Origin of the sequence: Streptomyces sp. MCA2 (assembly GCF_023544705.1) — a bacterium.
In the GTDB taxonomy this organism is placed as follows: Bacteria; Actinomycetota; Actinomycetes; order Streptomycetales; family Streptomycetaceae; genus Streptomyces; species Streptomyces decoyicus.
On sequence record NZ_JAMJFM010000007.1, the window covers coordinates 1 to 112,533 of the forward strand.

A 112,533-nucleotide genomic window follows, 5' to 3' on the forward strand; every position below is an offset into this window, starting at 1 on the left:
CGGAGGACGTATGACCACCGAACCGACCCAGCTCGCCGACCTCACCGCCACCCGTCTCACGGCCGGGTACGCGGCCGGCGAGTTCTCCCCCGTCGAGGCGGTCCGGGCGGTGCTGGAGCGCGCCGGGGCCGCACAGGACGCGACGAACTGCTTCACCCGGATCGACGCGGACGAGGCGCTGTCGGGCGCCAAGGAGTCGGAGGAACGCTGGCGGGCCGGGGAACCGGCCGGGCCGGTGGACGGGGTGCCCGTCACCGTCAAGGACCTGATCCTCACCCGGGGCACGCCGACGCTGCGCGGTTCGCGGACGGTGCGGGCCGAGGGCCCGTGGGAGGAGGACGCCCCGTCGGTCGCCCGGCTGCGGGAGTCCGGTGCGGTGTTCGTCGGCAAGACCACCACCCCGGAGTTCGGCTGGAAGGGCGTCACCGACAGTCCACGGCACGGGGTGACGGGCAATCCGTACGACCCGGGGCGCACCGCGGGCGGCTCCAGCGGCGGCAGCGCGGCGGCGGTGGCGCTGGGCGCCGGGCCGCTGTCCCTGGGCACGGACGGCGGCGGTTCGGTCCGTATCCCGGCGTCGTTCTGCGGGATCTTCGCCCTCAAGGCGACCTACGGGCGGGTGCCGCTGTATCCGGCGAGCCCGTTCGGGACGCTGGCGCACGTCGGGCCGATGACCCGGGACGCGGCGGACGCGGCGCTGATGATGGACGTGATCTGCGGCGCGGACTGGCGGGACTGGTCCCAGCTCGGTCCGGCCGCGGGCCCGTTCCGCCAGGCGCTGGCCGGCCCGGTCTCCGGGCTGCGGGTGGCCTTCAGCCCGTCGCTCGGCTGGGACGTGCCGGTGGCCCCTCAGGTCGCCGCGGCGGTCAGGCAGGCCGTCGAGACGCTGGCCGGGCTCGGCGCGGTCGTCGAGGAGATCGACCCGGGCATCGCGGACCCGGTGGAGGCCTTCCACACGCTGTGGTTCAGCGGCGCGGCGCGGGTGGTGCAGCATCTGGACGACGCGGACCGGGAGCTGCTGGACCCGGGGCTGCGGGAGATCTGCGAGCAGGGCGCCCGGTACAGCGCGCTGGACTATCTGGCCGCGGTCGATACGCGGATGGCGCTCGGTCAGGCCATGGGCCGCTTCCACAGTGCCTACGACCTGTTGGTGACCCCGACCGTGCCGGTCACCGCCTTCGAGGCGGGCGTCGAGGTCCCCGCCGGATCCGGCCACACCCGCTGGACGGGCTGGACGCCGTTCACCTACCCGTTCAACCTCACCCAGCAGCCGGCCGCGACGCTGCCCTGCGGGGTGGACGGGGACAGGATGCCGATCGGCGTCCAGCTGGTCGGCGCGCGGCACGCGGACGCGCTGGTGCTGCGTGCCGCGCACGCCCTCTACGAGGCGGGGACCGCGGAGATCCCCGCGCCGCCCGCCCGCTGAGGTGACCGCGCGGTCCCGTCATCCGCCCGGTGGGGCGGACGACGGGACCGCGCGCACCCGCTCTAGGCCCGCCGGAAGTTGAGGGTCTCCCCCAGGGCTCCGGCCCGCCACAGGTCCTGACAGGCGTCGGCCATCCGGTCCAGGCCGTCGACGATGCTGCCCCACACGATGCCCGGCACCCAGCCCGCGTCACCGTTGATCAGCAGATTGTTGCGCTCATAGAACAGCGCGAGGTCGACAACGGTGGCGCGGCCCTGGTGCTGGGCCTGCGTCTCGTAACCGTAGGACTTCGTCCCCAGTTGGGTGTCGGTGAAGGTGAAGTAGCACAGATCGCCGGGGATCGGGGTGATCGTCGGATTCTCCAGCGGCGGCTCCTCGGGAGCGAACGGCGCAAGCAGGGCGTAGATCTCGTTGCGGGCGTATTTGGCGTGGTAGACGTCGCCGCCGAGTGGGAGGGCATCCCACACGGCATTGCAGGTGATCGGCGCGCGGTCGTCGAGCAACTTGGCCGTGCAGCTCACGCCGCGCTTGTCCAGGGAGACTTCGATGAAGCGATCGGTCATGCCCCGATCGTAGGTGGGCAATACCGGCGTACGGAACAAGTCCGAGGCGCTTCTATCAAGGGCTGGAAACGATCGGCATATCTGCCAGGCGTTCGGGTAGCCGCGCGCCCATGGCTCCACCACAGGAGAACACCAAAATGATCAAGAGAAAATTGGCAAGCGGCATCCGCCGCCGCTCGCTGCTCGCGGGGGTAGCGGCGCTCGGCGCAGCGGGTGCGGTGGGATCGGCCTCGGGCTGCTCCCGGGTCGATGTCTCCGGGGCGACCGGAGGCGGACACCAGCTGGAGGACCTGCGGAAAAAGGGCACCGTCCGCATGGGAATCGCCAGCGAACCGCCCTACGCCTCCATCAACAGCAAGGGCCAGCTGACCGGCGAGGCCCCCGCCGTCGCCAAGACGATTTTCCGGCGGCTGGGCATCAAGAATTTCGAGCCGGTACCGGTCGAGTTCGGTGCATTGGTGCCGGGACTCCATTCCTTCCAGTACGACGTGATCGTCGCGGGCATGTTCATCAACAAAGCCCGGTGTGCGGCCGTCCTCTTCTCCGACCCGGATTACGAGAACAAGGACGCCTTCCTCGTACTCAAGGGCAACCCGAAGAAAATCCACTCCTATGCGGACATCGCCAAGGGGAAATTCCGGATGGGCTCCGGAATCGGCTATGCGGAGATCGACTACGCGGTCGGCAACGGTGTCAAGAAGGACACGATCCAGACCTACGGCGACCAGATCGCCGGTATGGAGGCTCTGGAAGCGGGCCGTATCGACGCCTTCGCCGGTACGGCGCTGACCATGATCGAGGCGCTGAAGGCCGGTAAGCATCCCAAGGTGGAGATGACCGAGCCGTTCACGCCGGTGGTCGACGGGAAGCCCCAGCGCGACGGCGGCGGCTACGGCTTCCGGATCGGCGAGACCAATCTGCGGGACGCGTTCAACCGCGAGCTCCAGAAGATGAAGAAGAGCGGCGAACTCCTGCGTATCGCCAAGCCGTACGGCTTCACCGAGGAGTTCATGACCGACCTCACGGCGAAGGAGCTCTGTAAAAAGTGACCGGCGCTCTGTGGCAACTCTTCTTCGAAGGACTGTGGATCACCGTCCAGTTGATGGTCTACAGCGCCGCCCTGGCCGCCGCCGTCGCCTTCGGCATCGGTCTGGCCCGCACCTCACGCTTCTGGATCGTCCGCTTCCTGTCCGGTGTCTATGTGGAATTCTTCCGCGGCACCTCGGCACTGGTGCTGATGTTCTGGCTGTTCTTCGCGCTGCCGCTGCTGGGCTGGCAGCTGGTCGGTATCTGGGCGGGCACCCTGGCGCTGGGCCTCTCGTACGGGGCGTACGGCTCCGAGATCGTCCGCGGCGCCCTCCAGTCGGTGGCACCCGCCCAGCAGGAGGCGGCCATCGCGCTGAGCTTCACGCCCTGGCAGCGGCTGCGGAAGGTACTGCTGCCGCAGGCCGTCCCCGAGATGATGCCGCCGTTCAACAACCTGCTGATCGAGCTGCTCAAGGGCACCGCGCTGGCCTCGCTGCTGTCCATCGGCGAACTCACCTTCCAGGCCAAGCTCGCCCGGCTGTCCACGGGCGAGAGCGCCCAGATCTACGGAATCATCCTCGTCCTCTACTTCGCGGTCGCGTTCGTGCTGACCCGGATCATGCGGGTGCTGGAGCGCCGCGCCAAGGCCTCGGTCGGCCGGGCGGTACCCAAGGGTGAGGGCTGGTTCTCCCGCAAACTGCCCGTCGAGAAGCAGGGCCCCGAGGCGCTGGCCACCGGAGGAAAGCCGTGAACAACTGGTCATGGAGCTACGTCGGCGAGATCATGCCCGACATCCTCAAAGGGCTGTGGATCACCGTCCAGGCGACGATCTACGGTTCGCTGGTCTCCTTCGCGCTCGGGCTGGTCTGGGCGGTGGCGCTGCGCTCGCGGAGCCGCTGGGTGACCTGGCCGGTCAGCATCTTCGTCGAGTTCATCCGCAACACCCCGCTGCTGGTGCAGCTGTTCTTCCTGTTCTTCGTCCTGCCGGGCTGGGGGCTGGCCTTCTCGCCGCTGACCACGGGCGTCATCGGGCTGGGCCTGCACTACTCCACGTACACCTCGGAGGTCTACCGCGCCGGGATCGACGGTGTGCCGCCCGGCCAGTGGGAGGCCGCCACGGCGCTGAGCCTGCCGCGCCGGCGCACCTGGACCGCGGTGATCCTGCCGCAGGCGTTCCGCCGGGTGGTGCCCGCGCTGGGCAACTACGTCATCGCGATGTTCAAGGACACGCCGCTGCTGGCCGGTATCACCGTCGCCGACATGCTCTTCCAGGCGAACAGCATCAGCGCCACCACCTTCGACTACCTGGAGCCGATCACCATCGTCGGCATCCTCTTCGTGGTCATCTCCTACCCCACTTCTCTCCTCCTGCGAGCCCTGGAGCGTCGTCTTGTCCGCTGACAGCACCCCCTCGAAAGAAACGGCCAACCCGGCGGTCGACGGCACCGAGCTGATCCGCTTCGACAACGTCACCAAGCGGTTCGGGACCAACACCGTCCTGGACTCCCTGGACTTCACCGTCTCGTCGGGCAAGCACGTCACCCTCATCGGCCCGTCCGGTTCCGGCAAGACCACGATCCTGCGGCTGCTGATGACGCTGCTGAAGCCCGACGAGGGCACCATCAAGGTCGGCGGCGAGTACCTGACGCACGAGGAGAAGGGCGGCAAGCTCATCCCGGCCGGGGAGAAGCACATCCGTGAGGTGCGCAAGAACATCGGCATGGTGTTCCAGCAGTTCAACCTCTTCCCGAACATGAAGGTGCTGCGGAACATCACCGAGGCGCCGGTGCACGTCCTGGGCATGGAGAAGGACGCCGCCGAGGAGCGGGCCCGTGAACTCCTCGACCTGGTGGGCCTGACCGAGCACCTCGACAAGTACCCCACCCAGCTCTCCGGCGGCCAGCAGCAGCGGGTCGCCATCGCCAGGGCGCTGGCGATGCGCCCGCAGGTGCTGCTGCTGGACGAGGTGACCTCCGCGCTCGACCCGGAGCTGGTGGCCGGGGTGCTGGACGTGCTGCGGGACATCGCGCACACCACGGACATCACCATGCTGTGCGTCACCCACGAGATGAACTTCGCCCGGGACATCTCCGACGACGTCCTGATGTTCGACGCCGGCCGGGTCATCGAATCCGGTTCCCCGGAAAAGATCTTCACGGAGCCGGAACACGAGCGCACCCGGGAATTCCTGAGCGCCGTGCTGTGAGGGGCGGCCATTAGGCAGTGAGTTCGGGTGGCGGACCCCCGTCCGGGGGCCGCCGCCCTTTCTCATTTCCGCACACCGGCGCCATGGCAGCCGAATTCCGGAATATCACCCCGCGCCCCCGCGGCGGCTCCGGTAAATCACCCGCCCTGCCGCCGCCGCGGCAGGCTCAACAGTTCCTCAAGTCGATGCCCTATGGCTGAAGTCAGGTCTAGCGTCTACCGTCTATGGACGGTCCGCGCGCCGCGCATGACACGCATATGACACCACCTCATGACCGGAGTGGGAGCGCGGAGCCGGGCCGTACCGGCGTCTTGCCCGGGTGCCCGCCCCAGGTGTCGCACCTCGGGTTTCACGCCACAGAATTCTGTCCGCGAGCACAACAACGGGGTCCCTTTTTCATGGGAAGGACAGGGGAGACGTGAACGTCTCATGTATGGCCACGGGAGTCGGCGCATACCGGAAACCAGTCAGAAACGCCCGTCAGGGCCCAGCGCATTGCCCCTCCTGGTGCATCCCTGAGGAGCTGATGTGAGCACGCATACTCAGGACCCGCCACTGCGGCACCAGGACGCGTACGCGGTCGTCGTCACGGAAACCGTCGACGACATCGAGCAGCTCAACGAATTGCTGCACAGCAATCTGCCGGTCCTGCTCGTCCGCGATCTCGACCAGGCCAGACGCCTGATGGACGGCGAACCGCCCGCCGGGTCCGGCACGGACACCCCGCGGCCGGCCCGGCTCCGGGTCGGCCGGCTGGAGATCCGGCCGGAGGAACAGCGGGCACTGTGGCGGGACGCGCCGCTGGAGCTGACCGCACAGGAGATCGGCCTGCTGGGCTGCCTCGCCGGACACGGCGGCAGCGTGGCCTCCTACCGGGAACTCGTCCAGGACGTCTGGGGAGCGTCCTGCGGAGTGGACACGACGGTGATTCACAGCGCCGTACGACGATTGCGCCGGAAACTGGAAAAGGCCGGTGTCGACGTCGAGATCGAATCGGTCCGCGGTCACGGTCTGCGGATCGCGTACGAGGGTCAGCAACCGTCAGTGAACTGACATCAACCTGACATTGGCCGCCCCGCCGGATTCCTCAAGACTATGAGGCGAATCTCCGGCGGGGACGCCTTTCCCTCACGGCTGGAAATCCCGCAGCCACACGGCGTCTTCGCTTCCTCACCACCATCCGAAGGGGAGGCAGCATGCGCGCACGCAAGACATCTCGCGCACTCCTGGCGAGTGCCGCGACCGTGAGCATTCTCGGTACGACGGGAATCGCTTCCCATGCCGCGGTGGCCGCGGACCACGGCTCCGCCGCGCTGAAGAGGACCTGCAAGGTCTCCGCCTATACCGACCGTGTCGACCGGCGGACCGACAAGTTCGGCAACGGCGCGATCCAGTGCAACTACAAGCCGGCTTATACCAAGATCGTCGTCACCCTCTACAAGGGCAAGAAGAAGATGGCGACGGCCAAGTGCGCCAACCACAAGAAGTCTTGTTTTGTCGCCACCAAGGAAATCAAGGACGACAGGCCCGTCCAGAAGTGGCGTACCAAGGTCACCGGAGCCTGGGGCTCCGGAAAGCACAGGACCGTGTGGAGCAAGCCGCTGCACGGCTGAGCCGGACCCGCACCGCACGCTCACCGGCCTTGGGCCGCTGAGACCTCATCACCGTCACAACCAGCAAAGGCAGATGCGTATGCGCACCATGATCGCGCGCGGTGCGGTGGCCGCTCTCGCCGCCACCGCCCTGGCCGGCTCCCTCGCGGGCTCCGCCTCCGCCCGGACCGCGCCCACCAAGAAGTCCGCCTCGGCGGACCGGACCGTGCACATCAAGAAGACCGTGTACAGCCAGAAGGCGAAGCCCACCACGAAGTCGATCAGGCTCGACGCCGGCTGCAACTTCATCAACAACGGCCGCAAGAAGGCGGGCCAGGCCTGCTTCAAGAAAAAGGGCGACCGGGTCTGGATCCGTGACACCGCCCGCGACGGTATGCGCATCGAGGTGCGCGGTTCGGTCAACAGCAAGGGCCAGCCCGGATACCGCTGCTACGGCAACTACAAGGGCGGCTGGCAGGTCTGCAACTTCGACCGCAAGATGGCCGAGGGCCATGTCTTCCTCTGGTACGTCAACAAGTGGAAGGGCAGCAAACTGAAGGGCACCAGCGACGAGAAGATGATGATGACCTCCTGAGCGGCCCCCCGAAGCGGCCCCCGATGCCATGAACCGCTCGTGACGTCATGGCTGTCACCGGCATCCGAACCGCTCGTGACGCCAAGGCCGTTGCCGGCATGCGAGCCGCTCGTGACGCCATGACCGTTACCGGCATCCGAACCGTTCCCGATGTCATGAGGCCGGATTCAGATCCCCCGTAGCGAGGGGCCGAGCGCCCTCCTGCCGGACCGTCTCGCGGAACCGGCCACAGATGTGGCTGGTTCCGCACCCTTCCGGGGCGCTCCCCCGCCCCTGGCCCGGGGTATCCGGGTGTCATGGGCCGAAAAACACCAGGGCACCGGAAGCCCCATGACCTAGGCATATGCCAAAGTCTCAAGCCCCAGTACAGAAACGTCGGGCACACCTCTTTTCAGTCAAGACCCCCTCCGCCGAGGGCCGTTGACCGCTATCGTGAGAGTCACGCCGTTGTCCGGGATCGGCCGCGCAAGCGCCGGACGAGACCACCAACGACGCTCATGACGCAAGCGGTAACAACCTGGTAGGGGGACACCGTGGCGCTGAAGCCCGAGCCGACCGCGCCGTTCCATTCGGTGCAGTACGCCCTTCGCGTGCTCGAAACGATCTCCAGGCACGCCGACGGCGTGACCGATGCGACGATCGCCCGCGAGACGGGCCTGTCCCCGGGCCAGCTCGCCCAGATGCTGTCGATGCTCCGGCGCGAGGGCTATGTCGAGCAGGTCACCGACGGGGCGTATGTCGTCGGCGAATCGCTCCTGCTCCTCGGAACGGGCGGCGACCGCGACCAGGCACTGCGCGACAAGCTCCAGCTCACCCTCGACCACCTGCGCGACTCGGTCGGCGCGGCGGTCTACATCAGCCGGTACATCGACGGCGAGGTGAAGATCCTCCACTACGCCGACGGACCGCTGGCACCCAAGGTCAACGAGTGGGCCGAGTTCCACCGCACGGCGCACGCCAGCGCGGTCGGCAAATGCCTGCTGGCGCAGCTCGACCACGACGGCCGCAAGGACCACCTCTCCCGCCACAAGACCGCCCGGCTCACCTCCCGGACGATCACCAACGAGAAGGTCCTGTTCCACAAGCTCGACAGCCAGCCGCCCACGGTCCCCGTCCTCGACCTCCAGGAGTACGCCGTCGGCACGGTCTGCGCGGCCGTCCCGATCACCGCCGGTTCGACGGTCGGCTGCCTCGCCCTGTCCATGCCGCTGGAGCACGCCCATCGTCTGCGCCAGGCCGCCGACACCCTGAACCGCCGGGCCGCTCCGGTTCTGCTGTCGCTGGCGATCTGAGCGGGGGCCCGAGCCGGGCGGGTGCGAGCCTTGGGCAGGTGTGAGCCGAGCGGACGCCGGCCGGGCGAGCGCGGGCCGGGAGCGGCGCCGCCCCTCCACCCTCCGCCGCGGCTGTGGTCATGAGCACCCCTCTCGACCAGGTAGTATTTCTTTCGTCAGCGCGCGCCGCTAGCTCAGTTGGTTAGAGCAGCTGACTCTTAATCAGCGGGTCCGGGGTTCGAGTCCCTGGCGGCGCACGTATCAAGTGGGCGTTTCCGGTCTTCCGGGAACGCCCACTTTGTTTGTCATGACGGGGTGGGTGGGACCGCCGGGGCTCCATTGGCCGACGGCCCGTGGTCGACGGCCCATGGTCAACGGCTCATGGCTCACGGTGGGCAGCCGGCCCGGGCCGCTCCCGCCCCGGGATCACCGGTCCAGGAGATGGGCCCGGTCGTGATCGCGGTACAGCGCCAGGAGAGCGGCCCGGTCCCCGGCGGTGAACGGGCGGTACGCACTTCCGGCAGGAACGGCGGGAGCGGCGGGAGCGGCGGGAGCAGGGGGAACGGCCGGAGCGGCGGAAGCGGCAGGGGTGCCGGGGGCGCCAGGCGTGTCACCTGTGTCACCTGTGCCAGTCGTGTCAGGTGCGCCATCGCCGGCAGGGACCGCCGAGCCGAGCGGCGACCACCAGACCGGATCCGGGCAGCGGAAACCGGCCCGTCGCAGGGCGGCCCGATGCACCTTGTTCGTGGCGGTCACCGGCAGCGCGGCCACCGTCCGTACGAACCGGGGCGCCATCTTCGTGCCGAGATCGGGCTGGGCGGCGAGGAAGGCCACGAAGTCGTCCGGGTCGAACACGGCGCCCTCCGTCAGCGCCAGGGCCGCCATGACCTGGTCCCCGGCGACGGGGTCGGGTACCGCGTACACGGCCACTCCCTCGGCCGGGGCGTAACGGGCGAGGATGTTCTCGATCATCGCGGCGGCCAGATTCTCGCTGTCGACCCGTAGCCGGTCGTCCGAGCGCCCGGCGAAGTGGAAGAACCCCTCGGTGTCCCGGAAGAAGAGGTCACCGGTCCAGTACCAGCCCGCGCCGACCCGCCCCTCGCCCCGGCCGCGGGTGCGGGCGGCGGTCGCCTCGGGGTTGCGCCAGTAGCCCTCGAAGGAGCTGCGGCCACGGTTGACCAGCTCCCCTATCGACTGCTCGCCGTTCAGCAGCCGGCCGGCCGGATCGAGGCGGGCGCGCGGCAGTTCGGCGCCGGTCTCCGGGTCGACGACGGCGAGATCAGCTCCTGGTGCGGGCCGCCCGATGGCGCCGGGCGGGGTGTCCGGTGTGCGCTGGATCGCGGCGCCGCCCTCGGAGGAGCCGTACCCCTCGGTCAGTCGGACGCCGAACCGTGCGGCGAAGCGGGCGGCGTCGACGGCGCCCGCCTCGGTGCCGAACCCGGCGCGCAGCGGATGGTCCCGGTCGTCCGGGGAGGGCGGGGTGGCGAGCAGATACTGCACGGCCCGGCCGACGTAGGTGAAGTAGGTGGCCCCGTAGCGGCGTACGTCGGGGAGGAAGGCGGAGGCCGAGAAGCGGCGGCGCAGCGCCACGGCCGCACCGCCGGCGAGCGCCGGGGCCCAGCCGGCGATCACCGCGTTGCCGTGGAACATCGGCATACAGAGATAGTGGACGTCGTCCCGGCGCACCCCGAAGAATCCGGCCAGCGAGTGCCCGGCGGCGGCCAGCCTGCCCTGGGAGCAGAGGGCGGCCTTGGGCGCGCCGGTGGAGCCGGAGGTGAAGTAGAGGAGCATCCGGGAGGCGGGCGTCGGGGTGCGGATGCCGCCGGAGCCGGCGGCGATCTCGTCGGGCGTCGCGCCCTCGTACGGCGCGAGCAGTTCCCGGTAGGCCGGGTCGTCCACGACGAGGATCCGCTCGGGCGGGACGGGGAGGTCCAGACCGGCCAGCAGCGGCAGGTGGGCGCGTTCGGTGATCAGCAGCGCGCAGTCGGTATGGCTGATGTCGCGGGCGAGCTCCGGCCCGCGGCGGGTGGGGTTGATCCCGGCGACCGCGGCCCCGGCGAGTGCCGCCGCGCTCAGCCACAGCGGGTACTCGGGCACATTGCCGAGCAGCACCCCGAGGTGCGCCTGTGCGCCATGCGGCAGCAGTTCCCCCAGCAGCGCGGCCCGCGCGGCGGCACCGCCCGCCAGCTCGTGGTGGGTGAGCACGAGATCCCCGTACTTCGCCCCCGCCCGGTGATCGCCCCACTGCGCCTGTACGAGCTCCGCGACGGTGGCGGCGCCGGAACTTCCCTGCCTGCTGGTGCCGTTGGCTGCCATGGCGAGGGAGGGTAGCTGACGTTGCGTCAGATGTGGACCCGGGCGGGGCGAGGGACGTGGGGCCCGGTGGGGGGGGTGGGGCCGTGGTCCGGCGCCGGAGGGCTCAGGAGAGGTCGACGTCCGAGCAGGCGTAGAAGGCGTTGCCCGTGTCGGCGATGTTCCAGACGCCGAGGATGAGGTGGCGGCCGGACTTCTGAGTGGGGACGGTGCCCTGGTGCTGGACGGTCGAGCCGGGCTGTGCGCCGCCCATGGGGACCGTCATGAACGGCTCGGGTTCGAGGTCGGCGCGGGTGAGCGGCTTGCTGGGGTCGTAGCCGTCCTTGGTGATGAAGTACTCGAAGTCGGTGGTGGCGTGCCGTGCCGTCAGGCGCCAGGTGAAGGTGTAGCCCTGCCCGGGCGAGAGCTTGGTGCCGGGCCACGAGCCGCCGCGCGGATCGTCCAGCTCGGCGAAGTTCTCGTGCCCGCCGGAACAGATCTTGCCGTCCGCGGGGCCGGCGGCCGGGAAGCCCTTGGGGGCCTCGACGCTCTGCGGCTCGTACTGGATCGCGCCGCAGTCCTTCACTGTGCCATTGGCGCAGAGCGCCTGACGGCTGGGGGGCGCGTCGCTGTAGCCGTGACTGGAGGCGCTGCCCGTCGCGAGCAGGGAGACGCCCAGGACGCCGAGGCCGATCACGGCGGCACTGATCTTTTTGCGCATGCTTCGCTCCTGAAGAACGTGGGGGGGGAGTTCCATGAGCCAGGTGAAAGGAGGCAGTGCACTGCGGGCGGTGCCGGATTGTGCGGTCTAGACCAAACGGCAGACTAAGGGCGCGGCTTTGGGCATGTCCATACCAATGACATGACTGGGCCGGGGTGGGGCGGGGCGCCCGGTTGGGGCGGGGTGCCCGGTCGGGGCGGGGCGCGATCGGGGCGCGCCGGGTCGCGTTGCGTCGCCGTTGGTCGCGTCCCGTCGCCGTCGCCGTCGGACGCATTACGTCGCCGCTGGTCGCGTCCCGTCGCCGTCGGGGCGAGTCAGGTCGGGGCGGGCCCCGCCGCCGGGTCGGGCCGGGTCGTCAGGGGCGGGGTCGGGTCGGGTCGGGTCGGGTCGTCAGGCTGCCGCCGTGAGGGGGCCCGTGGTGGGGCGGGCGGCGGCCTGCACCAGAGCGGTGTACGTGCGGCGGAGCGCTATCAGGGACTCCTGGGCCTCGCGATAGACGGCGGCATCCGGGCCGCCGCGGTGGGCGAGCGTGCGCACGGGTGCACAGTGGCGGTCCATCGCGCTGAGCCAGGCACGGTGCTGCGCCGGGAGATGGCGTCGCATCATCTGGCGCCTGCCCTCACCCATACGGCGGCCGCCGATGCCCAGCACCGCCTCGGCGGCCTGGAGCACGGGCGGCTCCAGGGCGCCCTGTTCGGCGAGCGCGCCGAGCACCGCGCGCTGCTGCGGCGTGGCCGGCGCGGCCGTCAGCTCCGCCGCCTCGGCGAGCAGCTGGGCGCGCAGCGCATGCTGGACGCGCACCAGGCGGCGCAGCGCCGTCGGGGTGGAGGAGTCGTCAGGTGACCGGCCCGCGAGGGTCTCGGCGAGACGGAAGAGCCAGATCCCGTGCGCCTCCAGACGGGTCGCGGCCAGCATCAACCGGTCCAGGCGGCTGAGCGGTTGCCCCTCCGGGGCCCACCGGACGATCGGGACGAGCACTTCGGTGCGGGCCAGTTGGTCGATGGGGATGTGGCGGCGGGGTTTGCGCTCGGGGACCCAGTTGTGGAGCGCGAGGGTCGGCAGGGCGACGAACTGATCGTGGTCGATACGGTGCGCGATCGCCGCCCACAGATCGAGAAATGCCCCGTCGGCGACCTCGCGGGCGGCCGGCGCCTGCGGGTCGAGCCCACACCAGCCACAGGACACCGCGATCACCGCGATCCGCATGGCGGCGGCCTCCGCATTACGCAGGGAGAGGCGGGAGACCCGTTGCCGTAGGGCCGACAACTCGTCGGCGCGATGGGCTCGTTCGACGAGCGCGACGGCGGCCTCCCGGTCGGGCACGATCGCGGCCGCGCGCGCCATGGCGTCCAACCGGGTCCAGGTTCCGATCATGGAACGGACGGGCGGCCGCTCGGGCAGAAAGCCGTGCGCGCAGGGGTCGTGCGGGGAGGCGGTGGCGGGTTCCGCGGAGCTGGCGGGTTCCGCGGAAGCGGCGGAGGCAGCGGAGGCGGACGGCAGTATGCCGGGGCCGGGGGCCGACGCGGCATACGGGCCGGACGCGCCGGTCGGTATACGGGAGCCGGGAGCGGCCGCAGGCCTGGTCGCAGGCCTGGCCGCGGGCACACCCGCAGCCCCGCCGGCGCTCCCCGTCACCGTCGTGCTCGGCGTCGTACTCGCCGTCGCGCTCGTGCCCGCCATCGTGGGCGTGGTCGTGGTCGTAGTTGTGGTCGTGGTCATGATCGCCTGTCCCCCATCAGCACTTCCCGGCGAACAGCCGGGCCAGGTGGGTGTCCATGTCGAGGTAGCGGTCCTCATGGCCGGGCGGGACGATCGCCACGGTCTGCTCCAGCCACGCGGTCAGCTCCATCGCGCGCACCGACAGCTCGCACACGCTGTCATCGGTGGACAGCTCGATGTGCACGCGGCGCGATTCGCCCGGCCGGCGGAAGGGCCACACCCGTACGTCCCCCTCGCCTGCTTCGTCGTGCAGCCCCGTCAGCAACAGATCGCGGGCGAACAGCCAGGTGGCCACCTTCTGGCCACGACTGATGAAGGCAACCTCGACCTCGTACGGGCGGTCGCTGCGATAGCTGAACCGGCCGGCCACCGGAACTGCTTCGTCCGGCCCGAGGAGGAGCTGCATCTCAAGGGTGCGCTTGGCTGTCGACACCACGACGATCAACCTTTCCGACGGAGGGGCGAGTCCCGGGGACCCGGTCCGGGGCGCGCGTCCTGGCAGACGTTGCTGTGGAGGGTGGGGTTGCGGCAGGCGGAGGAGGAGTGACGGACGCCATGGCCGGCACTCTCCGGACGTATGGAGTTCTTTCGTCTCGAAGTTCGCTTCAGCCTCTCAACCGGCAGGAGATATCGCATGTTGACGGAGCAACTGATGATCTACCGCCATGGAACCGATGAACTCGATCTTCACAGAGCAATCGGGGCGAACTGCCGGTCGAAAGTCCCAAGATCAAGGGACCTTTGCCCCATACGGGGCAGGATTCTCGTGAGGTAACGCGGGCGGGCCGGGCTCCGTCGCGAGTGGCCGGGATCACATGGCCCGAGTGCGTGATCTACCCGGTCGCGGGTACAGAGCACATCTCCAGTTCGTGTAAAGTTCTTCAGGTCAGCGCGCGCCGCTAGCTCAGTTGGTTAGAGCAGCTGACTCTTAATCAGCGGGTCCGGGGTTCGAGTCCCTGGCGGCGCACGTCAGACTGAGGCCCCTCGCCATGCGGGGGGCCTCAGTCATGTGGTCGGCCGAACGGATGACCGGTTCCGCCACCCCCGTGAAAATGCCCCGGAACTCGATCTCCGCGACACCCCGGACGGCGATGCCCCGCACGGCGACCTCCCGGGCAGCGATCCCCCGGGCGCCGCCCCCCGGACGCCACGCCCCGGACAGCGATGCCCCGAACGGCAGCAATCGAGATCTGTGCGATCACAAACAGTAATTCCCGGATCACCTACAGATTCGTTCACCGGAGGCTCCCTACTCTTTCTCCGCGGGCTCTCCGTTCCGCCGTCTCGCGACTTTCCGGGCCACCCCGGACGTGCCCACGACCGGCGGCCGCCACCCCGACGGCCAATACGGGGGTCGGCGCCGGCACCGACGCCGTGATGGCAGACACGACAGCCGGCACCGAAATCCCGGTGCCACGGCCCACGCCCCGGAGGGATACTCCTGACGTTCCCCCACCGGCCGCCGCTGGAGGGAACGAGATGACGCCCAGGTCGGGGCTCCAGCTTCGGCCAAATTGACATACGCGCAGGTAACTTCACCCAAGTCGGCAAACGGCTGGCGCCCGTCGCGGACCTGTCCCGCACCCGCTTCCCGGTGAATGCGTTCGGATACAGTTCGTATGCCGCACACGTCGAACCTCAAGTCCCTTGACCAGGCCGGTCGTTCACGTCAATGCCGCATCCTCGCCGTCCGTCACGCCGTTCGCCATGCCACCGGAGATTTTCTCGGTACTGCGTTTTTTCTTTGCCGGTTGATGGCCGATCGACGGGGAAGATTACCCGTGGGGGACGACTCCTTTACGCACCGTGTTCTCCCCGCTTCCCCGCAGAGCAGGGCGGTCCCGGCCATTACTCCGATATCCGCCGACAGCGGGAAATTTGACACCAGGTCCGTATCAAAGTGATGTGCTCTGCGCCACACGCCGCACCGTCTTACGTAGTCTTGTGCACAATTCCCTTGGCAACTCTTGCCATCACCACGGCGGTTAGGGACCCTGACCTGGCAACTCGGTGAAATGAGGGACCGCATAGCCGAGTGGTAACAGTCAGGTCCGCCAGTTGGCGTGATGTGACCACGGGGAAATCGCCGCTTGGCAGGATCGCGGCAGCGTTGCATACGCAACCGGAGGATGGTCGCCGCCATCTGACGGTGCAGGCGGTCGACATCACAGCGCCCGGGTCGGCCGCGGGGGACCGTGGACCCGGGCCATCAGCAAACGGCACGCAGCCCGAGTTGCGTGCGGGGGGATGGACTCATGACGTCGCCGCCTGACGGCTCCCGGCCGCAGCGTCCGTACGACCCGTCGGCCACGGCGCGCCTGCGCGTGCCACGCCAGCACTGGCAGCGGCGGAACCAGCGCAAACCGCTGCCGCGCTACGACTACGAGCACTACAGCCGGCTGGCCGGACCACTCACCCGGCCCGACCCGGACAAGCCCTACACGGTCCGCTACCGCTCGCTGCTCGCGGACGAACCACACCGAATACGGGCGGCCCTGCTGCTCGGCGCCGCGCCACTGGTCTCCTTCGGGCTGCTGGTCTGGCTGATGCAGCCGAGCCACTGGACCGAACGCGACTACCCCGCCTACGACTTCCTTCCGGTGCTGGACGTCGTCATGCTGGTCTCGATCGGGCTGATCGAGCTCTTCCGGTGCATGAATGTGCTCTCCAACGCGCACGCCACCCTCGTCGCCCGCGACCCCATCCCGGTCATTCCCGAGAGCGGTACCCGCGTCGCCTTCCTCACCTCTTTCGTGCCCGGCAAGGAACCCCTCGCCATGGTGACGAAGACGCTGGAGGCGGCGGTCAAGATCCGCCACCGCGGTCTGCTGCACGTCTGGCTGCTGGACGAGGGCGACGACCCCGACGTCAAGGAAGTCTGCCGGCGCCTGGGCGTCCATCACTTCAGCCGCAAGGGCGTCCCGGAGTGGAACCAGGCCAAAGGCCCGCACCGCGCCAAGACCAAGCACGGCAACTACAACGCCTGGCTCCAGGCACACGGTGACGCGTACGACTACTTCGCCTCCGTCGACACCGACCACGTCCCGCTGCCCAACTACCTGGAGCGGATGCTCGGCTTCTTCCGCGACCCGGACGTCGGCTTCGTCATCGGCCCGCAGGTGTACGGCAACTACGACACCTTCGTCACCAAGGCCGCCGAGTCACAGCAGTTCCTCTTCCATGCGCTGGTCCAGCGGGCCGGCAACCGCTATGGCGCGCCGATGTTCGTCGGCACGTCCAACGCCGTGCGCATCAGCGCCCTCAAGCAGATCGGCGGGCTGTACGACTCGATCACCGAGGACATGGCGACCGGCTTCGAGATGCACCGGCACAGCAATCCGCGGACCGGGAAGAAGTGGCGCTCGGTCTACACCCCGGATGTGCTCGCGGTCGGCGAGGGGCCCACGGCCTGGACCGACTTCTTCACCCAGCAGCTGCGCTGGTCGCGCGGGACGTACGAGACGATCCTCAAGCAGTTCTGGAAGGCGCCGTTCACGCTGCCCGCGGGCCGGCTCTTCAACTACACCATGATGGTGATCTTCTACCCGATGTCGGCGCTGAACTGGATTCTGGCGGCGCTCAGTTGTGCGCTGTTCCTGGGTCTGGGGGCCTCGGGTGTGCAGATCGATCCGGCCGTGTGGATGATGCTCTACGGCAATGCCTCGGCGCTCCAGATCGGCCTGTACATCTGGAACCGGCGGCACAATGTCTCGCCGCACGAGCCGGAGGGCTCCGGCGGGGTCGCCGGCATGGTGATGTCCGCGCTGTCCGCGCCGATCTACGCCCGGTCGCTGTTCGACACCGTACTGCGCCGCAAGAGCAAGTTCGTGGTCACGCCGAAGGGCGACTCGTCCAGCCCGGACACGCTCTTCGGGACGTTCCGGGTGCATCTGTTCTTCCTGCTCGTCTTCGGGGGCTCGCTGGTCGCCTCGTTCGTGCTGGGGCACAGCCATCCGGCGATGGTCACCTGGGCCGTACTCGCGATGCTGATCACCGCAGCGCCGATCTTCGCCTGGCGGCTGAGCGTACGGAAGGAGAAGCGGGGGCGGGGAGAGAAGCAGACGCAGGGGGAGAAGCAGGGGCAGGGGCAGGGGCAGGGGCAGGGGCAGGCAGCTGATACCGCTGTGGCCGCTACCGCTTCCGCTACTGCCGCTGTCGGTGCCGCGGGGGCTGCCGGTGACACGGTGACCTGGGGCAGGGCCGACGATGGGGGCTCCGCGGACACGATGGTTGCGGAAGCCATCGCTCCGGATACCCGCCCTCTGCCCGCACACGCGCCCGCTCCAGCCGCCGACCAGACGGTGGATCAGCGGGCCGCCGTCCCCGCTCCGGCCACCGACCAGACCGTGGAACAGCGGGCCACTGCCCCGGCTCCGGCCGCTGACCAGACCATGGGGCAGCGGACCGCTGCCCCGGCTCCGGCCGCTGACCAGGCCTCCGACCCGGCCTCCGACCCGGCCTTCACCGCCGAACAGACCTTGCAGATCGCCCTTGGGGGACGTCACACATGAAGTACCGTCCGAGCCGTCGCACCCGCCGAGTGGCGATAGCGGCGGCGGTGGTGCTCGCGCTGGCAGCGATGAACGGGCCGGCCCTCTACGGCTTCGCGTCGGAGCAGTACCACCAGTACAAGATCAACAAGCCCGAGTACAAGGCGGCGAACGGCCACTGGGACGTCGTCGACGTACCGGACAAGTACCGCATCAACACCATCCACGCGGCCCTGCTGCACACCGGGAAGGTGCTGCTGGTCGCGGGCTCCGGCAACAACGCGGCGAACTTCAAGGCCAAGTCGTTCCGTACGGTCCTGTGGGATCCGGAGAAGAACACCTTCAAGAACATCCCCACGCCGAAGGACCTCTTCTGCTCCGGGCACACCCAGCTCCCGGACGGCAAGCTGCTGGTGGCCGGCGGCACCCAGCGCTACGAGAAGCTGAACGGCGATGTGAAGAAGGCCGGCGGCCTCATGATCCTCTACAACGAGAATCCGGACGGCCCGAAGACGTTCCCGGCCGGCACGCTCTTCACCGGCAAGAAGAACGGCAAGACCTTCGCCTCCAAGGACCCGGTCGTGGTGCCGCGGGCGAAGAAGAAGACCGACCCGGCGACCGGCAAGGTCACCGTGGTGCACAGCGAGGCCCGGGTCTACGTCGAGGCCCTCAAGGACGGGCCCAGCCACTCCACGGGCGCCCAGGACAACTACCGCATCCACGGCCTCACCGGCGCGGAGGCCCGTAACCTCTACGGCATCGCGCAGAAGCTGTCCTTCGACAAGAAGGACTTCCAGGGGATCAAGGACTCCTTCGAGTTCGACCCGGTGGCCGAGCGCTACATACCCGTCGACCCGATGAACGAGGCCCGCTGGTATCCGACGCTCACCACGCTTCAGGACGGCAAGGTCCTCTCCGTCTCCGGGCTGGACGAGATCGGGCAGGTCGTCCCAGGCAAGCAGGAGATCTACGACCCGAAGACGAAGAAGTGGCGCTATCTGCCCAAGCGGCGCTTCTTCCCGACCTACCCCGCGCTCTTCCTCACCGACCAGGGCCGGATCTTCTACACCGGCTCCAACGCCGGCTACGGCCCGGACAACATCGGCCGCACGCCCGGCATCTGGGACCTGAAGTCCAACAAGTTCCAGGTCGTGCCCGGGATGAGCGACCCGAAGATCCTGGAGACGTCGATGTCGGTGCTGCTGCCGCCGGCCCAGGAACAGCGGTACATGGTGCTGGGCGGAGGCGGGGTCGGCGAGGACCCGAAGGCCACGGACAAGACCCGGATCGTGGATCTGCACGCCCCGTCGCCGCGCTTCAAGGACGGGCCGCCGCTGTACGCCAAGGCCCGCTACCCGAGCAGCGTGATCATGCCGGACGACACCGTGCTGACCACGAACGGCTCCGGCGACTACCGCGGCCGCAGCGACTCCAACGTCCTCAAGGCGGAGCTGTACGACCCGGCGACCAACTCCGCCCACCAGGTGGCCGACCCGCTGGTGGGCCGTAACTACCACTCCGGTGCGCTGCTGCTGCCCGATGGCCGGGTGATGACCTTCGGCTCCGACTCCCTCTACGCGGACAAGGACAACACCAAGCCGGGCGTCTTCCAGCAGCAGATCGACCTCTACACCCCGCCGTATCTCTACCGGAAGTCCCGGCCCGAGCTCACGGACAAGGGGCCGAAGACGCTCTCCCTCGGCAGCAGCACGACCTTCGGCTCCCCGCGCGCCGCCGCCATCAAGAAGATGCGGCTGATGCGGCCCGGCTCGTTCACCCATGTCACCAACGTGGAACAGCGCTCGATCGCACTGGACTTCACGGTGACGAAGGGCGGGGACGGTGTGACGGTCACGCTGCCCAAGGACCCGTCGTTGGTGCCGCCCGGGTGGTACATGGTGAACGCGGTCGACGGGCAGGGCACGCCGTCGAAGGCGGTGTGGGTGAAGGTGGCGGCGCAGCGCAGCTAGGGGCGTCTCCCGAGAGCGGCCCGTCCGCTCTTGCCGGCTCCTGTCCGCTCCTGCTCGACCCTGATCCGCCGGACAGCCGGGGCGCCGGATGCTGGCGCTCGGGATGTTCAACAGCCGGGGTGCCACGGGCTCGCGCTCGGAATGTTCGAGCCGGGGAGCCACGGGCTCGCGCTCGGGACATTCGTCCGCCGGGGCGGGGCGCCATAGGCTCGCGCTCGGCATGTTCGCCCGCCGTGACGGCGACCGGCTGCGGTCGCCGTCACGGCACGACGCTACTTCGCGCTACGTGCCAGCCCCAGGGCGTACTCGGGCCACCAGGTGCCCGCCTTGGGGCCGCCCTTGCAGGTGCCGTCCGACTCTCCCGGGCGCTTGATCCACAGGTAGGCGGCTATCGAAGGGTCGTCAGTCTTGGTGGTCGGTGGGGTGCCCAGGGCGCGGCCACGCGGGTTGCACCAGTTCTCCGGGTCGTCGCCGCCCGGGGCCGGTCCGTTGCCGTTGCGGCTGGTGTCGATGACGAACGGCTTGCCGCCGACCATGGCGGACAGCCGCTTGCCGTACTTCTTGTTCTCCGCGGTGGTCTGGTAGTTGGAGATGTTGAGGGCGAAGCCGTCGGCGCGGTCGATGCCGGCCCGCTTGAGCGGTTCGACCATCTGGCCCGCGTCCTTGATCCAGTGCGGATTGCCGGCGTCCAGATAGACCTTGGTGTGCGGCAGCGCCTTCAGCTTGCCGACCGCCTCCGTCAGCAGGGCGTAACGCTCCTCGTGGAACTGCTGCGGGGTGCACTTGTCCGCGATGTGCGGCAGTGCGTCGGGCTCCAGGACGACGGTGGTGGCGCGGTCGCCGATGCCCTTGAGCACCCCGTCCAGCCAGGCCCGGTAGGCGTTGCCGTCGGCGGCGCCGCCCTGGGAGTACTTGCCGCAGTCGCGGTGCGGAATGTTGTAGAGCACGAGCAGCGCCTCGCGGTCGGCCTTGGCGGCCGCCTGGGTGAAGCCGCGCGCCTCCCCCTGCGGGTCGTCGACACCTATCCATTCCGCGACCGGCTGCGCCGCGATCTTGTTGGCCAGGCGGGCGTCCGAGGCCTTGCCGTCGTCGCCGTACGAGGACACCTGGCGGGCCGCCTTGCTGTCCGGGTTGACCCAGAACGGCGCCACGGACTTGGGCCGTTGGCCCGGTTTGGACGGGACGCTGTCGTCGCCGCCGGATGAGGAGCAGCCGACGAGCAGCAGGGCCAGTGCCCCCACCGCCGCCCCCGCCGATGCGGACCTGGCATGCCCGGTGCGCCGCCGGCCCTCACGGGGCCCGCCCGGCGGACCGATCCCGGCCGTCCGTCGCAGATTGCCGTACATCCACTCCCCCTCGGAGCATCGAACACGGCCGGCGGAGGCCGCCGACGAGATCCATCGTGGCACACGGCCGCCCGCCGGGGTCGGCCTGTGGAGGGGGCTGTCCACAGGCTGCTAAGGCGCTTGACGAATGGCGGTCGTGGTGGTTCGTCCGTCCCTCGTGCCGACGGGCTGAAGGGACGTCAAGTACGCCGACACCACGACCACGTTCGAGGCGCCGCCACGAGACCGGTCCGTGGCCCGGGTGCGGCTGCCGTCGTCGACGATCAGCCGGAGTTCGGAGCGGCCCCGGTCGCGGGCGGCGTAGGCCTTCCGCGCGTCGAAGCGGTCCCGGTCGTAGAGCTGGACGTCCTCGACGGTGAAGCGTGCGGTACTGCCGTCGGAGCGCTGGATGTCCAGCCGCTCCCCCGGCTTGATACCGGCCAGACGGTGGACGACGGCCCTCTGGACGCGCGGGTCGCGCCCGGTGCCGGCCCGGCCCACGAGCAGGGCCGTACCCGCCTCGCCCGGTTGCGGCCCTGCCGCGTACCAGCCCACGGGGGCCGGGGAGTTGTCCGGCGGCGGGGTGAGGATGCCGTGCTCGTCGAGGCCCCGTTCGGTGATGCCGGCCTCCCGTACACCGAGTGCGCCGATGGTGATCCCCACGGGCCTTGCGGTCACGGCGGTGGGCACCGGGGCGTGCGCATGCGGGGGTGTCTGCCGGCCCAACGGGCGCCCGGCGGCGGCGACATCACCGGTCGTGGCGAGCTGCGCGGCCACCCCCTCCGCCAGTTCGCGGCCCCACAGCCACAGCCCCAGCAACAGCACGGCCCACGCCACACCGGCGAGGAGCCTTGCGGGGGTGGGGGCGTGGGTGCGGGTGCGGGTGTGGGTGGGGCCGGAGCTGATCCTGGTGTGGGGGCGGGCGAGGGGGGTGAGGGGGCTGCGGTAGCCGTGGGTGCCGCATGTATGTGGCGCGCCAGGTGGTCCAGATACGGCTGATGCGTGTGACGCGTCTGACGTGCCTGGTGCATCCGATACACCCGATACGACGCTCGTGAAGGGCACAGCGGCCATGTCACGTACGCCGTCCGCGCCGCGCACAGCGGCCGTGCCATATACGCCGCCCGCGCCGCGTACACCGTCCCTGCTCCGTACACCGCTCCTGCTGCCCACACCGGACAGGGCAGGCACCCCGACCGCGGCCTCGGCCCGCCCCTGGTCCTCAGTGCTCATCGGCTTCGTCGCCCCGCCGCTCGCGGCGCAGTCGGAGCCGGAGCCGGAGCAGCTGCCCCGCGATGACCAGGATGGCGCCGCCGGCCAGCACCAGGCCGACGGCCGAGGTGCTGCTCAGCTCGCGACGCGGGGATGCCTCGGCGGCCGAAGCGGGGTGGGCGGCCGGGGCGACAGGGGCAGCGACAGGGGCGGCCTGGTCGGGGCGGGAAGCCGGCGCGGCATCGGAACGTATCCGGACGCCGCCGGACAGCCCCGTCGCGGGCCGGACGAGCGGTACCGCGTCGGCGAAGACCGTCGATCGCAGAGCGGCCCGCCCGTCACTGCGGCCGGCGGCCCGTGGGGTGACCGCGCCGCCGGGGGCGGCCGACGCGGGGGTGACGGAGACCGTTCCGGTCCCGGTGGCGCGCGCCTCTCCGCCGTAGGCGGGCGTCGTCATCACCGCGCAAGCCGCGACCGTGGCACAGAGAGCAAGTTGCCGTGAGCGCATGGTGAACCTCCGATAATTCCGAAGGTCCGCCCGCACGAGCCCGGCCGCATCCGGTGCGGCCCGAGGCTGCGCCGTTCGGGTGGGGGTTCAGGGCGTCGGTGACCCGGGAGCGACCGGACACCGGATGAACCGGGAGGAGTCGGGCACCGAGTGATCCGGGGCGCGGGGGCAGTGATGACAACGCCCGGGGAGGCTGGTGGCGCCTCTGACGCGCCGGGGCGCCACCGGCCGGCCCACCCCGCCCGACGCCCGACGCCAACGCCGACGCCGACGCCGAGGCCGACCGCCCAGGTCATACGGCCCTGCCACATGGCCTGCCCGGGCCATACGGCCCCGCCGCATGACCCGCCCAGGTCATCCGCCCCAAGCCCCGCTCACACCAGGTCGATGAGGTCCGCGATCGAGTCCACCACGCGGGAGGGCCGGAACGGGTGGCGCTCGACCTCGTCGGGGCGGGTCAGCCCGGTCAGTACGAGGAAGGTCTCCATGCCCGCCTCCAGGCCGGCCAGTACATCGGTGTCCATCCGGTCGCCGATCATGGCGGAGGTCTCGGAGTGGGCGCCGATGACATTCAGCCCGTGCCGCATCATCAGCGGGTTGGGCTTGCCGACGAAGTACGGCTCGATGCCCGTCGCCTTGGTGATCAGCGCGGCCACCGAGCCGGTCGCGGGCAGCGCGCCCTGCGGGGAGGGACCGGTCTCGTCGGGGTTGGTGGCGATGAACCGCGCCCCGTCGTTGATCAGCCGGATCGCCTTCGTCAGCGCCTCGAAGCTGTAGGTGCGGGTCTCGCCGAGGACGACGTAGTCCGGGGAGTGGTCGGTCAGGACGTAGCCGATGTCGTGCAGGGCGGTGGTCAGGCCCGCCTCCCCGATGACGTACGCGGTGCCGCCGGGCCGCTGGTCGTCCAGGAACTGGGCGGTGGCCAGTGCGGACGTCCAGATCGACTCCCACGGCACCTCCAGCCCGATGCGGTTCAGGCGGGCGTGCAGGTCGCGCGGGGTGTAGATGGAGTTGTTGGTCAGCACGAGAAAGGGCTTGCCCGACTCGCGCAGCCGCTTGATGAAGGCGTCCGCCCCGGGGACCGGAACGCCCTCGTGCATCAGGACGCCGTCCATGTCGGTGAGCCATGACTCGATCGGCTTGCGCTCTGCCACTGCCGGACTCCTGCCGTACGCGTTGACGAGGGGCGTCGGCCCGTCTCCCGCACGCGTCGTGACCCATGCGGACATGGTCCACTTGCCGTACGTACGGCCGACACCCCCACCCTAGGTCAGCAGGCCACACCCCTGACCCCGGCGATCACCGGTGATCTTCCGCGACCGCCGGGCCGTCCGGCTCAGCTCCCCGTAGCCGTCCGCCATGCGTCGACGTAGGAGTCCAGGTTCTTGTCGATGTCGTTCCAGTCGGGGTGGAAGATCTCGACGCCGTTCATGATCTTGGCGAGTGCGGTGGCGTTGGCGTCGGTGGGCTTGAGGTCCTTGCGGGAGGTGAAGCCGCCGCCCACCGCGGAGACCTGGCGCTGGACGGGGGCGGAGAGCAGGTAGTCCAGGAACTTCTTGGCGTGGACGCTGTGCGGGGCGTTCTTGACCAGGCCGGCCGCGTACGGGAGGGCGAAGGTGGTGGGCCTGCCGCCGGGCTCGGCGGCGGGGAAGAAGATGCCCTGGTGCGGCATCGACTTCATGTTGGCGTAGTTCATCTGGACATCGCCGTTGGCGACCAGGAGTTCGCCCTTGTCGGTCTTGGGGGCGAGCTGGCCGGTGGAGGAGGACGGGCCGACGTTGTTGGCCTGGAGCTTCTTGAGGAAGGACAGGGCCGGACCCTTGCCGCCGAAGTCGTGCAGGGCCTTGATGAGGACGGCGGTGCCGTCGCCGGCGACGCCGGGGGTGGAGTACTGGAGCTTGTTCTTGAACTTGGGGTCCAGCAGGTCCTGCCAGGTGGCGGGGGCCTGCTTCAGCTCCTTCGTGTGGTGGATGAAGCAGAAGTAGTTGTTGACGATCGAGGTCCACTTGCCGGACGGGTCCTTGTCCGCGGCGGCCACCTGGTCGGAACCCTTGGGGCGGTAGGTGTCCAGGAGGCCCTTGCCGTCGGCCTGCTGGATGAACGGCGGGAGGGTGACGACCACGTCCGCCTTGGTGTTGGCCCGTTCGCGGGCGAGGCGCTGGACGGCCGCGCCGGAGCCGGACTCGACGTAGTGGACCTTGATGCCGGTCTTCTTCTCGAAGTCCTTGAAGACGGTGTCGTAGAAGCCGTCGCCCTTCTCGCTCTTGAGGCCGTCGGCGCTGTAGACGGTGATCTCCTTGGCGTCGGGGTCGGCGGTGGAGGCGCCGCCGCAGGCGGTGAGCGGGGCGCCGAGGACGAGGGCGCCGCAGCAGGCGGCGAGCGGCTTGCGGAAGGGGCGGGGGCTGGGGCTACGGCGGGAGCGGAGGCTGGGGCTGGACATGGCGTGATGGCTCCTCAGGAGGACAGGCACGGCTGTTGCGGGGGTCAGCGGTAGGAGGCCTTGGTGCGGATACGGGAGACGGCCAGGAGGACGAGCAGGGTGGTGGCCATCAGGGCCACCGCCAGCGCGGCACCGGTGAAGAGGGAACCGCGGTCGGTGGCGGCGAAGATCTGGACCGGCAGCGGCAGCCAGTCCGGGGGGTAGATCATCATCGTGGCGCTCAACTCGCCCATGGACAGGGCGAAGCACAGGCCCGCGGCCGCGGTCAGGGACGGCAGCAGCAGGGGGAGCTTGACCCGCCACAGGACGTAGGCGGGGCGGGCGCCGAGGCCGGCGGCGCTCTGTTCGTAGGCCGGGTCGAGGCGGGTCAGCGCGGCCGTCACGGACTGGTAGGCGAAGGCGGTGACCAGCACGGTGTGGGCGATGATCACGATCTGGGGAGTGCCGTTGAGCAGGAAGGGCGGCTGGGAGAAGGCCACCAGCAGGGAGAGGCCGACGACCACGGAGGGGACGGCGACGGGGAGCAGGAACAGCCCGTCGAGGAGGCGGCGGGCGCGGCGGCCGAGCTGCTCGGCGGCCAGGGCCGCCCAGGTGCCGGCGGCGAGTGCGATGACGCTCGCCGCCAGCGCGGTCAGGACGCTGGTGAGCAGGGCGGTCGGCGCCTCGCCGCGCGCCATGTCCTGATAGTGCGCCAGGGTCGCGCCGGAGGGCAGCGGGCCGCTCCAGCTGCTCGCGAAGGACGCGGCGACGATCACCAGCAGCGGCAGCGCGAAGACGGGCAGGAAGAGGACGAAGAAGAGGATGTGGAGGGCCCGGCGGGCGGGCCTGCTATGCACCAGCACGGTGGGGCGCACCTCCTGTACGCGGGCCGGCGCCGCCGCCCGTACGGGACGCCACGGTCCGGTACAGGGCGTAGAGCGCGACGGACAGGGCGACGTTGACGACGGCGACGACGCAGGCTCCGGTGTAGTCGCCGTCGAGCATCGCCTTGGTGTAGACGAGCATCGGCAGGGTGACGACGTCCTTGGCGCCGGTGAAGAGGACGATCCCGAACTCGTTGAGACAGAGGACGAGGACGAGCGAGCCGCCCGCCGCGAGCGAGGGCAGCGCCTCCGGCAGGATCACCTTCCGCACGATCCGCCAGGGCCGGGCGCCGAGTGAGGCGGCGGCCTCCAACTGCCCGGTTTCCACCTGCGAGAAGGCGGCGAGCAGCGGCCGCATCACGAACGGGGTGAAGTAGGTGATCTCGGCGAGCAGTACGCCCCAGGGGGTGTGGAGGAAGTCCAGCGGTCCGCGGGCGGCGCCGGTCATCTCCGTCCACAGGCCGTTGGCCATGCCGACGGTGCCGTAGAGGAACAGCAGGGCGAGGGTGATCAGGAAGGAGGGGAAGGCGAGGAAGATGTCGATGAAGCGGCTGAGCGCCCTGCCTCCGGGGAACGGGACGAAGGCGATGACGAGGGAGAGCGCCAGCCCGAGGAGCAGTGCGCCGGCGGTGGCGCCGACGGCGATCAGCACGGTGTTCGTCAGCGCCTCGCGGAAGGAGGCCTCGGCGAGGACCGCGGTGTAGGGGGCGGTGGAGTGGCCACCGTCCTCCGGGGTGAAGGACTGCCACACCACCAGGGCCAGCGGGTAGAGGAAGACCAGGGCGAGGGCGGCGACGGGCGGCAGGGCCCAGAGGGCGGCCCGGGTGCGGCGGGGCCGGGCCGGCGGGCGGGCCCCCTGCGCCCCATCCGCCCCATCCGCCCTAGCCGCCATATCCGCGCTGACTGCCCTCTCCGCCCTGACCGTCCTAGGCATCGTGGACACCGTCCTCGGTGAGCCCCGCCGGGATGAGGACCGCGTCCTCGGGCGCGAAGTGCAGGGCGACCTGCTCGCCCAGCGCCGGTGTCTCGCGAAGTTCGCGCACGTCCGCCAGGACGCGGTGGCCGTCGACCGCCACGTACAGACGGTGTGTCGAGCCGCGCCACTGCACTTCGGTGACCGTGCCGCGGAGGGTGGTGCCGTGGCCGTCGCCGTGCGGGCTCTCGCCGAGGCCGATGAGGTGCGGGCGCACACAGAGGGTGGCGGTGGCGCCCTCGGCCACGCCGTCGCCGACGGGCACGGTCAGCGTCCGGCCGGCGAAGTCGACGCCGTCACCCTTTCCGTCGCCCTTTCCGTCGCCCTTTCCGGCACCGTTTCCGTCGCCGTTTCCGATTCCGTTTGCGTCACCGTCTCCGGCACTCCTGCCGTCGCCGCCCCGGCGCACCGTCACCGGCAGCAGATTCGCCGTGCCGACGAAGGACGCGGTGAACTCGGTGCGCGGGCGGCGGTAGAGCTGCTGCGGGGTGCCGCAGTCCTGGAGCCGGGCCCGGTCCAGCACCGCGATCCGGTCGGCCAGGGTCAGCGCCTCGACCTGGTCATGGGTGACGTAGAGGATCGACACATCGGGCAACTCGCGGTGCAGCCGGGCGAGTTCGGCGAGCATGCCGGAACGCAGCTGGGCGTCGAGCGCGGACAGCGGTTCGTCCAGAAGAAGCACGCGGGGGCGGATGGCGAGCGCCCGCGCGATGGCGACCCGCTGCTGCTGTCCGCCGGACAGCTCCCTCGGGTGCCGGCCTGCGTAGGCGGCCATCCCGGTCATCTCCAGCGCCTCGGCGACCCGTCCGGGGATCTCGGCGCGCGGTGTCTTCTGCGCCCTGAGTCCGAAGGCGACGTTCTCGGCGACCTTCATGTGCGGGAACAGCGCGTACTGCTGGACGACCATGCCGATCCCGCGCTTGTAGGGCGGCAGCCCGGTCACGTCCCGGCCGCCGATCAGCACCCGCCCGGAAACCGGCCGGACGAAGCCGGCGACCGCCCGCAGCGCGGTGGTCTTGCCGGAGCCGGACGGGCCGAGCAGGGCCATCACCTCGCCCGGTTCGACGGTCAGGTCGAAGGAGTCCAGGACGGTGTGCTGCCCGTGCTTCCCGTAGGCCACGGAGACGTGGTCGAAGCGGATGCCCGATACGGGCTCGGCCGGGGCGGTGGGCCGGCCGGCGGCCCGGCCGGGTGCCGTGAGGGCCGGGGCGGGCATCTCACACCACCCCCAGCAGCGCGGGCAGTTCGGCGACCGAGCCGAGGACGTGGGTGGCGCCGGCGGACTCCAGCTGCGGCCTGTCATGCGCACCGGTGAGCACACCGGCGACGACCGAGGCACCGGCCCGCCGCCCGGAGAGCATGTCGTACGAGGTGTCGCCGGCCACCGCGATCCGCTGGACGGAGTCGGTGGCGCGGGTGCGCAGCAGCGCGGTGAGGACCATGTCGGGGTAGGGGCGGCCGCGGCCGCCCGCGTCGGCCGGGCAGAGGGTGAGCGGGACCAGGTCCTGCCAGCCGAGCGCGCCGAGGAGGGCGTCCTGGGTGACCCGGGCGAAGCCGGTGGAGAGCACGACGGTGCGGCCGGCCGCCCGCAGCGTCTCGATGGCCTCGCGGGCACCGGGCACGGGCGCGATCCGTCCGCCGTCGACCAGTTCCCCGTATGCCGCCTCGAAGGCGGTGTTGGCGCGCTGGGCGGCGGCCTCGTCGCCGAAGAGATGACGGAAGACGGAGATCTTGGATTCGCCCATGGTGGCCCGTACGTACGCGAGCTTCTCGGCGTGGTCGGGGCTGCCCGGTTCGACGCCCAGCCGGCGGGCGGCGGCGTCGAAGGCCTGCTCGACCAGGCCGCCGTCGGCGACGGTGGTACCGGCCATGTCGAGGACGACCAGCCGGATGTGGCGGGGGTCGGGGGTGCTGTGGAGGTCCAGGGAGCTGTGGGGGCCCGGGGTGCTGCCGGGGTCCGGGGGGCCGTCGGGGTGCGGGGTGCTGCCGGGGTGCGTCAACTTTCTCACCAGCCCAGTTCGTTCGCGGTGGTCTCGGCGATTGCCGGGGAACAGGTCATGCCGCGCCCGCCGGGCCCGGTGACCAGCCAGACGCCGTCGCGCGCCTGTTGGCGGTGCACCACGCGCGCGGTGTCGGTGCACTGTGCGTAGACCCCGGCCCAGCGGTGGCGGATACGGGGCAGCGGGCGGCCGAGGATCGACTCGACGACCCCGGTCAGGTGCTCGTACGGCTCCTCGACGGTGTCGAAGGCGAACGGCGTCGCGTACTCATGGGTGTCGCCGATGGTCAGTCCGCCGTCGGCCCGCTGGACCATCAGCAGCTGCATCTTGTGCGCGGCGGCGGTCGGCGCCTGCGCCTGGCCCGCGTTGAGGGCGTCCAGGGCGTCGCTCCGGTACGCCGGGTAGTAGCGGAAGCTGTCGGCGTCGGCGACGGAGGTGGTCAGCGGTTCGCCGAGCGGGTCGGTCTGCATCATCTGCAACCGCACCCGGCGCACCGGCAGATCGGGCACCAGCTCACGGACCAGACCGCCGAGCCAGGCGCCGGTGCAGAGGAGGACGGCGTCGCCGCGGTGGACGTCGCCGTGGTCGTCGCGTACGGCCCGCTCGCCGACCACCTCACGGACCTCACGGCCGCCGAGGTACGTGTACCGGCCGGAGCCCAGCAGCGCCTCCTTCAGGACGCGTTGGGCGGTTCGCGGCTCGACGGCGGCGTCCCGCTCGCACCACAGCGCACCGGCGAACTCGCCGCGCAGGGCGGGGTTGCGGTCGCGGGCCTGGCCGGCGTCCAGCATCCGGTAGCCGCGGGCGGCGGCGTCGGGGCGGCGGGCGGCGGCCTCGGCGACGGCCAGCTCGGCGGCGTTCCTGGCGACGGTCAGCGAGCCGATGGCCCGGAAGCCGAGCCCGGGAACGCGGGCACCGATGCCCTCCCACAGCTCGCGGGCGCGCAGCGCGGTCGTCAGCTCCTCGCCGCCGGCCCGGCCGCTGATCCAGATCTGTCCGAAGTTACGGACCGAGGCGCCGCGGGCCTCGGCCTCGCGCTCGATGTGCAGGACGTCATGGCCCCGCTCGACTGCGTGCCAGGCATGCATGGTCCCCAGCACACCGGCTCCGACAACTATGACTCGCATGCCCCAGACGGTCGCGGCGGTGGGTGGCCCCTCGGGGGTGACGCGGCGACGCGACGGTGAACAGGGTCCCAAAGTTGGCCTAGACCCGTTATCTTCTCGTGACCTTTGGGGTGCTGGTTCGGGGTGAAGGGCCGGGGCGGTCCCTGGGCTCCGGGCGCGCCGGGGACGCTCCCGCCGCTCAGCCCGGTGTCGGCGTCGGCGTCCCCAGATGGGTGGTGAAGGAGAACCGGTCCCCCCGGTAGAGCGAGCGCACCCGCTCCAGGGGGCGGCCCTCGGTGTCCCGCGACAGCCGGTGGATCAGCAGCATCGGCAGCGCGCCCGGCGTGCCGATGAGCAGCGCCTCGCGCGGGGTGGCGAGGACGGTCTCCAGGCGCTCGTCCGCGTCGCCGAAGCCGATGCCCAGCCGCTGGTGGAGGTAGGCGTAGAAGGACGAGTCCGGCGCGAAGCCGGCGGCCAGGTCCGGCACCCTCTCGACCGCGACATAGGTGCTCTCCAGGCCGACCCGCTCGTCGTCGGCGAGCAGCACCCGCTCCATGTGCCATACGGCGTCGCCCACTTCGAGCCCCAGATCACCGGCGAGCTGCGGCGGGCAGGGGAACCGGTCCAGGCTGATGAGGTGCCGGCCGGGCTTGCGGCCCTGGCCGCGTACGCCCTCCGTGTAGCTCGCGAGCGACAGCGGCTGCTCCATCTTGGGGCCCGCGACGACCGTGCCGCGCCCCAGCCGCCGCAGCCGCCCCTCCAGGATCAGTTCCCGCAACGCCTGGCGCAGGGTCTCGCGGGAGACCTCGAAGCGCTGCGCCAGCTCGCGCTCGGCGGGCAGCACTTCCCCCTCGCCCAACTCCTCCAGCAGCGCGGCGATTTCCACCTTGGCCGCGTAGTACTTGGGAATGCGTCCGTGCTCGGGGACGCCGGACCGGATGGGTGCGCCAGGATCCTGGCCGTACGGGAACTCCACGCCGCGATCTTCGCATCACGGCGGGGGGACGGGAGGCGGCAGCCAGGGGGGCGGCAGCCCCCTCCCCCCCCGAGACTCAGGACTGCCGCGCCCCGAACAGCGGCGCCAGCACCAGTTCCGCCGCCCCGTCCGCGACCGCCCGCGCACCGCCCCGGGCGAGCGCCACCGGCACCGCGCGCCCGGCACCGGCCCTGCCGCGGGTGCCGGCCTGCTCGTCGAGCGCCTGGGCCACGCCCCCGAGGAAGGCTTCGGGATGCTCCAGGACGGTGCGCCCGCCGAGCAGCACCCGGTCGATGTCCAGCAGCTCGACGAGGTTGGCGGCGCCCACGCCCAGCGCCCGCGCCGCGCCCGGCAGGTCGCCGCGCGCCACCGCGGCCAGGCACAGCGCCTCGATGCAGCCGCGCCGCCCGCAGCCGCAACGCGGCCCGTCCCACTGCACGATCTGGTGGCCGAACTCCCCTGCGCCGGTACGCGCGCCGCGGTACAGGCTGCCGCCCAGGACGAGCCCGGCGCCGAGGCCGGTGCCCAGATGCAGATAGCCGAACGAGCCGGCGCCCGACGGTATGCCGTGGGCCAGGCCGAGTGCCGCCGCGTTGGTGTCCTTGTCGAGGACGACGGGCAGGCCGAGCCGTTCGGCGAGGGCGTCCCGCAGGGGAAAGCCGTCCCACCGGGGCGCGCCGGTGACCCGGTGCAGGACGCCGGTGAGGTGGTCCAGCGGGCCGGGGCAGGCCACCCCGGCGCCCAGCACCGGCGGCCCGCCGGCTTCCGCGCGCAGCGCCGCGACCTCCCGTCCGGCGGTGGCGAGCACCTGCCCGGCGCCCGCCTCGAAGGCGAGCGGGGCGCGGCGTACGGCGACCGCTTCGCCCGCGAGGTCGGCGAGTACGGCGGTGAGCTCATCGCGGTCCAGGTGCAGCCCGACGGCGTGCCGGGCGCCGGGGACCAGCCGCAGGACGGTGGCGGGCTTACCGCCCGTGGAGGCCCGGCGGCCCGCCTCGGCGACCATGCCGTCGGCCCGCAGCCGGGCGGTGATCTTGCTGACGGCCTGCGGGGTCAGCCCGATGCGGTCGGCGAGCTCCAGCCGGCTGACGCCCTCCTCGCCGGCCGCACGCAGCAGCCCGAGCACCAGTGCGGCGTTGTGGCCGCGCAGGGCGGGAAGGTTGGCGCCCGGGTTGCCGACGAAGCCGCCGTGGGAGATGTCGTTGCTGCTCACCCACCCATTGTCCGCATCGCTTGCACTTTGGCAACACCGTTGCTTAAGTGGGAGCCATGAGCGAGATGAGCGACTCCCCCGGCACCGCCGCCCCCCATGACCCGCTCCGCGTCGGCCTCATCGGCTACGGCCTGGCGGGCTCGGTCTTCCATGCCCCGCTGATCGCGGCCACCGAAGGCCTCCGGCTCGACACCGTCTCGACGGCCAACCCGGAGCGGCAGGCACAGGCCCGCGCCGAGCACCCGGGAGTCCGTACGGTCGACACCCCCGAGGCGGTGCTCGCGCGCGCCGCGGACCTCGATCTGATCGTGCTGGCGACGCCGAACAAGACGCATGTGCCACTCGCCACCGCCGCGCTGGAGGCCGGTCTGCCGGTGGTGGTCGACAAGCCGCTGGCCGCGACCGCCGCCGAGGCCGAGCGGCTCGCCGCGCTCGCCGAGGACCGCGGCCTGCTGCTCTCCGTCTTCCAGAACCGCCGCTGGGACAACGACTTCCGCACCGCCCGCAAGCTGATCGAGGAGGGCGCGCTCGGCGACATCTACCGCTTCGAGTCCCGCTTCGAGCGCTGGCGGCCCGAGCCCAAGGGCGGCTGGCGGGAGTCCGGCGACCCGGCGGAGATCGGCGGACTGCTCTACGACCTCGGCAGCCACCTCGTCGACCAGGCGCTGGTCCTCTTCGGCCCGGCCGTGTCCGTCTACGCCGAGTCCGAGGTCCGCCGCCCGGGAGCGGAGGCCGACGACGACTCCTTCATCGCCCTCACCCATGCCGGCGGCGTCCGCTCCCACCTGTGGATGAGCGCCACCACCGCCATGCTCGGCCCGCGCCTGCGGGTGCTGGGCAGCAGGGCGGGCTATGTGAAGCACGGCCTGGACCCGCAGGAGGCCGCGCTGCGCGAGGGCCGCCGCCCCGGCGACGAGGGCGCCGAGTGGGGCGTGGAGCCGGAGTCCGCATACGGCCGGCTGGGCGCCGGGGCGTCCCCGCGGGCCGGGGGCGGCGAGCCCGTACCGACCCTGCCGGGCGACTACCCCGCGTACTACGCCGCGATCGCACGGGCGCTGCGCGAGGGCGGCCGGCCACCGGTCACCGCCACCGAGGCGGCGGCCGCGCTGCGCGTCCTGGAGGCCGCGAAGCTCTCCGCCGCCGAAGGCCGTACGGTCCGGATCGAGGAGCGCGCATGAGCCCGGCCGGTCCGCGGGCGGCGGACGAGGAGATCCGCGAACTGGCGGCGCAGGAAGACCGGTTGGTCCTCGACGCCTTCAGCAACGAGGACGCCTGGAGCCTGGGCTCGCTGCTGGTGGAGCTGGCGCGCGAGCGCGGCGCCGCGGTGACGGTCGGGATCCGGCGCGGCGCCCAGCAGCTGTTCCACTGCGCGCTGCCGGGCACCTCCGCCGACAACGACGCCTGGATCGCCCGCAAATGTGCCGTCGTCGAACGCTACGGCGAGTCCTCGTTCCTGGTCGGCGCCCGCTTCCGCGCCAAGGGCCGCACTTTCGAGGAGTCCTCCCGGCTGGACCCGGACCGCTACGCCGCGCACGGTGGGGCGTTCCCGGTCCGGCTGCGCGGGACGGGTGTGGTCGGCGCGGTCGCGGTGTCGGGACTGCCCCAGGCCGACGATCACGCGCTGGTGGTGGCAGGGCTGGAGCGGTTCCTCGCGGCGGGCTGAGGGGGCCCGGACCAACTGCTCGCCGTGGGCGCGGACCAACTGGCCGTCACGGGCACGGACGGCCCAACTGCCCGTACGTGGCCACGGCCCGACTGCCCGTCATGGGCACGGCCCGACTGCCCGCGCACGGCGGGAGAGAGAACCCCGGACCGACCGGGGCCTCCCCCTGCCGTGCCACCGCGCCGCCGCACCGCCACACCGCCGCGCTGCCGCACCGCACCGCCGCTCAGGCGTCCTTGAGTTCCTGGCGCTGGCGGCCCAGGCCGTCGATCTCCAGCTCCACGACATCACCGGCCCGCAGATACGGCTTGGGTTCCGGCCGGCCCATGGCGACGCCGGCCGGGGTGCCGGTGTTGATGACGTCGCCCGGGTGGAGGGTCATGAACTGGCTGACGTAGCGGACGACTTCGGCCACCGGGAAGATCTGCTCGGCGGTCGTGCCGTCCTGCTTCAGCTCGCCGTTGACCCACAGCCGCAGGCCCAGGGCCTGCGGGTCGGGCACCTCGTCGGCGGTCACCAGCCACGGTCCCAGCGGGTTGAACGTCTCGCAGTTCTTGCCCTTGTCCCACTGGCCGCCGCGTTCGATCTGGAAGGCGCGCTCGGAGACGTCGTGCGCCACCGCATAGCCGGCCACCGCCGCCAGCGCCTGCTCGTCGCTCTCCAGATAGCGGGCCCTGCGGCCGATGACGACGGCCAGTTCGACCTCCCAGTCGGTCTTCACGCTGCCCCGCGGGACCAGCACCGTGTCGTCGGGGCCGATGACCGTGTCCGGGGCCTTCATGAAGAGGATCGGCTCCTCGGGGGTCGCGGCCCCCGTCTCCCTGGCGTGGTCGTGGTAGTTCAGCCCGATGCACACGATCTTGCCGATCCGGGCCAGCGGCGGACCGGTGCGCAGTCCGGCCGCGTCGAGCCGGGGCAGGTCGCCGGACGCGGCCGCGGCACGGATCCGGGCCAGCGCCCCGTCATCCGCGAGCAGCGCTCCGTCGATGTCCGGCACCAGGACGGACAGGTCCCGCAGGACCCCGTCCCCGTCGAGCAGCGCCGGGCGTTCCGCCCCCACAGTTCCGACACGCAGCAGCTTCATCGGTTCCACTCCCGTGGTCGAAGGGTCGGCCCTGGAAAGGGATTTCCGGGCCGGCCGATGGGGGACGGCCATCGAGCGATTTGGCTGATCGTCCAAGAACGGGGTCCAGTCCGCAAGACCCCGTTCAAGGACTGGACCGTTACTGAGCGGTAGTAACGATCTCCCCGGAAGCCCCGCCCCCGTGCGGCTCCGCCCCGTCGGCCGGGCGGGCGGCGGCCCGGGAGTTGGCCCGCGCCCGCGCCGCCCGCTGCCGTGCCGCGCGGCTCTTCGGCGCCCCCTTACCGCCCGCACGCTGCGGCGCCGGGCCCTGCCGCGGAGCGCCGACACCCGACGCACCGTCAGCAGGTACGGGCACCTGCGCCCCGGACGACGCCGTCCGCGCCGCACCCGCCTCCGCCGTCTTCTTGGCGCGGGCCGGCTTCCCCTTGGCGGGGGCCGCAGCCGCCTTCCCCTTGCCGCCTGCCGGCGCCGGCTTCCCCGTGGCGGAGGCCGCCGCGGTGGCCGCGTCCCGGTCCTCGCTCCCCCGGTCCCGGTGCAGCAGCGCCCGCTCGCACGCCGTCCAGGCCGTCGTCGTGACCATGTAGAGCCCGGCGGCCAGCGGCACCACGGCCACCGTGATCAGCGTGCCGAAGGACAGCAGCGGCATCACCTTGGCCATGGAGGCCATGCCGGGCACCGCGGCACTGCCGCCCGCGGCCGGCTGCGGGGTCTTGGCCATCGTGGCCCGGGCCCGCCGGAAGTTCCAGGTGGCGACCACCGCGATCACCACGAACAGCGCGAGATAGACCAGGCCGTGCGGCCCGAAGACTCCGCCGTCGGCCAGCGCCTCGCTCCAGTGACCGCCGAGCGGCGCGCCCAGCAGCGTGTGGTCCAGGAGACCGCCGCCCCCGGTGGAGAACAGGTGGTACATCACGAAGAAGACGGGCAGCTGGAGCAGGGTCGGCAGACAGCCGGCCAGGGGCGAGGAGCCGGTCTCGGCGTATAGCTCGGACGTCGCCTTCTGGAGCCGCTCGGGGTTGCCCTTGTGTGTGCGCTGGAGTGCGGCGAGCTGCGGGGCGAGCGCCGAGCGGGCCTTCTCGCCACGGGCCGCGGCGCGGGCGAGCGGGTGCAGCGCGGCGCGGACGCCGAGGGTGCACAGAACGATGGTGGCGGCCATGGCCGCGGGGCCGAAGAGCGGGGCGAGCGCCTCGGCGCCGTGCGCCAGCGCGTCGCCGAGAAAGCCGAACATGGACATGGGTGAGCCCTCCACGGGTCTCGTCGTGCCGGGATGTGGATTCGGCGTGACGAGCCGCGCGGACGCGCATTGCGGTGCGGTGCGGTGACCTGACCGTGCGCCTACGCGGCCGTCGGGAGGGGACGGCCCGGTGCTCGGGGACGCGGCCGGCCGGCCGCGTCGGGATCACGTTGGGGCAGGAAGGCCGTACGCCGCTCGCGGTCGCGCAGGGCCGTACGGATCCGGCCCGGTGGTACGGGCCGGGCGCAGGCCGCGATCAGGAAGGCGCGGCACAGGAGCAGCAGCGCGCCGGTGGTCGCGGCGGCGGTCAGGGCGGTGGTGAGCCCGGTCTGCGTGAGCAGGAAGCCCGCCAGGACGAAGAAGAGTGCCGAGGTGTACAGGCGCCAGGCTTCGACGATGCGGTACATCCAGCGCCCTCCTCAGGTTGTCCGGTCGTCAAGACTTATCGGCTTCCGCTCAAGAGTAGCCACACATCTGGGCAGCCGGGAGACCGGCCGATAACTTGCCCCCCTGCCGTCGGGACGGACGGCGGAGCAGGGGGACCAAGGGGGAACACCTAGGAGGTGCTGTGCGCGACATCAGCGTTCCGGCCCTGGCGGCGCCACTGCGGACCGGCGGTCTCGCCGACTCCGTATTCGACACCGCCACGCACCAGCCGGACTTCGCTCAGCTCGCCCGCCGCGACGGCAGAGCGTCCGGCGGCTGGCAGGAGGTGTCCGCGGCGGAATTCCGGGACGAAGTCATGGCCCTGGCCAGGGGGCTGCTGGCGGACGGGGTCCGGCCCGGCACCCGGGTCGCGGTGATGTCCCGGACGCGTTACGAGTGGACGCTGTTCACCTATGCGCTGTGGGCGGTGGGCGCGCAGCTGGTACCGGTCTATCCGACCGCATCGGCCGAACAGCTGCGCTGCATCCTCGTCGGGGCGAAGGTCACCGCGATCATCGTCGAGAACGAGGCGCAGGCCATGACCGTGGCCGAGGCCTGCAACGAGCGGGCCACGCTGCGCCGGCTCTGGCAGCTGGACCTGGACTGCGTCCGGCGGCTGACGGAGGAGGGCACCCGGCTGCCCGAGGCGGACGTGCACCGGCTGCGGCACATGGTCGACCCGGACAGTGTCGCGGCGATCGTGTACACGTCGGGGACCACCGGGAGCCCGCGCGGCTGTGTGATCACCCACGCCAATCTCGCCGCCCAGTGCGACACCCTGTACGCGGGCTGGGGCGGGCTGCTGGCCGCGCCCGGCGAGCGGCCGTCGCTGCTGGCGTTTCTGCCGTTCGCCCACATCTACGGGCTGATGGTGCAGGTGGCGTGTCTGCGCGGCGGGGTGAAGCTCGCCCATCAGCCGGATGTGACGTCGGCGGAGCTGCTGCCGGCCCTCGCCTCGTTCCGTCCGACGTTCCTGTTCGCGGTGCCGTACGTCTTCGAGAAGATCTGCGCCCGCGCCCGGCTCGCGGCGGAAGCGGCGGGCCGGCTGCGGACGTTCGACGCGGCGATGACGGTGGCGGTGCGCTACGCGGAGGCGCTCGCGGAGGAGGCGCGGGGCACCGGGCGCGGTCCCGACCCGTTCCTGCGGGCCCGGCACGCGCTCTACGACCGGCTGGTGTACTCCCGTATCCGGGAGACGCTGGGCGGCCGGGTGCGCACCGCGGTCTCCGGCGGTTCGCCGCTCTTCCGCGAGCTGGGGCTGCTCTTCGCCGGGATCGGTATCACCGTCTATGACGGCTACGGCCTGACGGAGACCAGCGGCGCGATCACCGTGCAGCCGCCCGGCCGGGTGCGGTTCGGGACGGTGGGCCTCCCGCTGCCGGGCAGCGCGGTGCATCTGGCGCTGGACGGTGAGGTGTGGGTGCGCGGTGCGGTGGTGTTCGCCGGCTACCTGGAGGAGGGCGGCTCACCGGGCAGCGGGCTGTACGACGGCTGGCTGCCGACCGGCGACCTGGGGCATCTGGACGAGGACGGCTATCTCGTCATCACCGGCCGCAAGAAGGACGTCATCATCACCAGCAACGGCAAGAGCGTGGCCCCGCAGGGGCTGGAGCAGCGCCTGCGCGCCCATCCGCTGGTCTCGCAGTGTGTGGTGGTCGGCGACAACCGGCCGTACGTCACCGCGCTGATCACGCTGGACCCGGAGGCGCTGGCGCACTGGCGCAGGCTGCGTGACGAGCCCGGCGCGGACAGCACGGCACCGTCGCCGGAGGAGCAGTTGCAGGCGGAGGTGCGGCGGGCGGTGGCACGGGCGAACGCGTCGGTGTCGCGGGCCGAGTCGATCCGCGCCTTCCGGGTGCTGCCGGGCGAGTTCAGCCAGGAGTCGGGGCTGGTGACACCGTCGCTGAAGCTGCGGCGCGCGGCGATCGTGCGGACGTATGCGGCGGAGATCGACGCCCTGTACGCGGAGGGCAAGCACGAGGAGCCCGGCACGCGGCGGGACCGTCGCAGATGGGCGACGGCCGGGCTGTACGCGCGCTGAGCGCGGCCGCACACCGCGCTGGACGGGCCCGGCCGGGCATACGAAATCCGACGCACGTCACCCGTATTCCGGCCGGGCCCGCCCGCGCACCGTAGCAGTGCCGCGGCGGGCCCGGCCGTTATTTGTCCAGGGGTGAGGACCCGGGCCCGCGGGCCCGGTGCGGCACTTAGCGTCCGGTGGGATTCCAGTAGTGACGAACCGGGAGGCCGTGTGCGGTCCATCCTCAGCAATTCCGCAACATCCGGGCGGACCATCGCCACGGGACTGGTGGTATCTGCGCTCGTGGCCACGCTCGCGGCGCTGCTGCTGCCCGTCCAGCTCTTCGGCGAGTCCGCTGCCGCGGCGACCACCACCCTCACGTACGACGACGACGGCGGGGGCACGGTCGGCACCCGCTACGGTCCGCTCACCGCGATGGACCGGGACTTCGTACGCAAGGTCAAGCTGGCCGGGCTGTGGGAGCTGCCCTCGGGCCGGATGGCACAGCAGCGCGGGACGACCACCGCCGTCCGCACGGCCGGCGCCCATCTCATCGCGGGACACACCGAGTTGGACCGGCGGTCGAACGAGGCCGGGCGGGCGCTGGGCATCGACCTGCCCAGTGAGCCCAACGCCGCCCAGCAGGGCTGGCTCGGGCAGCTCAACGCCGCCCAGGGCAAGGACTTCGACCCGCTGTTCGCGGAGCTGCTGCGCCGGGCACACGGCAAGGTCTTCGGGCTGGTGGCCCTGGTCCGTGACCAGACCACGAACACGATGGTGCGCGCTCTGGCCGACCGCGCCAACGACGTCGTGCTGGACCACATCACGTTCCTGGAGAAGACCGGTCGGGTCGACTTCAACACCCTGCACACCAGCTGACCTGGCGCAGGCACCCCGTTGGGAGGCGCCCATCACGACCCTCTGTGAACCGAAACAGGACGACACCCCTCACATCGGACGAAGCGAAGTGATCTCATGAGGCAACGGCAACAGGCCCATAAACGCTCGCGTTTGACGAACAGAATGCTCATCGGCGGCACCGCCCTGCTGCTGGGCGGCGGCGGACTGGCCGCTTACGCCACCACGGCGCTGGCCGGCAACAACACGCCGGACACGATGTCCGGCCACCAGCAGCACACCGCGTCCGCCATCACCATCTCCTGCCCCGATGTGGGGGAACGGCTGCGCACCGTTCCGCGCAGTGCACAGCTCTCGGTCTCCAAGGGGCTGTCCTCGCTCGACAAGCAGGTGCACGACGCCTACCACAAGATGATGGGCGGCAGCGGCGCCGACGTGCTGAACCCGCTCAAGGCGCAGCGGCAGAAGACCATCAAGATGATGGTCAGCGCGATAGCCAAGAACACCAAGCGGCCCAGCTATCTGCTGAAGATGAGCGGCTGTACCACCAAGCCGGTGGACGAGGGCGCCGGCGCGGGCGGCAGCGACTCCACCAAGTCCGTGCAGGACGGCTGGTACCAGGGGCAGAACCAGACCCAGGGCGCCGACCAGAACCAGGATCAGAACCAGCAGGACCAGAACCAGCAGGGTCAGGACCAACAGGGCCAGGACCAACAGGGCCAGGACCAGCAGGGCCAGCAGGGCGGCCAGCAGGGCCAGGCCGGCGGTCCCTCCCCCGACGACTTCGTCGACATCAACAACGTCCAGCCGAACGCGGACGCCCCGCCGTTCGCCGCCCCCCAGGGAGGCAACGCCTCGACGGGCACCTTCACCACCGAGTGCGGCCGCAATGAGGACGGCCACTTCAACTCCGACAACGTCATCGTGACGCCGGGGGTCAGCAACGGCGCCCACCACACCCACGACTACGTCGGCAACAAGGCCACCGACGCCTTCGCCAACGACAACAAGCTCGCCGCCTCCGACACCACCTGCGACAACGGCGACCAGTCGACCCACTACTGGCCCGTGCTGCGCAAGCTGGACGGCAACGCGGAGCAGAAGCCGGGAGCCGCGCAGGACGCCAACGTCGGCACGACGCTGACCCCGGCCACGGTGACCCTGACGTTCCGCGGCAGCCAGGTCGGCCAGGTCGAGGCGATGCCCCGCTTCATGAAGATCATCACCGGTGACGCCAAGGCGTTCACCAACGGCACGAAGAACGCCAACGCCTCCTGGAGCTGCACCGGCTTCGAGGACCGGCAGCTGAAGGACAAGTACCCGCTGTGCCCCCAGGGCTCGCAGGTCGTGCGGACCTTCGCCTTCCAGAACTGCTGGAACGGCCAGGACATCGACAGCGGCAACCACCGGGACCACGTGACGTTCTCGGACCAGAACGGCGCCTGCCCCCAAGGCTTCAAGGCGATCCCGCAGCTCGTCCAGCGGATCACCTACGACGTCCCGCAGGGCCAGAGCTTCGCGGTGGACAGCTTCCCCGAACAGCTGCACAAACCGGTGACCGACCACGGTGACTTCATCAACGTGATGCCGGACCAGCTGATGAGCAAGGCCGTCGACTGCATCAACGGCGGCCGTAACTGCACCTGAGGATCCCGCCCGTGAGCCCCTTGGAGGAGATGTCCCCCAAGGGGCTCACGGGCGCCCTGGGGGACGTGTCCCCTGGGGCGCTCACGGGCCACCTCGGGGAGGCGCCCTCTGAGGGACTCACGAGCTTCCCCGGACGGCTGCCCCCTAAGGGACTCAGGGGCCTCCCCGGAGAGCTGCCCCCTGCGAGACCCACGGCCCCCTGGGACATCACAAAGCGGCGGCCCCGACCCGGATTCCCGGGGGTCGGGGCCGCCGCTCTGCGCCGGCAGGCTGTCGCGGTACCGGAAGGCTCTCGCCGTACCGGCCGGCCGTCAGCTCAACGGGCTCGGTGGGTCAACCGTGCCTCAAAGACCGTTGACGCGGGCCTCGCGGGCGACGCCCAGCGGGCGTATGGACGAGGCGACGGCCCGCGCCCGGCGGCCGGCCCGTGCGCGGTAGCTGCGGACATGCGCCATCAGACGGCGGCTGCGCAGCGCCATCTCCAGCTCGAAGCGGGTACGCGGATCACGCAGCACCGGACCGAAGAGCTTCTCGATCTGGCGCAGGCGGTAGCGCACCGTCTGCGGGTGCACATGCAACAGCTTGGCCGCCTCCGGTGCTCCGCCGCCCTCCAGCCACGCCAGCAGCGTGACTTCGAGCCGCTCGCTCTGCCGCGGCGTCAGCTCCTCCAGCGGGCCCAGCCAGCGGGACGTCAGCGCGTCCGCCAGCGACTCGTCCTGGAGCAGCAGGAGCGCCGAGAGATGGTCGTCGACGAACGCGGGCCGCGACTCCGGGCCGACCCGGCCCGGGGCCAGCGTCAGCAGATAGCGGGCCCACCGCAGCGACGACGCGGTGTCGGTGGCCGGGACGACGTGTCCGACCGCGGCCGGCCTGCCCTTGAGCGCCGCCTCCAGGCGGGCCCGGGTCTGGGTGGCCGGGTCGGGGACGAACAGACAGGTGTACCCGTCGACGGAGCCGATGAGGGCATGCCCGAGCGCCGCGGCGAGTTGGGCGGCTTCTGCGGGAGTGGCGAGGACCACGGCCTGGAGGGTCTCGGGGATCGGCCAGCCCGCCGCGCGGGACAGGTCGGCCAAGCCCTCCTCCGGCAGCTCCCGTTGTCCGGCGAGCACATCGAACAGGTCCTGACGCGCCCGGGCCACGGGCATCGGAGTCACAACGGACGGTACTGCCCGAGGTTTACTCTCCGACTCTTTTTGGTACCCAAGAACTGTCAGCAAGGCCTGTTCAAGTGCCCATTGTGCCTCTTCTACGGGAGTATCCCCGAGAAGTGCGGACAATGCGGGAAATCCGCGTTGCAACTCCGCGACCAACTTGTCGGCGAGATCCGGAAGTTCATTTCTGACTACCCGGTTCCACTCACCTCGTGGACGCGACCAGATGCGGTTCAGGAGATCACACATCGCTACCTCGATCCTGGCGGGGATGCGGCTGTTACTGGGGATTGGCGCCCCCCGTGCGCCTGAGTCGGCATCATCCGGAGTCACCCCGCGGGACCGCGATGCCAGTGCAGGAATTTGTCACAGCGCGATAAACCTTACGAAAGCCTGAACGCGTTCGGAGATGCTTTTACACATCCGGATTACGGCCCTGCGTATCCGACCGGTTACAGAATGTTTAGTGTTACCGGGGGTCACCCGAACAAAAGCCCCGGGCAAATTACGCCCCCGGGAGATTTCATCGAAATTCGCATCCCGCACCCGCGCCCTGACACCGGGAGGTCCGATGTCCGCACCGCGTATGCAGAGCCGACGCGCCGCACACCGAGCCCGGCCTTCGCCTTTCGTGCCTCGCCCCCGGCGTCCCCCGAACGAACCCGGGCCGCCGGCCCGCCGACCGGCCGGCGGCTTCGCCGGAACTGCCGTGCTCCGCCCGGCGCTTCCGGCCGCACTGCTGCTCTTCCTCGCCGTCATGCTGCGCTCCGGCGCGATGGACGGCCTGATGAACTTCCTCGACTTCGGCGCCGGGGTGCTCGCGCTGGTCTCCCTGTCGGTCACCGTGCTGTGGGGCCTGGCCGCCACCGACCGGATGGTGCTGAAGTCCGGCCACCGGCTGCTCGCCCAGGCCGTGCACCGCGGCACCGGCGTCGCCGGCCTCGGCTTCCTCGGCCTGCACATCTGGGTCAAGGTCACCGAGGGCCACACCGATGCGGCGGCCGCCGCGGTGCCCTTCACCGATGGCGCCCGCCCCGGCCTCATCGGCCTGGGCACCCTCGCCGCCTACGTGTTCATCGCCGTCGCGGTGACCGGCGCGGTGCGCGGCGCCTTCACCGGCATCACCGCCTCCCGGTGGTGGCGGGGGCTGCACATGAGCGCGTACGCCGCCTGGGGGCTGGCCCTGGTGCACGGCCTCAGGGCGGGCCGCCCCGCGGCCGGCTATGCCCTCGTCGGCTATGCCATCTGCCTCGTCGCGGTGGCCGTACGACTCGCGCTGCGGATGCGCGACTCACGCAGGAACACAGGAGAACTCCCATGACCGCCCCCGCCCCTACCCGCCCGCTCCCGGTCGTCCCCGGCCCGGAGCCCGTACCGACGCTGGCGTCCTTCGGTCCGCCCCGGCTGCTGGCCGGCCTCGACGAGATGCCGCGCATGGACCGGGTGGCGCATCTGTCCCGGCACGGCAGCCTGCCCCAGCTCAACTCCACGGAGCTGGTGGCGCTGGCCGAGGACATCGATCTGCGCGGCCGGGGAGGTGCGGGCTTCCCCTTCGCCCGCAAGCTGACCGCCGTCATGGACGGGATGCGCAAGGCCGACGGCAAGGGCGCGGTGGTCGTCAACGGCAGCGAGGGCGAGCCCAGCTGCCTCAAGGACACCGCGATGCTGCTGCACGCGCCGCACCTGGTGATCGACGGCGCCCTGCTGGCCGCCGACGCCCTGGGCGCCCACGAGGTCGCCATCGGGGTGACCCGTCTGGACGTCCTGAGCTCGGTGCAGCGCGCGATCGACGAACGGGGCCCGGTGCGGCCGACGTTACGGGTCAGCCTGCTGACCGAACGCTTCGTCACCGGCGAGGGCTCCGCGATGACGAACGGGCTGGGCGGCGGCCCCGGCCTCCCCTCGGGCCGCAAGATCCGCTCCAGCGAGCGCGGCCTGAACGGTGTGCCGACCCTGCTGTCGAACACCGAGACCTACGCCCAGCTCGCCGTGGCCGCCCGGCTCGGCGCGCTCGGCTACCGCACCGCGGGCCTGCCGACGGAGCCCGGCACGCTGCTGCTGACCGTCGCCGGCAGCATGGTCGTGGAGGTCCCCTACGGGGTTTCGCTGGCCCGGGTCCTGGCGCTGTGCGGCATGGACCAGGGCCAGGGCGTGCTGATCGGCGGCTACCACGGCACCTTCGTGTCCCCGGCCGACGCGCTGACCGCGAAGCTGTCGAAGGAGTCGCTGGCCGAGTACAAGGCGGTGCTCGGTGCCGGTGCGGTGCTGCCGCTGCCGTACGACACCTGCCCCGCGGGCGAGACGGTACGTGTCGCCCAGTGGATGGGCGCCGAATCGGCCGGCCAGTGCGGCCCCTGCGTGCTGGGACTGCCCGCCCTCGCCGAGCAGCTCGACCGCGCCGTACGGGGCGGCGGTGCCGGCGCCCTGGAGGCCGTACAGGCGCGGATGCGGGCCGTCGAGAAGCGCGGCGCGTGCAGCCATCCGGACGGCACCTCGCGCTTCGTCGCCTCGGCCCTCGGCGCCTTCCCCGAGGAGTTCGAGCGGCATGCGCAGGGGTTCGGATGCGGCCGCCCGGTGACCGGCGCGCTGCCGGTCACCGGGAGCCGGCCGCTGCCGTCCACCGTGCCGACGCCGCCGACCGCCCCGCCCAAGTCCGCCGCGCCGCCGCAGGAGAGGCTGCTGGTCGACTGGACGCTGTGCCGCGGCCACGGCCTGTGCGCGGATGTGGTGCCCGGCATCATCAAGCTGGGCCCGGACGGCTATCCGGAGAAGGCCAGCATGCCGCTGCCGGCCCGGATGCGGCGCCGTGCGCAGCTCGCGGTGCGCCGCTGCCCGGCACTCGCGCTGCGGGTACAGGGCGGCAACTGAGGTGCCGGGCAGGGTTTTTGCCCGCGGAGAAAATTCTTCGGCTCCGTTGAACGCCCGGCACCCCGTAGCCCGTATTCCCCCGGCGACGGCACCCCGCCGGGGCCCCGGGCCACCACGGCACCCGGGCCACCTTCTCAGCCACCACCTCAGCAAGCGACGGAATCACCACCCGACAGAGGAGACATCATGATCACTCGACGTCGTGCGGGTCTCGCGGCCACGGCGGTCGCCACCCTGGCCCTGACCGCCGCCTGCGGCAGCAGCGGCAACCAGAGCGCCGGCACCCCCACCACCGACAACGTCCAGCCCGCAGGACAGGGCACCAGCGACTACGGCTACGGCTCCTCCGGCGGCGGCGGCCAGGCGGGCGGCGACACCGCCAACACCGGCGGCAAGGCCCCGCAGGCCGCCCCCAGCGCCGGCACGCTGGCCCTGCACCAGGACGCCAAGCTCGGCCCGGTCGTCACCGACTCCAAGGGCATGACCCTCTACCGCTTCGACAAGGACACCCCGGACCCGTCGAAGTCCAACTGCTCCGGCTCCTGCGCCACCACCTGGCCGGTGGTCCCCGCCGACGGCGCCAGCGCCCCGGCCGGCATCGACAAGAGCAAGCTCGGCTCGGTCACCCGCGCCGACGGCACCAAGCAGCTCACCATCGGCGGCTGGCCCGCCTACCGCTTCGCCAAGGACACCAAGCCCGGCGACACCAAGGGCCAGGGCGTGGGCGGCACCTGGAACGCGCTGGCCTCCGACGGCAAGAAGGCCGGCGCCCAGAAGCCCGGCGACGTCTCGGTGTTCGACCACCCCCAGCTCGGCTCGATCCTCGTCGACGGCAAGGGCCGCACCCTCTACCGCTTCAACAAGGACAGCGCCTGGCCGATGAAGTTCGGCTGCAACGACGCCTGCCTGGACACCTGGAAGCCCGCCAAGCCCGCCGACCGCTCCAAGCTCAACGGCATCGCCCCCAAGCTCATCAGCACCGTCACCCGCCCCGACGGCACCCGTCAGCTGGCCGTCGACTGCTGGCCGGTCTACTGGTTCACCGGCGACGAGCAGCCCGGTGACATCAACGGCCAGGGCAAGATGGGCCTGTGGTTCGCGGTCTCCAAGGAGGGCAAGAAGATCACGACGACACCGGAGGGCTGACCGCACCGCCCTGCGGCAACGCACCGTCCCGGGGGAACTCGTCCTCCAGCGCCAGCACCTCGGCGTCCGGCCTCTCGTCCGTATCGCGCGGCCCCAGCCAGGTGACCAGGAGCGCCACCGCCACATTCACGGCGAGAGCGACGATCCCCGCGTTCATCCCCCAGACCGGGTCGTGTCCCCCGAAGACCAGGACACAGACGAGCGCAAAGCCCGCCACCAGGCCGCTCACCGCGGCGCATCGCGTCAGCCGCCGCCACACCAGCCCCAGCAGCAGCATCGGCACGAGCTGCGCCATGCCCTCGTACGAAATCAAGGACAGCCGGACGAGGGTGTCGGGGGCGGTGTAGGTCAGCAGCAGCGCCAGCGCGCCGGCCACCACCACGACCAGCTGCGACCACAGTTTCTGCCGCCCGCCCGACGCCCCCGGGCGTCCTTCCCCGGAAGCCTCCCCGGCTGCCCCGCCGCCCGCACGCGACAGCGCGCCCAGCACGCTCCTCCCCCACATCGTGCCGATGACCAGCATGAAAACGGCCATCGGCACGATGGAGGAGAGGGCGGCGGCCACCCCGATCAGCCCCACGGCCCAGGCCGGAAGGGAGTCCACCACCAGCTTGAACAGCGCGAGATTGGAGTCCGCGCCCACCAGCCCGGGCACCACGAACAGCGCCGCCATCCCCAGCAGCATCGGCACGAACAACAGCACGTTGTAGAAGGGCAGGTACATCGCGTTGCGGCGCAGCGCATCGGCGTTGCGGGCGCCCAGATAGCCCGCCACGGTCGTCGGGAAGATCACCACGGTGAGGGAGTTGACCACGGTGGTGGTGACGAACCAGACCGAGCCCAGACCGCCCGACGCATGGCCCGGGAAGGCCAGCCACTGCGGCTTCTCGGCGACTATCCGGTCCAGGAAGGGGCCGTAGCCGTCGAAGTAGTGCAGCGGCACATAGACCGCGAGGAAGCCGAGGGTGCCGATGACGAGGACGTCCTTGAGCACCGACACCCAGGCGCTGCCGCGCAGTCCGCTGACCACGACGAAGCCGGTGGTGACGGCGAAGGCCAGGAAATAGGCCCAGTTGAGGCTGATGGCGCCGTAGGAAATGGTGGACACGACCACGCCCATGCCGGTGATCTGGAGCTGGATGTACGGCAGCAGGCAGACGGTGGCCAGCAGGGCGACGGCGGCGCCGAGCCAGGGCGACCGGTAGCGGTGCGCGATCATGTCGGTGATGCCGACCAGGCCGTGCCGGCGGGCGTAGGCCCACAGCATCGGCCCGACGACGTACCCGAGCGCATAGCCGCAGGACATGTAGGCCAGGACGTAGAGCACCGGGGCGCCGAAGTTGTAGCCCCAGCCGGCCGCGCCGAGGTAGCTGAAGCTCGTATAGCTCTCACCGGCCATCAGCACCCAGATGAAGACGGTGCCCAGGCTCCGGCCGCCCACCGACCACTCCGTCAGCCCCCCGCCGGAGCCGCGGCCGCGCACCGCGAGCAGGCCGAGGACGACGGTGAGCACCATGAAGCCGCCGAACACGGCGGTGGACACCGTGGCGTTCATACCCGGCCCCGCTTTATGTCGCCGCGTCGCGCCAGCCACACCGACAGCGGTGTCGCCAGCGTCGCCACCAGCATCCAGAAGAACAGGAACGGCAGACCGAGCACGGTCGGTGTCACCCGGTTCACCAGCGGCAGCGCCGCCAGGAACAGCACATACGGCAGCAGCAGCCACAGCAGCGCGGGGCGCTTTCTCGAACCCGGGGTCCGCCCGGCGCGGGACTCGTTTCGCACGGGGCGAGAGCCTAGGCGACGCGCCGCCGCCCTCACCGTGACTGTGTCGACCGCAACACTCCCCAGACCACCAGCCGGTAGGCGGAGGTGTAGGCGGGCGTACAGGTCGTCAGGGTGAGATAGGCGCCTGGCGCCGTGAAGCGGTAGGAGGGGTGCACGCTGCTGTACGGGACCGTGGCGAGGACCGTGCCGTCGGCGGGTGTGGTCCGCGCCAGGATGCGCCGGACGGCATAGGTGTAGCGGGCCTCGGCGGTGTCGATGAGGACGGTGTCGCCGGTGCGCAGCCGGTCGAGGTGACGGAACGGCTCGCCATGGGTGTTGCGGTGCCCGGCCAGCGCGGCATTGCCGGCCTCGCCGGGCTGCGCGCTGTGCGGATAGTGGCCGACATAGCCCTTGTTGAGGACCGCGGCCTTGCCGACGCCCTGGGCGACGGGCGCGGTGAGGCCGATCCGGGGAATGCGCAGGACGGCGTACGCGAGGTCCCGGGCGGGCGGCGGAGGCCGGCCGGCGGCGCGGTGGGCGGGCCTGCCGGACGGCGGCGCGCTCTCCGGCGTCCGCGCCGCTGCCTCGTCGTCACCGGCCGCCGGGGGCGCGGCGGATGACGGCGGCCCGGCGTCCCACTGCCGCTCCAGCCGCGCCACCTGGTCGTGTGCCGCGTGCTGCGCCTGACGGTTGGTCCACCACAGCTGGTGGACCACGAGCAGCAGGAGGACGACGCCGAGCGTCACGGCCAGCTCCGCACCCGTCCACAGCGCCCGCGCGGCACGGGAGCGACGGGTGCGCCGCCCCTGTACGACTACCGGTATCCGCTCCCGCACGCGGGCACCGTAAGCCCTGCGGGCACAAGCCACCAGAGGCGGCGCACGGTCCGGCCGGCGGACGGGGGGTCAGCCGCCGAAGGCCTGCGAGACGGCGTAGATGGCGAGCCCGGCCAGTGCGCCGACGACGGTGCCGTTGATGCGGATGAACTGGAGGTCACGGCCGATGTGCGCCTCGATCTTCTTCGAGGTGTGCTCGGCGTCCCAGCCGGCGACGGTGTCGGTGATCAGGGACGTGATCTCGCTCTGATAGGTCGTCACCACATAGACGGCCGCGCCCTCCAGCCAGCCGTCCACCTTGTCCTGGAGCCGCTCCTCGGCGGCCAGCCGCCGGCCGAGGGACAGCAGCCCCGCCCGCACCCGCAGCCGCAGTTCGCTGCGCTCGTCCTCGGCGGCGGCGACGATCATCGCGCGCACCGAGCCCCAGGCCGAGGCGATCAGATCCTGCACCTCGCCGCGCCCCAGCACCTCGGACTTCAGCCGCTCGACCTTGGCCCGGGTCTCCGCGTCGGACTGGAGATCGCCCGCGAAGTCCCGCAGGAAACGGTCGATCGCGCCGCGCGCCGGATGCTCGGGCATGTCCCGCATCTCGGTGACGAAGCGCATCAGCTCCTTGTAGACCCGGTCGCCCACCTTGCGGTCGACGAACCGCGGGGTCCATCCGGGCGCACCGCCGGAGACCGCGCTCATGACGGAGTCGCCGTGCATGACCAGCCAGTCGTGGGCGCGGGAGATGACCAGATCCACCACCCGCTTGTGGCCGCCCTCGGCGACGATCTTCTCCAGCATCGTGCCGATACCGGGCGCGATCTCCTGGGCGTTGGCGCGGCGGGTGATCGCCTCGCCGACCACCGCCTGCACATCGGAGTCGCGCAGCACGGTCAGCGCGCCGCGCAGCGCGGTGGAGAGCTCGGCGGTGACCCGGTCGGCGTTTTTGGGTTCGGCGAGCCAGCCGCCGACCCGGCGGCCGATGCCGACGGAGCGCAGCCGGTGGCGGACGACCTCACCGGAGAGGAAGTTCTCCCCGACGAAATCACCCAGACTCTGACCCAGTTGGTCCTTTTTGGTAGGGATGATGGCGGTGTGCGGGATGGGCAGGCCCATCGGCCGTTTGAACAGCGCGGTGACCGCGAACCAGTCGGCCAGCGCACCGACCATCCCGGCCTCCGCGGCCGCCGCGACGAACCCGGTCCAGCCGCCCGCCCCGGAGGCCCCGGCCCATTTCGCCAGGACGTAGACCAGCGCGACGGCCAGCAGCAGACCGGTGGCGAGTGTCTTCATCCGGCGTACGGCGCGCCGGCGCTCCTCGTCGGCGGCGCCGTAGGGGAAACCGCCGGCCGCCGCGGGCCGGCCCGCCGACGCCGCGTCCGGCGCCTGCACCCGTTCCGCTCCGGGCGCCGTATCCGCTTTTGTGCGTTCCATCCGCTCCACCGCTCCCACCGTGCCCCCGCCATCCATCCGGACCGTCCTGCTCCGCACACCGGCCGACGGTCCGGCCGTAGTCCCACTGTGACCTACTCCTGGAACGAACCACGAGTTCCCCGCGTCCCTGCCATGGAGGCATCGACGGGGCGCCCTGCGGCGCACCTGAGGTCCGTGGGATCATGAGGGACCGATCGGACCGCAACGGTGCCGCTGATCATCCGCTGCCCTTGCCCGCCCGGAGCGTGCCGCTCCGCTTTACCCAGGAGACCCCTCCCGCATGAAGAAAAGTGTGGGTTACTCCCTGCTCGCCGGTCTGGCGGCAGTGGTGGTGCTGATCTCGACCGCGATATTCGTCGGCTTCGGCGGCGATGACGGCGGGCTGGGCAGCTCCTCGCACAAGCCGCGCGACCCGGCGGCGCCGGCGGTCTCCGGACAGTGGGTCGGCACCTGGTCGGCGGCCGCGGCGGCGGCCGAGCCCGGCACCCTCAACGGCTACGCGGGGATGTCGATACGCAACGTCGTGCACACCAGCGTCGGCGGCTCCGGTGTCCGCATCCAGCTCTCCAACCTCTACGGCACCCGCCCGCTGGTGGTCAGCCATGCCACCCTGGCGCTGGCCGCGGCCCCCAGCAACCCCACGGCCGCGAGCGGCACCATGCGGCGGCTGTCCTTCGGCAGCAAGCCCGCGGTGACCATCCCGGCGGGCGGCGCGGTCACCAGCGACCCGACCCGGCTGAAGGTGCCGGGCGACGCGGACCTGCTGGTCACGACGTACTCCCCGTCCCCCTCGGGGCCCGCCACCTATCACCCGTACGCCCGGCAGACCTCCTACCTGGCGCGCGGCGACCGGGCCGAGGACGCCACCGGCGCGGCCTACACCGAGCAGAGCCCGTACTGGCGCTATCTGACCGGTGTGGACGTGTGGAGCACCCAGGCCCGGGGCTCGGTCGTCGCGATCGGCGACTCGATCACCGACGGCATCACCTCCACCGCCGGCGCCAACCACCGCTGGACGGACTTCCTCGCGGCGCGGCTGCGCACCGAGCCCGGCGCGCCCCGCTACGGCGTCCTCAACCAGGGCATCAGCGGCAACCGTCTGCTGGTCAACGGCTCCAAGTTCTCCCCGAACAACGGGCCCAGCGTGCTCTCCCGCCTGGAACGCGACGCGCTGTCACGTACCGGGGTGAAGGCGGTGATCGTCGAGATCGGGCTGAACGACCTGTTCAAGACGCCGCGCCAGCTCGACCCGCAGAAGATCGCCGAGGGCATGCGGCAGGTCGTCCGGGAGGCGCACGCACGCGGTCTGCGCGTCACCGGCAGCACCCTTACGCCGTTCGGGGGGCACCGCGGTTACTCCAACCTGCTGAATTCGGTGCGCGAACAGGTCAACCGCATCATCCGCTCCGGCGCCGTCTACGACGAGGTCGTGGACTTCGACAAGGCGCTGCGCGACCCGTCGGCACCGGTGCGGCTGCGGCCCTCCTACGACTCCGGTGACCATCTCCACCCGAGCGACGAGGGCTTCCGGGCGATGGCCCACGCGGTGAACCTCGCCCACCTCAAGCTGGGCGCGCCCGCCTCGCTGTAGCACGAACGGAGCAGATGCCGCCTCAGTCCAACTCCTTGCGGGGGTTGTCCGCCAGGCGGCGCCGCTCCTCCTTCAGACGGCGCCTCTCGGCCCTGAGCAGCTTGCGTTCGACGCCGACGCCGCCCATCAGCGCCAGCCCCTTGACGATCACCCGGGGCGCGCCCGGATCGCCCGGCACCCCGTCCTCGCCCGCGTCGAAGCCGCCCATGATGCCCAGGCCGCGCACATCGACCTCGACGCCCGGCGGCACCACGATGTTCACCCCGCCCATGACCGCCCAGCAGGTGATGACGACTTCGGGCCCGGCGAAGTCCGCCTCGCGCAGATCGATCTCCCCGCCGCCCATGAGGCAGGCGGCCGTGAACCGGCGCCCGATCGTCCACCGCCCCTTGCGCTGGAAGCCGCCCAGGAGGGCGATACCGACCGCGGAGCCTTCCGTGCCGCTGACGATCCGCTCCGACCACGGCGTCGGCGCCCCGCTCTCCTTGCGCAGCGACAGCGGCGCCGGGCCGGCCGCGGCCGCAGCGGCCGCCGGCAGATCGGCGGTGAGCGGCTCCAACTCCCCGTAGGTGCGGGCCTTGTACGCCGCGTCGAGCCGCTCGTCGAACTCCTCCATCGCCAGCCGCCCTTCCGCGACGGCGTCCCGCAGGATCTCGGCGACCCGCTCACGGTCGGCGTCGGAGGCGCGCAATTCAGGGAGGTCTTCAGTCATACGGACACATTAGAGCGCCGAGCCCCCGTTGCTCCCGCTCCGCCCGGCATCCGCCCGCATCCCGCCGCCCGCGTACAGCTCGGCGATCAAGGTCTCGATCTCCGGCTCCCGCACCGACAGATCCACCAGCGGATAGCGCGCGGCGACCGCCGCGACCAGCGGCGCCGCGCTCTGCGACGCCGGGAACGCCAGCCACTGCCGGGGCCCGTCCACCTTGACCGTACGGGCGCCCGGTACGCCCTCGATCGGCGGCAGTTCCCGCTCCAGGTCCACCACGAGCGTGCGCTCCCCGTCACCGGCCGCCCGCAGCCCGTCGAGCCCGCCGTCGTAGACCAGCCGGCCGTGGTCGATGACCATCACCCGGCGGCACAACTGCTCGATGTCGGTGAGGTCGTGGGTCGTCAGCAGGACCGTGGTGCCCCGCTCGGCGTTCACCTCGCGCAGGAACCCACGCACCTTCGCCTTGCTGATCACGTCGAGGCCGATGGTCGGCTCGTCCAGATACAGCACCTCGGGGTCGTGCAGCAGCGCCGCCGCGATATCGCCGCGCATCCGCTGCCCCAGCGACAGCTGCCGCACCGGCACGGCCAGCAGCGGGCCCAGGTCCAGCAGCTCGACACAGCGCTCCAGGTTGGCGCGGTAGACGGCGTCCGGTACCCGGTACATCCGCCGCACCAGCTCGTAGGAGTCCTTCAGCGGCAGGTCCCACCACAGGGTGGTGCGCTGCCCGAAGACCACCCCGATCCGGCGGGCGAGGCGGGTGCGTTCGCGCGCCGGGTCGATACCGGCGATCCGCAGCCGGCCGCCGCTGGGCACCAGAATGCCCGTCAGCATCTTGATGGTGGTGGACTTCCCGGCGCCGTTCGGGCCGATGTAGCCGACCATCTCACCGCGCGGCACCCGGAAGGAGATGCCGTCCACCGCCCGGACCTCCTGCCGCACCCGCCGCAGCCGGCCCGCCTTGCGCCGCACCGAGAAGACCTTCTCGACGCCGTCCACCTCGATCAGCTGCGGTGCCCCGGCGGTATCGCCCACCACGTGCCTCCTCCGTCGTCCCGTTCGTGTGTGTTCGTACGCCCTGGCTTGACGTCCCGTCAGCTGCCGGTGCTGCGGTACGCCCTGAGTCCCAGCCGCCACGCCAGCCCCGCCCCCGCACACATCAGCGCCGCCACCACCGGCCCCATGAAGTCCACCCAGCCCGGCAGCCCCAGCGGATCGGGCCGGCCCAGCAGCCACAGCGCGGGCAGCCAGTTCACGAAGGCCAGCGGGACGAGGAAGGTGACCCCCCGCACCAGTTCCCTGGCGAACACCGTCGGCGGGTACTGGAGCATCGCGTTGCCCCCGTAGGTGAAGGAGTTCTGCACCTCGGCCGCGTCCTGCGCCCAGAACTGGAAGGCGGCGCCCGCCGTGAAGACCGCCGCGAAAATGGCCGCTCCGCACACCGCCATCAGCGGCACCATCAGCACCCGGCCCACCGTCCACTCCACCTGGAGAAGGGGCAGCGACCAGCCGAGCACCAGCAGCGCCTGGGTGATCCGGCCCAGCCTGCGCAGCGCGAAGCGGTCCGCCGCGATCTGCGCGAAGACCGGTACGGGGCGCAGCAGCAGGGTGTCGAGGGTGCCGTCCCGCACCCGCCGGCCCAGCCCCTCGACGCTGCCCAGCAGCAGATCCGCCAGCCCCAGCGAGACACCGGACGTCCCGTACAGAAAGGCCACTTCGGGCAGCGAGAACCCGCCGAGGGCATCGATCCGCGAGAACATCAGCATGATCGCGACGAAGTCCAGTCCGTTGGCTGCGAAGTTGCCGACCGCCATCATCACGAACGAGGTCCGGTAGGCGAGGGCCGAGCGCACCCACATCCGTACGATCAGCCCGTACGCGAAGAGCCCCTGGACGACCCGCCCCCTCCCGTCACCGGCCCACTCCCCCGGCCCGTCGCTAGCCACCGTGCACCACCACCTTGCGGGTCGCCGCCGACTGCACCAGCCGCCCCAGCGCCAGCAGCGCCACGGCCCACGCGGCCTGGAACACCAGGCCCCGCCACAGGGCGCCCCCGCTGCGCGCGCCCACCAGCACATCGGCCGGCACCTGGAGGACCGCCGCCCACGGCAGCACCTGGGCCACCTCGCCCAGGGCGCCGGGGAAGACCCGCAGCGGCAGCACCATCCCCGAGAAGAACATGCAGGCCAGGCCGCTGATCAGGGCCAGCCCCGCACCGTCGAGGAGCCAGAACGAGGCCAGCGCGACGAGATAGCGCAGCGCGAAACTGACCAGCACCCCGAACAGCACCGACAGCAGAAAGCAGCCCCAGGTCAGCGGATCACCGGGCAGCGCGAGCGGAAAGGCCAGGGCGCCCACCGCCATCGGCACCACCCCGCGCCCGATCAGCTGGAGCCCGGCCCGCCCCAGATCCGCGGCCAGCCACCACAGCTGGAGATCGGCGGGCCGGTAGAGGTCCACCGCGATGTCGCCGGTGCGGATCCGCTCCTGGAGCTCGTCCAGGCCGCCGCCGCCCATCAGCGCCGCGGTGGCCAGCAGCGCCTGCGCCGTCCACACGAAGGCCAGTGCCTGCGCCTGGTCGTAGCCGCCCAGATGCGGCCGCTCGTCCCACAGTGCGATATAGGTGTAGGCGACGATGAAGCCGAAGACGGTGTTGGTGAACACGCCGGCCACGGTGGCGATCCGATAGGTGGCGTACCGCCGGAAGCTGCCGGCCGCCACCGCGACGTACCACACGACCCGTTCCCCCAGCCCCGTTGTCGTCGGACGGACAAAACACCGGAGCCTAATGTCGCGGGCGCGGCGGGCACCATCGAATTATCACCGCTTCGGGTGAGCCGTGACGGCCGTTCAGCCGGTCGGCCTACGGACTTCGGTGTGTGCCAACCCGCCCGACCGGGGCACATGATGCGAGAGTTTCCCAACGGGCGGCAGTTGCTCTGGCGGCGTACCGCGCGAAACCCCCGACACGACACGACCGCCGCAGTACAACCTTCGGCGGCGGCCGAGGAGTCCTTACCGACATGAGCGGACAACGCACAGGCTGGCGCCGTGTCCTCCCCACCTGGCGCATGGTGCTGGGCACCGTGCTGCTGTTCCTGCTGCTCATCGTCGGCGGGCTGGTCGCCGGCTATCTGCTCGTCGGCATCCCCGCGGCCAACAGCGCCGCCAAGGCCCAGAGCACCGTCTACCTCTACTCCGACGGCTCCGAGCTGGCCCGCGACGGCGAGGTCAACCGGCAGAACGTCAAACTCAGCCAGGTCCCGAAGTCCGTCCAGCAGGCCGTACTCGCCGCCGAGGACCGGGACTTCTACTCCGAGTCCGCGGTCGATCCCGCCGCGATGCTGCGCGCCGCCTGGAACACCGTGACCGGCAAGGGCAAACAGTCCGGCTCCACCATCACCCAGCAGTACGTGAAGAACTACTACCTGGGCCAGGAACAGACCGTCACCCGCAAGGCCAAGGAATTCTTCATCGCCATCAAGCTGGACCGCGAGGTGAGCAAGGACAACATCCTGGAGGGCTACCTCAACTCCAGCTACTACGGCCGCAACGCCTACGGCATCCAGGCCGCCGCCCAGTCCTACTACGGCCGCAACGCCGAGCAGCTGACCCTCGCCCAGGGCGCCTATCTCGCCACCCTCCTCAACGCCCCCAGCGCCTACGACATCAGCGCCCACCCCGGGAACCGCGCACGGGTACTGGCGCGCTGGCACTACGTCCTGGACGGCATGGTGTCGCAGAAGTGGCTCAGCAGGGCCGACCGGGCCGCGCTGGAGTTCCCCATGCCGCAGCCCGCCAAGCCCTCCGCGGGGCTGTCCGGCCAGCGCGGCTACCTCGTCGAGGCGGTCAAGGACTACCTCACCGACAACGACATCCTCGACGAGGACACCCTGCGGGCCGGCGGCTACCGCATCACCACCACCATCAGCAAGAAGCGCCAGAACGCCTTCGTCAAAGCGGTCAACACCCGGGTGATGGACCGCCTCGACGACTCCCGGAAGGTCGACGGCTACGTCCGGGCCGGCGGCGCCTCCATCGACCCCGCGAGCGGCCGGGTCGTCGCCCTCTACGGCGGCATCGACTACGCCCAGCAGTTCGTCAACGGCGCCACCCGCCGCGACTACCAGGTGGGCTCCACCTTCAAGCCGCTCGTCTTCGCCTCCGCCGTGCAGAACAACTCCACCACCCAGGACGGCGAGCGGATCACCCCCAACACCGTCTACGACGGCACCAACAAGCGGATGACGGTCAGTCACGGCTCCCGCACCGGTTTCGCGCCCGCCAACGAGGACGACCGCTCCTACGGCCCGATCACCGTCTCCGAGGCCACCGACAAATCCGTCAACGCCGTCTACGCCCAGATGGGCATCGACGTCGGTCCCGCCAAGGTCAAGGCCACCGCCGTCGACCTGGGCATTCCCGCCGACACCCCCAGCCTCGCCTCGTCCGAGGGCGCGATCTCGCTGGGCACCGCCACCCCCAGCGTCCTGGACATGACCCAGGTCTACGCCACCCTCGCCCACCACGGCACCCACCGGCCGTACTCCCTCGTCGACAAGGTCACCAAGAGCGAGGAGGACCTCGAACTCCCCGAGCGCGAGGAGACCACCGCGATCCCGCGCGCGGCCGCCGACACCACCACCTCGATCCTGCGCAGCGTCGTCGACGGCGGCACCGGCACCGCCGCGCAGGGCGCCGGGCGGCCCGCGGCCGGCAAGACCGGCACCGCCGAGGAGGACAAGGCCGCGTGGTTCGCGGGCTACACCCCCGATCTCGCCACGGTCGTCGCGGTGCTGGGCCAGAACCCGAAGAGCGCCGCGCAGGAGCCCCTGTACGGCGCGGGGGGCCTCTCCCGGGTCAACGGCGGCGACTACCCCGCCCAGATCTGGGCCGACTACACCGCGGCCGCGCTGAACGGGCGCCCGGTCCGCGGCTTCGACCTGCAACTGGCGGAGGGCTCGGAGCCGGTGTCGCCCTCGCCGTCCGGCAGCGACTCGGCCTCGCCCGGCGAGTCGGGCGCGCCGTCCACCGGCCCGACCGGATCCACCCCCCTCCCCACGCCGCCCACCGGCGCCCCGACGACCCCTCCGACCGCCGAACCGCCCACCCCCACCCCCGCCACCGAGCCCGCACCGACCACCGAGCCCACCAACGACTTCCCGACGGTGGCGCCCCAGAGCGGCGACGACCTGGAGCAGCGGATGCGGTGGAGGTGGGGCGACGGGTAGGGCGGCCGGGGGCAGGGCGCGCGCCCGTACGGGGACGCCGTACGGGGACGCGGGGAGCCGCCGTACGGGGGACGCGGGGAGCGCCGGACAGGGGACGCGGGAAGTGCCGGACGGGTGGCGGCCGCCAGGGGTGCGCGGACGTACCGTCAGTGCCCGGACGTCGCCTTGAGGCCGACGACCGCCACGAGCAACAGGCAGATGAAGAAGATCCGGGCCGCCGTCGCCGGCTCGCCGAGCACCAGCATGCCGACCACCGCCGCCCCGGCCGCGCCGATGCCGACCCACACGCCGTAGGCCGTCCCTATCGGCAGGGTCCGGGCCGCGTACGAGAGCAGCAGCATGCTGACGACGATGCCCGCGCCGGTGAACACGCTGGGCCACAGCCGGGTGAAACCGTCGGTGAACTTCATTCCGACCGACCAGCCGACCTCCAGCAGGCCGGCGACCATGAGCAGGATCCATGCCATGACGGGCACCTCCGCGAAAAGAGCTTCAACAGGGGTGCGTCGTCTTGTCCTGACCCGGTACGGCGCGTCTCGTCGGGTGCGTCCCGAGGCTAGCAAAGGGCAGCGGAACGGGCGGTGACCGCGGTCACCGCCCGTTCCGGGGGCTACAGGTTATGGGGGCTACAGTCCCGGGGCTACAGTCCCGGGGCTACAGGTCCCGGGGGCTACAGATACAGCCCGGTCGCGTCCTCCGCGCCCTCCAGCCGCTCCGCGGCCACCGCATGCAGATCGCGCTCGCGCATCAGCACATACGCCACCCCGCGCACCTCGACCTCGGCCCGGTCCTCCGGGTCGTACAGCACCCGGTCCCCGACCTCCACGGTCCGCACGTTCTGCCCGACCGCGACCACCTCGGCCCAGGCCAGCCGGCGGCCGACCGCCGCGGTCGCGGGAATGACGATGCCCCCCGACGAGCGGCGCTCGCCCTCGGGGATGTCCGTCCGGACCAGCACACGGTCGTGCAGCATCCGGATCGGCAGCTTGTCGTGGGTGTCCTTGGTGTTATTCGGGCTCACGGCATGACCGTACCTGCCCGGCGACGCCCGGCACGCACCACGGGCCGCCCCGGGGCCGGGCGTGATCCGTCAGGCGCACGCCGCGGAACAACCCTCAGCAGCGCCGCTTGGAGGCACGCAGCGTCAGCAGGCCGACCACGGCCACACCGACCATCGCCACCGGAATAATCCGCTCCAGTCGCGGCGCCCCGTCCTCCGATACCAACTGGGCCCGCACATCCGTGAGCGCACGGTTGGCGGCCACATACGCCCGCCCCGCCGTACGGTCCACGGCGGCCGACGCCCTCGCCTTGGCATCGTCCATGATCGTCTTCGGGTGCAGCCGCACACCGATCTCGTCGAGCGTGACGGCGAGCTCCTGCCGCCTGCGGACGATATCCGCCTCGATCTGCGTCGGGGTCCTGGCTTCCGCCACCGCGCTGCCTCCGTCGTCTCGCGCCGATGCGTACGAGGGCCGGGCACGAGCCCCGTACGGAACCGGCCACCTGGCTGACTGCCGATTCGTGATGGACAGTCTGTCAGCTCATGCCCCCCTGCGCCCCACAGCACCCCCGTTTCGCACCCCCGAGACGCCCCCGGCACCGTTCCGCGCCCCGGCTGGCTAGTGTCGGGGCGTACGGATCCACGCTAAGGAGAGCCATGAGCGAGCGACTACAGCCCGGCGACACCGCCCCGGCCTTCACCCTGCCCGACGCGGACGGCAAGCAGGTCTCGCTCGCCGACCACAAGGGCCGCAAGGTCATCGTGTACTTCTACCCGGCCGCCCTGACCCCCGGCTGCACCAAGCAGGCCTGCGACTTCACCGACAACCTCGACTTCCTCGCCGGCCACGGCTACGACGTCATCGGCATCTCCCCCGACAAGCCGGAGAAGCTCGCCAAGTTCCGCGAGAAGGAAGAGCTCAAGGTCACCCTGCTCGGCGACCCCGACAAGGAGGTCCTGGAGGCCTACGGCGCCTTCGGCGAGAAGAAGCTCTACGGCAAGACCGTCACCGGCGTCATCCGCTCCACCGTCATCCTCGACGAGGACGGCAAGGTCGAGCGCGCCCTCTACAACGTCAAGGCCACCGGCCATGTCGCCAAGATCATCAAGGACCTGGGGCTGTAGGACACGCCGTCCCCACCCGGTCCGGCAGCTCCAGCACGGCCTCGGCGCCGCCCTCCGCGGCGGCGCCGAAGTCCAGCCGCGCCCCCAGCACATCCGCCTGCCCGGCCGCGATCGTCAGCCCCAGACCGTGCCCGGTCCCCCGCTCCGGCGCCGCCGTACGGAACCGCCGCGGCCCCTCCGCACACAGCTCCGCCGGATAGCCCGGGCCGTGATCGCGCACCACGATCCGCGACCCGGCCACCACCACCTCGATCGGCGGCTTGCCGTGCTTGGCCGCGTTGGCCAGGAGATTCACCAGCACCCGCTCCACCCGCCGCCGGTCCGTCTCCACGATCCGCGGCTCCCCCTCCACAGTCACCGACACCTCGTCCACCCCGCGCTGCCGCGCCGCCCGCTTCACGATCCCGCGCACCAGCGACGGCAGCTCACAGGCGTCCACATCCGCCCGCTCCACCCCCGCGTCCAGCCGCGAGACCTCCAACAGGTCCTCCACCAGCCGCCGCATCGCCTGCGCCCGGTCCTGCACCATCTCCACCGCCCGCGGCTGCGGCAACAGCTCCGCGGCGGCCACCAGACCGGCCACCGGCGTCCGCAGCTCATGCGCCACATCCGCGGTGAACTCCCGCTCCGCCTGCGCCTGGGCCGCCAGCGACGTCGCCATGTGATGCACACTGCGGCCCAACTCGGCCACCTCGTCGCGGCCGTGACTCGCCAGCGCATCCGCGTCGGGCGCCTCCCCCGCCGCGATCCGCCGCGCCGCCGCCGCACTCATCCGCAGCCGCCGCGACAGCCGCTGCGACACGAACCACGACACCACCGCCATCAGCGTGACCGTGCCGCACCCCGCGATCAGCAGCGCCCGGTTCAGCGCCAGCTGCGTCGGATCGTCGTCCGGATACGGCGCCGACACCGACAGCGTCCGCATCGAAGCCCCCTCACCGCCCTCGCCGACCCCGGTCGCCGCCCACACCCGCGGATCCTCACCACCGCTGATGTACGTCCCCGACTGCTTCCTGAACACCGCGTCGCGCAACGGCGACGGCAGCGTCGCATCGTCCAGCTGCGCGCCCAGCGCCCGCGTGCCGTCCCGCTCATAGATCTGTAGCGCCGAACTCAGCCGGTCGTCCTGATACGCCCGCGCCGACCGCTCGCGCTCGACCTCCGCTATGTGCTGCACCGCGAACCCGAGCACCACCACGGCCAGCGCCGTCATACACGAAATGGCCAGGGCGATCCGGCCTCGAATGCCCATCACGCGAGGGTGTACATCTCCGTCGTGTCACCGAGCGGCGTCGAGCCCTCGTAGGTCACCTCGAGGCCGGTGAACACCTGCCCGCCGTCGACCGGCTTCGGCCCGAAGAGCCGGAAGGTCGCCGGGAAACCACCGTCCCTGCCCACGCCCGCACCGACCTTCTCCACCTGCACCACACCGGCCCCCAGCGCCTCGCGCGAACCGTAGTACTTCCACGCGATCCCGGTCGCCACCATTCCGACATCCTTGCAGGTCAGCGTGATCACATGAGGTTTCGCCTCCGGCGCGCCGACCCCGCAGTCCCGGACACCCGGCAGGCCCCCCGACGACTTGCCGTCCTCCTTCACGTCCTGCGCCGCGGCCGTCTTCGGCGCGGCACCCACCGCCGACGCACGGTCCGACGCCTGGCCGAACCACACCCCGCCGGCCGTCAGCGCCGTCACCACGGCAAAGGCCACCAGCGCGGTACGCCCCCGGATCCAGCGGGACCCTTCGCGGTCCGTCATCACGATCTCCTCCCGGGGACCACGCCCCGTACCCCCACCCCGCAACACGAATGCCGCACCCGGCGCCCCACTCTCCCGTGCCCCGGACACAGGCTGATTGCCCCAACGCTGCGGTGACCGCTCGGCTGTGTACCAGTCCTGTAACAAGCCCTGTCGCACCTCTGGCGCTTCCCCGCTCCACCCCTGCTCAGAGCCCTTCCCGGTACCCCCGGGAGGACCAGCCGCGCGTGACGAATATCGCTTCGTCCGACCAGAGTGGTTTGGAGTGGCGCTCCGCTGCGCAGGCGCACCTGTCGTATCCCCACCGCGCACCGCGCGGTGACCGACCGAGAGGACCGCCTCGTGCCGACCGGCAGCACCGAAGCAGAACCCGTTCCCGAGCCGGACCGGGAAGCGCTCAAACGCCACCGGGTGCTCTTCCGTGCCGTCGCCCGGCGCAAGAACCCCAAACTGCGGCGCACCGACATCACCGTCACCGACGAACCCACCGTCAAGCGCGCCGTGAAGGCCGCCGCGCTCGGTAACGCCATGGAATGGTTCGACTTCGGGATCTACAGCTATCTCGCGGTCACCATCGGCAAGGTCTTCTTCCCCGGCGGCAGCGACACCGCCAGCCTGCTGTCGTCCTTCGCGACGTTCGCCGTGGCCTTCCTCGTACGCCCCATCGGCGGCGCCTACTTCGGCCCGCTCGGCGACCGCGTCGGCCGCAAGAAGGTCCTCGCCCTCACCATGATCATGATGGCGCTGGGCACCTTCTGCATCGGCCTGATCCCGTCCTACGACACCATCGGCTTCTGGTCGCCCGTCCTGCTCATCCTCTTCCGCCTCGTCCAGGGCTTCTCCACCGGCGGCGAGTACGGCGGTGCCTCCACCTTCATCGCCGAATACGCCCCCGACAAGAAGCGCGGCTACTTCGGCAGCTTCCTGGAGATGGGCACCCTCATCGGCTACACCGGCGCCGCCGGCATCGTGCTGCTGCTCAACACCACCCTCGGCGACGACGCCATGCTCCACTGGGGCTGGCGCCTCCCGTTCCTGATCGCCGGCCCGCTCGGCCTGGTGGGTCTCTACCTCCGGGTCAAGCTCGACGAGACCCCGGCCTTCCAGAAGTTCGAGGCCTCCCACACCCACAGCGCCACCGGCTCCGTCGTCGAGGCCGAGGCCGAGTTCTCGCACCTCTCCGAGAACGCCCCCAAGAAGAAGATCGGCGAGATCTTCACCCAGCAGTGGCCCACCCTGATCCTCTGCATCGCCCTGGTCGGCGCGTACAACATCACCGACTACATGCTGCTGTCGTACATGCCGACGTACCTGACGGACACCCTCCACTACGAGGAGTCCCACGGTCTGCTGATCCTCCTCGGCACGATGATCGCCCTGATGTGCGTCATCAGCACCGTCGGCAAACTGAACGACCGCTACGGCCGCAAGCCCCTCCTGATGGCCGGCATGCTCGGCTTCTTCATCTTCGCGATCCCGGCGTTCCTGCTGGTCAAGCAGGGCAGCATCCCCGCCGTCTGCGGCGGTATGGCGCTGCTCGGACTCTCCCTGGTCTGCCTCCTGGGCACCATGTCCGCCGCCCTGCCCGCCCTCTTCCCCACCAGCGTCCGCTACGGCTCGCTCTCCATCGGCTACAACCTGGCGGTCTCCCTCTTCGGCGGCACCACCCCCCTGGTGATCACCGCCCTCATGGACGCCTTCCACGGCAACGTCATGGTCCCCGCCTACTACACGATGGGCGCCGCCCTCGTCGGCGTCATCGCCGTGGCCTGCATGAAGGAAACCGCCCAACAGCCCCTCGAAGGCTCCCCGCCCTCGGTGGCCACCAAGGAAGAAGCCGTCGAACTCATCGAGTCCCAGACACCGGAACCGCGCTTCTGACCCACCTGGCACAGCACACAAGGGGCCTCGGGGAATCCCCCCCGAGGCCCCTTCCTCCTTTCCCGCCACCCGCCGTAACCGCCCCCACGTTCGATCGTTGTTCTGTTCGAGGGGCGCGCGGGGGTGGGCCTGGTGCGCGGGACGGGGGAATCATGCCGGTCAGTCCGTACACCCGGGAACGGCTCGCGGAGGCGGCTTCGTCTTCGCGGACGCTCTCGGAGGCGTTGATCAAGCTCGGAGTGGATCCGAAGGGGGCGTCGCGGCGATACCTCCATGACCGAATGAGGTCAATGGGCGTAGCGACTTCACACTTTGAGCGGGAAGGGACGCGCTGGACCAAGGAGCTCCTCGAGGAGGCGGTGGCGCTGTCGACGAATGTGTGCGAGGTCTTACGACGGCTCGGTCTCGACCCCGTAGGCGGCCAGCACACCCACATCAGCCGACGCATCCAGGACCTGGGGATCGACACTTCGCACTTTTCGCCGGTCGGCCGGAGAAAGACCAAGGCTCGTCGGCGGCGCAGCCCCGAGGAGCTCCTTGTGCACGCAGAAAACCCGGGACGACGCATGCCGAGCAACCGGCTCAAGGCCGCGATGCTCGCGCTCGGGGCGGACGAGCGGTGCGCCGTCTGCCGTACCGGGCCCGTCTGGCGCAACCGTCCGCTGCCGCTGGAAGTCGATCACATCGACGGAAACTGGCGTAACAACTGTCGGGAGAACCTGCGGTTCCTGTGCCCCAATTGCCACTTGGCCACGGATACTTACCGGGGACGCAACAAGGGCATCCGCGCCCGCGGCACCGGAACGGCGCAATGAGTGACAGCATGCGCTACACCCGGGAATTGTTGACCGAAGCCGCGGGGCGTTGCACGAACATCGACGAAGTCATCGCGTTCTGCGGCGGCCGCTCCTACCATCAGCTGCGGCGGCATCTGTTCAGGCGCTTCGCGCACTTCGGAATCGATGTATCGCACTTCAAGCCCGTCACACGGCGCGCCGCTCATCTCCGCCGCCCCAGCAGGGACGCCCTTCAGGAAGCCGTCAGCGCCTCGCCCTCCATCGCTGCTGCCCTGCGGCATCTGGAGAGGCCCGACAACTCTCACACTCGCGCGCTGTTCCACCAGTGGGTATCCGACTACGGCATCGACACGGGTCAGTTCCTGGGGCAGGCACATATGCGCGGGAAGCCGGGGACCACGCCGGTCAAGGGTCCTGAGCAGATACTCGTGAAGCACTGCGGGAAGCGCCGGACAAGAACCGTGATGCTACGGCGAGCCCTGCGGCAGGTCGGCATGCCGGAGCGATGTGCCGAGTGCGGGACAGGCCCCGCCTGGCATGGCAAGCCCATGACTCTGGAGATCGACCACATCAACGGCGACTGGCGAGACGACCGCCCCGAGAATTTGCGGCTTCTCTGCCCCAACTGCCATGCGGTGACCGACACTTGGTGTCGCGGTGGCCGACACCGGCGGTAGACCTCCCGCTGCGTCGACCAACAAGTATCATGGCCGTGGCAAGCGGCCGTGATGGAATTGGCAGTCATGCTGGCTTTAGGTGCCAGTGGGGTAACACCCGTGAGGGTTCGAGTCCCTCCGGCCGCACACCTCGGATTCGAAGGCCCGGCCCCGCCGAAGCGCGGGGCCGGGCCTTCGCCATTCATGTACGGTCCGGCTCAGCCCAGCAACTCCCGCACCACCGGTGCCAGTGCCCGGAAGGCCTGGCCTCGGTGGCTGATGGCGTTCTTTTCGTCGGGGGTCAGTTCGGCGCAGGTGCGGGTGTCGCCGAGGGGCTGGAGGACGGGGTCGTAGCCGAAGCCGCCGGTGCCGGCGGGGGTGTGGCGGAGGGTGCCTTCGAGCCTGCCCTCCACGACGCGCTGGGTGCCGTCGGGGAGGGCGAGGGCCGCGGCGCAGGCGAAGTGGGCGGCGCGGTGTTCGTCGGCGATGTCGGCGAGCTGGGCGAGGAGCAGGGTGAGGTTGGCCTGGTCGTCGCCGTGCCTGCCGGCCCAGCGGGCGGAGAAGATCCCCGGGGCGCCGCCGAGGACGTCGACACAGAGGCCGGAGTCGTCGGCGACGGCGGGGTGACCGGTGGCCTCGGCGAGGGCGTGGGCCTTGAGGAGCGCGTTCTCGGCGAAGGTGACGCCGGTTTCCTTGACGTCCGGGATGTCGGGATAGGCGTCGGCGCCGACCAGGTCGACGTCGAGGTCGGCGGCCTCCAGGATGGCCCGGAGTTCGATGACCTTGCCCGCGTTACGGGTGGCGAGGATGAGGCGACGGGGGGCTGTGGAACGTCCACCGGTGTGAGGCTGCATGGGGAGTGATTATCCCGGTGTGCAGATCTTGGTCATGGCACTGGTCCCGTCGACGATCGGCTGAATGTCGGGGGCCTTGTTGTTGTCGAGGTCCTTGCGGGCGGCCTTGATGCCGTTGTTCGTCTTGTCGATGGCCTTGGAAAGCTCCGGGTCGTGCGCGTCCTTGCTGAGCTTCTTCAGGTTGGTGTCGATGTTGTCGAGGGCCTGCTCGGCCTTCTGCGGATCGGTGAGGGAGTTGTCCGCGGCCTGCTGGAGCTTGTCGACGGCGTTGACGACGGAGGTGGCGGTCTTGGCGCAGTCCATGGCCTTCTCGACCGCTCCGCACGCGGAGAGCAGCGGTATCGCGAGGGTGGCGGCTGCTAATGCGGCGAGTGCGGTGGTGGCGGGGCGACGGTGCCGGCGCGTACGCGGGGCCATGGTGCGTTTCCTTCCCTTGGGTCATGCTCGGGCAAAGGAAGAAACGCCGGGCGGGGGTGTTTTGGTTGCCCCGATGCCGCGACAAGGGGCGAGGACCGGACAACAGGGCCAAACGGCAGGACCGGACGGCAGGGCCGGACGGCGGGGCCGGACGGCAGCGGTCCGCAACAAGAGCCGGGCAGCCGGGGCCGGACAGCAGCAGGACCGGGCGCCGCGAATCACTCCCGCGATCAGACAGGACCCGCGGCCAGACAGGACCCGCCGTCAGGCAAGACCCGCCATCACCCAGCCCCCGCCGTCAGACGAGCCCGGTCTGGGTGAGCAGCATGGCGAGGACGACGACGAGGGTCCAGCCGAGGACGTGTTCGAGGAGTCGGGAGTCGTCCTGCGGCCCGCCGGTGCGGGCGCGGACGCGGGGCGCGGTCACGGCAGTCGTGGGCATGCCCCCACCATGCGACGGGCCGGGGAGGGTTTTCCAGAGATGGATGTCCCATGAGAAAAGGGTCACAGGGGGAGGTTTCCGGGGTTCTCCGGGTCCTCCCCCTGTGTCCCTGGGTGGCTTCAGAGCGTGCGGGCCAGCGCCGCCCGCTGGGCCTCGTCGAGCTCGGCGCAGCCTGCCACGGCGAGGTCGAGGAGGGAGTTGAGTTCCTCGCGGGCGAAGGGTTCGGCTTCGGCGGTGCCCTGGACCTCGACGAAGCGGCCGTCGCCGGTGCAGACGACGTTCATGTCGGTGTCGGCGCGGACGTCTTCCTCGTAGCAGAGGTCGAGGAGGGGGGCGCCGTCGACGATGCCGACGCTGATGGCGGAGACGGTGCCGGTGAGGGGCTTGCGGCCGTGCTTGATGAGCTTCTTGCCCTGGGCCCAGGTGATGGCGTCGGCGAGGGCGACATAGGCGCCGGTGATGGCGGCGGTGCGGGTGCCGCCGTCGGCCTGGAGGACGTCGCAGTCCAGGACGATGGTGTTCTCGCCGAGGGCCTTGTAGTCGATGACGGCGCGCAGGGAGCGGCCGATGAGGCGGCTGATTTCGTGGGTGCGGCCGCCGATCTTGCCGCGTACGGATTCGCGGTCGCCGCGGGTGTTGGTGGAGCGGGGCAGCATCGAGTATTCGGCGGTGACCCAGCCTTCGCCGGTGCCCTTGCGCCAGCGCGGTACGCCCTCGGTGACGGTTGCGGTGCAGAAGACTTTGGTGTCGCCGAAGGAGATGAGGACGGAGCCTTCGGCGTGCTTGCTCCAGCCGCGTTCGATGGTGACCGGGCGGAGTTGTTCGGCGGTGCGGCCGTCGATGCGAGACATGGCGTAGACCCTATCGGGAACGGCGAGGGCCCCACTCCGGGGCGGTGGATCGTCCGGGGCGGGGCCTTCAGGAGCGGCCGGGAGGCCGGCTCGTCAGCTCACATCATGTCTTCGATCTCGGCGGCGATGGGGTCCGCGTCGGTGCCGATGACAACCTGGATCGCGGTGCCCATCTTGACGACGCCGTGGGCGCCGGCGGCCTTGAGGGCGGCCTCGTCGACGAGGGAGGAGTCGACGACCTCGGTGCGGAGGCGGGTGATGCAGCCCTCGACCTCTTCGATGTTGTCGAGTCCGCCGAGCCCGGCGACGATCTTCTCAGCCTTGCTGGCCATGTCCACTCCTGCTTGTCTCGGCCGCCGGCGGTCCCGCCGTGCGGTTTTCACACCGTAACGCACGTTCAGCCCAACTATGTGGGCGTTTGTCCGCTGTCTGACGAAGGATGGCGATCATCGGAGTGCGCACCGGAACGGCGTGCACCACGAGTGGTCTACACCACCAGTATGCGGCAAGCACGAGGTCGGTTGCCGACGGGCCGACTGCCGGGAGGACACCGATGAGTTCGAACGCAGCGGCGGCGGCACCGTGGAAGGGCTGGGCGTCGAATCTCTTCCAGGGCTTGCAGAAGATGGGGCGCAGCCTCCAGCTGCCGATTGCCGTCCTGCCCGCTGCGGGGATTCTCAACCGTCTTGGCCAGCCGGATGTGTTCGGCGCGGACGGTCTGGGCTGGGACGCCGTCGGCAAGGTCTTCGCGGCCGCGGGCGGTGCGCTGCTGGATTCGGGGCTCGGGCTGCCGCTGCTGTTCTGCATCGGTGTGTCGATCGGTATGGCCAAGAAGGCGGACGGGTCGACGGCGCTGGCCGGGGTGACCGGGTTCCTCGTCTACTTCTCGGTGCTGCACGCGTTCCCGTCCGGCTGCGCCTCGGGCCAGACGTACACGCAGGCGGGCCTGTGGAGCGGGGTGTGCGTGGACAAGACGCAGACGGTCACGCCGGCCGCCTTCCAGAACCCGGGGGTGTTCGGCGGCATCGTCATGGGGTTCCTGACGGCCTGGCTCTGGCAGCGCTTTCACCGGGTGAAGCTGGTGGACTGGCTGGGGTTCTTCAACGGCCGCCGGCTGGTCCCGATCATCATGGCCTTCGTGGGCCTGGTGTTCGCGGTGCTGTGCCTGTTCGTCTGGCAGCCGGTCGGCGACGGGCTGACGAGCTTCAGTGAGTGGCTGTCGGGGCTGGGTTCGTGGGGTTCGGGCATCTTCGGTGTCGCCAACCGTGCGCTGCTGGTGATCGGCCTGCACCAGTTCCTGAACACCTTCGTCTGGTTCCAGTTCGGCAGTTTCACCAAGCCGGACGGCACGGTCGTCCACGGTGACATCAACCGGTTCCTGGCGGGCGACCCGGATGCGGGGCAGTTCACCACCGGCTTCTTCCCGATCATGATGTTCGCGCTGCCGGCCGCGGCGCTGGCGATCGCGCACTGCGCCAAGCCGCATCGCCGCAAGGAGATCGCGGGCATGATGCTGTCGGTCGGTCTGACGTCGTTCGTGACGGGTGTGACCGAGCCGATCGAGTATTCGTTCATGTTCGTGGCGCCGGCGCTGTACGTGATCCATGCCGTGCTGACGGGTGTGTCGATGGCGGTGAGCTGGGCGCTGGGGGTGCACGACAGCTTCAGCTTCTCGGCGGGTCTGATCGACTACGTCATCAACTGGGGGCTGGCGACCAAGCCCTGGCTGATCATTCCCATCGGATTGTGTTTCGCGGTGGTCTACTACGCCCTCTTCCGTTTCGTCATCACGAAATTCAAGCTGACGACGCCCGGCCGCGAGCCGGACGAAGTGGGGGACGCGATGGAGCAGGAGAACGTGAAGTAGGACGGCGCGCACTGCGCGGGAATTCCCCGCCGGGGCAGCCGTACCAGCCCCCACCTCAGCCTTTGTTGGCGCATCCGCCGGCCCCTGGGTCCCGTGACCCAGGGGCCGGTCTCCATGTGGTCCACACCACTTGGAAGAATGGATTCCTTTATGTCGGCTCTACGTGCTAAGAATGGTCTAAACCACCAGTGGTGTAGACCAAGGTGTAGACCAACGAGCGGGCCGTCCCCCCTTGCGAGTGCCCGCCTCACCAGGAGGAATCCGATGAGTTCGGCCACCGCCACGGCGGCCCCCGAGAAGAAGGGCCGCGGCTCCGGCGCCATGGCAGTAGCCCAGCGCATTGGCCGCAGCCTCATGCTGCCGATCGCCACGCTGCCCGCCGCCGCGCTGATGGTCCGCCTGGGCCAGCCGGACATGCTCGGCCGGGAGTCGTTGCCCGCCTTCCTGAACAAGATCGCCGAGTTCATGGCGGCGGGCGGCGGCGCGCTCCTGGACAACATGCCGCTGCTGTTCGCGGTCGGTATCGCCATCGGCTTCGCCAAGAAGGCGGACGGCTCCACCGCGCTGGCCGCCGTCGTCGGCTACCTGGTCTTCAGCAAGGTGCTGGGCACCTTCGGCGACGCCAGCCTGCCGAAGATCCAGAAGGTCGTCGACGGGAAGATAGCCGACGTCGCACCCCCGGTGGACGCGGGCGTGCTCGGCGGTGTGGTGATGGGCATCGTGGTCGCCCTGCTCTACCAGCGCTACAGCCGCAAGAAGCTCCCGGACTGGCTGGGCTTCTTCAGCGGCCGGCGCCTCGTACCGATCCTGGCCTCCTTCGCCGGCCTGGTGATCGGCATCGTCTTCGGCTACATCTGGCCGGTCCTGGGCACGGCCCTGCACGACTTCGGCCAGTGGCTGGTCGGCTCCGGCGCCGTCGGCGCGGGCATCTTCGGTGTCGCCAACCGCGCGCTGATCCCGGTCGGCATGCACCACCTGCTGAACTCCTTCCCGTGGTTCCAGGCCGGCGACTTCGACGGCAAGCACGGTGACATCGCCCGCTTCCTCGCCGGCGACCCGCACGCCGGCCAGTTCATGACCGGCTTCTTCCCGATCATGATGTTCGCGCTCCCGGCCGCCTGCCTGGCGATCGTGCACTGCGCCCGCCCAGAGCGCCGCAAGGTCGTCGGCGGCATGATGCTCTCGCTCGCGCTGACCGCCTTCGTCACCGGCGTCACCGAGCCGATCGAATTCACGTTCATGTTCATCGCCCCGGTGCTGTACGCGATCCACGCGGTGCTGACCGGCATCTCGATGGCGCTGACCTGGGCCCTGGGCATGAAGGACGGCTTCGGCTTCTCGGCCGGCGCCATCGACTACGTGCTGAACCTGGGCATCGCCACCAAGCCGTGGCTGCTGGCGCTGGTGGGACTCTGCTTCGCGGCGCTGTACTACGTCGTCTTCCGCTTCGCCATCACGAAGTTCAACCTCCCCACCCCGGGCCGCGAGTCCGACGAGGAGATCGCCGAGCTGGACAAGGCGCAGTTCAAGGCCTGAGCCACCCGTACGGCACAGCGAAGGGGCCCGGAGCCGAGAGACTCCGGGGCCCTTCGCCGTTCTGCGGGACGCCGTTCCGCCGGACGCCCGCTCAGATCTCGTAGACCGCGCCCGCCTTGGCCACCTCGACCAGCCGGTCATAGACCTTCTGGGCGTCACGGGTGCTGATGCCCGGGTCGGTCCACGGCGGGATGTGGGTCAGCACCAGCCGCCCCGCACCGGCCCGCTGGGCGCTCTCGCCGGCCTCCCGGCCGTTGAGGTGCAGATCCGGGATGTCTTCCTTGCCGTAGGTGAAGGACGCCTCGCACAGGAAGAAGTCGGCGCCCGCGGCGAGGCTCTCCAGCGCGTCGCAGGGGCCGGTGTCCCCGGAGTACGTCAGGGACCGGCCGCCGTGTTCGATGCGGAAGGCGAAGGACTCCACCGGGTGGCTGACCCGCTCCGTGCGGATCGTGAACGGCCCGATGGTGAAGGTGCCCGGCGTCAGGGTGCGGAACTCGAAGACCTCGCTCATCGCGCCGTCGTACGGCAGATCGGCGTGCGCGACGGTCAGCCGGCGCTCGGTGCCGGCCGGCCCGTAGACCGGCATCGGCGCACAACGGCCGCCGTCCGGGCGGTAATAGCGCACCACGAAATAGCCGCACAGGTCGATGCAGTGATCGGCATGCAGATGCGACAGGAGTACGGCGTCCAGGTCGTAGAGGCCGATGTGGCGCTGGAGCTCGCCCAGGGCGCCGTTGCCCATGTCGAGGAGCAGCCTGAAGCCGTCGGCCTCCAGGAGGTAGCTCGAACAGGCCGATTCCATGGAAGGGAACGACCCCGAGCATCCGACGACAGTGAGCTTCATAGCGGGCGTGAACCTCCGTGGGCGGGGGCGGCGGTGTAGGGGTCTCCCCTGCTGGAATCCCGTCGGGAGCTCGGGGAAGGTCCATGCGGGGTTTCCCGGCGGGGCCTTGCCGGGTGGTGCCGGGTCCTGGGCGGTCGGTGCGGTGCCCACGAGCGTAAGGCGCAAAAGGTCCTGTGGCTCCTCCAGCGGGGCGAGCTGTGGGCGGAATCACCAGTCTGGGCTGTCGCCCCGTACGCCCGTACGCAGTCACCGGTGCCGCCGGGCTTCCGCCGGGCCCTCGTCAGGAGGGCGGACCGTCACGGCCGGAAGGTGGTGCGGGGGGTGCCCCGGCGTTCGCGGGTGCACCCCCGGGAATTCGCGGGTGCACCCCCGGAAAGAGTCCCGCCGCCGCGGTACGGGACCACGACGGCGAGGGCCCGGCGGTACACCCGCCGGGCGCGGCGGGCCTGTGCGGCCGGTCCGCCGGCCGGCGGGCCCGCGGCCGGGAGGTGTCTCCCCGAGGAGACACCCCCTACGCCCAGAGCTGGCCGTGCAGCGCGGCGATCGCCGCTTCCGTGGACTCGGCGGTGTACACGCCGGTGGAGAGGTACTTCCAGCCGCCGTCGGCGACGACGAAGACGATGTCGGCGCTCTCGCCCGCCTTGACGGCCTTCTTGCCGACGCCGATCGCGGCGTGCAGCGCCGCGCCGGTGGAGATGCCCGCGAAGATGCCTTCCTCGGCGAGGAGTTCACGGGTGCGGCGGACCGCGTCCTGTGAGCCGACCGAGAAGCGGGTGGTGAGCACGGACTCGTCGTAGAGCTCGGGGATGAAGCCCTCGTCGAGGTTGCGCAGACCGTAGACGACATCGTCGTAGCGCGGCTCGGCGGCGACGATCTGGACGCCGGGGACCTGCTCGCGCAGATAGCGGCCGACGCCCATGAGCGTGCCGGTGGTGCCCAGACCGGCCACGAAATGGGTCACGGAGGGGAGGTCGGCGAGGATCTCGGGGCCGGTGGTGGCGTAGTGCGCACCGGCGTTGTCGGGGTTCCCGTACTGGTAGAGCATCACCCAGTCGGGGTGCTCGGCGGACAGCTCCTTGGCCACCCGGACGGCCGTGTTGGAGCCGCCCGCCGCGGGTGAGGAGATGATCTCGGCGCCCCACATCGCGAGCAGCTCCCGCCGCTCGGACGAGGTGTTCTCCGGCATGACGCACACGATGCGGTAGCCCTTGAGCTTGGCCGCCATGGCGAGCGAGATGCCGGTGTTGCCGCTGGTCGGTTCGAGGATGGTGCAGCCGGGGGTGAGCCGGCCGTCCTTCTCGGCCTGTTCGATCATGTGCAGCGCGGGACGGTCCTTCACCGAACCCGTGGGGTTGCGGTCCTCCAGCTTCGCCCAGATGCGGACGTCGTCGGAGGGTGACAGGCGCGGGAGGCGGACGAGAGGGGTGTTCCCGACCGCCGCCAGCGGGGAGTCGTACCGCACGTCACACCATTCCGCCGGCCACTGCCGGGAGGATCGTCACGTTGTCGCCGTCGGCGAGCTTGGTGGAGATGCCTTCCAGGAAGCGGACGTCCTCGTCGTTGAGGTAGACGTTCACGAAGCGGCGCAGCTGCTCGCCGTCGACAATGCGCTCACGGATGCCGGTGTGCCGGCTGTCCAGGTCGGCGAAGAGGTCGGCGAGGGTCTCTCCGCTGCCCTCGACGGCCTTCTGACCGTCGGTGTAGGTGCGCAGGATGGTGGGGATTCGGACCTCGATGGCCATGAGAGTGCTCCTGTCGGAGTGCGGTGGCGGGGGCTGTGCGTCCCGTGTGCACGGCGCTACGGCGTGCCGGGAGGGCGTCGGGTGACGCCGGAAGTACGGGGCTGGGGCGGCGCGCGCGCCGCGCTGCCGGTACGGGCCCGGTCAGGCGGCGGCGCAGCGCGGACAGATGGCGCTGGAAAGGCGGCACAGATCCACGTGCAGCCGTGCGGCTCCGCAGCCGAACGCGCCCAGCAGTGCGGATGCCGAGCGACGCGTGGCGAGCGGAGCGAGCAGCAGCATGCCCGGCCTCTTCTCGCTCACGTCGTGGTCAACCATGCGGTCATCGTATCGATTCCCGGTCCGGGTATTGGAACCTCGTCCCATGATGTGGACGATTGGTGTACACCAGGTGGGACGGCTCAGGAGTACGCCGCCACGACCTCGACCTCTTCCTCGGTGACCTCGCCGTCCACGATCCGGTACGAGCGGAACTGGAAGGGCCCGGCGTCGTCGGTGTCGGCGGTGGAGACCAGGACATAGTGGGCGCCGGGCTCGTTCGCGTAGGAGATGTCGGTGCGTGAGGGGTAGGCCTCGGTGGCGGTGTGCGAGTGATAGATGATCACCGGCTCCTCGTCCCGGTCGTCCATCTCGCGGTAGAGCTTGAGCAGGTCGGCGGAGTCGAATTCGTAGAACGTGGGCGAACGGGCGGCGTTCAGCATCGGGATGAACCGCTCGGGGCGGCCACTGCCCGCCGGGCCCGCGACCACGCCGCAGGCCTCGTCGGGGTGGTCCTGGCGGGAGTGCTCGACGATCTGGTCGAAGAGCGCCTTGGTGAGGGTCAGCATGGCGCCAAGAATAGACAGCGGGCCCGCACGTACCGAAGAGTGGTACGCACGGGCCCGCATGCTGGACGGGCGGGGGATTCGCCCTCTTCCGTCCGGGTACTGCCTCAGTCCTTGGTGCCCTTGGTGGGGGCGTCCTGCGGTGCCGCGCCGGCCGTCAGGCCGTTCGAGGCGTCCCGCCGCTTGATGCAGAGGTAGCCCACGCCCAGGATGAGCGCCCACACGGGAGCCGCGTAGAGCGAGATCCTGGCGTCCGGGTCGACACCCATCATCACGATCACCATGGCGATGAAGGCCAGCGCGAAGATCGAGGTGTAGGGGCTGCCGGGCGCCTTGAACTCGGACTGCGGCAGCTCGCCGCGGTTCGCCTTGGCGCGGTAGCGCAGCTGCGAGGCCAGGATGACGATCCACGCCCACATACCGGAGATGGTGGCGAAGGAGACGACGTAGTTGAACGCCTCACCGGGCCACTGGTAGTTGATGTAGACGCCGAACAGCATCATCGCGACCGAGACGCCGGTGCCCCAGGTGGGCAGGCCGTTCTTGCTGAGCCTGGTGAAGAGCTTCGGGCCCTGGCCGTTGAGCGCGAGGTCGCGCAGCATCCGGCCGGTGGAGTACATGCCGGAGTTGGCCGAGGAGAGCGCGGCGGTCAGCACGACGAAGTTGACGATGCCGGCGCCGGCGGGCAGGCCGATCTCCTGGAAGGCACGGACGAACGGGCTGACGCCCGGCTCGAAGACCGTCCAGCTGACGACGGACAGGATGATGATCAGCGCGCCGATGTAGAAGAGGCCGATCCGCCACGGCACGGTGTTGATCGCCTGGGGCAGGACCTTCTTCGGGTTGGTCGCCTCGCCCGCGGTCACGCCGACGAGCTCGACGGCGAGGAAGGCGAACATCACGATTTGCAGCGTCATCAGCGTGCCGCCGATGCCCTTGGGGAAGAAGCCGCCGTGGGACCACAGGTTGGTGAAGGAGGCGGTGTCACCGGCGTTGGAGAAGCCGAGGGTGATCACGCCGAGACCGATCAGGATCATGCCGATGATCGCGGTGACCTTGACCATCGAGAACCAGAATTCCAGCTCACCGAAGATCTTCACGGAGATCAGGTTGATACCGAAGAGCGCGCACGTGAAGACGAGCGCCGCAGCCCATTGCGGTATGTCCTTGTTCCAGTACTGCACATAGGTGGCCGCGGCGGTCACTTCCGTGATGCCGGTGACGACCCAGAAGAGCCAGTACGTCCATCCGGTCACGAAGCCGATGAACGGGCCGAGGAACTCGCGGCCGTACTCCGAGAAGGATCCGGAGACGGGGCGGTACATGAGCAGCTCGCCCAGGGCCCGCATGATGAAGAAGATGACCAGACCGACGATGGCGTAGGCGAGGATGATGCTCGGCCCGGCCATGGAGATCGCCTTGCCGGCTCCGAGGAAGAGGCCGGTACCGATGGCGCCACCGATGGCGATCATCTGGATCTGACGGTTTCCCAGACCCCGCTGGTAGCCCTCTTCGGAGGCCTCGCCAGGTGCCTCATTGCCGTCGTGGTGCTTGTCGACCTGCATAGAGGTCATGTGTGGTGCGCCTTTCTCCATACCGACCCGGTCTGTCCGGATCGGGTCCCGATCCCCCCGGATGGAGTTCCTGCACGCCGACGGTCGGCCGGCACAGCGCTCCCGCGGCGACAGGGGTGGCGTCGCTCGCGGCAGGTCGTGAACATGTATCACGGCGGTTCGCGGACCGCCTAGGGATGGCGTGAATCAAACCATGAGAGAAAGGGGACAAGGTCGCTTAAGTGCCGCAATTCACATGGGGGCAGTGATGCGATCGTTATCCGGATTTGAGCATCCGCTGAGCGAACGCTGCGCCAACGGAGGGGGTAGTACGCCCCGATTTCAGCCCATCAAGGACTCGACGAGAGTCTCCTGGAGGCCGCCGAGCCAGAGGTAAGCCATCACCATCGGCTTGCGCGGATCGCTGTCCGGCAGCCGCAGCAGCACGCCGCCGTCCTCTTCATCGGTCACTTCAAGCCGTGTTCCGATGGCCAGCCGGAGGTCATTGAGCGCCCCCAGCCACTGCCGGCACTCCCCCGGGTCGAGGCGGAGCGTCGCGCGGTCACCGGCGGGCGCCAGCGTGTCCAGCGCGCGGATCAGCGCCAGGGCGTCCTCGCGCTTGCGGGAGCGCAGATCGTTCTCGGTGTAGCGGCGGAACTCGGCGGAGGCGGCGCGCACATCGTCGTCGGGGACGAGGTCGGGCCCGCCGTAGGCGTCGGGGAAGAGCCGGGCCAGGACCGGGTCGGCGGGCGGCTCGCTGGGGCCGTCGTTGAAGATCGACGCCAGCAGGTCGTCGCTCTCGCTCTCCCCGGCCTCCTCGCCCGGACCGAGCAGCTCCATCAGCTGGACGGCGAGGCTGCGCAGGATGGAGATCTCGACCTCGTCGAGGGGTACGGCGGCGCCGCCGCCGGGCTGCGGCTCGAAGTGCCCGGTCATTTGCGGTCCTGCTGGAGGGTCGCCCACAGGCCGTAGCCGTGCATGGCCTGCACGTCGCGTTCCATCTCCTCGCGGCTGCCGCTGGAGACCACCGCGCGTCCCTTGTGATGGACGTCGAGCATCAACTGGTGCGCCTTGTCCTTGGAGTAGCCGAAGTACGACTGGAAGACGTACGAGACATAGCTCATGAGGTTGACCGGGTCGTTGTGGACGATCGTGACCCACGGGACGTCGGGTTCGGGGACCTCGAAGGGAGCCTCGCTCGACTCGGGACGCTCGGTCTCGACCGGGACACTGAGGGTGCAGCGATGCGGCCGGAGCGTAATCGTGGGTGACGGGTGGGCGCTCACAGGCCCCATGCTGCCACCCGGGGGCGGGCGACGCACAAATGCCCCTCGCGCGGGCCGCGTCGGCAGGTGGCACACCGAGGCCGCGAACGGCCTTTTGTCCGCCCCGGAGCACTATCGTCAGAGTGACGAGTATCGGGGGTAGCATTTCCCCCATGAACACAGCAGACCTGGGGCTGCCGGTGGCCGTGCCGTCGACTGCGCTCTTCACCGACCAGTACGAACTCACCATGCTGCAAGCCGCGTTGCGGTCCGGCACCGGGGACCGGCGCTCGGTCTTCGAGGTCTTCACCCGCCGGCTTCCCGAGGGCCGCCGCTACGGCGTGGTGGGCGGCACCGGCCGGGTGCTGGACGCGGTGGAGAACTTCCGCTTCGACGAGACGATCCTCGGCTTCCTGCGCGAGCGCGGCATCCTCGACGAGCCGACGCTGGAGTGGCTGGCCGACTACCGCTTCCGCGGCGACATCTGGGGCTACCCGGAGGGCGAGGTCTACTTCCCCGGCTCCCCGGTCATGCGGGTCGAGGGCACCTTCGCCGAGGCGGTCCTCCTGGAGACGGTGATCCTCTCGATCCTCAACCACGACTCCGCGGTGGCCGCGGCCGCCTCCCGGATGTCGGTGGCGGCCGGCGACCGCCCGCTGATGGAGATGGGCGCCCGCCGCACCCACGAGCTCTCGGCGGTGGCCGCGTCCCGCGCCGCGTACGTCGGCGGCTTCCACACCACCTCCGACCTGGCGGCCGGGTTCCGCTACAACATCCCCACCGTCGGCACCAGCGCCCACGCCTTCACCCTGCTGCACGACACCGAGCGGGACGCCTTCACCGCGCAGGTCGAGACCCTCGGCAGCGGTACGACCCTGCTCGTGGACACCTTCGACGTCACCCAGGCGGTGCGCACCGCCGTGGAGGTGGCCGGGCCCGGTCTCGGCGCCGTACGGATCGACTCCGGCGATCTGCTGCTGATCGCCCACCGGGTGCGCCACCAGCTGGACGAGCTGGGCGCCCGGAAGACCAGGATCGTGGTGACCAGCGATCTGGACGAGTACGCCATCGCCTCGCTGGCCGCCGCGCCGGTGGACGCGTACGGCGTCGGCACCCAGGTGGTGACCGGCAGCGGGCACCCGACCTGCTCGATGGTCTACAAGCTGGTCGCCCGCGCCGACGGCGAGGAGCCCGGCACGCCGCTGCGGCCGGTCGCGAAGAAGTCGATGGGCGCCAAGACCTCGCACGGCGGCCGTAAGTGGGCCGCGCGCCGGGTCGACGAGGACGGTGTGGCCGTCGCCGAGGTCATCGGCACCGGGCCGGTCCCGGCGGAGCTGGCCGACCGGCAGCTGCTGGTGCCGCTGGTGAGCGCCGGCAAGGTGGTCGCCCGCGAGCCGCTGGACGCCGCCCGTGACCGGCACATCGCCGCCCGCGACCGGCTGCCGCTGTCGGCGACCCAGCTCTCCCGCGGCGAGCCCGTCCTGCCCACCGAGTACGTCTGACCGGGCGCCGTCGCCCGCGGGGGGTGCCGGGCGGCGGCTGCCGCAGGCCGTGCCCGGCATCCGCCGGGCTCCGCACCTCTCCCGCAATCCCCCGCCAGTGGCTACCCTCGGTCACACCACCGCTCCGCGCCCCTCCCCCGATTTCCAGCCGGAAGGCACGCACCATGCACCGGGCATTGATCGTCGTTGATGTGCAGAACGACTTCTGCGAGGGCGGCAGCCTCGCGGTGGCGGGAGGCGCGGATGTCGCGGCGGCCATCACCGATCTGATCGGCCAGGCGGCCGGCGGCTGCTACCGCCATGTCGTGGCCAGCCGGGACCACCACATCGATCCCGGCGACCACTTCTCCGACACCCCGGACTACGAGCACTCCTGGCCGGTGCACTGCGTGGCCGGCACGGAAGGCAGCAGCTTCCACCCCAATTTCGCCCCGGCGCTCGCCTCCGGCGCCATCGACGCGGTCTTCGACAAGGGCTCCTACACCGGCGCCTACAGCGGTTTCGAGGGCGGGGACGAGAACGGCACGTCGCTCCAGGACTGGCTGCGCGCGCACCGCGTCAGCGAGGTCGACGTGGTCGGCATCGCCACCGACCACTGCGTACGCGCCACCGCCCTGGACGCGGTCCGCGCCGGACTGCGCACCCATGTCCTGCTGGATCTGACCGCCGGTGTGTCCGCGCACACCACCGAGCGGGCGCTGGCGGAGCTGCGGGCGGCCGGCGCCGAGCTGACCGGCAAGCCGGTGGTCCTCGGCGGCTGAGCCGCCCGCGGGGCTGTCAGGCGGCCGATGCGGGGCGCTCGTCGTCCCCGTCCGGGCCCTCCCCCCTGACCGGGAGCGCCGGATTGCGCAGCAGCGCCCGTATCGGGTGCCAGGACTCGGTGTCGTCCTCCGGGGCCTCGCGCCAGACCAGGCCGTCCGGATGGTGCAGCACGGCCGTGATCTCGTCGGGTGTGGGCGGCTCGCTGTTGCCGCGCAGGTAGACGGCCCGCAGCCCGAGGTTGCGCAGCCTGGTCAGGGCGCGCTGTCGGTTCACGGCGTGGACCAGGACCCGCACCCGGCAACCGCAGTCGTAGAGGCCGCCGCGCGCCCCGTGGGGCGGTCTGGGCAGCGAGAGGGCGACCACCACGCTTCCGCCAGGAAGCCTGATGAAACCGCCACCGGACATCGTCATATCTCCCCCGTGAGACTTCGCGTCAACAAGGAACTGTAGACGCATCTAAACGCGAATCGGCCGCCGCCCGCTAGGGGGCGACGGCCGAATAGCATCTGACCTGCGATTTTACCTTTTACTTACCGGAGCGGCCGACCTGGAGCGTCACCGTGGAGCCGTCCCGGGCCTCCTTGGTGATCTTGATCCGGGTGTCGGTGTCAGGAACGATCACACCGCCGGTCGGGTTCGCCTTGTCGTAGTAGACGCCGTTCCGGTCGTCGAAGAGCGTCACGCCCGGCTTCGACTTGATCTTGACCTGCTTGCCGTCCTTGTGGAGCGTCAGGGCGTCGGTCCGGTAGCGCGTGAACGTCGAGTCGTAGGACTGGAAGCGGTTGCGCATCAGCTTGCCGTCGGTCCACCGCTCGGCCTTCGGGTGCGCGTCCACCGGCAGGATCTGCCCGTAGCCGGGGTGCTGGCCGACGTTGTTGTCCGCCTGCGAGGTGTCCCACAGCCAGATCAGCACGCCGTTCTGGTACGGGAAGTGCTCCACCCAGCTCGGCTTGTCGGTGGTCCAGCCGAAGTTGTACGGGCCGGCCTTGAGGGTCTTGTCGTACGACACGTACTGGCGGTTCTCCGCGATGTAGTACTGCGGGTAGTCCTTGGTGAAGGACGCACCGATGCGCGAGAAGCCCTTGCTGGTCCAGCCGTTGTCGTCGCCCTCGGCGTTGTCGCTGAACAGCGGCTTGCCGTCGGCCGTGACGCCGATGCTGTCGGCCGCGAAGCCCTTCTGCGCCGCGCCGCCGTCGGTCTGGTAGCGGAAGCGGAGGTCGATCTTCTTGCCCGCGTAGGCGTCCAGCGGGTAGGCGAGGTCCTGGTAGGCGCCGACGGTGCCGGTCAGCGCGGGCTTGTCGCTGCCGTCACGCGGCAGGGCCTTGCCGTTCGCGGTGCCGTCCAGGGCGGTCCAGTTGGCGCCGCCGTCGGTGGAGACCTCGGCGTAGAGGTAGTCGTAGTCCTTCTCGATGTCCCACCAGCCCTTGAGCGTCAGCGACGCCTTGGCCTTGCCGGTGAGGTCCACCGGCCGGGACAGCGTGTTCTTCAGGTCGTCGCCCATGCCGCTCCACCACTGGTGGGAGCCTTCCGCGGGCGCGACGATCTCCGTCTTGACCTTCTTGGCGGGCAGTTCGACGACCACCGCCTGCTTGTTCTTGGTGTTGTACTCCGCGACGCCCAGCTTGTGGGTGGACTTCTTCGCGGCCTTCGCCTTGCCGTAGTTGAGCCAGCCCAGCTGGAGCTTGTCCCAGGCGCTCATGTCGCCGGGCAGGTCGCCGATGCTGTTCTTGCCGGTGCCGAGCCAGGAGCCGCCCGACATCAGCGACCAGAAGTCCACGGAGGACTCGCCGGTGCCGCTGGTGTCGTACTCGTCCGGCAGGCCCAGGTCATGGCCGTACTCGTGGGCGAAGACGCCGAGTCCGCCGTTCTCCGGCTGCATGGTGTAGTCGCCGACCCAGATCCCGGTGTCGCCGATCTGGGTGCCGCCCGCCTTGTTCGCACCGGGGCCGGTCCGGCCGGCGTCGGTGCCGTAGGCGTACCAGCGGTGCGCCCAGATGGCGTTGGTCTTCTGGACGCCGCCGCCCGCGGACTCGTCCTCGCCGGCGTGCACGATCTGGAAGTGGTCGATGTAGCCGTCGGGCTCGTTGAAGTTGCCGTCGCCGTCGTGGTCGTAGCGGTCCCACTGGTCGTACTTGGCCAGGTCGGTCTTGATCTGGGTGTCGGTACGGCCCTTGGCCTTCTGGTCCTTGGCCCACTGGTTGACGCCGTCGCGGATCAGGTCCCAGGCGCTGGCGCAGTTGGTCTGGCCGCAGTAGTTGGAGCCGTAACGGGCCTCGTTGTAGTCGACCTTGACCCAGTCGGAGACCTCACCCTGGACCGAGTAGCGGCCCGAGGACTGCTTCTCGTAGTACTTGGCCAGCGACTGCTTCTTCTTGTCGTGCGAGAAGTAGAGGTCCTGGAAGTGCTTCTGGTTGAAGTCCTTCTGCCAGGCCGTGCTGTTGTCCTCGGCACGGTCCGGCTCGGCTATCTTGTTGTGCGCCGGGCCGGGGTCGCCGCCGTACTTCTTCACCGGGGGCTTCGGGCCGTCGCCGTCCGGGTCGAACATCGTGGTGTCGTCGACCTTGTCGCCGAAGTCCACGAGGACGGTGAAGATCTTGTCGGTCTTCTGCCGGGCGAGCTCGACGTACTTGCTCTTGCCGAGCTTGACGACCTTGGAGCCGTTCCGCTCGGTCGTCTTCGCGTCACCGGAGATGACCTGCTGGAGCGCTTCCTTGCGCTCGGCCGCCTGCCGCTCGCTGAACGGCCCCTTGAGGTCGTGGTCCACGGTCCGCTCGGGGGCGGGGTCATGGCGCCTGGCGAGGGGCGACGGTCCCTGCGCGTCGGCCGCAGCCACCCCCGAAGACAAAGCGGCCGCCCCGATCGCGGCGATTGCCGTGGCCAGGGCGGCCGATCTGAACACCGTTCTGTTGTCTCTCACTTGGCGCTGTCCTCCCCTTCGAACCGGTCACTGTTCGACGGCATTCGACCGGAAGTACGGGGAAAAAGACAGATCTTGACTTGGGCACGTCAGCGAAGTACGTTTCTCGGTCCGCGAGTTACGGGTATCGGACGCCGCGCGGCAGCAGCGCTCCGGGCGTCACCGCGGCGGGCAGGGACCCGGTGTATATGCCCGACGGGCATGCGCCCCCGCCCCCAACAGCCATGACGGCGCCGGGCATGCGTAGACACGGCCGCGCGGTGCGCCCCCTGTGCACCGGAACCGTGGGTTAGGTCACGCTTACTTGGCGTTCCGCCCGGGCAAAAAGGACCGTAGGCTCGTTTGATGGCGCGCCCTTGACCGACACCCCCCTGCCGACCCTCCGAGGACGGATTCCGCCATGCCTCGTCCGACTGCCGCACAGCTCGCCTACGGTTCGGCCACCGTCTTTCTCTCCACCCTCGCGATGCTGCTGCTCTCGCAGACGCAGACCGGGGTCGGGGTCGCGGTCATCGCCATCGCCGGGCTCGGGCTCGGGCTGCTGGTGGCCATGACGGTCCCGATGCCCGGGGTGCCGCAGGCGGTCCGCCGGCGTCTCGTACGGGACGAATCACCCGCCGCGCCCGCCCCCTTGAGGTCCGTACCGACGTCGCCCGAGCCCGTCCGGCCCGTGGCGGGACCTCCCCGCACCCGCTGGGGAAGCTTCACCGCCCCGGCCGCCACCACGGACGCCCGGGTCGGCGAGCACTCACGCTGAGCGGGCACTCACGCTGAGGGGCACTCACGCCGAGGGGGCGCTCACGCCGAGCGGGCGCCATCCGTCTCCGTGGACACCACCACGGTCTTCGCCGCCTTGTCGTGCAGACACTGGTGATACGGCTGGTCCCAGGTACACCACAGGACGTTGACCAGCCAGAAGATGAAGCCGCAGCACGGCACGATCTCCGGCAGCGTATAGACCGCGGCCCGGATCCAGCTCGCCTGGGCGGTCGGGGTCGAGCCGTTCGAGAGCATCGCGACCCGGATCTTCATCGCCATCTTGCCGAGGGTCTGGCCGCGGCTGGAGATCATCAGCCCGTCGTAGATGAGATACGCCAGCATGGTGACGCCCGATACCGTCGACTGCCTACCGGCCTCCACGCTGTCGGTACTGAAGTAGTCCACACCACCGACGATCAGCGTCATGATCACGGACACCGGTACCCCGATGATGATCGCGTCGATGATGCGCGCCACGAGGCGGCGGCCGCGGTTCGCCAGCGGCGGCATCCCGGCCAGCGGGTCGGCCGGCCCGGGTTGTCCGCCGTAGGGGTCGCCGGCATACGGGCCGCTGCCGTAGGGGTCGCCCGCATAGGGCGGCGGGGTGCCACCGGGCGGCGGGGGCGGCGGGCCTCCCGGGGGTGGCGTACCGCCCTCACCAGCGCCCGTACCGCCCGCGCCCGCACCGTTGCCGCGCGGCGCGTGGTTGCGAGGGGCGCCGTTCTCACGGGGAGAACTGTTACGGGGAGCGCCGCCCGCCGGGGGCTCCTGCGGCTTCTTCAGGAACGGGTCGTTCTCCGGCGGCTCACCGGGGGGCTGGTCGGTACTCATGGCCCGAGTCGACCCCTTGTCGCGGCCCGCCGCATCCGGCGAAGTCCGTTCGGGGGAAGGAGGCCGCTCCCCGGGGCCCGTCTTCGAAGTCCCGCCTGCCGCCCATGCACCGGACGCCGCGAGGCCCGCCCTACGGCCGGACGACGGGGCTTTGACGACCGGCCCTGCGACCGCGGTGCGCCGCGGCGGCGCCCGGCCACCGCGGCGGCCGGGCGGAGGACAGGCCGGGCGAACGGCCCGGCGGACGGCCTCAGCCGGAGGCGACGAACGTCCGCGCCAGCTTGTCGTGCCAGCACTGGCGCCACGGCTGGTCGAACAGGCACCAGACGACGTTCAGCACGCCGACGACGAGCACGCCGAGCACGCAGTAGACGAACCAGCGCTTGAGCGCGGCGCCGAGGGTCGGGGTGTCATGGCTCTCGATGTCCAGGACCCGTACGCCGCACAGCTTCTTGCCCAGGGTGCGGCCCCACTTGAGGGTCGGCAGCGCCTCGTAGAGCGCACCGCCGATCAGCAGGACGGCCAGGATCGTGGCGAAGACCGGGATGGTGGTGCCGTCGATCAGATAGACCGTCACCTGGCGTCCGGACTGCTTGGCCGCCTCGACCTTGGCGTCGAGGTGGTCGGTGACCGTGCCCCACATGGGGACGGCGACCGCCGCCGTGAGCGCGCCCAGCACCAGGGTGTCGATCAGCCGGGCCGCCAGCCTGCGGCCGAGGCCGGCCGGATGGCCCTGCGCGGCCTCCGCCAGCGCCGAGAAGGGGTCGGCGGCGGCCGGCGGCTTCCAGGGGATGACGCCGTCGGGGTCGGCGCCCTGCGCGCCGGTCCCGGCCGGTGCGGCACCGCCCTGCGGCGGGAAGCCCGCCGAGGGCGCGGCCGCCTGCTGGGCGGGGGGCTGCTGCACCGGGCTCTGCGCGGCGGGGCGCGGTGCGGGACTGTGCGGGGCCGGGTTCTGCGGGGCCTGGTTCCGGGCCGCCGGGCCCGTGCTCTGCTGCGGGGCGGGGCTCTGCGGGGCCGGGTGGCCCTGCTGCGGTTCGCCGACGGACGGCAGCGACTGCGGGGAGCCGTCACCGGGCGCGGCGGACGGGCCGCGGCCCGCGCCCGCGACGCGGATCGCCATCGTCTCGCCGCCCTTGGCGGGCTTGCCGGCGTCGGGGCGTACCGCACGGATCGCGGTGGTGCCCTGGTCGCCGGAGTTCGCGCCGCGGCGCGCGGCCGGGTTCACGGCCCGGATGGCGACCGTCCCGTCGGACGGGCCCTCGGGGCGCGCGGCGGGCGCGGACGCACCGGGCGTCTCGCCGGCCGGGGCCTCGGCACCGCCCTGCTGCTCGCGCTGCGGCGGCACCGTGCCCCACGAAGCGCCGCCCGACGGCGTGCCGGCGGGCGCCTGGTCCGGTGAGCCCCAGGAGATCCGGCGGTCGTTCTCGCCGCCGTAGCCGCCCTGCCGGGAGGCGTCGGCCTGCCAGGCGGCGGCCGGTTCGGGGCCGTTGCCGTGCAGCCGGGCCGGGTCGTCCCAGCCGAGGGCGGGCCGGGCCTCGACCTCGCCGCCGCGGCGTACGGCCGGCACCGCGGAACCGCCGGCCGCCTCCTCCTCGTCGAAGAAGACCGGGCCGGTCTCCTCGACGGCGGATGGGGGTCCCCCCTGCTCGAGCGGAGCCGAGAGCTCGGGGGAGGGGGCCACGCCGGGCGGCGGGGCGGGCATCGCCTCGCCCTCGGCGGGGGCGGGCCGGCTGGTACCCGGCACCCATGCGGCACCGTTCCAGTACCGGATGTAGCCGGGGATGGACGGGTCCGGGTAGAAGCCTGGCGTGGGGCTACCGCCGGCGGATCCTGAGGTAGGGGCGCTCATGTCCGAAGTCCCGTATCTGTACTCGGCCTGGTGGGTGTGGGGTGCAGTCTGCCGCAACGCGGCGTCCACATCTATCAGACCCCGGGTCGCATCGGGGCTCATGCCCGCCCACGACCACCTGGAAGAGGCCCGGGAAAAAAGTTGTACGAAGTCGTGTAATGGTCCGGCGTCCGGCGCCTCTTCCTCTGTGCGGGCCCGGTACCGGGTGTCCGCGGGGAGCGATGAGAGGCGGACCTGATGCACACCGTGGTGGAACGAGAGCTGGAGCTGGGCCTGGTTGTATCGCCGGAGCAGAGCGTTCCGGTGCCGGCCCGGCTGACGTACCGGACGGACGACCCGTACGCCGTCCATGTCACCTTTCATATCGGTTCGGACTCCCCGGTCGACTGGACCTTCGCCCGCGAACTGCTCGTCGAGGGGGTCTTCCGGCCGTGCGGCGACGGTGATGTGCGGGTGTGGCCGACCAAGTTCGACGGCCGCAGCCTGGTCTGCGTCGAGCTCGACTCGCCGGACGGCCGGGCGCTGCTGGAGGCACCGGCCCCGGCGGTCTCCGCCTGGCTGGAGCGCACCCTGCGGGTGGTCCCGCCGGGGTCCGAGCAGGCGCATCTGGGCCTCGACGAAGGGCTGAGCGAGCTGCTCGCCATGGCGTCGTCGGACGAGCTGCGGCCGGGCGGCGCCCTGCCCTCCGAGGAGTCCCCCGAGCCCGGGGCGTAGGGGTGGCGTACCGGGCCGCCAGGGGGACGGACCGCGACGGGGAGGCCGGTGCCGCACCGCGCTGCGCCGGCCGGGCCGGTGGAATGTTCCACCGGTCCGCACTGTTGGGCCCGGTATGACCGAGAGCTACCGCGCACCGACGGGCCAGGACACCGGCTTCACGGCGTACGGCACCGGTGTCACGGCGTACGACACCGGCTCGACGCCGTACGACGAGGGCTATTACGAGCACGGCGTCGCCGCCGACCGCTGGGCGCGGGCCCAGCTGTTCTTCGAGGCGAAGGACTTCACCGCCGCGGCCCGGATCCTGCGCGGGCTGGTGGACGAGGACCCGCAGCCGGTCGCCCCGCGGCTGCTGCTCGCCCGCGCCTACTACCACTCCGCCCAACTGGGGCGCGCCGAAGCCGAGTTGCGCGCCGTCCTGGAGCGCGATCCGGTCGAGGAGTACGCCCGGCTGATGCTCGGCCGCACCCTGGAGCGCCAGGGGCGTGACGGCGAGGCCGCCGGGCAGCTGCGGATCGCCGCGGCCCTGGGCGCGGACGGCGCCTGACCGCGAGGGGGCGGGCGCGCCGCGTCAGCCGCGGTACGCCTCCAGCAGTCGCAGCCACACCTCGCTGATCGTCGGGTAGGAGGGCACCGCGTGCCACAGCCGCTCGATGGGGACCTCGCCGGCCACCGCGACGGTCGCGGAGTGCAGCAGCTCGCCGACGCCGGAGCCGACGAAGGTGGCGCCGAGCACCACCTCACGGTCCAGGTCGACGACCATCCGGGCCCGGCCGCGGTAGCCGTCCGCGTACAGGGAGGCCCCGGCCACGGCCGCCACGTCCTGGTCGATCACCTGGAGGCGGTAGCCGGCCTGCTCCGCCGCGGCTGCCGTCAGGCCCACCGAGGCGACTTCGGGGTCGGTGAAGACGACCTGCGGGACGGCGAGGCGGTCTGCGGTGGCGGCGTGCGCGCCCCAGCGGTCGGACTCCAGGATCGGGACGCCCCGGGCGCGTGCGGACATCGCGGCACCGGCGATCCTGGCCTGGTATTTGCCCTGATGGGTCAGGAGCGCGCGGTGGTTGACGTCGCCGACGCCGTAGAGCCAGCCGCCGGTCACCCCCGTCACCCGGAGGCTGTCGTCGACGTCCAGCCAGGAGCCGGGGGTCAGGCCGACCGTCTCCAGGCCCACGTCGTCGGTGCGCGGGGCCCGGCCGGTGGCGATCAGGATTTCATCGGCGATGATCTCGTCCCCGGAGTCCAGCAGGACGGTGACCGGGCCGCCGGGGGCTTCCCGGCGTACCTCGCGCACCTCGACACCGGTCCGCAGGAAGACACCGGCCTCGGCGAGCGACTCCGTGACGAGGTGGCCGGCGAACGGCTCCATACGGGGCAGCAGCCCGTCGCCGCGCACCAGCAGCGTCACGGAGGAGCCCAGGGCCCGCCAGGCGGTGGCCATCTCGACGCCCACCACGCCGCCGCCGACCACCACCAGGCGGCCCGGTACGGCCTTGGCGCTGGTGGCGTCGCGGCTGGTCCAGGGCCTGGCCTCGGCGAGCCCGGGGACGGGGGGCACCACCGCGCGGCTGCCGGTGCACACCGCGACCGCATGGCGTGCCGTGAGCACCCGTTCGCCGTCGACGACCACGCGCCGCGGCCCGGCCAGCCGGCCGTGGCCGCGGACCAGGTCGATGCCGGCCGAGTCCAGCCAGCGGACCTGTCCGTCGTCCTTCCAGTAGGACGTGAACTCGTCACGGTGGGCGAGCACCGCGGGCACGTCCAGGGGCACGTCCGCGGTGTCCTTGAGGCCGGGGACCCGGCGCGCCTCGGCACGGGCGGTGACCGGGCGCAGCAGGGCCTTGCTGGGCATACACGCCCAGTAGGAGCATTCGCCGCCGACCAGTTCGCTCTCCACGAGCACCGCGCTCAGCCCCGCGGCATGCGCCCGGTCGGCGACGTTCTCACCGGTCGGCCCGGCTCCCAGCACGATGACGTCATACGCCTCATCAGCGGCTTTGGTCGCTTCGGTCGCTGCCATCGGCTCTCGCTTCCTGGGTGGGCATGAGGTGGCCAGGTGGGGCCCGGCGGGGGCCTTCTGGCCATCCTCTGCCCAACGGCCCGTCAGCGCATCCGGCGTTCGACCGCTTCCTTGGCCTCGACGAGGTCGGAACCGGTCACCTCGCGGTGCACCTTGATGGCCTGGATCTTCTTGCCCTGGGCGAGCAGGTCGTCGATCTCGGCCATCTTGGGGTCCTCGGGCTCGGCGACACCCGCATGGGCCAGCAGCAGGTCCACTTTGCGCTCCAGCCGCTGGAGCCGGCGGTCGACCGCCTTGGAGCGGCGGTCGGTGGTGGAGGCCACGAGGGCGATGGAGATGACGAGGAGGGCTATTCCGGGGAGAAAGGAGTCCATGGCGGAACTCTATGAGGCGGCGGCGCGTGCCATGAACACGGCGGTCGCCGCGGGGCCGTGGACGGTGCCGCGGACGGCCGGTGCGCCGTCGGTGAGGATCTCGCACTCCGCGTGGGCGTCGGGCCCTTCGAGGGTGAGGGTGAGCATCGGCATGGCGCCCACGCCCCGCGCGTCGGTCACCACGAACCACGGCAACTCGGGCCGGAGCACCTGCTCTTCGCCGCCGGAGTCGCCCGGCGCCTGCACGGCGTAGCTGAGCTCGTCGACACCCTGGCCGCTCACGCGGAAGGTGACCATGCCCTCGCCGGGTCTGTGCGGATCATTGATCGTCATAGGGGCAGTCAACCGTTCTTCCCGTGCCGTGTACATCCGGTCGTGGCCCGTGCGGGGGCGTCCGGGGGCGCCGGGTCAGGGCAGATGCAAGAGCTGCGTCGTCACGAGGTAGAAGACCACGGCCCAGAACACCATCACCGCGGCGACGGTGCCGAGGCCGACGAGGTGGGTCTTCCTCGCCGGTGCGTCGGGGCGCGGCCGCAGCCACCGTCTGAGCAGCGGGTTCACGTAGAAGGGCATCGTCACGAAGCTCATGATGAAGCTCGACAGCAGGTTGCCCACGAGCAGCCCGAGCCAGAGCGGCATCTTCAGCGGCGACAGCGCGAGCGTCAGCAGCACCACGGTCGGGTACAGGCCGACCCAGACCGCGACGGAGGTCTTGGTCTCCGAGGGCGGCGGCGCTTCCTTGCCGTTCTCCTCGAAGGCGAACCAGCTGCCGAACGAGTTGTCGATCGTGCGCATGCGGAAGTCGTGGAACTTCTCGCCCTCGGCGAGCGCTTCCTGCCGCTCCGCCGACGTCAGCCAGGCATCGAGGTGCTCGGCGCTGTCGAAGCGGTACAGCGTGGTCCATTCGTCCTGGAGCCCCTCGACCGGGCGGAACAGTTCGGTTCCGCGAAAGCCCTCGAAGGCGCTCTCCTTCTGGTCCATACGGCGCTGCCAGGCGAGAAAGGCGTCGACGTGGTCCGGGTGGACGCGGTGGGTCACCACGACGGTCACCAGCGGGTCCGGTGGCCGTATGCCGCCGCTGACGACCTGCTGGGTTGCCGGACCGTCGAGATACTCGCGGCCACGGTCGAGGAAGCTCTGCCGGGTGGTGCTGTTGATCCACGCTTGCAGATGGGCGATCGAGTCGAACCGGTAGACGGCCACCCAGTCGGTTTGCAGCGACGTCGGCGGGGAGATCTCGGCGCCGAGAAAACCGGCGTAGTCGGCGGCAGCGGCGTTGACGCCCTCCTGCCACGCCTCGAATTCCCGCTCCCTTCCGGGCCGGACCTTCTGGCCGATGATGACCGTCGCCTCGGCGCCGTGCGGCTTCTCGGTGGTCATGTGCGCCGCCTTGTCGTCACCGACGCGCTGTCGCCGAGCCGTCGGTAGATGCGTTCCGGTGTCAGGGGCAGCGCGCGGTGGCGGACGCCCGTGGCGTCATGGAGCGCGTTCGCCAGCGCGGGGGCCACCGGGTTGATGCAGCATTCCGCGATCCCCTTCGAGCGCAGGGGCCCGAGGGAATCCGCCGAGTCCACCAGCAGCACCTCGGTGCGGGGGATGTCGGCGTAGGCGGGGATGCGGTAGTTGCGGAAGTTCGGGTTGGCCATGGCACCGTTCGCGTCGACATGGTGGTTCTCGGTCAGGGCGAAGCCGATGCCCTGGGCGACCCCGCCTTCCACCTGTCCCCGGACCTGCGCGGGGTTGATGATGACGGCGGCGTCGGTCGCCTGGACGCTGTGCAGGATGCGGATCTCGCCCGTCACCGGATGGACGGCGATGCGGAAACCCTGCGTGTTGGAGGTGACGCTGCGCGGTGAGCCGTGGGCCTTGCGGGCGGCGGTGAACCGGATTCCGCGCGCGCGGGCGGCGGCGACGAGCTCCGCCAACGGCACCCGCCGGTCACCGCAGCGGACGCTCTCGTCGTCCATCGAGCACATCACCAGATGCTCGCCCGTGTACGCGGCGGCGAATTCCAGGATGCGGTCGCGCACGGCATCGGCCGCGCGGAGTACCGCGTTGCCCGCCACGAACAGGCCCGCGCTCGCGAAGGCGCCGGTGTCGAACCCCGTGCGGTCGGTGTCGGACTGCACCAGACGGATCCGCGACGGCGTCGTCCCCAACTGGTGGGCCGCGATCTGGACATGCGCGGTCGACGTGCCCTCGCCGAACTCGACGGTGCCGACGGCCACCTCGTAGACGAGGTCGTCGCCCAGCGTGACCCAGGCCTCGGAGAGGTGTTCGGTCGGCGGGGCGGTCTCGTGCAGGGAACTCGCGACACCGGCCCCGACGAGCCACCCGGGGCCGGGCGGCGGCTCCTCGGCGGTACGGGCCAGGGCCGCGTCCACCAGGTCGATGCACTTCGCGAGGCCGTCCTCGGTGAACACCACGTCGTCGGGGCCCTCCTGCATGGCGAGGAGCGGCTCGCCCGGTCGCACGATGTTGCGCCGTCGCAGTGCGAGCGGATCCATGTGCAGGGCGCGGGCGAGTTCGTCCATCGCCGACTCCACGGCGAACGCCGGCTGCGTCATCCCGTAACCGCGCAGGGCCCCGCTCGGCACGGTGTTGGTGTAGACGGAGAACGCGTCGTACTTCTTGTGGGGGCAGCGGTAGATCATGACGGCGGCGCCGCCCGCGTACAGCGTTTCGCCGGCGTGGTTGCCGTAGGCGCCGGTGTTCGACACGTTGCGGACCTGGAGCGCCGTGAGCGTGCCGTCCGCCTTCGCGCCGAGCTTGACCGTCAGCGTCATCGGATGCCGTGGCGAAGCGGTGGTGAACTCCTCCTCCCGGGTGTACTCGAAGGAGACCGGGCGCCCGGTGTCCAGGGCGGCGAGCGCGGCCAGATCCTCCGAGATCACCTCCTGTTTGCCGCCGAAGCCGCCGCCCACGCGTTGGCAGAACACCCGGAGCCGGTCCGGGCGCAGCGCGAACAGATGGGCCAGTTTCACCTTCGCGATCGACGGCGACTGCGAACTGGTGCGGACGTTCAGGCGGCCGTTGTCCATCCAGGCGATCGAGCCGTGGGTCTCCAGATGCGCATGCTGCACCCGTGGGGAGAAGTACGTGCCTTCGTGGATCACATCGGCCTCGGCGAACCCCGCGTCGACATCACCGATCTGCGAATGAATCTCCACCAGGATGTTGTGGACGGGGTCGAGGACGAAGGGGTCCACCGCGCCGTGCAGTTGCGGCGCCCCCTCGGCCATGGCCTCTTCGGGGTCGAAGACCGCCGGCAGCACCTCGTATTCCACGACGACCTGCCGGCAGCCCTCTTCCGCCGCCCCGACGGAGTCGGCCAGGACCGCGACGACGCGCTGGCCGACGAAGCGGACGGTGTGGTCGAGGAGGTAGGTGTCGTCCGGGTCCACGAGATGGTCGGTGTGGATCGCCGTGGTGAAGCGCCTGCGCGGCACGTCCTCCCAGGTGTAGACGCGCCGCACGCCGGGAACCGCGAGTGCGGCGGACTTGTCGATCGAGACGATCCGGGCGTGCGCGTGGGGTGAGTGCAGCACCTTGAGGTGCAGCATGCCGTCGAGGTGCGTGTCCATCGTGAACTCGGCGCGGCCGGTCACCACGTCCTCGGCCGCCGGCGCACCGACGCTCGTCCCGACGGCCTTTCCCGGCGCGGCCCGTGCCACACCGGCGACGCCTTTCACGGCATCCTCGATCGCTCGGTAGCCGGTGCAGCGGCAGAGGTTTCCCTTCAACGCCCGTGGCAGGTCCGCCTTCTGGGCCTCGGTGAGCGTTGCCGACGTCATGATCATCCCTGCGGTGCAGAAACCGCACTGGAATCCCGGGGCGTCACGGAACTGCCGCTGCACCGGATGCAGGTTCCCGGGGGACCCGAGCCCTTCGATCGTCGTCACCTCATGGCCGTCCGCACGGAAGGCGGGGGTGATGCAGCTGTGGACCGGGCTGCCGTCCAGCCACACCGTGCAGGCGCCGCAATCGCCCGCGTCGCAGCCCTTTTTGACGCCGTGGTGGCCGAGCGCACGGAGGAACGTGCGCAGGCACTGACCGGGGTCCGGTTCGTCGTCGAATCTCCGGCCGTTCACGAGGTAGGTCATGCCGGGCCCCCGGCCATGAGTTCGCGACGGATCTCTTCGGCGAAGTGCCGTGTGAGGTGGCGGCGGTGGCCGATGGTTCCGTTGGGATCGGCGAACCAGACGTCGGCCGGGAGGGCGTCGATGCTCTGCTCCAGCGTCCGGGCATCGGGCATGGCGTCGAAGGTCATGCGCACCGGCCGTGTGGTGCCGGCGGTGACGGTGAGCAGCAGGTCGCTCGTTCCCGGCGATTGCGTACCGATGAGGAATACCGTCGAACGGCCGAGGCGGGTCAGCGAGAAGCGGCGGTGCGCGGTGCGTTTTCGCAGGGCGTGCGCCGGAATATCGATGCGCCGCAGGATTTCCCCGGGGGCGAGAATGTTCTGATGGTCGCCGGTCACAAAGGCGAGAGCATCGACGGTGCGCGCGGAACCGTCAGCAGCCCACAGCTCGTACCGTGCTTCGAGCGCGACCGTCAGCGTAATCATGGGGCCGGCCGGCAAGGACATACAGATATTGCCGCCGACGGTCGCCGAACTCCAGACTTTGAACGAGGACAGGAACGCCTCGCAGCATTTCGCGAAGAGGCGGCCCGCGATCCACTCGTCCGGCAGCGCACAGGCATACAGCTCGCTGATGGTGCACGTGGCGCCGATTCCGAGGCCCGCTCCGCTCGGGACGAGGGGCTCCCAGCGCAACGCCGTCAGGTCGATCAGGCGGCGCAGGTCCGGCTGCTCCACGGAGAACAGCCATGTTCCGCCGGCGAGCCAGGCATCGCCCGCCCGCCAGTGGGCGCCTGGCCGGTCGGGCGGTCGCCGGACGACTTCGGTGATGGTGTTGAGGTCCATGGGAATCGATCTCCCTCACGACGAAAATCGTGCGCGCGGGGAACGGCGCAACCTCAAGCGACGGAATCCGTATATGACCGCCGCGGCCGAACTCCTCACTGAAGGACCGACGGACGCAGATATTCGTGTTCAGGGTATGCGGAAAGGTCCGCTCTCGCCACGCCGGATCCACGTTCCGAACCACGCCGGAACACGTCGGAACCCCGGCGGGAATTCCCCTTTCGGCACATGCTCGCCACGACGAGTAAAATGCCCGCGAGTACCTGTCCGGCCGCACGGCAAGGAACAGCCCCGGGGCCCGGGTGCTTCAGAACAGCTTTCCGGGGTTGAGGATCCCCAGCGGATCGAAGACGTCCTTGATACCGCGCTGCAACTCCACGCCCACCGGCCCCAGTTCGCGCGCCAGCCACTCCTTCTTCAGGACGCCGACGCCGTGCTCACCGGTGATGGTGCCGCCCAGGTGCAGGCCGAGCGCCATGATGTCGTCGAAGGACTCGCGGGCCCGGCGGGACTCGTCGGGGTCGGCCGCGTCGAAGCAGACGGTGGGGTGGGTGTTGCCGTCGCCCGCGTGCGCGCAGACGCCGATGGTCAGGCCGTACTTCTCGGCGATGGCGGCGGTGCCGTCGAGCATCTCGGCGAGCCGGGAGCGCGGGACGCAGACGTCGTCGATCATGGTGGCGGACTTGACCCGTTCCAGCGCGGTCAGGGTCAGCCTGCGGGCCTGGAGCAGCAGATCGGACTCGGCGGCGGTCTCGGCGGGCACGACCTCGGTGGCGCCCGCCGCGGTGCACAGCTTCCCGACGGCGGCGAGGTCGGCGGCCGGATCGGGGGTGTCGAAGGCGGCCAGCAGCAGCGCCTCGGTGCTGTCCGGGAGGCCCATCTGCGCCATGTCGTTGACGGCGCGGATGCTCGTACGGTCCATCAGCTCCAGCAGCGAGGGGGCGTGGCCGCGGGCCATGATCTCGCAGACGGCCTCGCAGGCGGCCGCGGTGGAGGGGAACTCGGCGGCCAGCGCGAGCTGCCCCGGCGGCTCCGGCTTGAGGGCGAGGACGGCGCGTACGACGATGCCCAGGCTGCCCTCGGAGCCGACGAACAGCCGGGTGAGGTCGTAGCCCGCGACGCCCTTGGCGGTACGCCGGCCGGTCGTCAACAGCCGCCCGTCGGCGAGGACGACGTCCAGGCCGAGGACGTACTCGGCGGTGACGCCGTACTTGACGCAGCACAGGCCGCCGGAGGCGGTGCCGATGTTCCCGCCGATGGAGCACTCCTCCCAACTGGAGGGGTCGGGCGGGTAGTAGAGGCCGTGTTCGTTCACCGCGCGGGAGAGGACGGCGTTGATGACGCCGGGTTCGACGACCGCGATCCGGTCGACGGGGTTGATCTCGATGATCCGGTCCATCTTGACCAGGGAGAGCACGAGGCAGCCGTCGGAGGCGTTGGCGGCACCCGACAGGCCCGTGCGCGCGCCCTGGGGGACGACCGGAATCCGCAGTTCCGTGGCCGTCCGCATGATGTGCTGGACCTGTTCGACGGTGCGCGGCAGGACGACCACGGCGGGTGTCCCGGCCTCGCAGAAGCTCGCCATGTCATGGGCGTAGGAGCCCGTGACGTCGGGGTCGGTGAGGATCGCTTCACCCGGGAGTCCGGCGCGCAGCCGTGCGATGAGGTCCATACCCTCAGCCTCGCATCCGTGGGCCGTACACGGAAGATCGTGTACGGCCCACAGGGGGCCAGCGCGCAGCCCGTCCGCGGTCAGAGGTTGCCGCGGCGCTCCTGCTCCCGCTCGATCGCCTCGAAGAGGGCCTTGAAGTTGCCCTTGCCGAAGCCCATGGAGCCGTGCCGCTCGATCATCTCGAAGAACACGGTCGGCCGGTCCTGGACCGGCTTGGTGAAGATCTGGAGCAGATAGCCGTCCTCGTCGCGGTCGACCAGGATCTTCAGCTCACGGAGCGTCTCCACGGGCACCCGGGTCTCACCGGCCCACTCACCGAGGGTGTCGTAGTAGGAGTCGGGGGTGTTCAGGAACTCCACGCCGGCGGCGCGCATCGCCCGGACGCTGGCGACGATGTCGTTGGTGGCCAGCGCGATGTGCTGGACGCCGGGGCCGCCGTAGAACTCCAGGTACTCGTCGATCTGCGACTTCTTCTTCGCGATCGCGGGCTCGTTGATCGGGAACTTCACCTTGAGCGTGCCGTCGGCGACGACCTTCGACATCAGCGCGCTGTATTCGGTGGCGATGTCGTCGCCCACGAACTCCTTCATGTTGGTGAAGCCCATGACCTTGTTGTAGAAGGCCACCCACTCGTTCATCTTGCCGAGTTCGACGTTGCCGACGCAGTGGTCGATGGCCTGGAAGCGCCGCGGGCCGGTCTCCACCAGCGGCTCGGCGGCGACGAAGCCGGGCAGGTAGGGGCCGTGGTAACGGGAGCGCTCGACGAGGGTGTGCCGGGTCTTGCCGTACGTGGCGATGGCCGCCAGGACGAGGGTGCCGTGCTCGTCGGTGAGCTCGTAGGGCTTCTCCAGGCCGGTGGCGCCGTGGGCGACGGCGTGCTCGTAGGCGGCGCGGGCGTCCGGGACCTCGAGGGCGAGGTCGATGACACCGTCGCCGTGGGCCGCGACATGGTCGGCGAGGAAGTGGCCCCACTCGGTACTGGGCTTGATGACCGAGGTGAACACGAACCGGGCGCCGCCGGATTCGAGCACATAGCTCGCGGTCTCGCGGCTGCCGTTCTCCGGACCGGAGTAGGCGACGCGCTGCATACCGAAGGCGGTCGAGTAATAGTGCGCGGCCTGCTTGGCATTCCCGACGGCGAAGACGACCGCGTCCATCCCCTTGACCGGGAAGGGGTCCGCCTGCCGAGCCGTGTCGGGGGTGGTGGGCTGGGTGTGCATCGTGGTGTCTGCCATGGTCGCAGAGTCCCTCCGATCCACAAGGTGCGCAATAGTTCGCGGATTTTCTGGGCATTATGCATAGCGAAAAGGCGCAGCCGCCGAGCTATCTGTACATGATGACCATCAAAAGGGACGGTGCGAGCGATGGCGATCGATCATTTGGACGGGGCCCTGCTGGAGCTGCTCGCCGAGGAGCCGCGGATCGGCGTCCTGGAGGCGTCCCGGCGGCTGGGGGTGGCCCGCGGGACGGTCCAGGCCAGGCTCGACCGGCTTCAGTCGAATGGAGTGATCCGGGGCTTCGGGCCGGATGTGGACCCGGCGGCACTCGGCTATCCCGTGACCGCTTTCGCCACACTTGAGATCAAACAGGGCCAAGGCAATGACGTACGCGCCCACTTGACGACCGTTCCCGAGGTGTTGGAGCTGCATACAACGACGGGACATGGGGACATGCTGTGCAGGCTTGTCGCCCGGTCCAACGCCGATCTACAGCGTGTGATCGACCGGGTTGTGGGCTTTGATGGCATCGTGCGGGCATCGACGGCAATCGTCATGGAAAATCCGGTTCCGTTGCGGATTGTCCCGCTGGTGAAACAGGCATCGGGAGACTGACCGAGGAGACCGAGTGAGCTTCTGGGAGTACGTCGGCACCCGGCACGCCCAGCTGCTGACGGATACGTATCAGCATGCCAGCGCGGTCTTCCAGTGCATGGTGCTCGCCACCGTGCTGGGGGTCCTGATCGGCGTGCTGACCTATCGCAGCGAATGGGCGGGCAATCTCGCCACCACCTCGACCGCGACCATTCTGACCATCCCCTCACTGGCCCTGATCGGTCTGCTGATCCCGATCGTCGGCCTGGGCGTCCCCCCGACGGTGATCGCGCTGACCCTGTACGGGCTGCTGCCGGTGGTCCGCAACGCCATCGTCGGGCTGCGCGGGGTGGACCCGGACCTGGTCGACGCGGCCAGGGGCATCGGGATGTCCCGCACCTCCCAGCTCCTGCGCGTCGAACTCCCGCTGGCCTGGCCGCCCATCCTCACCGGCATCCGGGTCGCCACCCAGATGCTGATGGGCATCGCCGCCATCGCCGCCTTCGCCTCCGGCCCCGGCCTGGGCAACGAGATCTTCCGCGGGATCGCCTCGCTGGGCAGCGCCAACTCCCTCAACCAGGTGCTCTCCGGCACCGTCGGGATCGCCATCCTCGCTCTTCTCTTCGACGCCGCATACGTCCTGATCGGACGCCTGACCATCTCCAGGGGGATCCGTGCCTGAGACGCCAGAGAACGCCGCCACCACCGGGGCGAGGATCCATCTGGAGAACCTGACGAAGCTCTACCCGGGAAACCCCGTCCCCGCGGTGGACAACGTCGACATGGAGATCAAGGCCGGCGAGATCGTGATCCTCGTGGGGCCCTCGGGCTGCGGCAAGTCCACCACCCTGAAAATGATCAACCGGCTGATCGAGCCGACCTCCGGACGGATCCGGATCGGCGACGAGGACGTCACCGACATGGACCCGGTCAAGCTGCGCCGCACGATCGGCTACGCCATCCAGGCCTCCGGCCTCTTCCCGCACATGACGGTCGCGCAGAACATCGCGCTGGTCCCGAAGATGATCGGCTGGTCCAAGTCGAAGATCAAGAACCGGGTCGAGGAGATGCTCGACCTGGTCGGCCTGGACCCCGGCGAATTCCACGGCCGCTATCCCCGCCAGCTCTCCGGCGGCCAGCAGCAGCGCGTCGGCGTCGCCCGCGCCCTCGCCGCCGACCCGCCCGTCCTGCTGATGGACGAGCCGTTCGGCGCCGTCGACCCGATCACCCGCGACCACCTCCAGGACGAGCTGATCCGGCTCCAGCACGAGCTGCACAAGACCATCTGCTTCGTCACCCACGACTTCGACGAGGCCATCAAGCTCGGCGACCGCATCGCGGTGCTCCGCGAGCGCTCGCACATCGCCCAGTTCGACACCCCCGAAGCCATCCTCACCAACCCCGCCGACGACTTCGTCTCCGGCTTCGTGGGCGCGGGGGCGGCGCTCAAGCGGCTGAACCTCACCCGCGTACGCGACGTGGGCGTGGTCGACTTCCCCACCGCCAGGATCGACGACCCGCTGGAGTCCATCTTCGAGCTGATGCGCTCCGGCTCGCACAACGAACTGCTGCTGCTGGACCGCAACGGCCGGCCGTACAAATGGCTGCGCCGGGGCGATCTGTCCCGCGCCAAGGGATCGCTGGCGCGGGCCGGGGCCCCGGTCCAGCACAGCGTGTCCCGGGACGCGACACTGCGCGACGCGCTGGAGGCGGTGCTCACCGACAGCGCGGGCCGGGTCGCGGTCACCGGGCGGCGCGGCGAGTACATCGGCGTGGTCGACATGGAGACGCTGATGAACAACGTGCAGGAGCTGCTGGAGGCGGACCACCTCGAAGCCGTCGAGCACCAGCACCAGCTCCAGGAGCAGCGCGCCCGGCAGACGCATCTGGCCCAGGAGGGCGTGGACGGCGCGGACGGCGGCCAGGGGGTCAAGGCATGAGCCCACACGGCGAGGGCAGCCCGCGCCGGGACGGGCGGCGCCCGAGCGACCACGAGGCCCTGGCCTTCCGTGACGACGTCGAAATGGAGGAACGGGAGCTGGCGTCCGGTGAGGCGCCCACCCGGTCGGCGCCGTCCGCCCGGCGCCGGATCAGCTGGCAGAAGTGGACCTTCATGCCGGTCTTTCTGGTCGCCGCGCTGCTCGCCACCTGGCTGTGGTTCCGCGGCGCCCGGCTGGACTCCATCGCCCACCAGGCGGTGGACAACGGCAAGGTGTGGATCGCGCTGCGGCAGCACATCCAGCTCACCGTGATCTCCACCTTCTTCGTACTGATCATCGCGATCCCGCTGGGCATCGCGCTGACCCGCTCCAAACTGCGCCGGGCCACCCCGGTCGCCATGGCCTTCGCCAACCTCGGGCAGGCCATCCCGGCCCTGGGTCTGCTGATCCTGCTGGTCATCTGGCTGGGCATCGGGGCCCGTTCGGCGATCGTCGGCATGGTCATCTACGCCGTGCTGCCGGTCCTCGCCAACACCATCGCCGGGCTGCGCGGCATCGACCCGACGCTGACCGAGGCCGCCCGCGGCATCGGCATGTCCCCCACCCTCGTGCTGACCAAGGTCGAACTCCCGCTGGCCGTACCGCTGATCCTGGCCGGCGTCCGCACCGCGCTGGTACTGAACGTCGGCACCGCGACCCTGGCCACCTTCGGCGGGGGCGGCGGCCTCGGTGACCTGATCTCGGCGGGCATCGTCACCCAGCGCATGCCCGTACTGATCCTCGGTTCGGTGCTCACCGTGGCGCTCGCCCTGCTGGTCGAGTGGCTGGCGTCGCTGGCCGAACTGCTGCTGCGGCCGCGCGGACTGGAGGCGACGACATGAGGGACCCTTCGCGTCAGGACCCGCGCCGCCGCCCCGGAAGACGCCGGGGCGCCCGCTTCCTCGTGGTGCTGCTCGCCACCCTGCTCGGCGCCTGCGGCCTGGTCAGCGGCAGCGCGATGACCGACAACGTGCGGCCGGGGCCGAAGGCCGGCTACCCGGGCCGGCCGCTCACCGGGGCGCAGCTGACCGTGACCTCGAAGGAGTTCACCGAGCAGATCGTCCTCGGCCAGATGATGGGCATCGTCTTCGAGGCGGCGGGCGCCAAGGTCATCGACAAGACCAGCATCCAGGGCTCGATCGGCGCACGCGAGGCCGTCAAGTCCGGTACGGCGGACGCCGCGTACGAGTACACCGGCACCGGCTGGATCACCTACCTCGGCCACACCAAGCCGATCGTCGATCCGCAGAAGCAGTGGAAGGCGGTCCGCGACGAGGACCGGAAGAACGGCATCGTCTGGCTGCCGGCCTCGACGCTGAACAACACCTACGCGCTGGCGCTGAACTCCGCGAACTGGAAGAAGCTGGGGGTGCGCGACCTCTCGGACGTCGCGGCGCTGTCCCACAAGAAGCCGGGCGCGGTCACGATGTGCGTGGAGAACGAGTTCGCCACCCGCAACGACGGTCTGCCGGGCATGGCGCGGGCGTACGGCATGCAGGTGCCGTCGGCCAATGTCCGCAAGATGACCGGCGGCGTCGTCTACACCGAGACGCAGAAGGGCACCTGTGCGTTCGGCGAGGTCTTCACCACCGACGGCCGGATCAAGGCGATGCATCTGCACGTCCTGGCCGACGACAAGCACTTCTTCCCCAACTACAACGTCGCCCCCGAGATCAACGCCGAGGCCCTGAAGAAGTACCCGGCCATCGCCGAGGTCCTGGCCCCGGTCACCAAGGCCCTCAACAACACCGTCGCCCAGGAGCTGAACCGCAAGGTCGACGTGGACGGCGAGGACCCGCACGAGGTCGCCAAGAACTGGCTGATCCGGGAGGGGTTCATCAAGGAGGGGTGAGGCGCGGGCAGCCCGGCGCAGGCGGGAGCGGCGGGACGCGCGAGCGGTGGTGCCACAGAAGCGGTAGCGCCGGGGTCAGCAGTGCGGAACCTTGCCCCCGGTGCGCAGGGCCTTCAGGGCGTCCACCGCACCGTCGAGCGTCGTGACCGGGACCAGCCGCATCCCCTTCGGCAGCTCCGCCCGCGCGTCCGTGCACTCCTTGCGCGGGACCAGGAAGACCGAGGCGCCGTCCCGGTGCGCGGCCTGGGTCTTCAGCGGGACCCCGCCCACCGCGCCGACCTTGCCACCGGCGGTGATGGTCCCCGTACCGGCGATGGTGCGCCCACCGGTCAGGTCGTGGCCCGCACCGTCGCCGTCCAGCTTGTCGACGATGCCGAGGGCGAACATCAGCCCGGCGCTCGGCCCGCCCACGTCCGCGAGGCTCAGCTTCACCTTGATGTCCTTGGCGGACTTGCCGAGCTGCCCGAGCGCGGCGCTGGTGGCGGTGTCCTGGGACTCCTCCATCTGCTTCGCGTTGTGCTCGGCGATCTCCTCGGTGTTCTCGCCCACCGGGTAGACCGCCTCCCGCGGCATCACGGCCTCGTCCGTGCTCAGCCACCCCTTGAGGATGTCCGGCAGATGGACCGAGGCGTCCGGGCCGGTGGCGACGATCGAGGTCATCCGCAGCTGCCCGCTCGTCTTGCGGGTCCCGGCGCCGGTGATGGTGATCACCGGCTTGCCCTTGTCCTTGCCGAGGACGTTCGCCGTCATGCCCGGATAGGCGACCGAGTACGGCAGCGGGGCGAACGCCGCGGCGAGGAGGAGGGCGAGAACCAGGGTGGCGCAGAAAGCCAGGGCGCGGGTGCGTGAGGACACTCCGCCACCCTAATTGACACCCGCTCCAACAGAGCCTCAAGGCGCTGTGGCCTCACGACACGGCCACCGCCCCTTCACACCCCGTGACCCCGGCCGCACCCACGGCCTCAGCGCAGCGCCTCCGACACCTCCCGGGCCGCGTCGACCACCCGCGGTCCGATCCGCTCGGAGACGGTGTCCGCGAGCATCACCACGCCCACGCTCCCCTCGATACCGCTCACCCCGAGCAGCGGCGCCGCCGCACCGCTCGCGCCGGCCTCCAACTCCCCGTGTGTCAGGGCGAGTCCGGCGTCCTGGGTACGGCCCTGCCGGGCCTTGAGGATCGCCCGTCCGGCGGCGCCCCGGTCCAGCGGATGACGGAACCCCGCCCGGTAGGCCACGTGGTAATCGGTCCAGGTCGGCTCCACCACGGCGACGGCCAGCGCTTCCGTGCCGTCGACGAGGGTGAGGTGCGCGGTGGCCCCCACGTCCTCGGCGAGCGACCGCAGCGCGGGCAGCGCGGCCTCTCTGACCAGCGGATGCACCTGACGGCCCAGGCGCAGCACGCCCAGACCGACCCGGGCCCGGCCGCCTATGTCGCGGCGCACCAGAGCGTGCTGCTCCAGCGTGGCCAGCAGACGGTAGACCACGGTGCGGTTGACGCCGAGCTTGTTGGAGAGCTCGGTGACGGTCAGCCCGTGGTCGGTGTCGGCAAGCAGTTTGAGGACGCGCAGCCCTCGGTCGAGGGTCTGGGAGGTCTCTGCGGTCACGACGCCTCCTGGGTGAGTGGCGGCACTCGGACGCGACGCGCTGCGAGTGTCCCGGAGCAGCGCGCGCTAGAGGCCGCCGGCCGCATGGCACCGGCTGCGCTCCGCGGCGGCGCTGCCACGGGGCGTGTGCGTGAGCGGGACAGTAGCGAGCCAGTCCGGTGAGCGGAAGAGTCCGTCCAGAATCCGGGCTTTCCCGCCCGGAATATCCCTGTAGGTCCGCTCACAACGGCCCGTTGTGTTTCAGGTTGGGCTACAGCGCCATCCGGGCGTTATGGGAATGTGCGGCTCCGCTTCTCTCCGTCGCGGGGGCGGGAGCGGGGGCGAGGGGACGAGAACGAGCAAGGGGCGGCGCGCCGCAACCGGCACACCGCCCCACGGGCCACCCGCGGACTCACTTCATCCGCGTGGCCCACTCCCGTACCTTCTTGATCCGCTCACCCAGCTGCCCGGCGGTGGCCTCCGCGCTCGGCGGCCCGCCGCACACCCGCCGCAGCTCGGTGTGGATCACACCGTGCGGCTTCCCGCTCTGGTGGACATACGCCCCCACCAGCGTGTTCAGCTGCTTCCTGAGCTCCAGCAGCTCCTTGTGCGTGACCACGGGACGCCGCTCGGCCGGCAGCTCCAGCAGATCCGCCTCCTCGTCCGGCCGCTTCTTGCTGTGGGCGATCTGCCGCGCCTGCCGCTTCTGGAGCAGCATCTGCACCTGGTCGGGCTCCAGCAGTCCGGGGATGCCGAGGTAGTCCTGCTCCTCCTCGCTGCCCGCGTGGGCCTGCATCCCGAACTCGGCACCGTCGTAGAGCACCCGGTCGAAGACCGCCTCCGACTCCAGCGCCTCGAACGAGAACTGCTCCTGCTCGCCGGTGTCCTCGTCCTGCTCCTTGTTCGCCTCCTCCATCTCCTTCTCGGATTCGGCGTACGGGTCCTCCTCCCCGTCCTTCTTCGGCTTGTCGAGGACGTGGTCGCGCTCGACCTCCATCTCGTTGGCGAAGCCGAGGAGCATCGGGACGGTGGGCAGGAAGACGGAGGCGGTCTCGCCGCGCTTGCGGGAGCGCACGAAGCGCCCGACGGCCTGCGCGAAGAACAGCGGCGTCGAGATCGTGGTGGCGTACACCCCGACCGCCAGCCGCGGCACGTCCACCCCCTCGGACACCATCCGGACCGCGACCATCCAGCGGTCCTGGGAGTACGCGAAGTCGTCGATGCGCTGCGAGGCGCCGGTGTCGTCGGACAGGACGAGGGTGGCGCCCTCGCCGGTGATCTCCCGGATCAGCTTGGCGTACGCCCGCGCCTGCTCCTGGTCGGAGGCGATCACCAGCGCCCCGGCGTCCGGGATGGACTTACGGACCTCGCTCAGCCGCTGGTCGGCGGCGCGCAGCACATTCGGCATCCACTCGCCGCGCGGATCCAGCGCGGTACGCCAGGCCTGCGAGACCGCGTCCTTGGTCATCGGCTCGCCGAGCCGGGCCGCGATCTCGTCGCCCGCCTTCGTCCGCCAGCGCATATTGCCGCTGTAGGAGAGGAAGATGACCGGCCGGACGACGCCGTCGCCCAGCGCGTTCCCGTATCCGTAGGTGTAGTCGGCGGAGGAACGCCGGATGCCGTCGTTGCCCTCCTCGTACGTCACGAACGGAATCGGGTTGGTGTCGGACCGGAAGGGCGTACCGGTCAGCGCGAGCCGCCGGGTGGCGGGTTCGAACGCCTCCAGGCATGCCTCACCCCAGGACTTCGAGTCACCGGCATGGTGGATCTCGTCGAGGATGACCAGCGTCTTGCGCTGCTCGATCCGGTTGCGGTGCAGCATGGGCCGTACGCCCACACCGGCATAGGTGATCGCGACGCCGTGGTACTCGCGGCCCAACGGCCCCGCGCTGTACTCCGGGTCGAGCTTGATCCCTATCCGGGCCGCCGCCTCCGCCCACTGCTTCTTCAGATGCTCGGTCGGTGCCACGACCGTCACCTGCTGCACGACGTGGTGGTGCAGCATCCACGAGGCGAGCGTGAGCGCGAACGTCGTCTTGCCGGCTCCGGGCGTCGCGACGGCGAGGAAGTCTCTCGGCTGTGCCTGGATGTAGCGGTCCATGGCCGCCTGCTGCCAGGCACGCAGCTTGTTCGCGGTACCCCAAGGGGCCCGTCCCGGGAAGGCCGGGGACAGGTGATGGTTATTGGTGGCGCTGGTGGTGGTAGTCACGGTCTCCGTCGGCTGAACTCGGCGATCGGCAACCGCGTCAGCCTACCCGTGCGCCGGTTCACGCTCCGGGGTTACCAGGCCGGGTCACCCCGGGGTGGGACCGAGGTCACAATCGCCCTCCGGCCCTGGATTCCGGTGGTTGCCGTGGTGAGGGCGGTGACGCGGCGTCGACGCCGCTCCCTCAACCCCGCTCCGGCCGCAACCGGGTTGTTACACCGGCGCCGGCCAGCGCCACCACCGCCATCGCCGCGAACACGGCCGCGAAGGCCGCCGGATGGCTCGCCGAACCGGCACCGGCGGTGGCCGCGGGCCCGTTCACGGCGATCGAGCCACCGCCGAACGCCACGAACAGCACACCGCTGAGGCCGACGAAGGTGACATTCCCCAGCGCGTCCGACATCTGGAGGGACGCGGAGTTGCTGCCCGCCTCCTGCGGCCGGGACAGCTTCAGCAGCAGGACGCCACCGCTGGAGATGTTCAGGCCCATGCCGAACCCGCCGACCGTCCAGCCCACCGCGACGACCGCGGCCGGCACGCCGTCGAGCAGGGCCAGCGGCACCGTCACGATGGCCGCCGCCAGGAGGACCATCCCCAGGCCCATCAGCCGCTCCCGGTACGGCTCCATCCGCGGCCTGCTCTGGACGTACGAACCGAGCGCCCAGGTCAGTCCGCCGCCGGTGAGGGAGAGGCCGGCGAGGGTGGCGGACAGTCCGCGCTGGGTCACCAGCATCAGCGGGATGAAGCTCTCGGCCGCGACCAGCGCACCCGCGGCCAGACCACGCATCAGCACCACGCTCGGCAGACCGCGCGCCGCCCGGAACGTGCCGCGGGGCAGCAGCCGCACGATGCCCGGTACCAGCAGGGCCAGTCCGGCGGCCGCGGGCAGCAGCGCGAACCAGGTCGGATGCTGGCCCGCGTACTGGAGCAGGCAGGCACCCGCGGCGACGGCCAGCGCGAGCAGACAACGCCGGTTGCCCAGCACCTGCCGCGCGCCGCCGCGCGGGCCGGGCGGTGTACGGGGCAGCTTGCGCAGCGCGGGCAGCATCACCGCGAGCGGCAGCAGTATCAGGACGGGGATGGCGAGGAAGACCCAGCGCCAGCCGAGCTGTTCGGTGACGGCACCCGCGACCAGCGGACCGACGATCACCGGCACCACCCAGGCCGCCGAGAACGACGCCATGATCGACGGGCGCAGTCTCTCGGGATAGGCACGGCCGACGACCACATACAGCGAGACCACGACCAGCCCGCCGCCGATGCCCTGCACCCCGCGGCCCGCGATGAACATCCCCATGCTCGGGGCACCGCCCGCCACCAGCAGCCCCACCCCGAACGCGGCGATCCCGCCGAACAGCGGTCCGAGCGGGCCGCGCCGGTCGCTCCACTCCCCCGCGAGCGCCATCGCGAACAGGCTCGCCGTGAAGAAGGCGGAGAAGGCGAAGGCGTACAGCCCGATGCCGTCCAGGGCGCGGGCGGCGAGAGGCATCGCGGTGTTCACGGCACTCGCCTCGAAGGCGACGACCGAGACGACGGAGATGATCCCGAAGGTGAGCGCACGGTGGTCCCGGCCGAGGATCCCGGCGCCGTCGTGCGCGTCGCCGGGGGGCGCGGAGGGGGTGGGGTGGGTGGTGGTGGTGGTGGCGGCGATGGTGCCGGTGGCCGTGGCGGCCGTGGTGGCTGTGGCGGAGTCGGGGGCAGGGGCGGGGGCGGTGTGGGGCTCGATCCCGATCCCGCCGGTGCCGGGGTCGGGGTCGGCGTCGGTGCCGGGGTCGGGGTCGGGGTCGGCGTCGGCGTCGGTGCCGGGGTCGGCGCCGCGGGGGCGGTCAGCGGTCATCGGGCCAGCGTAAGGGCCGTATCGCGGCTGTGCCCCTGTCGGGAGACGGGGATCGGATCGGTCGTCGGTCCTACGTCGCGGAGGGGGATGCCCCGCGGTGGCCGACGAGCCCTCACGGTGGCCGACGAGCCCTCGCGGTGGCCGGCGAGCTCTCACGGTGGCCGCCGCGGTGCGCCCCCGCCTCCGACGCCGCGAGGCCCTTGGCCATCGTCGCCGCGAGTTCTCCTGGCCGCGCGTCGGGCAAGCTGTCCGTATGCCGCACTTCCGCACATACGACGATGCCGAGCTCCACTACCGCGTCCTCGGACCGGCCGACTCGCCGCTGCCGCCCCTGGTGTGCCTGGCCGGCGGACCCGGGCGGGACGCCGCGTACCTGGGCGACCTCGGCGGGATGGCCGCAGACCGGCAGCTGATCATCCCGGACAGCCGCGGCACCGGCGACTCCCCCTCCGCCGCCGACCCGTCCCGCTACGCCTTCCCGCAGCTCTCCGAGGATGTCGAAGCGCTCCGCGAGCACCTGGGCCTGGAGCGGTTCGCGCTGCTCGCGCACGACGCGGGTGCCGCGGTCGCGCAGGCGTACGCGGCGGGGCATCCGCAACGACTGAGCCGGCTGGTGCTGGTCTGCCCCGGCTCCCGTCTCCAGGGCGAACTTCCCGACGACGCGCAGGAGATCTTCGCGTCGCGGGCGCACGAGGAGTGGTGGCCGCAGGCTTCGGCGGCCGTACAGCAGCTGGCCGACGCCTCCGATCTGAACGAGGTACGGGAGCTGCTGTTCGCCGCGGCGCCGCTCGCCTACGGACGGTGGGACGAGCCACAGCGGGCCCATGCCGCCACGGAGGGCGAGCAGTTGGGGCCGGTACCGCGGGCCGGGTTCTGGCAGGGCGTGGACGAGCAGCTGCGGACGGCACTGGTGGCCGGACTGCGGGAGGTGACCTGCCCGGTGCTGGTGGTGACCGGTGACCGGGACGCGGTGACCGGTATGCGGGCGGGCGAGCTGGTGGCCGAGTCGTTCCCGGACGCACGGGTGCGGCAGCTGCACGAGGTGGGCCACTACCCATGGGTGGACGCACCGGAGACCTTCGGACCGACGGTGGAGGAGTTCCTGCACACGGCGTGAGGAACGGCTTGAGGGACGGCTTGAGAGGCGGCTTGAAAGGCGGCTTGAGGACCGGGGGCCCCGCCGGAGCCCCGCCCCGACGGCACAGGCCCGCTTCATGAACGGCATGTTGCCCCACGTTGCCCCGTATGACAGCTCCATGGCACCCCACCCCGCCCCCTTGCCGGACACCCCACTCCGCGGCCTACAGTCGGGATCAGCACAGCAACCCGGCCGTGTGCCCGAGTGGTTTAGGGACTCGCCTGCAAAGCGAGTTACGTGGGTTCGATTCCCGCCACGGCCTCCAACGCCCTTGCATGGGGCTACAGGTAGGGAGGCCCTCCCAACGGAGGGCCTCCCTCGCCGCGTTCGCCCCGCACACCGGCCGCCTTCCGCGCGCATGGTCCAAAGAGGCACCCGGCCGGTGCTCCCGCAACGGCTCACGCCCAGTGGCGGGCGGCGTACCGCGTACCCTTGCGGCGTGACGATGCACAAGGGCGTGGACGCGAGTGTTGACGCGATGCTCGAGGATCTCAGGACACTCGTCGACATCGAGTCTCCCTCGCGCGATCTCCACGCCTTGACGGCCTCGGCCGAAGCCGTCGCCGCCGTCATCGAGAGCCGCCTCGGCGGGCAGGCCCACCTCATCGCGAGCGAGGCCGGGCCGCACGTCCACTGGTCGGCCGGCGGCGACCCCAGAGTGCTGATCCTCGGTCACCACGACACGGTGTTTCCGCTCGGCACTCTTGAACGCCGCCCGTTCAAGGCCGAAGACGGGCGGGCAACCGGCCCCGGGGTCTTCGACATGCTGGGCGGCCTGGTGCAGGCCATTCACGGTCTGGCGACGCTCGACGACCGGTCGGGCGTCGAGATCCTGGTGACCGCCGACGAAGAGGTCGGCTCCCGCTCCTCCCGAGCCCTCATCGAGGAACGCGCCCTTGCCTGCGGCGCGGTGCTGGTGTGCGAGGGTGCCGCTGACGGCGGAGGCCTGAAGACCGGCCGTAAAGGCTGCGGCACGTTCCAAGTCTCCGTCACGGGCCGGGCGTCGCACGCGGGCCTTGAGCCCGCGGCCGGGGTCAACGCCCTGATCGAAGCCTCGCACCAGGTACTGGACATCGCAGCGCTCGGCCGGCCCGACCTCGGCACGACCGTCACCCCGACCGTCGCGTCGGCAGGAACCCTGGACAACGTCGTTCCCGCAGCGGCGACCGTCATCGTCGACGTCCGGGTCGAGTCGACCGACGAGAAGGACCGCATCGAAGCTGCGTTCGCGGCACTGGCCCCGCATCTCGACGAGGCGGAGATCGCGGTTCAGGGAGCCGTCAGCCGGCCCCCGATGCCCGAGTCGGCGTCGGCCGAACTCTTCGCGGTGGCACGGCGCCTGCTTCCGAGTCTCGACGGCACGGCGGTCGGCGGCGGAAGCGACGGCAACTTCACGGCCGCGCTGGGGGTGCCCACGCTCGACGGCCTCGGAGCGGTAGGTGGCGGCGCCCACGCCGACCACGAGTATCTGCTGATCGGCGCCATGGCCGAGCGGGCGCACCTCATTGCCGGACTGGTGCACACGAGGCAGAACGCAGAGGAGTAAAGGAGAGCCTGCGCGACCTGCGAGCGCGCTCCCGCGAGGCCGCCAACTACGGTCACGCACTGCCGTCGCGCACTGCGGTCACGAATCTTCAGCCCCGGTCAGCCCGGACCAGCCCGCGAGGGCCGGGGGCCCGCTCCGCGCCGGCCCTCCCCCACCCCCTCCTGCCTCCTACTGCTGCTGCACCGCCTGCGCCACCGCCGCCTGCGGGCGGATCGGGAGGCGGCCGATGGGGCGGCCGGTGGCGGCACGGACCGCGGAGGCCACGGCGGCCGGTGAGGTGACGACCGGAATCGCGCTGGCGGGCTTGGCGCCGAAGGGGGCGATCACGTCCCGTTCCTCGACGAGCTTGACGATGCGGATGTCCGGAGCGTCGAGGGCGGTCGGCAGCGCATAGCCGGTCAGGTCGGGGTGGCGGACCTGACCGCGGGTGGTGCGCAGGTTCTCCATCAGGGCGGCGCCCAGGCCCTGGGTGACCCCGGCCTCGATACGGGCCCGCAGCTGGCGGGGGTTGAGCACCCGGCCCACGTCCTGGGCGACGGTCATCTCCACGACCCGGATGGTGCCCAGCTCGATGTCGACATCGGCGACGCAGCGGATCGCACAGAAGGCGAGACCCACGAACGCATCGCCCTGGCCGCCCTCGTCCAGCGGCTCGGTGGGGTGCGGACGGCACTGGGCGGTGGCCCACAGCTCCTTGCCGTCCAGCGCCTCGGCGACCGTGGTGCTGAGCACCCCGTCGTACGAGGTGATCTTGCCGTCGTTGATCTGGAGCAGCTCGGTGGACATTCCGAACTTGTGGGCCAGCGGCTGCAACAGCTGCGTACGGACCATCTTGGCGGCGCGCTCGACGGCGCCACCGGAGACCCAGGTGTGCCGCCCGTGGCAGGCCGGGCCGGCCGGCGGCTGGTCGGTGTCGACGCCCGCGACCTGCACGTCTTCGACGCCGAGCGTCTCCTGCACGATCTGCCGCGCCAGCGTGGAGAACCCGGATCCGGTCTCGACGGCGGCGCAGATGACGGTGGCGACCGAGCCGCTGACCTTGACGGTCGCGGTGGAGACCTCGTCGGTGCCCTCCGCGCCGAGCATGTGCACCATGCCCAGCGCATAGCCCACGCCGCGGCGCACCGCGCCCGGCTCGCCCGCACCCTCGGGGCCGCCCGGCAGCAGCCACTCCGCTTCTGGCGCGTCCTTGGGCAGCTCGGGAAGCGGCGCTTCCTTGACGGCGTGCAGGAGTTCGGCGACCGGGGCCGGGCAGGTCACGGTCTGCCCCGTGGGCAGCAGATCGCCGGTGGCCATGACATTGCGCAGCCGGATCTCGGCGGGCTCCAAGCCCAGCCGGGCGGCCAGCTTGTCCATCTGGCCCTCGTAGGCGGCGCAGACCTGCATCGCGCCCTCGCCGCGCACATGGCCGGACGGCGGGTTGTTGGTGCGCACCGCCCAGCCGTCGACGACGGCGTGCGGGACGACGTACGGGCCGCAGGAGAAGGAGACGGCGGCGGCGAGCGCGTCGGCGGAGGTGTCGGCGTAGGCGCCGGCGTCCATGAGGATCTGCGCCTCCACCTTGAGCAACGTGCCGTCGGCGTCCGCGTGGTGGCGGTAGCGCAGCAGCGTCGGGTGGCGGTGGGCGTGCGAGAGGAAGGACTCCTCGCGGGTGGCGGCGAGCTTGACGGGGCAGCCCGTACGCAACGCCAGCAGGCCGAGCGGCAGCTGGATGCCGGGGTCCTCGCGGTCGGCGGTGGCGCCGGGCACGCCGGTCACCACGACCTTGACCTGCTCCGGTTCGAGGCCGAAGGAGGCGGCGGCCAGATCACGGTCGGTGTGCGGGTCCGTGGAGGCGGTGTAGATCTCCACGCCGCCATCGGGGCGCGGCACCGCGAGCCCGGCCTCGGCCCCGATGGGCGCCGGGTCCTGGCGGCCGATCCGGTAGAGCCCCTCGACCATCACCTCGCCCACGACATCGGGGTCGCCGAAGCGGAGCGGGATGTGCCGGATGAGGTTGCCGTCCGGGTGCAACGGCTCCGCCTCGAAGGCCAGTTGGGGGTCGGTGACCGCCTCCTGGATCTCGTACTCGACGGCGATGGCGGCAGCGGCCAGCCGCGCCGTGTCGGGGTGGTCGGCGGCCACCGCGGCGATCGGCTCGCCGTGGTGGCGGACCTCGTCCTTGGCGAAGACCGGGCGGTCGGCGGTGCCCCGGCCGTGCCCCGCGTCACCGGGGACGTCCTCGTGCGTGACGACGACCCGGACGCCCGGCATCTCCGCGGCGTGCTTGGTGTCGATCGACAGGATCCGCGCGCGCGGATGCGGTGAGCGCAGCACCGCGGCCCACAGCAGCCCCTCGGCCCACAGGTCGGCGGCGTACGGGAAGGTGCCTTCCGTCTTGGCCGACGCGTCGGCGGGCGGCAGGGAGACGCCCAGGCCGTGCGCCGGCTGCTCGTCGGGGATCTGGACGCCCGCCGCAGGGGTCGCGGTGACGGCACCTGCGCCATCGGACGTGCCACTCATGCGGAGCCTCCCGTGTGCGGATCCTGGTCGTGCGGGGCGTGGCCCGTGGGGTCGGAGGGGCCCGCCTGATGGGGGATACGGGCGGTGTCCGGCGGCGCCGCCCCCTCGGCGTCGTCCGCCGCGGCGTAGGCGGCCTCCGCGGCCTCGGCGGCCGCCGCGCGGGCCTTGACGACCTCGTCGACGGCGTCCAGCACGCCCCG

General features: G+C 70.9%; 104 protein-coding genes, 4 tRNA genes and 1 riboswitch (1 of these 109 only partly in view). Of the genes, 43 read left to right on the forward strand and 65 right to left on the reverse strand.

Annotated features, from left to right (window positions below; translation table 11 throughout):
- Positions 1-10: 10 nt before the first annotated feature.
- Positions 11-1,426: an amidase gene (locus M8I34_RS07430; protein WP_250048481.1), complete on the forward strand. Its 1,416-nt coding sequence runs from the start codon at positions 11-13 to the stop codon at positions 1,424-1,426.
- A 62-nt stretch (positions 1,427-1,488) separates the two neighbouring features.
- On the opposite strand, the gene M8I34_RS07435 is transcribed toward M8I34_RS07430, so the two are convergent.
- A complete protein-coding gene (locus tag M8I34_RS07435; protein ID WP_030989396.1) occupies positions 1,489-1,989 on the reverse strand; it encodes a DUF3830 family protein in 501 nt (166 codons plus the stop codon).
- A 110-nt stretch (positions 1,990-2,099) separates the two neighbouring features.
- On the opposite strand from M8I34_RS07435, the gene ehuB reads away from it, so the two are divergent.
- The 9 genes from ehuB (at position 2,100) to M8I34_RS07480 (ending at position 8,936) form a co-directional block, all read left to right on the forward strand.
- On the forward strand, positions 2,100-3,038 hold the full coding sequence (gene ehuB / locus M8I34_RS07440; RefSeq protein ID WP_250048482.1) for an ectoine/hydroxyectoine ABC transporter substrate-binding protein EhuB: 939 nt from the start codon (positions 2,100-2,102) through the stop codon (positions 3,036-3,038).
- A complete protein-coding gene (gene ehuC / locus M8I34_RS07445) occupies positions 3,035-3,766 on the forward strand; it encodes an ectoine/hydroxyectoine ABC transporter permease subunit EhuC (RefSeq protein ID WP_030989393.1) in 732 nt (243 codons plus the stop codon). The genes ehuB and ehuC overlap by 4 nt, the downstream gene beginning before the upstream one ends.
- A 32-nt stretch (positions 3,767-3,798) precedes the next feature.
- Complete coding sequence (ehuD, locus tag M8I34_RS07450; protein WP_030989391.1) at positions 3,799-4,416, forward strand: ectoine/hydroxyectoine ABC transporter permease subunit EhuD; 618 nt, start codon at positions 3,799-3,801, stop codon at positions 4,414-4,416.
- Positions 4,406-5,221 (forward strand): ectoine/hydroxyectoine ABC transporter ATP-binding protein EhuA, encoded by an 816-nt coding sequence (gene ehuA, locus M8I34_RS07455; protein ID WP_250048483.1) that lies wholly within the window; start codon positions 4,406-4,408, stop codon positions 5,219-5,221. The genes ehuD and ehuA overlap by 11 nt, the downstream gene beginning before the upstream one ends.
- A gap of 528 nt (positions 5,222-5,749) precedes the next feature.
- Positions 5,750-6,274, forward strand: coding sequence for a winged helix-turn-helix domain-containing protein (locus M8I34_RS07460; protein ID WP_250048484.1), 525 nt, complete (start codon positions 5,750-5,752; stop codon positions 6,272-6,274).
- Positions 6,275-6,417: 143 nt separating this feature from the next.
- On the forward strand, positions 6,418-6,834 hold the full coding sequence (locus M8I34_RS07465; protein WP_244414646.1) for a hypothetical protein: 417 nt from the start codon (positions 6,418-6,420) through the stop codon (positions 6,832-6,834).
- Positions 6,835-6,913: 79 nt separating this feature from the next.
- The gene (locus M8I34_RS07470) at positions 6,914-7,408 is read left to right on the forward strand and encodes a hypothetical protein (protein ID WP_250048485.1); all 495 of its coding nucleotides are present in this window, start codon (positions 6,914-6,916) and stop codon (positions 7,406-7,408) included.
- 533 nt (positions 7,409-7,941) lie between these two features.
- Positions 7,942-8,700 carry an IclR family transcriptional regulator gene (locus tag M8I34_RS07475; RefSeq protein ID WP_244414644.1) on the forward strand — a complete coding sequence of 253 codons (759 nt, stop codon included), beginning with the start codon at positions 7,942-7,944 and terminating at the stop codon, positions 8,698-8,700.
- 162 nt (positions 8,701-8,862) lie between these two features.
- A tRNA-Lys gene (locus M8I34_RS07480) sits at positions 8,863-8,936 on the forward strand.
- Positions 8,937-9,105: 169 nt separating this feature from the next.
- Here M8I34_RS07480 and M8I34_RS07485 read toward each other — a convergent pair.
- The 4 genes from M8I34_RS07485 to M8I34_RS07500 all read right to left on the reverse strand — a co-directional run bounded on the left by M8I34_RS07485 (position 9,106) and on the right by M8I34_RS07500 (position 13,847).
- Entirely contained in the window at positions 9,106-10,995 is a 1,890-nt protein-coding gene (locus M8I34_RS07485) for an AMP-binding protein (RefSeq protein ID WP_250048486.1), read from the reverse strand.
- A 103-nt stretch (positions 10,996-11,098) separates the two neighbouring features.
- A complete protein-coding gene (locus M8I34_RS07490) occupies positions 11,099-11,692 on the reverse strand; it encodes a lytic polysaccharide monooxygenase (protein WP_244414643.1) in 594 nt (197 codons plus the stop codon).
- Positions 11,693-12,082: 390 nt separating this feature from the next.
- Positions 12,083-13,411, reverse strand: a complete 1,329-nt coding sequence (locus M8I34_RS07495; RefSeq protein ID WP_250048487.1) for a hypothetical protein — start codon at positions 13,409-13,411, stop codon at positions 12,083-12,085.
- 16 nt (positions 13,412-13,427) lie between these two features.
- Positions 13,428-13,847: an SsgA family sporulation/cell division regulator gene (locus M8I34_RS07500; protein ID WP_030989371.1), complete on the reverse strand. Its 420-nt coding sequence runs from the start codon at positions 13,845-13,847 to the stop codon at positions 13,428-13,430.
- 457 nt (positions 13,848-14,304) lie between these two features.
- Between M8I34_RS07500 and M8I34_RS07505 the strand changes: the two genes are divergently transcribed.
- The 3 genes from M8I34_RS07505 to M8I34_RS07515 all read left to right on the forward strand — a co-directional run bounded on the left by M8I34_RS07505 (position 14,305) and on the right by M8I34_RS07515 (position 19,871).
- Positions 14,305-14,378 (forward strand) — tRNA-Lys (locus M8I34_RS07505).
- 1,288 nt (positions 14,379-15,666) lie between these two features.
- Positions 15,667-17,922 (forward strand): glycosyltransferase family 2 protein, encoded by a 2,256-nt coding sequence (locus M8I34_RS07510; RefSeq protein ID WP_250048488.1) that lies wholly within the window; start codon positions 15,667-15,669, stop codon positions 17,920-17,922.
- Positions 17,919-19,871: a kelch motif-containing protein gene (locus M8I34_RS07515; RefSeq protein ID WP_250048489.1), complete on the forward strand. Its 1,953-nt coding sequence runs from the start codon at positions 17,919-17,921 to the stop codon at positions 19,869-19,871. Before M8I34_RS07510 ends, M8I34_RS07515 begins: the two co-directional genes overlap by 4 nt.
- A 272-nt stretch (positions 19,872-20,143) precedes the next feature.
- On the opposite strand, the gene M8I34_RS07520 is transcribed toward M8I34_RS07515, so the two are convergent.
- The 12 genes from M8I34_RS07520 to M8I34_RS07575 all read right to left on the reverse strand — a co-directional run bounded on the left by M8I34_RS07520 (position 20,144) and on the right by M8I34_RS07575 (position 32,484).
- A complete protein-coding gene (locus tag M8I34_RS07520) occupies positions 20,144-21,217 on the reverse strand; it encodes a glycoside hydrolase family 6 protein (RefSeq protein ID WP_250048490.1) in 1,074 nt (357 codons plus the stop codon).
- A 111-nt stretch (positions 21,218-21,328) separates the two neighbouring features.
- Positions 21,329-22,033 carry a sortase domain-bontaining protein gene (locus tag M8I34_RS07525; RefSeq protein ID WP_250048491.1) on the reverse strand — a complete coding sequence of 235 codons (705 nt, stop codon included), beginning with the start codon at positions 22,031-22,033 and terminating at the stop codon, positions 21,329-21,331.
- A 385-nt stretch (positions 22,034-22,418) separates the two neighbouring features.
- Positions 22,419-22,916 (reverse strand): hypothetical protein, encoded by a 498-nt coding sequence (locus M8I34_RS07530; RefSeq protein ID WP_250048492.1) that lies wholly within the window; start codon positions 22,914-22,916, stop codon positions 22,419-22,421.
- A 374-nt stretch (positions 22,917-23,290) separates the two neighbouring features.
- Complete coding sequence (locus tag M8I34_RS07535; protein ID WP_250048493.1) at positions 23,291-24,070, reverse strand: HAD-IIA family hydrolase; 780 nt, start codon at positions 24,068-24,070, stop codon at positions 23,291-23,293.
- Between the two features lie 182 nt (positions 24,071-24,252).
- Entirely contained in the window at positions 24,253-25,356 is a 1,104-nt protein-coding gene (locus M8I34_RS07540; protein WP_250048494.1) for a 2-aminoethylphosphonate ABC transporter substrate-binding protein, read from the reverse strand.
- Between the two features lie 44 nt (positions 25,357-25,400).
- On the reverse strand, positions 25,401-26,198 hold the full coding sequence (locus M8I34_RS07545; protein WP_250048495.1) for an ABC transporter permease subunit: 798 nt from the start codon (positions 26,196-26,198) through the stop codon (positions 25,401-25,403).
- Positions 26,185-27,153, reverse strand: coding sequence for a 2-aminoethylphosphonate ABC transporter permease subunit (locus M8I34_RS07550; protein WP_284050073.1), 969 nt, complete (start codon positions 27,151-27,153; stop codon positions 26,185-26,187). Before M8I34_RS07550 ends, M8I34_RS07545 begins: the two co-directional genes overlap by 14 nt.
- Positions 27,146-28,408, reverse strand: a complete 1,263-nt coding sequence (locus M8I34_RS07555; protein ID WP_250048497.1) for an ABC transporter ATP-binding protein — start codon at positions 28,406-28,408, stop codon at positions 27,146-27,148. Before M8I34_RS07555 ends, M8I34_RS07550 begins: the two co-directional genes overlap by 8 nt.
- 1 nt (position 28,409) lies before the next feature.
- Positions 28,410-29,117: a phosphonatase-like hydrolase gene (locus M8I34_RS07560; RefSeq protein ID WP_284050082.1), complete on the reverse strand. Its 708-nt coding sequence runs from the start codon at positions 29,115-29,117 to the stop codon at positions 28,410-28,412.
- A gap of 80 nt (positions 29,118-29,197) precedes the next feature.
- Complete coding sequence (locus M8I34_RS07565) at positions 29,198-30,319, reverse strand: TIGR03364 family FAD-dependent oxidoreductase (protein WP_250048498.1); 1,122 nt, start codon at positions 30,317-30,319, stop codon at positions 29,198-29,200.
- Between the two features lie 178 nt (positions 30,320-30,497).
- The gene (locus M8I34_RS07570) at positions 30,498-31,274 is read right to left on the reverse strand and encodes a GntR family transcriptional regulator (RefSeq protein ID WP_250048499.1); all 777 of its coding nucleotides are present in this window, start codon (positions 31,272-31,274) and stop codon (positions 30,498-30,500) included.
- A gap of 76 nt (positions 31,275-31,350) precedes the next feature.
- Positions 31,351-32,484: an ROK family transcriptional regulator gene (locus M8I34_RS07575; RefSeq protein ID WP_250048500.1), complete on the reverse strand. Its 1,134-nt coding sequence runs from the start codon at positions 32,482-32,484 to the stop codon at positions 31,351-31,353.
- A gap of 65 nt (positions 32,485-32,549) precedes the next feature.
- Between M8I34_RS07575 and M8I34_RS07580 the strand changes: the two genes are divergently transcribed.
- A complete protein-coding gene (locus tag M8I34_RS07580; RefSeq protein WP_250048601.1) occupies positions 32,550-33,662 on the forward strand; it encodes a Gfo/Idh/MocA family oxidoreductase in 1,113 nt (370 codons plus the stop codon).
- A complete protein-coding gene (locus tag M8I34_RS07585) occupies positions 33,659-34,147 on the forward strand; it encodes a heme-degrading domain-containing protein (protein WP_250048501.1) in 489 nt (162 codons plus the stop codon). Before M8I34_RS07580 ends, M8I34_RS07585 begins: the two co-directional genes overlap by 4 nt.
- A 226-nt stretch (positions 34,148-34,373) precedes the next feature.
- Here the strand turns inward: M8I34_RS07585 and M8I34_RS07590 are convergent, their stop codons facing one another.
- From M8I34_RS07590 to M8I34_RS07600, 3 genes are all read right to left on the reverse strand, one after another.
- The gene (locus M8I34_RS07590; protein ID WP_250048502.1) at positions 34,374-35,231 is read right to left on the reverse strand and encodes a fumarylacetoacetate hydrolase family protein; all 858 of its coding nucleotides are present in this window, start codon (positions 35,229-35,231) and stop codon (positions 34,374-34,376) included.
- Between the two features lie 139 nt (positions 35,232-35,370).
- Positions 35,371-36,465 (reverse strand): YidC/Oxa1 family membrane protein insertase, encoded by a 1,095-nt coding sequence (locus M8I34_RS07595; protein ID WP_250048503.1) that lies wholly within the window; start codon positions 36,463-36,465, stop codon positions 35,371-35,373.
- A gap of 101 nt (positions 36,466-36,566) precedes the next feature.
- Complete coding sequence (locus M8I34_RS07600; protein WP_250048504.1) at positions 36,567-36,872, reverse strand: DUF6412 domain-containing protein; 306 nt, start codon at positions 36,870-36,872, stop codon at positions 36,567-36,569.
- Positions 36,873-37,033: 161 nt separating this feature from the next.
- Between M8I34_RS07600 and M8I34_RS07605 the strand changes: the two genes are divergently transcribed.
- From M8I34_RS07605 to M8I34_RS07615, 3 genes are all read left to right on the forward strand, one after another.
- Entirely contained in the window at positions 37,034-38,932 is a 1,899-nt protein-coding gene (locus tag M8I34_RS07605; protein ID WP_250048505.1) for an AMP-dependent synthetase/ligase, read from the forward strand.
- A 210-nt stretch (positions 38,933-39,142) separates the two neighbouring features.
- A complete protein-coding gene (locus M8I34_RS07610) occupies positions 39,143-39,790 on the forward strand; it encodes a DUF4142 domain-containing protein (RefSeq protein ID WP_250048506.1) in 648 nt (215 codons plus the stop codon).
- A 144-nt stretch (positions 39,791-39,934) separates the two neighbouring features.
- Positions 39,935-41,416, forward strand: coding sequence for a DUF1996 domain-containing protein (locus tag M8I34_RS07615; RefSeq protein WP_250048602.1), 1,482 nt, complete (start codon positions 39,935-39,937; stop codon positions 41,414-41,416).
- A gap of 344 nt (positions 41,417-41,760) precedes the next feature.
- On the opposite strand, the gene M8I34_RS07620 is transcribed toward M8I34_RS07615, so the two are convergent.
- A complete protein-coding gene (locus M8I34_RS07620) occupies positions 41,761-42,561 on the reverse strand; it encodes a CdaR family transcriptional regulator (RefSeq protein WP_078889493.1) in 801 nt (266 codons plus the stop codon).
- Between the two features lie 715 nt (positions 42,562-43,276).
- Here M8I34_RS07620 and M8I34_RS07625 point away from each other — a divergent pair.
- The 3 genes from M8I34_RS07625 (at position 43,277) to M8I34_RS07635 (ending at position 46,581) form a co-directional block, all read left to right on the forward strand.
- A complete protein-coding gene (locus M8I34_RS07625; protein WP_244414618.1) occupies positions 43,277-43,888 on the forward strand; it encodes a hypothetical protein in 612 nt (203 codons plus the stop codon).
- Positions 43,885-45,435 carry an NADH-quinone oxidoreductase subunit NuoF family protein gene (locus M8I34_RS07630; protein ID WP_250048507.1) on the forward strand — a complete coding sequence of 517 codons (1,551 nt, stop codon included), beginning with the start codon at positions 43,885-43,887 and terminating at the stop codon, positions 45,433-45,435. Before M8I34_RS07625 ends, M8I34_RS07630 begins: the two co-directional genes overlap by 4 nt.
- 186 nt (positions 45,436-45,621) lie before the next feature.
- The gene (locus M8I34_RS07635; protein WP_250048508.1) at positions 45,622-46,581 is read left to right on the forward strand and encodes an SCO0930 family lipoprotein; all 960 of its coding nucleotides are present in this window, start codon (positions 45,622-45,624) and stop codon (positions 46,579-46,581) included.
- On the opposite strand, the gene M8I34_RS07640 is transcribed toward M8I34_RS07635, so the two are convergent.
- The 4 genes from M8I34_RS07640 to M8I34_RS07655 form a co-directional block, all read right to left on the reverse strand.
- The gene (locus tag M8I34_RS07640; RefSeq protein WP_250048509.1) at positions 46,559-48,136 is read right to left on the reverse strand and encodes a sodium:solute symporter; all 1,578 of its coding nucleotides are present in this window, start codon (positions 48,134-48,136) and stop codon (positions 46,559-46,561) included. The genes M8I34_RS07635 and M8I34_RS07640 overlap by 23 nt on opposite strands.
- A complete protein-coding gene (locus tag M8I34_RS07645) occupies positions 48,133-48,366 on the reverse strand; it encodes a DUF3311 domain-containing protein (RefSeq protein ID WP_244414614.1) in 234 nt (77 codons plus the stop codon). Before M8I34_RS07645 ends, M8I34_RS07640 begins: the two co-directional genes overlap by 4 nt.
- Before the next feature lie 32 nt (positions 48,367-48,398).
- Positions 48,399-49,184 (reverse strand): class E sortase, encoded by a 786-nt coding sequence (locus M8I34_RS07650; RefSeq protein WP_250048510.1) that lies wholly within the window; start codon positions 49,182-49,184, stop codon positions 48,399-48,401.
- A 69-nt stretch (positions 49,185-49,253) separates the two neighbouring features.
- Positions 49,254-50,606, reverse strand: coding sequence for a DUF445 domain-containing protein (locus M8I34_RS07655; protein ID WP_250048511.1), 1,353 nt, complete (start codon positions 50,604-50,606; stop codon positions 49,254-49,256).
- A gap of 280 nt (positions 50,607-50,886) precedes the next feature.
- Here M8I34_RS07655 and M8I34_RS07660 point away from each other — a divergent pair, with 280 nt between their 5' ends.
- Positions 50,887-52,197 (forward strand): SGNH/GDSL hydrolase family protein, encoded by a 1,311-nt coding sequence (locus M8I34_RS07660; RefSeq protein WP_250048512.1) that lies wholly within the window; start codon positions 50,887-50,889, stop codon positions 52,195-52,197.
- A 22-nt stretch (positions 52,198-52,219) separates the two neighbouring features.
- Here M8I34_RS07660 and M8I34_RS07665 read toward each other — a convergent pair whose 3' ends face one another.
- The 4 genes from M8I34_RS07665 to M8I34_RS07680 all read right to left on the reverse strand — a co-directional run bounded on the left by M8I34_RS07665 (position 52,220) and on the right by M8I34_RS07680 (position 55,645).
- On the reverse strand, positions 52,220-52,909 hold the full coding sequence (locus tag M8I34_RS07665; protein ID WP_250048513.1) for a DUF1707 domain-containing protein: 690 nt from the start codon (positions 52,907-52,909) through the stop codon (positions 52,220-52,222).
- Positions 52,910-52,918: 9 nt separating this feature from the next.
- Positions 52,919-53,944 carry an ATP-binding cassette domain-containing protein gene (locus tag M8I34_RS07670; protein WP_250048514.1) on the reverse strand — a complete coding sequence of 342 codons (1,026 nt, stop codon included), beginning with the start codon at positions 53,942-53,944 and terminating at the stop codon, positions 52,919-52,921.
- Between the two features lie 59 nt (positions 53,945-54,003).
- Positions 54,004-54,768 carry an ABC transporter permease gene (locus M8I34_RS07675; RefSeq protein ID WP_250048603.1) on the reverse strand — a complete coding sequence of 255 codons (765 nt, stop codon included), beginning with the start codon at positions 54,766-54,768 and terminating at the stop codon, positions 54,004-54,006.
- Between the two features lie 79 nt (positions 54,769-54,847).
- Complete coding sequence (locus tag M8I34_RS07680) at positions 54,848-55,645, reverse strand: ABC-2 family transporter protein (RefSeq protein ID WP_250048515.1); 798 nt, start codon at positions 55,643-55,645, stop codon at positions 54,848-54,850.
- Positions 55,646-55,932: 287 nt separating this feature from the next.
- Between M8I34_RS07680 and M8I34_RS07685 the strand changes: the two genes are divergently transcribed.
- Complete coding sequence (locus tag M8I34_RS07685) at positions 55,933-58,140, forward strand: transglycosylase domain-containing protein (protein ID WP_308372047.1); 2,208 nt, start codon at positions 55,933-55,935, stop codon at positions 58,138-58,140.
- Positions 58,141-58,286: 146 nt separating this feature from the next.
- Here the strand turns inward: M8I34_RS07685 and M8I34_RS07690 are convergent, their stop codons facing one another.
- The 3 genes from M8I34_RS07690 to M8I34_RS07700 form a co-directional block, all read right to left on the reverse strand.
- Complete coding sequence (locus tag M8I34_RS07690; protein ID WP_250048516.1) at positions 58,287-58,607, reverse strand: multidrug efflux SMR transporter; 321 nt, start codon at positions 58,605-58,607, stop codon at positions 58,287-58,289.
- 33 nt (positions 58,608-58,640) lie between these two features.
- A riboswitch (guanidine-III (ykkC-III) riboswitch) is annotated at positions 58,641-58,713 on the reverse strand.
- A 97-nt stretch (positions 58,714-58,810) separates the two neighbouring features.
- Positions 58,811-59,113: a co-chaperone GroES gene (locus M8I34_RS07695; protein ID WP_048828920.1), complete on the reverse strand. Its 303-nt coding sequence runs from the start codon at positions 59,111-59,113 to the stop codon at positions 58,811-58,813.
- Between the two features lie 142 nt (positions 59,114-59,255).
- Positions 59,256-59,576: a DUF3618 domain-containing protein gene (locus M8I34_RS07700; protein WP_030986929.1), complete on the reverse strand. Its 321-nt coding sequence runs from the start codon at positions 59,574-59,576 to the stop codon at positions 59,256-59,258.
- 224 nt (positions 59,577-59,800) lie between these two features.
- Between M8I34_RS07700 and bcp the strand changes: the two genes are divergently transcribed.
- Positions 59,801-60,268: a thioredoxin-dependent thiol peroxidase gene (bcp, locus tag M8I34_RS07705; RefSeq protein WP_250048517.1), complete on the forward strand. Its 468-nt coding sequence runs from the start codon at positions 59,801-59,803 to the stop codon at positions 60,266-60,268.
- On the opposite strand, the gene M8I34_RS41225 is transcribed toward bcp, so the two are convergent.
- Positions 60,249-61,520: a HAMP domain-containing sensor histidine kinase gene (locus tag M8I34_RS41225; RefSeq protein ID WP_284050074.1), complete on the reverse strand. Its 1,272-nt coding sequence runs from the start codon at positions 61,518-61,520 to the stop codon at positions 60,249-60,251. The two genes, bcp and M8I34_RS41225, sit on opposite strands and share 20 nt — an antisense overlap.
- Complete coding sequence (locus tag M8I34_RS07720; protein ID WP_250048518.1) at positions 61,520-62,026, reverse strand: hypothetical protein; 507 nt, start codon at positions 62,024-62,026, stop codon at positions 61,520-61,522. The genes M8I34_RS41225 and M8I34_RS07720 overlap by 1 nt, the downstream gene beginning before the upstream one ends.
- Positions 62,027-62,368: 342 nt before the next feature.
- On the opposite strand from M8I34_RS07720, the gene M8I34_RS07725 reads away from it, so the two are divergent.
- From M8I34_RS07725 to M8I34_RS07740, 4 genes are all read left to right on the forward strand, one after another.
- Positions 62,369-63,907 carry an MFS transporter gene (locus M8I34_RS07725; RefSeq protein ID WP_250048519.1) on the forward strand — a complete coding sequence of 513 codons (1,539 nt, stop codon included), beginning with the start codon at positions 62,369-62,371 and terminating at the stop codon, positions 63,905-63,907.
- A gap of 152 nt (positions 63,908-64,059) precedes the next feature.
- Complete coding sequence (locus M8I34_RS07730; protein ID WP_250048520.1) at positions 64,060-64,722, forward strand: HNH endonuclease signature motif containing protein; 663 nt, start codon at positions 64,060-64,062, stop codon at positions 64,720-64,722.
- Positions 64,719-65,381 carry an HNH endonuclease gene (locus M8I34_RS07735; RefSeq protein WP_250048521.1) on the forward strand — a complete coding sequence of 221 codons (663 nt, stop codon included), beginning with the start codon at positions 64,719-64,721 and terminating at the stop codon, positions 65,379-65,381. Before M8I34_RS07730 ends, M8I34_RS07735 begins: the two co-directional genes overlap by 4 nt.
- A gap of 42 nt (positions 65,382-65,423) precedes the next feature.
- A tRNA-Leu gene (locus M8I34_RS07740) sits at positions 65,424-65,507 on the forward strand.
- Between the two features lie 71 nt (positions 65,508-65,578).
- Here the strand turns inward: M8I34_RS07740 and rdgB are convergent.
- The 5 genes from rdgB to M8I34_RS07765 form a co-directional block, all read right to left on the reverse strand.
- Positions 65,579-66,214 (reverse strand): RdgB/HAM1 family non-canonical purine NTP pyrophosphatase, encoded by a 636-nt coding sequence (rdgB, locus tag M8I34_RS07745; protein WP_244414602.1) that lies wholly within the window; start codon positions 66,212-66,214, stop codon positions 65,579-65,581.
- Positions 66,215-66,223: 9 nt separating this feature from the next.
- Positions 66,224-66,631, reverse strand: a complete 408-nt coding sequence (locus M8I34_RS07750) for a hypothetical protein (protein ID WP_030986917.1) — start codon at positions 66,629-66,631, stop codon at positions 66,224-66,226.
- Between the two features lie 298 nt (positions 66,632-66,929).
- A complete protein-coding gene (locus M8I34_RS07755; RefSeq protein WP_107050244.1) occupies positions 66,930-67,073 on the reverse strand; it encodes an SCO1431 family membrane protein in 144 nt (47 codons plus the stop codon).
- 119 nt (positions 67,074-67,192) lie between these two features.
- Positions 67,193-67,924 (reverse strand): ribonuclease PH, encoded by a 732-nt coding sequence (gene rph, locus M8I34_RS07760; RefSeq protein WP_250048522.1) that lies wholly within the window; start codon positions 67,922-67,924, stop codon positions 67,193-67,195.
- A 98-nt stretch (positions 67,925-68,022) separates the two neighbouring features.
- On the reverse strand, positions 68,023-68,262 hold the full coding sequence (locus tag M8I34_RS07765) for a glucose PTS transporter subunit EIIB (RefSeq protein WP_208683897.1): 240 nt from the start codon (positions 68,260-68,262) through the stop codon (positions 68,023-68,025).
- A 215-nt stretch (positions 68,263-68,477) separates the two neighbouring features.
- Here M8I34_RS07765 and M8I34_RS07770 point away from each other — a divergent pair, with 215 nt between their 5' ends.
- Both M8I34_RS07770 and M8I34_RS07775 read left to right on the forward strand, forming a co-directional pair.
- Positions 68,478-69,791 (forward strand): PTS transporter subunit EIIC, encoded by a 1,314-nt coding sequence (locus M8I34_RS07770; RefSeq protein ID WP_250048523.1) that lies wholly within the window; start codon positions 68,478-68,480, stop codon positions 69,789-69,791.
- Positions 69,792-70,055: 264 nt separating this feature from the next.
- Positions 70,056-71,327 (forward strand): PTS transporter subunit EIIC, encoded by a 1,272-nt coding sequence (locus M8I34_RS07775; protein ID WP_244414599.1) that lies wholly within the window; start codon positions 70,056-70,058, stop codon positions 71,325-71,327.
- A gap of 91 nt (positions 71,328-71,418) precedes the next feature.
- Here M8I34_RS07775 and M8I34_RS07780 read toward each other — a convergent pair whose 3' ends face one another.
- From M8I34_RS07780 to clpS, 8 genes are all read right to left on the reverse strand, one after another.
- Positions 71,419-72,171, reverse strand: a complete 753-nt coding sequence (locus M8I34_RS07780) for an MBL fold metallo-hydrolase (RefSeq protein ID WP_250048524.1) — start codon at positions 72,169-72,171, stop codon at positions 71,419-71,421.
- Positions 72,172-72,682: 511 nt separating this feature from the next.
- Positions 72,683-73,633, reverse strand: a complete 951-nt coding sequence (locus M8I34_RS07785; RefSeq protein WP_250048525.1) for a PLP-dependent cysteine synthase family protein — start codon at positions 73,631-73,633, stop codon at positions 72,683-72,685.
- 1 nt (position 73,634) lies between these two features.
- Entirely contained in the window at positions 73,635-73,913 is a 279-nt protein-coding gene (locus tag M8I34_RS07790) for a MoaD/ThiS family protein (protein WP_244414596.1), read from the reverse strand.
- A 141-nt stretch (positions 73,914-74,054) separates the two neighbouring features.
- Positions 74,055-74,228: a putative leader peptide gene (locus M8I34_RS07795; protein WP_107426016.1), complete on the reverse strand. Its 174-nt coding sequence runs from the start codon at positions 74,226-74,228 to the stop codon at positions 74,055-74,057.
- Positions 74,229-74,311: 83 nt separating this feature from the next.
- A complete protein-coding gene (locus tag M8I34_RS07800) occupies positions 74,312-74,737 on the reverse strand; it encodes a Mov34/MPN/PAD-1 family protein (RefSeq protein ID WP_244414595.1) in 426 nt (141 codons plus the stop codon).
- Between the two features lie 104 nt (positions 74,738-74,841).
- Positions 74,842-76,308, reverse strand: coding sequence for an amino acid permease (locus M8I34_RS07805; protein WP_250048526.1), 1,467 nt, complete (start codon positions 76,306-76,308; stop codon positions 74,842-74,844).
- 321 nt (positions 76,309-76,629) lie between these two features.
- On the reverse strand, positions 76,630-77,223 hold the full coding sequence (locus M8I34_RS07810; protein ID WP_250048527.1) for a DUF2017 domain-containing protein: 594 nt from the start codon (positions 77,221-77,223) through the stop codon (positions 76,630-76,632).
- The gene (gene clpS, locus M8I34_RS07815) at positions 77,220-77,573 is read right to left on the reverse strand and encodes an ATP-dependent Clp protease adapter ClpS (RefSeq protein ID WP_107050243.1); all 354 of its coding nucleotides are present in this window, start codon (positions 77,571-77,573) and stop codon (positions 77,220-77,222) included. The genes M8I34_RS07810 and clpS overlap by 4 nt, the downstream gene beginning before the upstream one ends.
- Positions 77,574-77,725: 152 nt before the next feature.
- On the opposite strand from clpS, the gene M8I34_RS07820 reads away from it, so the two are divergent.
- On the forward strand, positions 77,726-79,054 hold the full coding sequence (locus M8I34_RS07820) for a nicotinate phosphoribosyltransferase (protein ID WP_250048528.1): 1,329 nt from the start codon (positions 77,726-77,728) through the stop codon (positions 79,052-79,054).
- Positions 79,055-79,218: 164 nt separating this feature from the next.
- Positions 79,219-79,815, forward strand: coding sequence for an isochorismatase family protein (locus tag M8I34_RS07825; protein ID WP_250048529.1), 597 nt, complete (start codon positions 79,219-79,221; stop codon positions 79,813-79,815).
- Positions 79,816-79,831: 16 nt separating this feature from the next.
- Here M8I34_RS07825 and M8I34_RS07830 read toward each other — a convergent pair whose 3' ends face one another.
- Together M8I34_RS07830 and M8I34_RS07835 are read right to left on the reverse strand one after the other, a co-directional pair.
- A complete protein-coding gene (locus M8I34_RS07830; protein WP_048828910.1) occupies positions 79,832-80,221 on the reverse strand; it encodes a hypothetical protein in 390 nt (129 codons plus the stop codon).
- Between the two features lie 121 nt (positions 80,222-80,342).
- Positions 80,343-82,733: an immune inhibitor A domain-containing protein gene (locus M8I34_RS07835; RefSeq protein WP_250048530.1), complete on the reverse strand. Its 2,391-nt coding sequence runs from the start codon at positions 82,731-82,733 to the stop codon at positions 80,343-80,345.
- 400 nt (positions 82,734-83,133) lie between these two features.
- Here M8I34_RS07835 and M8I34_RS07840 point away from each other — a divergent pair, with 400 nt between their 5' ends.
- Positions 83,134-83,490, forward strand: coding sequence for a hypothetical protein (locus tag M8I34_RS07840; protein ID WP_250048531.1), 357 nt, complete (start codon positions 83,134-83,136; stop codon positions 83,488-83,490).
- A 41-nt stretch (positions 83,491-83,531) separates the two neighbouring features.
- On the opposite strand, the gene M8I34_RS07845 is transcribed toward M8I34_RS07840, so the two are convergent.
- Entirely contained in the window at positions 83,532-84,323 is a 792-nt protein-coding gene (locus tag M8I34_RS07845) for an RDD family protein (RefSeq protein ID WP_250048532.1), read from the reverse strand.
- A 250-nt stretch (positions 84,324-84,573) separates the two neighbouring features.
- Complete coding sequence (locus M8I34_RS07850; RefSeq protein WP_250048533.1) at positions 84,574-86,172, reverse strand: RDD family protein; 1,599 nt, start codon at positions 86,170-86,172, stop codon at positions 84,574-84,576.
- A gap of 237 nt (positions 86,173-86,409) precedes the next feature.
- Between M8I34_RS07850 and M8I34_RS07855 the strand changes: the two genes are divergently transcribed.
- A complete protein-coding gene (locus M8I34_RS07855) occupies positions 86,410-86,886 on the forward strand; it encodes an SsgA family sporulation/cell division regulator (RefSeq protein WP_250048534.1) in 477 nt (158 codons plus the stop codon).
- Positions 86,887-87,151: 265 nt separating this feature from the next.
- Positions 87,152-87,436, forward strand: a complete 285-nt coding sequence (locus tag M8I34_RS07860; RefSeq protein WP_250048606.1) for a tetratricopeptide repeat protein — start codon at positions 87,152-87,154, stop codon at positions 87,434-87,436.
- Positions 87,437-87,460: 24 nt separating this feature from the next.
- Here M8I34_RS07860 and M8I34_RS07865 read toward each other — a convergent pair whose 3' ends face one another.
- The 8 genes from M8I34_RS07865 to hppD form a co-directional block, all read right to left on the reverse strand.
- The gene (locus M8I34_RS07865) at positions 87,461-88,906 is read right to left on the reverse strand and encodes an NAD(P)/FAD-dependent oxidoreductase (protein ID WP_250048535.1); all 1,446 of its coding nucleotides are present in this window, start codon (positions 88,904-88,906) and stop codon (positions 87,461-87,463) included.
- A gap of 83 nt (positions 88,907-88,989) precedes the next feature.
- Positions 88,990-89,280: a ribosomal protein L7/L12 gene (locus M8I34_RS07870; RefSeq protein ID WP_244414583.1), complete on the reverse strand. Its 291-nt coding sequence runs from the start codon at positions 89,278-89,280 to the stop codon at positions 88,990-88,992.
- Positions 89,281-89,289: 9 nt separating this feature from the next.
- A complete protein-coding gene (locus M8I34_RS07875) occupies positions 89,290-89,613 on the reverse strand; it encodes a hypothetical protein (protein ID WP_244414582.1) in 324 nt (107 codons plus the stop codon).
- A 75-nt stretch (positions 89,614-89,688) separates the two neighbouring features.
- Positions 89,689-90,660, reverse strand: a complete 972-nt coding sequence (locus M8I34_RS07880; protein ID WP_250048536.1) for an antibiotic biosynthesis monooxygenase — start codon at positions 90,658-90,660, stop codon at positions 89,689-89,691.
- The gene (locus M8I34_RS07885; RefSeq protein ID WP_250048537.1) at positions 90,657-93,383 is read right to left on the reverse strand and encodes a molybdopterin-dependent oxidoreductase; all 2,727 of its coding nucleotides are present in this window, start codon (positions 93,381-93,383) and stop codon (positions 90,657-90,659) included. Before M8I34_RS07885 ends, M8I34_RS07880 begins: the two co-directional genes overlap by 4 nt.
- Positions 93,380-94,207, reverse strand: coding sequence for an FAD binding domain-containing protein (locus M8I34_RS07890; protein ID WP_250048538.1), 828 nt, complete (start codon positions 94,205-94,207; stop codon positions 93,380-93,382). Before M8I34_RS07890 ends, M8I34_RS07885 begins: the two co-directional genes overlap by 4 nt.
- 307 nt (positions 94,208-94,514) lie before the next feature.
- Positions 94,515-95,879, reverse strand: coding sequence for an FAD-binding oxidoreductase (locus tag M8I34_RS07895; RefSeq protein WP_250048539.1), 1,365 nt, complete (start codon positions 95,877-95,879; stop codon positions 94,515-94,517).
- A gap of 80 nt (positions 95,880-95,959) precedes the next feature.
- The gene (hppD, locus tag M8I34_RS07900) at positions 95,960-97,114 is read right to left on the reverse strand and encodes a 4-hydroxyphenylpyruvate dioxygenase (RefSeq protein ID WP_374210869.1); all 1,155 of its coding nucleotides are present in this window, start codon (positions 97,112-97,114) and stop codon (positions 95,960-95,962) included.
- A 129-nt stretch (positions 97,115-97,243) separates the two neighbouring features.
- On the opposite strand from hppD, the gene M8I34_RS07905 reads away from it, so the two are divergent.
- The 5 genes from M8I34_RS07905 to M8I34_RS07925 are packed head-to-tail and all read left to right on the forward strand — an operon-like array spanning position 97,244 to position 101,521.
- A complete protein-coding gene (locus tag M8I34_RS07905) occupies positions 97,244-97,711 on the forward strand; it encodes an Lrp/AsnC family transcriptional regulator (protein ID WP_030986863.1) in 468 nt (155 codons plus the stop codon).
- A gap of 13 nt (positions 97,712-97,724) precedes the next feature.
- Positions 97,725-98,372 carry an ABC transporter permease gene (locus M8I34_RS07910; protein WP_030077433.1) on the forward strand — a complete coding sequence of 216 codons (648 nt, stop codon included), beginning with the start codon at positions 97,725-97,727 and terminating at the stop codon, positions 98,370-98,372.
- Positions 98,365-99,630, forward strand: coding sequence for a betaine/proline/choline family ABC transporter ATP-binding protein (locus M8I34_RS07915; protein ID WP_244414577.1), 1,266 nt, complete (start codon positions 98,365-98,367; stop codon positions 99,628-99,630). Before M8I34_RS07910 ends, M8I34_RS07915 begins: the two co-directional genes overlap by 8 nt.
- Complete coding sequence (locus M8I34_RS07920; protein WP_250048540.1) at positions 99,627-100,511, forward strand: ABC transporter permease; 885 nt, start codon at positions 99,627-99,629, stop codon at positions 100,509-100,511. The genes M8I34_RS07915 and M8I34_RS07920 overlap by 4 nt, the downstream gene beginning before the upstream one ends.
- Complete coding sequence (locus M8I34_RS07925) at positions 100,508-101,521, forward strand: glycine betaine ABC transporter substrate-binding protein (RefSeq protein ID WP_374210870.1); 1,014 nt, start codon at positions 100,508-100,510, stop codon at positions 101,519-101,521. Before M8I34_RS07920 ends, M8I34_RS07925 begins: the two co-directional genes overlap by 4 nt.
- A 75-nt stretch (positions 101,522-101,596) precedes the next feature.
- On the opposite strand, the gene M8I34_RS07930 is transcribed toward M8I34_RS07925, so the two are convergent.
- The 4 genes from M8I34_RS07930 to M8I34_RS07945 all read right to left on the reverse strand — a co-directional run bounded on the left by M8I34_RS07930 (position 101,597) and on the right by M8I34_RS07945 (position 107,147).
- Positions 101,597-102,376 (reverse strand): S16 family serine protease, encoded by a 780-nt coding sequence (locus M8I34_RS07930; RefSeq protein WP_250048541.1) that lies wholly within the window; start codon positions 102,374-102,376, stop codon positions 101,597-101,599.
- 107 nt (positions 102,377-102,483) lie between these two features.
- Complete coding sequence (locus M8I34_RS07935; protein ID WP_030077437.1) at positions 102,484-103,125, reverse strand: IclR family transcriptional regulator; 642 nt, start codon at positions 103,123-103,125, stop codon at positions 102,484-102,486.
- 391 nt (positions 103,126-103,516) lie between these two features.
- Entirely contained in the window at positions 103,517-105,313 is a 1,797-nt protein-coding gene (locus tag M8I34_RS07940; RefSeq protein ID WP_250048542.1) for a DEAD/DEAH box helicase, read from the reverse strand.
- Between the two features lie 181 nt (positions 105,314-105,494).
- Positions 105,495-107,147, reverse strand: coding sequence for an MFS transporter (locus tag M8I34_RS07945; RefSeq protein ID WP_250048543.1), 1,653 nt, complete (start codon positions 107,145-107,147; stop codon positions 105,495-105,497).
- A 253-nt stretch (positions 107,148-107,400) separates the two neighbouring features.
- Here M8I34_RS07945 and M8I34_RS07950 point away from each other — a divergent pair, with 253 nt between their 5' ends.
- The 3 genes from M8I34_RS07950 (at position 107,401) to M8I34_RS07960 (ending at position 109,831) form a co-directional block, all read left to right on the forward strand.
- A complete protein-coding gene (locus M8I34_RS07950; RefSeq protein WP_250048544.1) occupies positions 107,401-108,264 on the forward strand; it encodes an alpha/beta fold hydrolase in 864 nt (287 codons plus the stop codon).
- Between the two features lie 211 nt (positions 108,265-108,475).
- Positions 108,476-108,550, forward strand: a tRNA-Cys gene (locus M8I34_RS07955).
- 180 nt (positions 108,551-108,730) lie between these two features.
- On the forward strand, positions 108,731-109,831 hold the full coding sequence (locus M8I34_RS07960) for a M20 family metallopeptidase (RefSeq protein ID WP_250048608.1): 1,101 nt from the start codon (positions 108,731-108,733) through the stop codon (positions 109,829-109,831).
- Positions 109,832-109,999: 168 nt separating this feature from the next.
- Here M8I34_RS07960 and M8I34_RS07965 read toward each other — a convergent pair whose 3' ends face one another.
- Positions 110,000-112,333, reverse strand: a complete 2,334-nt coding sequence (locus M8I34_RS07965) for a xanthine dehydrogenase family protein molybdopterin-binding subunit (protein ID WP_250048545.1) — start codon at positions 112,331-112,333, stop codon at positions 110,000-110,002.
- Positions 112,330-112,533: the 3' end of a (2Fe-2S)-binding protein gene (locus M8I34_RS07970; protein ID WP_250048546.1), read on the reverse strand. It continues 2,136 nt past the right edge of the window; only the last 204 of its 2,340 coding nucleotides appear in the window; its start codon lies beyond the right edge, outside the window — the gene reads right to left on this strand; its stop codon occupies positions 112,330-112,332. Before M8I34_RS07970 ends, M8I34_RS07965 begins: the two co-directional genes overlap by 4 nt.

Excerpts from the sequence above, each read along its gene's own strand:
- M8I34_RS07830 (WP_048828910.1), bottom strand. The coding sequence starts at position 80,221 with ATGTCCGGTGGCGGTTTCATCAGGCTTCCTGGCGGAAGCGTGGTGGTC.
- M8I34_RS07675 (WP_250048603.1), bottom strand. The coding sequence starts at position 54,768 with ATGTGGGTGCGCTCGGCCCTCGCCTACCGGACCTCGTTCGTGATGATG.
- M8I34_RS07685 (WP_308372047.1), top strand. The coding sequence starts at position 55,933 with ATGAGCGGACAACGCACAGGCTGGCGCCGTGTCCTCCCCACCTGGCGC.
- M8I34_RS07790 (WP_244414596.1), bottom strand. The coding sequence starts at position 73,913 with ATGGCCATCGAGGTCCGAATCCCCACCATCCTGCGCACCTACACCGAC.
- M8I34_RS07735 (WP_250048521.1), top strand. The coding sequence starts at position 64,719 with ATGAGTGACAGCATGCGCTACACCCGGGAATTGTTGACCGAAGCCGCG.
- ehuB (WP_250048482.1), top strand. The coding sequence starts at position 2,100 with ATGGCTCCACCACAGGAGAACACCAAAATGATCAAGAGAAAATTGGCA.
- M8I34_RS07920 (WP_250048540.1), top strand. The coding sequence starts at position 99,627 with ATGAGCCCACACGGCGAGGGCAGCCCGCGCCGGGACGGGCGGCGCCCG.
- M8I34_RS07635 (WP_250048508.1), top strand. The coding sequence starts at position 45,622 with ATGATCACTCGACGTCGTGCGGGTCTCGCGGCCACGGCGGTCGCCACC.
- M8I34_RS07840 (WP_250048531.1), top strand. The coding sequence starts at position 83,134 with ATGCCTCGTCCGACTGCCGCACAGCTCGCCTACGGTTCGGCCACCGTC.
- M8I34_RS07630 (WP_250048507.1), top strand. The coding sequence starts at position 43,885 with ATGACCGCCCCCGCCCCTACCCGCCCGCTCCCGGTCGTCCCCGGCCCG.
- M8I34_RS07590 (WP_250048502.1), bottom strand. The coding sequence starts at position 35,231 with ATGAAGCTGCTGCGTGTCGGAACTGTGGGGGCGGAACGCCCGGCGCTG.
- M8I34_RS07905 (WP_030986863.1), top strand. The coding sequence starts at position 97,244 with ATGGCGATCGATCATTTGGACGGGGCCCTGCTGGAGCTGCTCGCCGAG.
- M8I34_RS07800 (WP_244414595.1), bottom strand. The coding sequence starts at position 74,737 with ATGCTGACCCTCACCAAGGCGCTCTTCGACCAGATCGTCGAGCACTCC.
- M8I34_RS07965 (WP_250048545.1), bottom strand. The coding sequence starts at position 112,333 with ATGAGTGGCACGTCCGATGGCGCAGGTGCCGTCACCGCGACCCCTGCG.
- M8I34_RS07555 (WP_250048497.1), bottom strand. The coding sequence starts at position 28,408 with ATGCCCGCCCCGGCCCTCACGGCACCCGGCCGGGCCGCCGGCCGGCCC.
- M8I34_RS07880 (WP_250048536.1), bottom strand. The coding sequence starts at position 90,660 with ATGACCACCGAGAAGCCGCACGGCGCCGAGGCGACGGTCATCATCGGC.
- M8I34_RS07600 (WP_250048504.1), bottom strand. The coding sequence starts at position 36,872 with ATGTACCGCATCGTCGAAGCCTGGCGCCTGTACACCTCGGCACTCTTC.
- M8I34_RS07655 (WP_250048511.1), bottom strand. The coding sequence starts at position 50,606 with ATGGAACGCACAAAAGCGGATACGGCGCCCGGAGCGGAACGGGTGCAG.
- M8I34_RS07865 (WP_250048535.1), bottom strand. The coding sequence starts at position 88,906 with ATGGCAGCGACCGAAGCGACCAAAGCCGCTGATGAGGCGTATGACGTC.
- M8I34_RS07770 (WP_250048523.1), top strand. The coding sequence starts at position 68,478 with ATGAGTTCGAACGCAGCGGCGGCGGCACCGTGGAAGGGCTGGGCGTCG.
- M8I34_RS07435 (WP_030989396.1), bottom strand. The coding sequence starts at position 1,989 with ATGACCGATCGCTTCATCGAAGTCTCCCTGGACAAGCGCGGCGTGAGC.
- M8I34_RS07515 (WP_250048489.1), top strand. The coding sequence starts at position 17,919 with ATGAAGTACCGTCCGAGCCGTCGCACCCGCCGAGTGGCGATAGCGGCG.
- M8I34_RS07780 (WP_250048524.1), bottom strand. The coding sequence starts at position 72,171 with ATGAAGCTCACTGTCGTCGGATGCTCGGGGTCGTTCCCTTCCATGGAA.
- M8I34_RS07690 (WP_250048516.1), bottom strand. The coding sequence starts at position 58,607 with ATGGCATGGATCCTGCTCATGGTCGCCGGCCTGCTGGAGGTCGGCTGG.
- M8I34_RS07855 (WP_250048534.1), top strand. The coding sequence starts at position 86,410 with ATGCACACCGTGGTGGAACGAGAGCTGGAGCTGGGCCTGGTTGTATCG.
- M8I34_RS07775 (WP_244414599.1), top strand. The coding sequence starts at position 70,056 with ATGAGTTCGGCCACCGCCACGGCGGCCCCCGAGAAGAAGGGCCGCGGC.
- M8I34_RS07495 (WP_250048487.1), bottom strand. The coding sequence starts at position 13,411 with ATGACCACGACCACAACTACGACCACGACCACGCCCACGATGGCGGGC.
- M8I34_RS41225 (WP_284050074.1), bottom strand. The coding sequence starts at position 61,520 with ATGGGCATTCGAGGCCGGATCGCCCTGGCCATTTCGTGTATGACGGCG.
- M8I34_RS07895 (WP_250048539.1), bottom strand. The coding sequence starts at position 95,879 with ATGGACCTCATCGCACGGCTGCGCGCCGGACTCCCGGGTGAAGCGATC.
- rph (WP_250048522.1), bottom strand. The coding sequence starts at position 67,924 with ATGTCTCGCATCGACGGCCGCACCGCCGAACAACTCCGCCCGGTCACC.
- M8I34_RS07580 (WP_250048601.1), top strand. The coding sequence starts at position 32,550 with ATGAGCGACTCCCCCGGCACCGCCGCCCCCCATGACCCGCTCCGCGTC.
- M8I34_RS07550 (WP_284050073.1), bottom strand. The coding sequence starts at position 27,153 with ATGCCTAGGACGGTCAGGGCGGAGAGGGCAGTCAGCGCGGATATGGCG.
- M8I34_RS07485 (WP_250048486.1), bottom strand. The coding sequence starts at position 10,995 with ATGGCAGCCAACGGCACCAGCAGGCAGGGAAGTTCCGGCGCCGCCACC.
- M8I34_RS07540 (WP_250048494.1), bottom strand. The coding sequence starts at position 25,356 with ATGTCCAGCCCCAGCCTCCGCTCCCGCCGTAGCCCCAGCCCCCGCCCC.
- M8I34_RS07720 (WP_250048518.1), bottom strand. The coding sequence starts at position 62,026 with ATGACGGACCGCGAAGGGTCCCGCTGGATCCGGGGGCGTACCGCGCTG.
- M8I34_RS07820 (WP_250048528.1), top strand. The coding sequence starts at position 77,726 with ATGAACACAGCAGACCTGGGGCTGCCGGTGGCCGTGCCGTCGACTGCG.
- M8I34_RS07530 (WP_250048492.1), bottom strand. The coding sequence starts at position 22,916 with ATGCGCTCACGGCAACTTGCTCTCTGTGCCACGGTCGCGGCTTGCGCG.
- M8I34_RS07795 (WP_107426016.1), bottom strand. The coding sequence starts at position 74,228 with ATGGTTGACCACGACGTGAGCGAGAAGAGGCCGGGCATGCTGCTGCTC.
- M8I34_RS07960 (WP_250048608.1), top strand. The coding sequence starts at position 108,731 with ATGCACAAGGGCGTGGACGCGAGTGTTGACGCGATGCTCGAGGATCTC.
- M8I34_RS07595 (WP_250048503.1), bottom strand. The coding sequence starts at position 36,465 with ATGTCCATGTTCGGCTTTCTCGGCGACGCGCTGGCGCACGGCGCCGAG.
- M8I34_RS07950 (WP_250048544.1), top strand. The coding sequence starts at position 107,401 with ATGCCGCACTTCCGCACATACGACGATGCCGAGCTCCACTACCGCGTC.
- M8I34_RS07430 (WP_250048481.1), top strand. The coding sequence starts at position 11 with ATGACCACCGAACCGACCCAGCTCGCCGACCTCACCGCCACCCGTCTC.
- M8I34_RS07750 (WP_030986917.1), bottom strand. The coding sequence starts at position 66,631 with ATGGCCCCGCGTACGCGCCGGCACCGTCGCCCCGCCACCACCGCACTC.
- M8I34_RS07810 (WP_250048527.1), bottom strand. The coding sequence starts at position 77,223 with ATGACCGGGCACTTCGAGCCGCAGCCCGGCGGCGGCGCCGCCGTACCC.
- M8I34_RS07825 (WP_250048529.1), top strand. The coding sequence starts at position 79,219 with ATGCACCGGGCATTGATCGTCGTTGATGTGCAGAACGACTTCTGCGAG.
- M8I34_RS07520 (WP_250048490.1), bottom strand. The coding sequence starts at position 21,217 with ATGTACGGCAATCTGCGACGGACGGCCGGGATCGGTCCGCCGGGCGGG.
- M8I34_RS07640 (WP_250048509.1), bottom strand. The coding sequence starts at position 48,136 with ATGAACGCCACGGTGTCCACCGCCGTGTTCGGCGGCTTCATGGTGCTC.
- M8I34_RS07925 (WP_374210870.1), top strand. The coding sequence starts at position 100,508 with ATGAGGGACCCTTCGCGTCAGGACCCGCGCCGCCGCCCCGGAAGACGC.
- M8I34_RS07850 (WP_250048533.1), bottom strand. The coding sequence starts at position 86,172 with ATGAGCGCCCCTACCTCAGGATCCGCCGGCGGTAGCCCCACGCCAGGC.
- M8I34_RS07730 (WP_250048520.1), top strand. The coding sequence starts at position 64,060 with ATGCCGGTCAGTCCGTACACCCGGGAACGGCTCGCGGAGGCGGCTTCG.
- M8I34_RS07585 (WP_250048501.1), top strand. The coding sequence starts at position 33,659 with ATGAGCCCGGCCGGTCCGCGGGCGGCGGACGAGGAGATCCGCGAACTG.
- M8I34_RS07945 (WP_250048543.1), bottom strand. The coding sequence starts at position 107,147 with ATGACCGCTGACCGCCCCCGCGGCGCCGACCCCGGCACCGACGCCGAC.
- M8I34_RS07615 (WP_250048602.1), top strand. The coding sequence starts at position 39,935 with ATGCTCATCGGCGGCACCGCCCTGCTGCTGGGCGGCGGCGGACTGGCC.
- M8I34_RS07565 (WP_250048498.1), bottom strand. The coding sequence starts at position 30,319 with ATGCGAGTCATAGTTGTCGGAGCCGGTGTGCTGGGGACCATGCATGCC.
- M8I34_RS07465 (WP_244414646.1), top strand. The coding sequence starts at position 6,418 with ATGCGCGCACGCAAGACATCTCGCGCACTCCTGGCGAGTGCCGCGACC.
- M8I34_RS07695 (WP_048828920.1), bottom strand. The coding sequence starts at position 59,113 with ATGCTGCACGACCGTGTGCTGGTCCGGACGGACATCCCCGAGGGCGAG.
- M8I34_RS07660 (WP_250048512.1), top strand. The coding sequence starts at position 50,887 with ATGAAGAAAAGTGTGGGTTACTCCCTGCTCGCCGGTCTGGCGGCAGTG.
- M8I34_RS07755 (WP_107050244.1), bottom strand. The coding sequence starts at position 67,073 with ATGCCCACGACTGCCGTGACCGCGCCCCGCGTCCGCGCCCGCACCGGC.
- M8I34_RS07470 (WP_250048485.1), top strand. The coding sequence starts at position 6,914 with ATGCGCACCATGATCGCGCGCGGTGCGGTGGCCGCTCTCGCCGCCACC.
- M8I34_RS07885 (WP_250048537.1), bottom strand. The coding sequence starts at position 93,383 with ATGACCTACCTCGTGAACGGCCGGAGATTCGACGACGAACCGGACCCC.
- M8I34_RS07845 (WP_250048532.1), bottom strand. The coding sequence starts at position 84,323 with ATGAGTACCGACCAGCCCCCCGGTGAGCCGCCGGAGAACGACCCGTTC.
- M8I34_RS07875 (WP_244414582.1), bottom strand. The coding sequence starts at position 89,613 with ATGACGATCAATGATCCGCACAGACCCGGCGAGGGCATGGTCACCTTC.
- hppD (WP_374210869.1), bottom strand. The coding sequence starts at position 97,114 with ATGGCAGACACCACGATGCACACCCAGCCCACCACCCCCGACACGGCT.
- M8I34_RS07665 (WP_250048513.1), bottom strand. The coding sequence starts at position 52,909 with ATGACTGAAGACCTCCCTGAATTGCGCGCCTCCGACGCCGACCGTGAG.
- M8I34_RS07805 (WP_250048526.1), bottom strand. The coding sequence starts at position 76,308 with ATGACCTCTATGCAGGTCGACAAGCACCACGACGGCAATGAGGCACCT.
- M8I34_RS07890 (WP_250048538.1), bottom strand. The coding sequence starts at position 94,207 with ATGGACCTCAACACCATCACCGAAGTCGTCCGGCGACCGCCCGACCGG.
- M8I34_RS07510 (WP_250048488.1), top strand. The coding sequence starts at position 15,667 with ATGACGTCGCCGCCTGACGGCTCCCGGCCGCAGCGTCCGTACGACCCG.
- M8I34_RS07490 (WP_244414643.1), bottom strand. The coding sequence starts at position 11,692 with ATGCGCAAAAAGATCAGTGCCGCCGTGATCGGCCTCGGCGTCCTGGGC.
- bcp (WP_250048517.1), top strand. The coding sequence starts at position 59,801 with ATGAGCGAGCGACTACAGCCCGGCGACACCGCCCCGGCCTTCACCCTG.
- M8I34_RS07620 (WP_078889493.1), bottom strand. The coding sequence starts at position 42,561 with ATGCCCGTGGCCCGGGCGCGTCAGGACCTGTTCGATGTGCTCGCCGGA.
- ehuD (WP_030989391.1), top strand. The coding sequence starts at position 3,799 with ATGCCCGACATCCTCAAAGGGCTGTGGATCACCGTCCAGGCGACGATC.
- M8I34_RS07870 (WP_244414583.1), bottom strand. The coding sequence starts at position 89,280 with ATGGACTCCTTTCTCCCCGGAATAGCCCTCCTCGTCATCTCCATCGCC.
- rdgB (WP_244414602.1), bottom strand. The coding sequence starts at position 66,214 with ATGCAGCCTCACACCGGTGGACGTTCCACAGCCCCCCGTCGCCTCATC.